This window comes from Acinetobacter sp. GSS19, assembly GCF_028621895.1.
Classification (GTDB): Bacteria; Pseudomonadota; Gammaproteobacteria; order Pseudomonadales; family Moraxellaceae; genus Acinetobacter.
Genome location: NZ_CP117520.1, coordinates 865,073 through 980,415 on the forward strand (window position 1 = coordinate 865,073; position 115,343 = coordinate 980,415).

101 protein-coding genes, 2 tRNA genes and 2 pseudogenes (2 of these 105 running past the window's edge) are annotated in these 115,343 nt (G+C 45.0%); 60 read left to right on the forward strand and 45 right to left on the reverse strand.

The genetic code is table 11. The annotated features are described in order from the left end of the window. Positions 1-1,326, reverse strand: partial view of a TonB-dependent receptor plug domain-containing protein gene (locus PGW99_RS04185; RefSeq protein WP_273778891.1) — the 5' portion only. It extends 735 nt beyond the left edge of the window; the window shows 1,326 of its 2,061 coding nt (coding positions 1-1,326); its start codon is at positions 1,324-1,326; its stop codon lies beyond the left edge, outside the window. Positions 1,327-1,849: 523 nt separating this feature from the next. Between PGW99_RS04185 and PGW99_RS04190 the strand changes: the two genes are divergently transcribed. The 3 genes from PGW99_RS04190 (at position 1,850) to katG (ending at position 5,999) form a co-directional block, all read left to right on the forward strand. Next, positions 1,850-2,125, forward strand: a complete 276-nt coding sequence (locus PGW99_RS04190) for a metal/formaldehyde-sensitive transcriptional repressor (protein ID WP_273778892.1) — start codon at positions 1,850-1,852, stop codon at positions 2,123-2,125. Between the two features lie 20 nt (positions 2,126-2,145). After that, positions 2,146-3,258 carry an S-(hydroxymethyl)glutathione dehydrogenase/class III alcohol dehydrogenase gene (locus PGW99_RS04195; protein WP_273778895.1) on the forward strand — a complete coding sequence of 371 codons (1,113 nt, stop codon included), beginning with the start codon at positions 2,146-2,148 and terminating at the stop codon, positions 3,256-3,258. 569 nt (positions 3,259-3,827) lie between these two features. After that, positions 3,828-5,999, forward strand: a complete 2,172-nt coding sequence (gene katG, locus PGW99_RS04200; protein WP_273778896.1) for a catalase/peroxidase HPI — start codon at positions 3,828-3,830, stop codon at positions 5,997-5,999. Positions 6,000-6,128: 129 nt separating this feature from the next. Here katG and PGW99_RS04205 read toward each other — a convergent pair. Continuing rightward, a tRNA-Gly gene (locus tag PGW99_RS04205) sits at positions 6,129-6,204 on the reverse strand. A 66-nt stretch (positions 6,205-6,270) separates the two neighbouring features. After that, positions 6,271-7,692, reverse strand: coding sequence for a cysteine--tRNA ligase (gene cysS, locus PGW99_RS04210; protein WP_273778897.1), 1,422 nt, complete (start codon positions 7,690-7,692; stop codon positions 6,271-6,273). A 216-nt stretch (positions 7,693-7,908) separates the two neighbouring features. Here cysS and PGW99_RS04215 point away from each other — a divergent pair, with 216 nt between their 5' ends. From PGW99_RS04215 to PGW99_RS04250, 8 genes are all read left to right on the forward strand, one after another. Then, positions 7,909-8,886 carry a KpsF/GutQ family sugar-phosphate isomerase gene (locus PGW99_RS04215; RefSeq protein ID WP_273778898.1) on the forward strand — a complete coding sequence of 326 codons (978 nt, stop codon included), beginning with the start codon at positions 7,909-7,911 and terminating at the stop codon, positions 8,884-8,886. Between the two features lie 3 nt (positions 8,887-8,889). Continuing rightward, entirely contained in the window at positions 8,890-9,429 is a 540-nt protein-coding gene (locus PGW99_RS04220; protein WP_273778899.1) for a KdsC family phosphatase, read from the forward strand. A gap of 40 nt (positions 9,430-9,469) precedes the next feature. After that, positions 9,470-10,018 carry an LPS export ABC transporter periplasmic protein LptC gene (gene lptC / locus PGW99_RS04225; RefSeq protein ID WP_273778901.1) on the forward strand — a complete coding sequence of 183 codons (549 nt, stop codon included), beginning with the start codon at positions 9,470-9,472 and terminating at the stop codon, positions 10,016-10,018. Beyond that, complete coding sequence (gene lptA / locus PGW99_RS04230) at positions 10,002-10,562, forward strand: lipopolysaccharide transport periplasmic protein LptA (protein WP_273778902.1); 561 nt, start codon at positions 10,002-10,004, stop codon at positions 10,560-10,562. The genes lptC and lptA overlap by 17 nt, the downstream gene beginning before the upstream one ends. Then, positions 10,562-11,308 (forward strand): LPS export ABC transporter ATP-binding protein, encoded by a 747-nt coding sequence (lptB, locus tag PGW99_RS04235; RefSeq protein WP_273778903.1) that lies wholly within the window; start codon positions 10,562-10,564, stop codon positions 11,306-11,308. The genes lptA and lptB overlap by 1 nt, the downstream gene beginning before the upstream one ends. A 116-nt stretch (positions 11,309-11,424) precedes the next feature. Continuing rightward, positions 11,425-12,024: an IMPACT family protein gene (locus tag PGW99_RS04240; RefSeq protein WP_273778904.1), complete on the forward strand. Its 600-nt coding sequence runs from the start codon at positions 11,425-11,427 to the stop codon at positions 12,022-12,024. Next, entirely contained in the window at positions 12,017-12,634 is a 618-nt protein-coding gene (locus PGW99_RS04245) for an acyltransferase (RefSeq protein ID WP_273778905.1), read from the forward strand. Before PGW99_RS04240 ends, PGW99_RS04245 begins: the two co-directional genes overlap by 8 nt. A gap of 123 nt (positions 12,635-12,757) precedes the next feature. After that, positions 12,758-13,600, forward strand: a complete 843-nt coding sequence (locus PGW99_RS04250; RefSeq protein ID WP_273778906.1) for a universal stress protein — start codon at positions 12,758-12,760, stop codon at positions 13,598-13,600. 132 nt (positions 13,601-13,732) lie between these two features. Here PGW99_RS04250 and PGW99_RS04255 read toward each other — a convergent pair whose 3' ends face one another. The 4 genes from PGW99_RS04255 to mutS all read right to left on the reverse strand — a co-directional run bounded on the left by PGW99_RS04255 (position 13,733) and on the right by mutS (position 18,548). After that, complete coding sequence (locus PGW99_RS04255; RefSeq protein WP_273778907.1) at positions 13,733-14,401, reverse strand: O-methyltransferase; 669 nt, start codon at positions 14,399-14,401, stop codon at positions 13,733-13,735. 115 nt (positions 14,402-14,516) lie between these two features. Beyond that, positions 14,517-15,242 (reverse strand): D-Ala-D-Ala carboxypeptidase family metallohydrolase, encoded by a 726-nt coding sequence (locus PGW99_RS04260; protein ID WP_273778908.1) that lies wholly within the window; start codon positions 15,240-15,242, stop codon positions 14,517-14,519. 133 nt (positions 15,243-15,375) lie between these two features. Further along, positions 15,376-15,699, reverse strand: a complete 324-nt coding sequence (fdxA, locus tag PGW99_RS04265; protein ID WP_273778909.1) for a ferredoxin FdxA — start codon at positions 15,697-15,699, stop codon at positions 15,376-15,378. A 203-nt stretch (positions 15,700-15,902) separates the two neighbouring features. Next, on the reverse strand, positions 15,903-18,548 hold the full coding sequence (mutS, locus tag PGW99_RS04270) for a DNA mismatch repair protein MutS (RefSeq protein WP_273778910.1): 2,646 nt from the start codon (positions 18,546-18,548) through the stop codon (positions 15,903-15,905). Between the two features lie 647 nt (positions 18,549-19,195). Here mutS and PGW99_RS04275 point away from each other — a divergent pair. From PGW99_RS04275 to PGW99_RS04290, 4 genes are all read left to right on the forward strand, one after another. Continuing rightward, positions 19,196-19,942 (forward strand): beta-ketoacyl-ACP reductase, encoded by a 747-nt coding sequence (locus tag PGW99_RS04275; RefSeq protein ID WP_273778911.1) that lies wholly within the window; start codon positions 19,196-19,198, stop codon positions 19,940-19,942. A gap of 82 nt (positions 19,943-20,024) precedes the next feature. Continuing rightward, the gene (locus PGW99_RS04280; protein ID WP_273778912.1) at positions 20,025-20,369 is read left to right on the forward strand and encodes a phasin family protein; all 345 of its coding nucleotides are present in this window, start codon (positions 20,025-20,027) and stop codon (positions 20,367-20,369) included. A 119-nt stretch (positions 20,370-20,488) separates the two neighbouring features. After that, positions 20,489-22,258 (forward strand): class I poly(R)-hydroxyalkanoic acid synthase, encoded by a 1,770-nt coding sequence (phaC, locus tag PGW99_RS04285; protein WP_273778913.1) that lies wholly within the window; start codon positions 20,489-20,491, stop codon positions 22,256-22,258. Positions 22,259-22,339: 81 nt separating this feature from the next. Beyond that, the gene (locus tag PGW99_RS04290) at positions 22,340-23,518 is read left to right on the forward strand and encodes an acetyl-CoA C-acetyltransferase (protein WP_273778914.1); all 1,179 of its coding nucleotides are present in this window, start codon (positions 22,340-22,342) and stop codon (positions 23,516-23,518) included. A 112-nt stretch (positions 23,519-23,630) separates the two neighbouring features. Here PGW99_RS04290 and PGW99_RS04295 read toward each other — a convergent pair whose 3' ends face one another. From PGW99_RS04295 to dnaE, 5 genes are all read right to left on the reverse strand, one after another. After that, entirely contained in the window at positions 23,631-25,637 is a 2,007-nt protein-coding gene (locus PGW99_RS04295) for an esterase/lipase family protein (protein ID WP_443098209.1), read from the reverse strand. Positions 25,638-25,762: 125 nt separating this feature from the next. Further along, positions 25,763-26,671, reverse strand: a complete 909-nt coding sequence (locus PGW99_RS04300; RefSeq protein WP_273778916.1) for an ABUW_2363 family tetratricopeptide repeat lipoprotein — start codon at positions 26,669-26,671, stop codon at positions 25,763-25,765. Between the two features lie 107 nt (positions 26,672-26,778). Further along, positions 26,779-27,603: a serine O-acetyltransferase gene (gene cysE, locus PGW99_RS04305; protein ID WP_273779427.1), complete on the reverse strand. Its 825-nt coding sequence runs from the start codon at positions 27,601-27,603 to the stop codon at positions 26,779-26,781. Continuing rightward, positions 27,596-28,438 carry an RNA methyltransferase gene (locus PGW99_RS04310; protein ID WP_273778917.1) on the reverse strand — a complete coding sequence of 281 codons (843 nt, stop codon included), beginning with the start codon at positions 28,436-28,438 and terminating at the stop codon, positions 27,596-27,598. Before PGW99_RS04310 ends, cysE begins: the two co-directional genes overlap by 8 nt. Positions 28,439-28,457: 19 nt before the next feature. Next, a complete protein-coding gene (dnaE, locus tag PGW99_RS04315; RefSeq protein WP_273778918.1) occupies positions 28,458-32,024 on the reverse strand; it encodes a DNA polymerase III subunit alpha in 3,567 nt (1,188 codons plus the stop codon). A gap of 166 nt (positions 32,025-32,190) precedes the next feature. Here dnaE and PGW99_RS04320 point away from each other — a divergent pair, with 166 nt between their 5' ends. Then, entirely contained in the window at positions 32,191-34,158 is a 1,968-nt protein-coding gene (locus PGW99_RS04320; RefSeq protein WP_273778919.1) for an acyltransferase family protein, read from the forward strand. Positions 34,159-34,213: 55 nt separating this feature from the next. Here the strand turns inward: PGW99_RS04320 and PGW99_RS04325 are convergent, their stop codons facing one another. Beyond that, a complete protein-coding gene (locus tag PGW99_RS04325) occupies positions 34,214-35,452 on the reverse strand; it encodes a pyridoxal phosphate-dependent aminotransferase (protein ID WP_273778921.1) in 1,239 nt (412 codons plus the stop codon). Positions 35,453-35,607: 155 nt separating this feature from the next. On the opposite strand from PGW99_RS04325, the gene msrB reads away from it, so the two are divergent. Both msrB and PGW99_RS04335 read left to right on the forward strand, forming a co-directional pair. Then, positions 35,608-36,027 (forward strand): peptide-methionine (R)-S-oxide reductase MsrB, encoded by a 420-nt coding sequence (gene msrB / locus PGW99_RS04330; RefSeq protein WP_273778922.1) that lies wholly within the window; start codon positions 35,608-35,610, stop codon positions 36,025-36,027. Next, the gene (locus PGW99_RS04335; RefSeq protein WP_273778923.1) at positions 36,024-36,512 is read left to right on the forward strand and encodes a glutathione peroxidase; all 489 of its coding nucleotides are present in this window, start codon (positions 36,024-36,026) and stop codon (positions 36,510-36,512) included. The genes msrB and PGW99_RS04335 overlap by 4 nt, the downstream gene beginning before the upstream one ends. 52 nt (positions 36,513-36,564) lie before the next feature. Here PGW99_RS04335 and dapC read toward each other — a convergent pair whose 3' ends face one another. The 5 genes from dapC to PGW99_RS04360 all read right to left on the reverse strand — a co-directional run bounded on the left by dapC (position 36,565) and on the right by PGW99_RS04360 (position 42,880). Continuing rightward, positions 36,565-37,734 carry a succinyldiaminopimelate transaminase gene (dapC, locus tag PGW99_RS04340; protein WP_273778925.1) on the reverse strand — a complete coding sequence of 390 codons (1,170 nt, stop codon included), beginning with the start codon at positions 37,732-37,734 and terminating at the stop codon, positions 36,565-36,567. A 24-nt stretch (positions 37,735-37,758) separates the two neighbouring features. Beyond that, a complete protein-coding gene (gene glnD / locus PGW99_RS04345) occupies positions 37,759-40,425 on the reverse strand; it encodes a [protein-PII] uridylyltransferase (RefSeq protein WP_273778926.1) in 2,667 nt (888 codons plus the stop codon). Between the two features lie 28 nt (positions 40,426-40,453). Continuing rightward, a complete protein-coding gene (gene purT / locus PGW99_RS04350) occupies positions 40,454-41,671 on the reverse strand; it encodes a formate-dependent phosphoribosylglycinamide formyltransferase (RefSeq protein ID WP_273778928.1) in 1,218 nt (405 codons plus the stop codon). Positions 41,672-41,792: 121 nt separating this feature from the next. Continuing rightward, positions 41,793-42,140 carry an L-valine transporter subunit YgaH gene (ygaH, locus tag PGW99_RS04355; RefSeq protein ID WP_273778929.1) on the reverse strand — a complete coding sequence of 116 codons (348 nt, stop codon included), beginning with the start codon at positions 42,138-42,140 and terminating at the stop codon, positions 41,793-41,795. Then, positions 42,137-42,880, reverse strand: coding sequence for an AzlC family ABC transporter permease (locus PGW99_RS04360; protein WP_273778930.1), 744 nt, complete (start codon positions 42,878-42,880; stop codon positions 42,137-42,139). Before PGW99_RS04360 ends, ygaH begins: the two co-directional genes overlap by 4 nt. 99 nt (positions 42,881-42,979) lie before the next feature. Here PGW99_RS04360 and PGW99_RS04365 point away from each other — a divergent pair, with 99 nt between their 5' ends. Further along, on the forward strand, positions 42,980-43,459 hold the full coding sequence (locus tag PGW99_RS04365) for a hypothetical protein (RefSeq protein WP_273778931.1): 480 nt from the start codon (positions 42,980-42,982) through the stop codon (positions 43,457-43,459). A gap of 60 nt (positions 43,460-43,519) precedes the next feature. Here PGW99_RS04365 and PGW99_RS04370 read toward each other — a convergent pair whose 3' ends face one another. Further along, positions 43,520-44,458, reverse strand: coding sequence for an AEC family transporter (locus PGW99_RS04370; protein ID WP_273778932.1), 939 nt, complete (start codon positions 44,456-44,458; stop codon positions 43,520-43,522). 176 nt (positions 44,459-44,634) lie between these two features. Beyond that, the gene (gene ychF / locus PGW99_RS04375) at positions 44,635-45,726 is read right to left on the reverse strand and encodes a redox-regulated ATPase YchF (protein WP_273778933.1); all 1,092 of its coding nucleotides are present in this window, start codon (positions 45,724-45,726) and stop codon (positions 44,635-44,637) included. 328 nt (positions 45,727-46,054) lie between these two features. Here ychF and PGW99_RS04380 point away from each other — a divergent pair, with 328 nt between their 5' ends. Next, the gene (locus PGW99_RS04380) at positions 46,055-46,819 is read left to right on the forward strand and encodes a glutathione S-transferase family protein (RefSeq protein WP_273779429.1); all 765 of its coding nucleotides are present in this window, start codon (positions 46,055-46,057) and stop codon (positions 46,817-46,819) included. A 417-nt stretch (positions 46,820-47,236) separates the two neighbouring features. Then, positions 47,237-47,707 carry an Lrp/AsnC family transcriptional regulator gene (locus tag PGW99_RS04385; protein WP_273778935.1) on the forward strand — a complete coding sequence of 157 codons (471 nt, stop codon included), beginning with the start codon at positions 47,237-47,239 and terminating at the stop codon, positions 47,705-47,707. A gap of 57 nt (positions 47,708-47,764) precedes the next feature. Here the strand turns inward: PGW99_RS04385 and PGW99_RS04390 are convergent, their stop codons facing one another. Beyond that, positions 47,765-48,514, reverse strand: coding sequence for a YebC/PmpR family DNA-binding transcriptional regulator (locus tag PGW99_RS04390; protein ID WP_273778936.1), 750 nt, complete (start codon positions 48,512-48,514; stop codon positions 47,765-47,767). A 115-nt stretch (positions 48,515-48,629) separates the two neighbouring features. Continuing rightward, entirely contained in the window at positions 48,630-49,190 is a 561-nt protein-coding gene (locus tag PGW99_RS04395; protein ID WP_273778937.1) for a 1-acyl-sn-glycerol-3-phosphate acyltransferase, read from the reverse strand. A gap of 806 nt (positions 49,191-49,996) precedes the next feature. On the opposite strand from PGW99_RS04395, the pseudogene PGW99_RS04400 reads away from it, so the two are divergent. From PGW99_RS04400 to tnpC, 6 genes and pseudogenes are all read left to right on the forward strand, one after another. Beyond that, positions 49,997-51,069, forward strand: a pseudogene (locus tag PGW99_RS04400) (IS3 family transposase). A gap of 298 nt (positions 51,070-51,367) precedes the next feature. Then, the gene (locus PGW99_RS04405; protein WP_273778938.1) at positions 51,368-51,991 is read left to right on the forward strand and encodes a hypothetical protein; all 624 of its coding nucleotides are present in this window, start codon (positions 51,368-51,370) and stop codon (positions 51,989-51,991) included. A 297-nt stretch (positions 51,992-52,288) separates the two neighbouring features. Continuing rightward, a protein-coding gene (locus tag PGW99_RS04410; RefSeq protein ID WP_100223103.1) for an IS3 family transposase occupies positions 52,289-53,427 on the forward strand; the annotation gives its coding sequence in 2 pieces (ribosomal slippage) (positions 52,289-52,547 and positions 52,547-53,427; 1,140 coding nt in all). A 35-nt stretch (positions 53,428-53,462) separates the two neighbouring features. Further along, positions 53,463-53,849: pseudogene (locus PGW99_RS04415) on the forward strand (transposase); the annotation flags it as partial. Between the two features lies 1 nt (position 53,850). Continuing rightward, entirely contained in the window at positions 53,851-54,168 is a 318-nt protein-coding gene (tnpB, locus tag PGW99_RS04420) for an IS66 family insertion sequence element accessory protein TnpB (RefSeq protein WP_443098217.1), read from the forward strand. A 74-nt stretch (positions 54,169-54,242) separates the two neighbouring features. Continuing rightward, positions 54,243-55,847: an IS66 family transposase gene (gene tnpC, locus PGW99_RS04425; protein WP_273778941.1), complete on the forward strand. Its 1,605-nt coding sequence runs from the start codon at positions 54,243-54,245 to the stop codon at positions 55,845-55,847. A 93-nt stretch (positions 55,848-55,940) separates the two neighbouring features. Here the strand turns inward: tnpC and PGW99_RS04430 are convergent, their stop codons facing one another. Continuing rightward, positions 55,941-57,194: an integrase family protein gene (locus PGW99_RS04430; RefSeq protein WP_273778942.1), complete on the reverse strand. Its 1,254-nt coding sequence runs from the start codon at positions 57,192-57,194 to the stop codon at positions 55,941-55,943. Between the two features lie 161 nt (positions 57,195-57,355). On the opposite strand from PGW99_RS04430, the gene PGW99_RS04435 reads away from it, so the two are divergent. From PGW99_RS04435 to PGW99_RS04445, 3 genes are all read left to right on the forward strand, one after another. Beyond that, positions 57,356-57,432: transfer RNA gene (locus PGW99_RS04435), tRNA-Ile, on the forward strand. Between the two features lie 222 nt (positions 57,433-57,654). Next, positions 57,655-57,894, forward strand: a complete 240-nt coding sequence (locus PGW99_RS04440; protein ID WP_326518218.1) for a TIGR03643 family protein — start codon at positions 57,655-57,657, stop codon at positions 57,892-57,894. A gap of 314 nt (positions 57,895-58,208) precedes the next feature. Then, a complete protein-coding gene (locus PGW99_RS04445; RefSeq protein WP_273778943.1) occupies positions 58,209-58,640 on the forward strand; it encodes a hypothetical protein in 432 nt (143 codons plus the stop codon). A 103-nt stretch (positions 58,641-58,743) separates the two neighbouring features. Here PGW99_RS04445 and PGW99_RS04450 read toward each other — a convergent pair whose 3' ends face one another. After that, positions 58,744-59,217 carry a CinA family protein gene (locus PGW99_RS04450; RefSeq protein WP_273778944.1) on the reverse strand — a complete coding sequence of 158 codons (474 nt, stop codon included), beginning with the start codon at positions 59,215-59,217 and terminating at the stop codon, positions 58,744-58,746. A 315-nt stretch (positions 59,218-59,532) separates the two neighbouring features. Here PGW99_RS04450 and PGW99_RS04455 point away from each other — a divergent pair, with 315 nt between their 5' ends. Next, a complete protein-coding gene (locus PGW99_RS04455; protein WP_273778945.1) occupies positions 59,533-60,987 on the forward strand; it encodes an iron-containing redox enzyme family protein in 1,455 nt (484 codons plus the stop codon). Positions 60,988-61,011: 24 nt separating this feature from the next. Beyond that, positions 61,012-63,102: a catalase HPII gene (gene katE, locus PGW99_RS04460; RefSeq protein ID WP_273778946.1), complete on the forward strand. Its 2,091-nt coding sequence runs from the start codon at positions 61,012-61,014 to the stop codon at positions 63,100-63,102. Positions 63,103-63,225: 123 nt separating this feature from the next. Here katE and PGW99_RS04465 read toward each other — a convergent pair whose 3' ends face one another. Together PGW99_RS04465 and PGW99_RS04470 are read right to left on the reverse strand one after the other, a co-directional pair. Beyond that, on the reverse strand, positions 63,226-64,203 hold the full coding sequence (locus tag PGW99_RS04465) for a class I SAM-dependent methyltransferase (RefSeq protein WP_273778947.1): 978 nt from the start codon (positions 64,201-64,203) through the stop codon (positions 63,226-63,228). A gap of 28 nt (positions 64,204-64,231) precedes the next feature. Beyond that, positions 64,232-65,110 (reverse strand): SDR family oxidoreductase, encoded by an 879-nt coding sequence (locus tag PGW99_RS04470; protein ID WP_273778948.1) that lies wholly within the window; start codon positions 65,108-65,110, stop codon positions 64,232-64,234. Between the two features lie 505 nt (positions 65,111-65,615). Between PGW99_RS04470 and PGW99_RS04475 the strand changes: the two genes are divergently transcribed. The 8 genes from PGW99_RS04475 (at position 65,616) to PGW99_RS04510 (ending at position 75,702) form a co-directional block, all read left to right on the forward strand. After that, the gene (locus PGW99_RS04475; protein ID WP_273778949.1) at positions 65,616-66,749 is read left to right on the forward strand and encodes a KGG domain-containing protein; all 1,134 of its coding nucleotides are present in this window, start codon (positions 65,616-65,618) and stop codon (positions 66,747-66,749) included. 1,467 nt (positions 66,750-68,216) lie between these two features. Then, entirely contained in the window at positions 68,217-69,200 is a 984-nt protein-coding gene (locus tag PGW99_RS04480; protein ID WP_273778951.1) for an acyl-CoA desaturase, read from the forward strand. Next, the gene (locus tag PGW99_RS04485; protein ID WP_273778952.1) at positions 69,197-70,477 is read left to right on the forward strand and encodes an NAD(P)/FAD-dependent oxidoreductase; all 1,281 of its coding nucleotides are present in this window, start codon (positions 69,197-69,199) and stop codon (positions 70,475-70,477) included. The genes PGW99_RS04480 and PGW99_RS04485 overlap by 4 nt, the downstream gene beginning before the upstream one ends. Beyond that, positions 70,470-71,255, forward strand: a complete 786-nt coding sequence (locus PGW99_RS04490) for a DUF1365 domain-containing protein (protein ID WP_273778953.1) — start codon at positions 70,470-70,472, stop codon at positions 71,253-71,255. The genes PGW99_RS04485 and PGW99_RS04490 overlap by 8 nt, the downstream gene beginning before the upstream one ends. Before the next feature lie 5 nt (positions 71,256-71,260). After that, the gene (locus PGW99_RS04495; RefSeq protein WP_273778955.1) at positions 71,261-72,457 is read left to right on the forward strand and encodes an SAM-dependent methyltransferase; all 1,197 of its coding nucleotides are present in this window, start codon (positions 71,261-71,263) and stop codon (positions 72,455-72,457) included. A gap of 36 nt (positions 72,458-72,493) precedes the next feature. After that, positions 72,494-73,276 (forward strand): DUF1295 domain-containing protein, encoded by a 783-nt coding sequence (locus PGW99_RS04500; RefSeq protein WP_273778956.1) that lies wholly within the window; start codon positions 72,494-72,496, stop codon positions 73,274-73,276. 8 nt (positions 73,277-73,284) lie between these two features. Next, complete coding sequence (locus PGW99_RS04505; RefSeq protein ID WP_273778957.1) at positions 73,285-74,349, forward strand: SAM-dependent methyltransferase; 1,065 nt, start codon at positions 73,285-73,287, stop codon at positions 74,347-74,349. Positions 74,350-74,367: 18 nt separating this feature from the next. Then, on the forward strand, positions 74,368-75,702 hold the full coding sequence (locus PGW99_RS04510; RefSeq protein WP_273778958.1) for a sensor histidine kinase: 1,335 nt from the start codon (positions 74,368-74,370) through the stop codon (positions 75,700-75,702). On the opposite strand, the gene PGW99_RS04515 is transcribed toward PGW99_RS04510, so the two are convergent. Genes PGW99_RS04515 through PGW99_RS04525 form a run of 3 tightly spaced genes read right to left on the reverse strand, consistent with a single transcriptional unit; the run spans position 75,693 to position 77,450 of the window. Then, a complete protein-coding gene (locus PGW99_RS04515) occupies positions 75,693-76,388 on the reverse strand; it encodes a response regulator transcription factor (RefSeq protein ID WP_273778960.1) in 696 nt (231 codons plus the stop codon). The genes PGW99_RS04510 and PGW99_RS04515 overlap by 10 nt on opposite strands. 19 nt (positions 76,389-76,407) lie before the next feature. Then, entirely contained in the window at positions 76,408-76,908 is a 501-nt protein-coding gene (locus PGW99_RS04520; RefSeq protein WP_273778961.1) for a chalcone isomerase family protein, read from the reverse strand. Continuing rightward, positions 76,878-77,450, reverse strand: coding sequence for a nuclear transport factor 2 family protein (locus PGW99_RS04525; RefSeq protein WP_273778962.1), 573 nt, complete (start codon positions 77,448-77,450; stop codon positions 76,878-76,880). Before PGW99_RS04525 ends, PGW99_RS04520 begins: the two co-directional genes overlap by 31 nt. A 745-nt stretch (positions 77,451-78,195) precedes the next feature. Between PGW99_RS04525 and PGW99_RS04530 the strand changes: the two genes are divergently transcribed. The 3 genes from PGW99_RS04530 (at position 78,196) to PGW99_RS04540 (ending at position 79,241) form a co-directional block, all read left to right on the forward strand. Continuing rightward, entirely contained in the window at positions 78,196-78,396 is a 201-nt protein-coding gene (locus PGW99_RS04530) for a hypothetical protein (protein WP_273778963.1), read from the forward strand. A 170-nt stretch (positions 78,397-78,566) separates the two neighbouring features. Further along, entirely contained in the window at positions 78,567-78,920 is a 354-nt protein-coding gene (locus tag PGW99_RS04535; RefSeq protein ID WP_273778964.1) for a DUF3147 family protein, read from the forward strand. Between the two features lie 111 nt (positions 78,921-79,031). Then, the gene (locus tag PGW99_RS04540; RefSeq protein WP_273778966.1) at positions 79,032-79,241 is read left to right on the forward strand and encodes a hypothetical protein; all 210 of its coding nucleotides are present in this window, start codon (positions 79,032-79,034) and stop codon (positions 79,239-79,241) included. 60 nt (positions 79,242-79,301) lie between these two features. Here PGW99_RS04540 and bioB read toward each other — a convergent pair whose 3' ends face one another. Continuing rightward, positions 79,302-80,291, reverse strand: a complete 990-nt coding sequence (bioB, locus tag PGW99_RS04545; protein ID WP_273778967.1) for a biotin synthase BioB — start codon at positions 80,289-80,291, stop codon at positions 79,302-79,304. Positions 80,292-80,586: 295 nt separating this feature from the next. Then, complete coding sequence (queG, locus tag PGW99_RS04550) at positions 80,587-81,687, reverse strand: tRNA epoxyqueuosine(34) reductase QueG (RefSeq protein ID WP_273778968.1); 1,101 nt, start codon at positions 81,685-81,687, stop codon at positions 80,587-80,589. 25 nt (positions 81,688-81,712) lie between these two features. Here queG and PGW99_RS04555 point away from each other — a divergent pair, with 25 nt between their 5' ends. Beyond that, entirely contained in the window at positions 81,713-83,185 is a 1,473-nt protein-coding gene (locus PGW99_RS04555) for an NAD(P)H-hydrate dehydratase (protein WP_273778969.1), read from the forward strand. Positions 83,186-83,200: 15 nt separating this feature from the next. Here the strand turns inward: PGW99_RS04555 and ruvC are convergent, their stop codons facing one another. Next, positions 83,201-83,746 carry a crossover junction endodeoxyribonuclease RuvC gene (gene ruvC, locus PGW99_RS04560; protein WP_273778971.1) on the reverse strand — a complete coding sequence of 182 codons (546 nt, stop codon included), beginning with the start codon at positions 83,744-83,746 and terminating at the stop codon, positions 83,201-83,203. A 126-nt stretch (positions 83,747-83,872) separates the two neighbouring features. On the opposite strand from ruvC, the gene PGW99_RS04565 reads away from it, so the two are divergent. Next, positions 83,873-84,433, forward strand: coding sequence for an FxsA family protein (locus tag PGW99_RS04565; RefSeq protein ID WP_273778972.1), 561 nt, complete (start codon positions 83,873-83,875; stop codon positions 84,431-84,433). A gap of 68 nt (positions 84,434-84,501) precedes the next feature. Here the strand turns inward: PGW99_RS04565 and PGW99_RS04570 are convergent, their stop codons facing one another. Next, positions 84,502-85,197 (reverse strand): pirin family protein, encoded by a 696-nt coding sequence (locus tag PGW99_RS04570; RefSeq protein WP_273778973.1) that lies wholly within the window; start codon positions 85,195-85,197, stop codon positions 84,502-84,504. A gap of 282 nt (positions 85,198-85,479) precedes the next feature. Between PGW99_RS04570 and PGW99_RS04575 the strand changes: the two genes are divergently transcribed. Continuing rightward, on the forward strand, positions 85,480-85,791 hold the full coding sequence (locus PGW99_RS04575) for a hypothetical protein (protein WP_273778974.1): 312 nt from the start codon (positions 85,480-85,482) through the stop codon (positions 85,789-85,791). 31 nt (positions 85,792-85,822) lie between these two features. Further along, entirely contained in the window at positions 85,823-86,455 is a 633-nt protein-coding gene (locus tag PGW99_RS04580) for a LysE family transporter (protein ID WP_273778975.1), read from the forward strand. Here the strand turns inward: PGW99_RS04580 and PGW99_RS04585 are convergent. Continuing rightward, positions 86,452-86,652: a hypothetical protein gene (locus PGW99_RS04585; RefSeq protein ID WP_273778977.1), complete on the reverse strand. Its 201-nt coding sequence runs from the start codon at positions 86,650-86,652 to the stop codon at positions 86,452-86,454. The genes PGW99_RS04580 and PGW99_RS04585 overlap by 4 nt on opposite strands. A gap of 296 nt (positions 86,653-86,948) precedes the next feature. Here PGW99_RS04585 and PGW99_RS04590 point away from each other — a divergent pair, with 296 nt between their 5' ends. Beyond that, positions 86,949-87,194, forward strand: a complete 246-nt coding sequence (locus tag PGW99_RS04590) for a hypothetical protein (RefSeq protein WP_442784369.1) — start codon at positions 86,949-86,951, stop codon at positions 87,192-87,194. A 69-nt stretch (positions 87,195-87,263) separates the two neighbouring features. On the opposite strand, the gene PGW99_RS04595 is transcribed toward PGW99_RS04590, so the two are convergent. Further along, a complete protein-coding gene (locus PGW99_RS04595) occupies positions 87,264-87,566 on the reverse strand; it encodes a monooxygenase (protein WP_273778979.1) in 303 nt (100 codons plus the stop codon). Between the two features lie 101 nt (positions 87,567-87,667). After that, positions 87,668-88,834 carry a methionine adenosyltransferase gene (metK, locus tag PGW99_RS04600; RefSeq protein ID WP_273778980.1) on the reverse strand — a complete coding sequence of 389 codons (1,167 nt, stop codon included), beginning with the start codon at positions 88,832-88,834 and terminating at the stop codon, positions 87,668-87,670. 534 nt (positions 88,835-89,368) lie between these two features. Here metK and tkt point away from each other — a divergent pair. Further along, on the forward strand, positions 89,369-91,357 hold the full coding sequence (gene tkt / locus PGW99_RS04605; protein ID WP_273778982.1) for a transketolase: 1,989 nt from the start codon (positions 89,369-89,371) through the stop codon (positions 91,355-91,357). Between the two features lie 266 nt (positions 91,358-91,623). Then, complete coding sequence (locus PGW99_RS04610) at positions 91,624-92,211, forward strand: YceI family protein (protein WP_273778983.1); 588 nt, start codon at positions 91,624-91,626, stop codon at positions 92,209-92,211. Positions 92,212-92,268: 57 nt separating this feature from the next. Here PGW99_RS04610 and PGW99_RS04615 read toward each other — a convergent pair whose 3' ends face one another. Then, positions 92,269-92,985: a glutamine amidotransferase gene (locus tag PGW99_RS04615; protein ID WP_273778984.1), complete on the reverse strand. Its 717-nt coding sequence runs from the start codon at positions 92,983-92,985 to the stop codon at positions 92,269-92,271. 159 nt (positions 92,986-93,144) lie between these two features. On the opposite strand from PGW99_RS04615, the gene PGW99_RS04620 reads away from it, so the two are divergent. Then, positions 93,145-93,498, forward strand: coding sequence for a carboxymuconolactone decarboxylase family protein (locus PGW99_RS04620; protein ID WP_273778985.1), 354 nt, complete (start codon positions 93,145-93,147; stop codon positions 93,496-93,498). 76 nt (positions 93,499-93,574) lie between these two features. Here the strand turns inward: PGW99_RS04620 and exaC are convergent, their stop codons facing one another. Further along, positions 93,575-95,086 (reverse strand): acetaldehyde dehydrogenase ExaC, encoded by a 1,512-nt coding sequence (exaC, locus tag PGW99_RS04625; RefSeq protein WP_273778986.1) that lies wholly within the window; start codon positions 95,084-95,086, stop codon positions 93,575-93,577. A gap of 144 nt (positions 95,087-95,230) precedes the next feature. Between exaC and PGW99_RS04630 the strand changes: the two genes are divergently transcribed. Beyond that, positions 95,231-96,415 (forward strand): helix-turn-helix domain-containing protein, encoded by a 1,185-nt coding sequence (locus PGW99_RS04630; RefSeq protein WP_273778987.1) that lies wholly within the window; start codon positions 95,231-95,233, stop codon positions 96,413-96,415. A gap of 7 nt (positions 96,416-96,422) precedes the next feature. Here PGW99_RS04630 and PGW99_RS04635 read toward each other — a convergent pair whose 3' ends face one another. Both PGW99_RS04635 and mdh read right to left on the reverse strand, forming a co-directional pair. After that, on the reverse strand, positions 96,423-97,391 hold the full coding sequence (locus PGW99_RS04635; protein ID WP_273778988.1) for an alpha/beta hydrolase: 969 nt from the start codon (positions 97,389-97,391) through the stop codon (positions 96,423-96,425). A 157-nt stretch (positions 97,392-97,548) separates the two neighbouring features. Further along, positions 97,549-98,763 carry an iron-dependent methanol dehydrogenase gene (gene mdh / locus PGW99_RS04640; RefSeq protein WP_273778989.1) on the reverse strand — a complete coding sequence of 405 codons (1,215 nt, stop codon included), beginning with the start codon at positions 98,761-98,763 and terminating at the stop codon, positions 97,549-97,551. 249 nt (positions 98,764-99,012) lie between these two features. Between mdh and PGW99_RS04645 the strand changes: the two genes are divergently transcribed. Continuing rightward, positions 99,013-101,007 (forward strand): hypothetical protein, encoded by a 1,995-nt coding sequence (locus PGW99_RS04645; RefSeq protein WP_273778990.1) that lies wholly within the window; start codon positions 99,013-99,015, stop codon positions 101,005-101,007. An 85-nt stretch (positions 101,008-101,092) separates the two neighbouring features. Next, positions 101,093-102,808, forward strand: coding sequence for an AAA family ATPase (locus tag PGW99_RS04650; protein WP_273778991.1), 1,716 nt, complete (start codon positions 101,093-101,095; stop codon positions 102,806-102,808). Between the two features lie 277 nt (positions 102,809-103,085). On the opposite strand, the gene thiM is transcribed toward PGW99_RS04650, so the two are convergent. The 3 genes from thiM to PGW99_RS04665 all read right to left on the reverse strand — a co-directional run bounded on the left by thiM (position 103,086) and on the right by PGW99_RS04665 (position 105,524). Next, a complete protein-coding gene (gene thiM / locus PGW99_RS04655; RefSeq protein WP_273778993.1) occupies positions 103,086-103,910 on the reverse strand; it encodes a hydroxyethylthiazole kinase in 825 nt (274 codons plus the stop codon). A 39-nt stretch (positions 103,911-103,949) separates the two neighbouring features. Continuing rightward, complete coding sequence (locus PGW99_RS04660) at positions 103,950-105,107, reverse strand: hypothetical protein (RefSeq protein WP_273778995.1); 1,158 nt, start codon at positions 105,105-105,107, stop codon at positions 103,950-103,952. 153 nt (positions 105,108-105,260) lie between these two features. Continuing rightward, entirely contained in the window at positions 105,261-105,524 is a 264-nt protein-coding gene (locus tag PGW99_RS04665; protein ID WP_273778996.1) for a hypothetical protein, read from the reverse strand. A gap of 232 nt (positions 105,525-105,756) precedes the next feature. Here PGW99_RS04665 and PGW99_RS04670 point away from each other — a divergent pair, with 232 nt between their 5' ends. The 5 genes from PGW99_RS04670 (at position 105,757) to PGW99_RS04690 (ending at position 111,460) form a co-directional block, all read left to right on the forward strand. Continuing rightward, positions 105,757-106,158: a YkvA family protein gene (locus tag PGW99_RS04670; protein ID WP_273778997.1), complete on the forward strand. Its 402-nt coding sequence runs from the start codon at positions 105,757-105,759 to the stop codon at positions 106,156-106,158. Positions 106,159-106,318: 160 nt separating this feature from the next. Continuing rightward, complete coding sequence (gene pepN, locus PGW99_RS04675) at positions 106,319-108,925, forward strand: aminopeptidase N (protein ID WP_273778999.1); 2,607 nt, start codon at positions 106,319-106,321, stop codon at positions 108,923-108,925. Between the two features lie 376 nt (positions 108,926-109,301). Beyond that, complete coding sequence (locus PGW99_RS04680) at positions 109,302-109,673, forward strand: hypothetical protein (RefSeq protein ID WP_273779000.1); 372 nt, start codon at positions 109,302-109,304, stop codon at positions 109,671-109,673. A gap of 299 nt (positions 109,674-109,972) precedes the next feature. After that, the gene (locus tag PGW99_RS04685; RefSeq protein ID WP_273779002.1) at positions 109,973-110,416 is read left to right on the forward strand and encodes an RDD family protein; all 444 of its coding nucleotides are present in this window, start codon (positions 109,973-109,975) and stop codon (positions 110,414-110,416) included. A gap of 60 nt (positions 110,417-110,476) precedes the next feature. Then, on the forward strand, positions 110,477-111,460 hold the full coding sequence (locus PGW99_RS04690; RefSeq protein ID WP_273779004.1) for an alpha/beta hydrolase: 984 nt from the start codon (positions 110,477-110,479) through the stop codon (positions 111,458-111,460). A 197-nt stretch (positions 111,461-111,657) separates the two neighbouring features. Here the strand turns inward: PGW99_RS04690 and tal are convergent, their stop codons facing one another. Together tal and PGW99_RS04700 are read right to left on the reverse strand one after the other, a co-directional pair. Then, positions 111,658-112,647, reverse strand: coding sequence for a transaldolase (gene tal / locus PGW99_RS04695; RefSeq protein ID WP_273779005.1), 990 nt, complete (start codon positions 112,645-112,647; stop codon positions 111,658-111,660). A 383-nt stretch (positions 112,648-113,030) separates the two neighbouring features. Further along, positions 113,031-114,536, reverse strand: coding sequence for an acetyl-CoA C-acetyltransferase (locus PGW99_RS04700; RefSeq protein ID WP_273779007.1), 1,506 nt, complete (start codon positions 114,534-114,536; stop codon positions 113,031-113,033). 244 nt (positions 114,537-114,780) lie between these two features. On the opposite strand from PGW99_RS04700, the gene PGW99_RS04705 reads away from it, so the two are divergent. Then, a protein-coding gene (locus tag PGW99_RS04705; protein WP_273779009.1) for a 3-oxoacyl-ACP reductase crosses the window boundary here: on the forward strand, positions 114,781-115,343 show its 5' end (the start). It continues 829 nt past the right edge of the window; only the first 563 of its 1,392 coding nucleotides appear in the window; its start codon is at positions 114,781-114,783; the stop codon falls past the right edge of the window.

The following is a 115,343-nucleotide window of genomic DNA, read 5'->3' on the forward strand; positions in this document are numbered from 1 at the left end:
AAAAGCACGGCTCAGGTTGGTTTGTAATGACCAGGCATCGGTCAATTCAAAGCGATGTGCCAAGACAGGACTAAAATGCTGATCATCATAATCGACCAGTCCTCTGCGTTGAATCCATTCCTGCCGAGCCCCCAACGTTAAGGTTTGTTGCGGGGTAAAACGCCAACTGCCCTCACTATATAAAGCATATCGCCGTTCATCCAGTGTCTCAGCTACATTGCTTTTCAGTTCATTACTGCGCAAATCTGTGCCAAATTTGATCTGTTTATCATCATCCAGCTTGCGCAAGCCATCATAAGCCAAGCCATACTCATGAATTGTTTCATCGGTATAGATTGAACGATCCAAAGAACGGGTTAATTGGGTTTCTGTCTGGCGCTCAGTAGAGAGACGCACTTTATCTGAAGCGTGATTGGCATTGCGTTCATAACGTGTGTTTAGCCTTATACTGCTGTTGTCATCATCCTGTAATTGTCCGTTGCGTTGACCCCGACTTTGCATATCACGATAAAACAGTTCAGCGACCAGTTTCTGTTCATCATCCAGACTATATTCAACACGTGGTGCCAGCATTTGCATCACCCGGTCGGTGACACGTTTCTGCACGGTGCTTTTTCCCGTGTGATCGGTGGTCTGACTCATCGCTGTGGTATCTAGCCACATCTGATTGGCATACAGGCTATAGCTCCATGCATTTTGGCGACCATCGGTTTGTACACTGAGTTGTTTACGCATTTCCTGTTCTTGGCCAGAATCAACTTCGCCATAACCGATGCGAATATTGCCATTGATTAGAGCATCAAGCGGTTCTTTTAAAATAATATTGACGACCGCTGAAGAGGCAACTGAAGCCTGTGCCACACTAGGCTGTTTGACAATCTCGATCCGTTCAATCATATCAGTGGTAATGCTGTCGACGACCGACATGCCACCACGTGGACCACCTTGTACGGGTTCTCCGTTAATCAGGAAAGTGGGGCCACCTCCACCGCGAAAGCGCATCCCTGAGGCTGCACTATTGCCACGTGGGCCTTGTCCGGGTGCAGGTAATTGGAAACCGGCGGCACGCCGTAACGCATCACTCACTGAATGATCGCCATATTGCAACATTTCTTCGCGTGTCACGACCGTTTTGGCGACGGCGCTAATGTCTTTGCTCTGGTTGTCAGGGCTGGCCTGAAAAGTCAGGGTTTTGAGGATCTGTGGAGTAGATTCGGTTGTTGGTGTTGCCGAAGGCATTGTGTCTGCTGCCCACACAGGCGAGGTGATGGCAAGGAGGGCTAAGCTCAGCGACGTGATTTTCCTTTCAATGCGTTGAGACTTCATAATCAATCCAGCGAGTTCATATATGAGAGATTTTGTGGAAGCTTAACGTAAAATTATGAAGAAAATGAGAGGAATAGTAATTTCTATTCGCATTTATAAGAATTTTATAGCTCAGTTGAGTTGTGAAACTAGAGGAAGGCCACATGTAACATATCTTTTTAGTCTAGGTGTATGGGGGAAAAACTGTTTTGTCGTAATGCAACAAGCCCCTGACTTGAGATCAGGGGCTTGAGGGTATTAGGGTTTGGGGGTACTCTTTTTCGAGCTTCCTGCATTTGACTTATAATTATTGTTTTATGTCTGTAGAACATCCTGTTCCGCATGTCTTAAATATAGAAAAAATGGCACCAAGAATAAAGCCGACAAAAACGCTTTGAGTTGTAATCTTTGGCTTACATTAAGCCAATATTGTGTGTTTGAATCGTCCGATTCATGTTTGAGAAAAAACTCGAAACAATTTTAAGGCTGGATTGTTTATTTATAAATACTATACTAGGGTATAGTATAGATATTGGACTCAATGATGCCGAAACAAGTAGAAGACAAAAAGAAAATGCTGTTACGGGTACGCCGAATTAAAGGGCAAATTCAATCACTAGAACGAGCACTAGAAGACGACACCGCCTGTGCTTCTATTCTTCAGCAGATTTGTGCCATTCGCGGAGCAACCAATGGTTTGATGACCGAGCTTCTCGAGATCCATTTAAAAGACACCCTGGTATCGGGTGAAACCTCAGAGCAGGACAGAGCGGAGGAGCTGGTCGAAATCAGCAAAATCCTCAAATCTTATTTAAAGTAGCACCATTAGGAGATATTTCTATGAAATCTCGTGCAGCAGTCGCATTTGGTCCAGGTCAACCTCTACAAATTGTAGAAGTGGATGTCGCTCCACCTAAAGCCGGAGAAGTGCTCATCAAGATTAGCCATACGGGCGTGTGTCATACCGATGCTTTCACCTTATCGGGTGATGATCCAGAAGGCGTTTTTCCAGTCATCCTAGGCCATGAAGGTGCGGGTGTTGTGGTGGAAGTGGGTGAAGGAGTGACCAGTGTTCAACCTGGCGATCACGTGATTCCCTTATATACCGCTGAGTGCGGAGAATGTCTCTTCTGTAAGTCGGGTAAAACCAACCTGTGTGTGGCGGTACGTGAAACTCAAGGTAAGGGGCTAATGCCGGATGGTACGACCCGTTTCTCTTATAACGGCCAGCCAATCTATCACTATATGGGCTGTTCAACCTTTAGTGAATATACCGTTGTTGCAGAGGTTTCGCTGGCCAAAATCAACCCCGAAGCCAACCATGAGCATGTCTGCCTGTTGGGCTGTGGTGTAACGACCGGCATTGGTGCGGTACATAACACGGCAAAAGTGCAGGAAGGTGATAGTGTTGCAGTCTTTGGTTTAGGTGGCATCGGTCTGGCGGTGGTACAGGGTGCACGCCAAGCGAAAGCGGGCCGTATTATTGTGATTGATACCAATCCTGACAAGTTCGAACTTGCGAAACAGTTTGGTGCAACCGATTTTGTCAATCCGAAAGATTATGACAAGCCAATCCAGCAGGTGATCGTAGAAATGACTGGTTGGGGTGTCGATCATTCCTTTGAATGTATTGGCAATGTGAATGTCATGCGTGCGGCGCTGGAGTGTGCACATCGTGGCTGGGGACAATCCGTGATTATCGGGGTAGCCGGTGCCGGTCAGGAAATCTCAACCCGTCCATTCCAGTTAGTGACCGGACGTACCTGGAAAGGCACTGCCTTCGGTGGCGTTAAAGGTCGTAGTCAATTACCTGGCATGGTAGAAGATGCTATGAAAGGTGAAATCCAGTTAGAGCCGTTTGTAACCCATACCATGGGGCTGGATCAGATCAATGAAGCTTTTGATCTGATGCATGAAGGAAAATCGATCCGTAGTGTGGTGCACTACGATTAAGATAAACTCTTGAGTGTAAATCTAGTCATCAAGCAAAAGGGTGTATAACGCTCTTTTGCTTGAGCCGCTCTAAATTCTTTACTGATTTCACCGACGCGTTGTTCTATTCCCAAGCACTGCAAATCCAACTTTCTGGAAGAATTTGATTTCTACAGATTCGAAGCAGATCAAGCTAAACATTTCCGGCAAAATTCGTCTTCTTAAGCAGCTTGATCTCAAAAAAACGCTGAATGCAAACATCGCTAATTGTTATTGCTTGGTCATGTAGAGCTGTCAAAAGCAGATTTTTTAGCGCGATGTCATCATGAATTTATACCCATCTATAGACAACAACATAATCAAACAAAACAATAGCAAAAAAGCCAAGGCTCAGTTACGATCAAGCTATAGCTTGAGTTTTTTGTAATAAAAGCAACACGTGCATAACAAAAAAACTGTCTTAGAGACGGATCTATTTTTAATCAGGTGAAGCACGTTTCAAGCGCGATGACATTTAATTTTGACAATCATAGAATGCACATCGCAGAGGGAAGTTTAGAACTTTATTAAAATGATAAACGGAGATGCATATGAGTGAACAACATTCAACAACAAAAGGTCAGTGCCCGGTGATGCATGGTGCACATACCGTGAGTGGCACATCGAATATGGCGTGGTGGCCGAATGCACTCAATCTAGATATTTTGCATCAACATGATCGCAAGACCAATCCATTACTAAATTTCAATTATCGTGAAGAAGTTAAAAAACTGGATGTCGCTGCACTGAAAAAAGACCTGACTGATTTCATGACTCAAAGCCAGGCTTGGTGGCCAGCAGATTGGGGCCATTATGGTGGTTTGATGGTGCGTATGGCTTGGCACTCTGCCGGAACCTACCGAATTGCGGATGGTCGTGGTGGGGCAGGAACCGGCAGCCAGCGTTTTGCTCCGCTTAACTCTTGGCCAGACAACGGTAACCTGGATAAAGCCCGTCGTTTACTTTGGCCGATTAAAAAGAAATATGGCAATAAACTGAGCTGGGCCGATCTGTTTATTTTGGCCGGTAATGTGGCTTATGAATCGATGGGATTCAAAACTTTCGGTTTTGCTTTCGGACGCGAAGATGTCTGGCACCCAGAAAAAGACATTTACTGGGGTGCTGAAAAAGAATGGTTAGCACCAACTGGAAGTGAAGGTAGCCGTTATTCAGGGCAACGTGATCTGGAAAATCCGTTGGCTGCGGTAATGATGGGGTTGATTTATGTCAATCCTGAAGGGGTGGATGGTCACCCAGATCCGTTAAAAACAGCACAAGACATGCGTGTGACCTTTGCCCGTATGGCCATGAATGATGAAGAAACGGTGGCTTTGACTGCGGGTGGACATACTGTCGGGAAAGCGCATGGTAATGGCAATGCTGCCAACTTAGGTCCGGCACCGGAAGCCGCTGATATTGAGGAACAAGGTTTAGGCTGGGTGAACCACACGACACGTGGTATTGGTCGCGATACTGTTACTAGTGGTATTGAAGGAGCATGGACCACTCATCCAACCCAATGGGACAACGGCTATTTTGATATGCTGCTGAACCATGATTGGGAGCAGACCAAGAGTCCGGCAGGTGCTTGGCAATGGCAACCGGTGAGTATCAAGGAAGAAGACAAACCGGCTGATGTCGAAGATGCTTCGATTCGCTGTATGCCGATGATGACCGATGCAGATATGGCATTAAAAATGGATCCGGAGTACCGCAAGATTTCCGAACGTTTCCATCAGGATCCTGCTTATTTTAATGAAGTCTTTGCACGTGCCTGGTTTAAATTGACACATCGTGATCTTGGTCCAAAAACCCGTTATATCGGTCCGGAAGTACCTGCTGAAGACCTGATTTGGCAGGATCCAATTCCAGCAGGCCGCCGTGACTATGATGTGGCTGCTGTTAAAGCAAAAATTGCTGCAGCGGGTTTGCCAATTGCTGAAATGGTGGCAACAGCTTGGGACAGTGCACGTACTTTCCGTGGCTCGGATTATCGCGGTGGTGCCAATGGTGCTCGTATCCGTTTGGCTCCTCAGAAAGACTGGCAGGGTAATGAACCTGAACGTTTAACTAGGGTTCTGGCGATTTATGAAAAAATTGCTGCCGAGACGGGTGCGAGTATTGCGGATGTGATTGTGCTGGCAGGTAATCTGGGGGTCGAACAGGCTGCCAAAGCCGCTGGTTTTGAGATCGAAGTTCCTTTTGTGCCTGGACGTGGTGATGCGACACAAGCGCAAACCGATGTGCAGTCCTTTGAAGTGTTGGAGCCACTTGCTGATGGTTTCCGTAACTGGCTAAAACAGCATTATGTTGCGCAACCGGAAGAATTACTGCTGGATCGTGCGCATCTGATGGGATTGACCGCCATCGAAATGACCGTGCTAATGGGGGGGATGCGTGTCTTGGGAACCAATTATGCTGGTAGCCAAGATGGGGTCTTCACCGATCGGGTAGGTGTTTTGAGCAATGATTTCTTTGTTCATTTGACCGATATGGCTTATCGCTGGCAGCCAACCGGACGTAATTCTTATCAGATGATTGATCGTGCAACCGGTACCGTGAAGTGGACAGCGACTCGTGTGGATCTGGTCTTTGGCTCTAATTCAGTATTGCGTTCTTATGCGGAGCATTACGCTCAGGATGACAATCGGGAGAAATTTGTTCATGATTTCGTTGCGGCTTGGAACAAGGTTATGAATGCGGACCGTTTTGATCTTGCCTGATGTTGATCCGTTTTCCTCAAGCTGAGCGTACTTGGCTTGAGGGACTAGCTTGGGATATGCTGCAAGTGAAGCATATATAAAACCGATCCATAAAAAAGGCCTTATCAATGATAAGGCCTTTTTGAATTTTGGAGCGGGAAACGAGACTCGAACTCGCGACCCCAACCTTGGCAAGGTTGTGCTCTACCAACTGAGCTATTCCCGCAATCTATGTCGCGCATTATAGAGTGTTTCATTAAACTGTCAACACTCTATCAGCATGACTGTCTAATTAATCGGCACGACGCCAGATGGTACCCTGACGGGTATCTTCCAGAACAACACCTTGCTCAAGCAAAGATTGACGAATTCCATCTGCTTTCGCGAAGTCTTTGGCTTTTTTTGCATCAACACGTTGTTGGATTAGATCTTCAATTTCAGCTTCTGACAAGCCTAAAGTTTCTTGACCAATATCTGATTTTAAGAACTCTTCAACTGGATGCTGCACAATGCCGAGAATGTTGGTGAGATGGCGTAGAGTAGAGTAATACACTGCTGCTTGTTCAGCTTGCTGCTCTTTGACTGCACGGTTCAGTTCTTTATTGATTTCAAACAGTACAGCAATTGCTTCTGCGGTATTAAAGTCATCACGCATTGCGCTATTGAAACGTTCAACCAGTTCTTGATTTAGAGTTTCAACTTTTTTTTCGCCATACACTTGCTGGTAGGCCTTGAATGAATGGTAGAAACGACTCAAGGTCGTTTTGGCTTCTTTTAACGCTGTATCCGAGAAATTGATCGGGCTACGATAATGTGAAGAAACAATAAAGTAGCGGATTACTTCAGGATGGAATTTCTCCATCACGTCACGGATGGTGAAGAAATTCCCCAGTGACTTCGACATTTTTTCGCCATCGACATTGATGAAGCCGACATGCATCCAGTAATTAACATATTGCTCACCAGTCGCCGCTTCGCTTTGTGCAATTTCATTCTCATGGTGCGGGAACAGTAGATCGCTACCACCGCCATGAATGTCAAAATGATTGCCTAGGCAGCAAGTGGACATTGCAGAACACTCAATATGCCAGCCCGGACGGCCTTTGCCCCAAGGGGAATTCCAGAACGGTTCGTTTTCTTTGGCATGTTTCCAAAGTACAAAGTCAAACGGGTGTTTTTTCTCGACTTCGACATCGACGCGTTCTGAGGCACCTGCTTGCATATCATCGAGTTTACGACCCGATAAACGACCATATTTGGCAAATTGGTCGACCTGGAAGTATACGTCACCATTGTCTGCCGGATAAGCAGCACCTTTATTAACTAAAGTGCCAATCATGCTTTGCATCTGATCAATATATTCGGTCGCGCGAGGAGATTCATCCGGATCCAGACAACCCAAATGATGAGCATCATCATTCATGGCCTGAATAAAACGGTCGGTCAGGGCCTGAATGGTTTCGCCATTTTCATTGGCACGTTTGATAATTTTGTCGTCAATATCTGTAATGTTGCGCACATATTTGACTTGCCAACCCTGACTACGCAAAAAGCGGATGATGTAGTCAAATGCAACCATGACTCGAGCGTGGCCAATATGACAGTAATCATAAACCGTCATACCGCAAACATACATGTCGATATGACCTTCGACGCGAGGGACAAATTCAACTTTTTTACGTTGCTCTGAGTTGTATAGAACAAAAGGCTGCATATATAAAGGTCTTCAAAGGCTCAAAAACAGGTTACTCATCATAACTGAAGCTCCATTTTTCACAAAGTTTTATGCAGTATTTTTATGGTGTTGTGAAAAGTTCATATTTTGAAAGCTGAGATTCGCGTAGATATGTTAAACTTCAGCACAATATTTTGATTGAAATTACGCGACTCTAATAAGAGTGAAGGTACGTTTATCTTGAATTCATCGAACATGTCCAATCAGATCGATTTCCAAAAAGTGGCACGCGAAACATTGCGCCTCGAAGAACAAGCCCTGCATGTATTGGCTGAGCAAATTGATGAGCGTTTTAGTCGTGCCTGTGAAATTATTTTGCAGTGCCAAGGCCGTTTGGTCGTGACGGGAATGGGGAAATCCGGTCATATTGGCCGTAAAATGGCGGCAACTTTTGCCTCTACTGGAACACCGTCTTTCTTTATGCATCCTGGCGAAGCAGGACATGGTGATTTGGGGATGCTGGTACGTGGTGATGTCCTGATTGCGATCTCGAACTCTGGTAAAAGTGATGAGATCATGATGTTGATGCCGTTAATCAAGCATCTCGGTGTGCCACTGATTACGATAAGCGCGAATGATACTGGACCGATGCCACAAAATGCCGACGTTGCTTTGACGCTGGGTGAGTTGACCGAGGCTTGTCCACTCGGTTTGGCGCCAACTTCGAGTACCACCGCAACGTTGGCTTTGGGTGATGCATTAGCTGTTGCTTTGCTTGATGCACGCGGTTTTACTGCAGAAGATTTTGCCCGTTCACATCCGGCTGGTGCTCTTGGCAAACGTTTACTTTTGCATGTGAAACATCTGATGCATAAAGGGGCTGAATTGCCAAAAGTCAGACCAGATATGCCAATGAGTAAAGTACTCTACGAAATCAGTGATAAACGTTTGGGTTTAACCACCGTAGTCGATGAACATGACACCTTATTGGGTATTTTCACTGATGGTGATTTACGTCGTATGATTGACCGTCAGCAAGGTTTTGATATCAATGTAGCGGTTGCTGATGTCATGACAAAAAAACCGTTTACAATTTCTGCGGAAGCACGTGCGGTAGAAGCTTTGGAATTACTGCGCGATAAGAAAATTAATCAGTTTGTCGTAGTAGATGAAGCGAATAAAGTCATTGGAGTCATCAGCATGCATGATCTGATTCAAGCAGGGGTAAATTAAATCATGGCATCGTATGTATTGTTAGAGCATGCACGTCATATGCAGGCATTGGTTCTGGATGTAGACGGTATTTTAAGTGATGGTTTTATTACCTTAACCAATAGTGGTGATGAAATTAAATCGTTTGATATCCGTGATGGCCTAGGCATGAAGCTGGTACAGCAAGCCGGTATGAAAGTGATTATTATCACTGGACGTCAAAGTCATATCGTTAATAAACGTATGACTGATCTGGGCGTAGACCTGATTTTTCAGGGGCGTGAAGATAAAGGTGTTGCACTGCGTGAAGCCTGTGCACAGCTCAATATCTTTCCTGAAGACTGTCTATATATGGGGGATGACTGGCCAGACCTTTCAGCTTTCTCGATTGCTGGGATGAGCGTGACTGTTCCAAATGGTCATGTAGAAGTGCGACGTCGTGCGGATTTGGTCACTCAAGCTATGGGCGGACGTGGTGCGGTACGTGAAGTTTGTGACATGTTGTTAACAGCTAAGGGTGTTTATCAGGAATTGCTTGAAAAATACTTGGCTGTGCCACATTAAACCTTTAAGCCTCTTTTGAAATGGAAATAGTGCCTGACCTATGGATACCAAAGTTCTCTATGCAATAGCCATTACCGTTGCGACCGTGAGTGGGGGCTATTACTATTTCAGCGGAAAAAGTCAAAAGCTGGACATTGAATCTGGCCGTAATATGACTTATGCCGCACAGGGGATCCAACTCACTCAAACAGACGAGCAAGGCAATTTGCATGTTCGTGCAAAAATTGATCGTCTTGAGCAAGACATGCAGCGCAAAACCTCGCATTTGCAACACTTGGATGCCAGCCTGTATCAGCAGGGCAAAGTGGATGCCACTTTTTCTGCACAACAGGGCAATGGTTTTAATGACAATGAAAAAATTGTCTTGAGCGGAGCTGTGGTTGCTCGCAAGTTTGGCCCCCAAGGACAACTGGATTTCCGGACCGATGAGTTAACTGGTTATCCAAAACTCCGCCAGATTGAGACCAATCACCAGGTCGTGGTGCAGTCGCCACAGGCTGAATTCATCAGTCAGGGGCTTAAAGCCAATTTAAATGAAGGGCAGTACGAGTTTTTTAATATTCGAGGAAAGTATGCACCAAGTTCATAAATCATCATTATTCAACGCTTTCCTGAAAAAAGCGGCTTTTGTGGGATGCATGACCGCGTTTGCTACGGCTGCCTGGGCTTTACCATCGGATCGTAACCAGCAAATCTCTTTGGTGGCGGATCGTGCGACCTATAATGAGCAAAGCGGTGTAACGACTTATAGTGGCAATGTGGTGATTGAACAGGGCACCATGCGCTTGCAGGCCGATTCGATTGTAGCGAAGTTAAATGCGAATCGTGAGATTAGTACAATTACGGCTACAGGACGTCCGGCAAAATTCCAGCAGCAGATTGATGTGAAAAAAGGCTTGGCACGCGGTCAGGCACAAAAGATTGTTTATGATGCCTCAACGGGTATTATTACCCTATCGGGTGGCGCTTATCTTGTTCAGGATGGGGCAAGTATTCGCGGTTCAACCTTACGCTATAGTATGAACAAGGGCGATATCGAAGCAACGGGTGGAACAAATGGTACAGGTAAAGGTCGTGTACAAATTATTATTCCGCCGTCAGCGAGCAAGACCTTCCCGGGAGCACGTGATTAATGGAACAATCACTTCAGCAACCACAAACCTTATGTATCAAGCATCTTGCAAAAAATTACAGTAAACGCTGGGTCGTGCAAGATGTTTCCTTTACCATGCAAAGCGGCCAGATTGTTGGACTGTTGGGACCAAACGGTGCAGGAAAAACCACGAGTTTTTATATGGTGGTCGGACTGGTGCGGATGGATAAAGGCGAGATTCATCTGGATGATCTGGATTTATCTGATCTCGCGATGCATGAGCGTGCCCGCAAAGGAATTGGTTATTTACCGCAGGAAGCGTCGATTTTCCGTAAATTGACCATTGCTGAAAATATTATGGCAATTCTGGAAACCCGCAAAGATCTCAATAAACAGCAACGTCAGCAACGTTTAGACGAGCTGTTGCACGATTTTAAAATTACCCATATTAAAGATTCTCTGGGTATGAGTGTTTCCGGTGGTGAGCGCCGTCGTGCTGAAATTGCGCGTGCCTTGGCTGCTAATCCGAAATTCATGTTGCTGGATGAACCTTTTGCTGGTGTTGACCCGATTTCTGTCGGCGATATCAAAGAAATTATCCGTGGTCTGAAAAATCGTGGTATCGGCGTTTTGATTACCGATCATAATGTTCGTGATACGCTAGCGATTTGTGAAAAGGCTTATATCATCAGTGAAGGTGCGGTGATTGCAGAAGGCACATCACAAGAAATCCTGGACAACGAAACTGTCCGTCAGGTGTACTTAGGTAAAGATTTTACAGTTTAAGCTATTCTCGATTGTTGCAGAATCCTCATGTTTGCATGGGGATTTTTTATTTTCAAAGCAAAAAGCAAAACACGTTATAATTTTACCGTTTTGTAGCCGTATGCTGATTTGATCTTATGCCATTCACGCTTGCTTATCCTGTTCAGTTTGAAGAAGAAATCAAAAAAAGCCGTTTTCAGGCGATGGCTGTGCCTGTTGACAGTGAGCAAGCGGTGAAAGACTTTCTTGAAGAAAACAAAGATCCTACCACCACACATCAGTGCTGGGCCTGGAAAATTGGTCATCAGGTACGCTTTAATGATGATGGGGAACCCTCAGGTACAGCGGGACGTCCAATTTTAGCTACGATTGAAGGCAATGAACTGACTAATGTGCTGGTCTTGGTCAACCGCTGGTATGGTGGCATTAAGTTGGGAACGGGTGGATTGGTTCGCGCTTATGGTGGCTGTGCAGGGCAATGTTTGAAACTGGCAGAAAAAATCGAGCTTATTCTGAAAAAACAGGTTGCATTTCATTGCCATTTCAATGAATGGGCCATTTTGCAGTATGAATTGACCCAGCAGCAAATCGACTATCAGGAACACTACGAAGCCGATGGGGTGAGGATTGAAGCTCTAATGCAACTCCATCAAATTGAACCGTTTGCTTTAAAAATTCGGGATATCACGCGTGGTCGTGAGTCGTTAAAAATCATGGAAGATGAAGAAAATGACTGAAGCCGATCCTCTATTAAAATATCGTGAACAGCATCAGCATCGTCTGAATTATATGCCTTGGCTGTATTATTCACTTAAGCCCAAACATCGTGCTTGGGCAGAAGCTTGGCAAAAAGACTACCAAGCCTATTTGATGGAAATGGAAACCGTAGAGATTGGAGAGAACTGCTTTATCTCACCGCTCGCGCATATATTTGCCGAACCTGGCCGAAAAATCATCGTTGGTGACAACACTTTTATTGCAGCAGATTGTACCTTGCATGGTCCATTAACGATTGGTCGTGAAGTCGCGATCAACCATCACTGTATTCTTGATGGTGGTCGTGCAGGTATCATCCTGCATGATCAGGTGCGTATTGCCGCCTATAGTCATTTATACGCCTTCGACCATGGCATGGATCTGCAACAGCCCATCTATCAGCAAGCTGTCCGCTCACAAGGCATTGAAATTGGACGAGATGTCTGGCTTGGAGCACATGTCGGCATTAAAGATGGTGTCCATATCGGGGAGCAGGCGATTGTTGGCATGAATAGCATGGTCTGTAAGGATGTTGAGCCACGCCAGATTGTGGCGGGAAATCCGGCACAATTTATTCGCTGGCGTGAATAAAACAGCAAATAATGCGCTTTTAGGAATTTTCTTACAGAAATCCGACTGCTTTGCAAAAAAGTTGTGTTAATTTAAAAAATAAGAAAAAACCAAGGCCTTAAGCCCGAAGAGAGGCAGATTAAAATGAAAAGAGTGATTGCCTGTATTGATTCGTCGCCGTGTATTAATGCGATTGCAGAAGCTGCGGCATGGATTGCCAGTCAAACCCAACGTGAATTGGTCCTCTTACAGATTTTAGACTACTATCCGGCAAGCTATCATTTGGGGGAAATCAGCGGTGTTATCGGCTTTGAAAGTAATGCCATGTTACTGAAGGAGCTGGCTGAACTCGAACAGAAGCAAAGTGAACTGGCACTTGATTACAGTAATAACCTGTTGAAACATATCAGTGAATTGATCCAGGAAAAATACGGCATTACTGCCAGCAAAATCCAGGAAAAAGGCGATTTTCTGGAACAGAGTTTCCACATTCTGCAGGAAGATGACATTGCGGTGATAGGTCGCGTGGGTGATCATTCTGCAGACCGCCATAAACCGATAGGCACCAATGTGGAAAACTTTATTCGTGGTGCAAAATCAACTGTGCTTACAGTCGGAGAAAAGTTTACGCCACCGACACGATTTATTTTTGCCTATGAATATTCCCCAACCTGTCAAAAAATGATGAAACGGATTGCACAAAGTGATTTGTTGCGTCAGTTGCAATGTCATCTGCTGTATGTGGGCGATCAACCTGAAGTACTGAATGAGCCTGAGCAATATCTCCGCGATGCAGGACTCGATGTCGTGCTTGAATACCGTTATGGCGATGTTGCGGAAAATATCCTAGAGTACCAGCGCGAACATTCTATTCAGTTGATCGTGCTCGGTGCATTCAGCCATAGCAAGATTCACCAGTTTTTCTTGGGCAGTATTGCAACGACTATTTTCCGTAATGCCAGTGTGCCACTGTTGGTGGCGAAATAATCCCTAGCTTGTGATTTAAATTTATCCATAGTTATCCGCATTTATTGTGGATAACTGTATGGACAAGCACGTTAATCACTTGATAATTCTTGTAAAAAAAGACATGTTTGTTTTTTGTACAAGTGTAAGTGTTTATTTCACAATCGCCAAGGCGAAGCCATCATGTCCCTTGCAGCCCACTGTTTGCAGCGCCGTGCAGGATAAAATTTTCGGGTGATTTTGTAAGGTTGCAAAAAGTTCGCGAATCCCTTCAATGCTGGGTTTCTTGTTGTCCGGATTAATAATTTCTCCGGCACGAATGACGTTATCCATCACAATCACGCTGCCCGAATGGCACAAATTCAGACTGAGCTCGAGGTATTCGGCATAGCTTTGTTTATCCGCATCAATAAACACAAAATCAAAGGGTTCAAAGTTGCTGACATCAATGCCACGTAAAATATCGGCTGCACGACCCACGCGCAGATCAATCGTTTGAGGCAGCTGGGCATTGTCGATATTCTCTTGCGCTAAAGCCGCATGTGTATCACGACCTTCAATTGTCAAAATATATCCATCGTCGGGCAATGCACGTGCCAGCCACATAGTGCTATAGGCGGCAAAAGTTCCCAATTCCAGCACACGTTTACAGTGATTCATCTGTATCAGCATTTGCAACAGCATACCTTGGTTGGGAGCCACGGCAAGATGATCCGGGAAACCTTTATCGGCTGTATTTTTGAGGTTCTGTAGCAGCTTTGGGTCTTCAGGAATTAAATGTGAATCAATGAATTGATCGACTTCTGTCCACATTTGTTGCATGAGCGTGTTCCCTATAATGCGTTAAGCGCATTGTAAACTTTTCAATCTAGAGTGCAATTTTTAACAGGTAGATTGCTGAAATCTTCAACAAATTAGTATCAAGAAAATCTTAAAATCAAGAATAACTGCTGCACATCGAACTGTTACGGGTGAGGTCAGGCCCCCAAGTCCGATAGCCTTGGGTATCAATATGGATTTGCCCTGAACGGTAGAGGCCTAAGCCCATATTTAAACTTTGTCCATGTTCAATCCAGAATTGACATAATTTAAACTTGGTATTCTCAATAAAGGCATAATCTTCCGGTTGGGGGATTTCGGGTCCAATCCGGAAATCAATGGCCGAGTTGAACAGGTGACGTGAAGAATTTGCCCCTCCCGCACACTGATTTAATGGCAAATCCCGATACACAGAGGTCACTTCAAAATCGGTCAGGATTTTTGCAGCTACCATATATTTAAAAATTCGAATAGTCGCCAGCTGATTGTCCCAGAGCTGTTGGTTCGGTACAGCATATTGTGAGCCACCACAGCGTTGCCAATCCCGTGCCGTACGTAACAGTTCAAAGGTGGGGATAATATTGGAAACATTATTACGTGCAAGAAAATGTTCATATTCCTGCATCTGTTCCAAATTATTGCCGATTGCAGTCCAATTATAGAAAGATTCTGGTGTGACCTTAGGGGATGTCGGACGTTCAATGCTGATCCGTTCTTGCGGGATATAAATACGTGATCCGCTAGGAGAGGTCATTTGACCGGTTTTTTGAGGGGAGGTCGCACACCCGATCATAACAAGTGGGACGATACTTGTGGTAAGCAGGCCCTTCAAAAATTGCTTCATCGAAAAATCAATTACTTAATACACTACCGCCAGTATTTTAATCTAAATCGCCGCAAAAAAATGCTTTAAATTGCAATCAAATGTTCCGACTATGTATAAAAAAAGACCAGCATGTGCTGGTCCTTTATTGATCTTACTTTTCTAAGTATTGCAATTTATTAGGTTTACCATTCCATTCTTCACGATCAGCAGGCTGTTCACCAATCTGTGTGATATTTGGCCATTTCTGTGATAAATCCGCATTCAGTTCGATAAATACTTCTTGGCCTTCTGGTAATTCATCTTCAGAGAAAATGGCATTTGCTGGGCACTCTGGTTCACAAAGCGCACAGTCGATACATTCATCTGGATTGATTACGAGGAAGTTTGGACCTTCATAGAAACAGTCTACTGGGCAGACTTCTACGCAGTCTTGGTATTTACATTTAATACAATTTTCAGTGACAACAAAGGTCATGGCGACAGCTACCTAAAAATATGGTTTTAATTAATTGTCTTATTTTAGGCAAAAAAAGCCTCTAGTAACAATTGCTTTTATTGATATTTGTTATATGCCGGGCTACTAAATTTAATAAAAGTTGATCAAAAGCGTGTATGGCTCCTATAAAAACGGACTTTTCCCCAAAAAAGTCCGTTCATATTTAGAAGATCAACACCGCTTTAATTTTGTTGAGCCAGTAATTCCTTTAATGCATATAACTCAGCGAGCGCCTGACGCGGACTAAGCTCATCAATGTCCAGATGTTGTAATTTTTCCAGCACAGGAGAAGGTGGGACTACCTCAATCAGTTCAGGTTCTGGAACGATTTCAACACGGTGATCTAATGGTGCAAACAGGTCATTTTGTACGGCGGTATGTAAATGTTGCTGTTGCTGCTTTTCCAGAATTTTTAAGCGTTTTTGTGCTTCTTTAATCACGCTAGCCGGGATACCCGCAAGTTTGGCCACCTGTAAACCATGACTTTGACTGGCTGGGCCATGCTGGACTTTATGTAACAAGATCAGATTGCCATTGAGTTCTTTGGCGGTGACATGGTAGTTGTCGATCCCCGGCTCTTGTGCCAATTCGGTTAATTCAAAATAATGGGTGGCGAACAGACACAGACACTTCACACGTTTGGCCAGTTCTAAAACGCATGCCCAAGCTAAAGACAGACCATCATAGGTACTGGTTCCACGGCCGACCTCGTCCATCAAGACTAAGGATTGCGAAGTGGCATGATGTAAAATCTGCGAGGTTTCGGTCATTTCTACCATAAAGGTTGATTTGCCTGTTGACAGGTCATCTGCAGAACCAATACGGGTAAAAATCCGATCAATCGGTCCGAGTCGGGCGGATTGTGCCGGAATAAAGCTACCGCAATAGGCTAGTAAGGTAATCAAGGCCGTTTGTCGCATAAAGGTTGATTTACCGCCCATATTTGGACCTGTAATGATGGCCAGACGGTGATGAAAATCCAGGCTGGTATCATTCGGGGTAAATGCCGTTTTACTTAAGGCCTCTACGACTGGATGCCGTCCTGCGACAATTTTAATGCCGATTTCTGGGTGAAATTCTGGACGTGCCCAGTTACGCAAACGGGCCTGATGGGCAAAGTTTGCTAGCAAATCGATTTGGGCAATCGCACTACTCATGATCTGCAAATTGGCAATGTCTTGTCGTAATTCTTCTAGCAACATCTCAAACAGCATTTTTTCCCGTGCCAGCGCACGAGATTCGCTGGAGAGGACTTTGTCTTCGAAACTTTTAAGCTCAGGCGTGATATAGCGTTCGGCATTTTTGAGCGTCTGCCGACGAATATAATGCTGAGGAGCCTGTTCGGCCTGGGCACGGGTGAGTTCAATGTAGTAGCCGCTCACCCGGTTATAGCCAATTTTTAGGGTCGGAATCCCCGTTGCTTCACGTTCCTGAATTTCCAGATCAATCAGGAATTGTCCGGCATGGTCACGGATCTTGCGCAGTTCATCCAGCTCACTGTCAAAGCCTTCTGCAATAACATTGCCATCACGCAACAAAACCGGAGGGTGCTCGACAATCGCGGCCATCAATCGTTGATGTAATCCGTTAAAATCGCCTAGTTCTTGGTCTAGCTGTCGCAATAGCAGTGATTTTTTTTGCTCAATAATGGGTTGCAGAGCATGACGTAAAAATGGAATTTGGGCACAGGCTTGACGTAACTGGACCAGATCACGGGGACGCGCGCTGCCCAATGCGACACGGCTTAACACCCGCTCAATGTCGCTGATCTCCTTCAGCACCAGACGAAGTGGTGTTTCATGATAGCCTTTAAGCAGCTGTTCAATGGCATCCAGACGCGCATCTAGCAGTGCAGTATCGCGCATGGGCTGCATTAATGTTCGGCCCAGTAAGCGTGCCCCCATGGCCGTTTCACAATCATTAATCAGTTGAAACAGTGAAGTCCCATGTTCAAAGAGGGGCTCAATAATTTCCAGATTACGTCGGGTGACCGGATCTAAGGCAATAAAGTCACTGCTTTGCTCAAGCTGTACAGAGTGGATATGCGGTAAGGCGGTTTTTTGTGTTTCTTTTGCGTAGTGGATGAGCGCGGCTGCAGCAGCTTTGGCCAGAGGTAAATGATCGATACTAAATCCAGATAAGGTCGATACTGAAAATTGGTCACACAGGGTTTTTTGTGCGTTATTTAGGTTGAAATCGACATTAGGGCGTTTGGTCAGGGGACACTCGATCTGTTTCTTGATCTGTTCAATAATATTGGGATCGATCAGGTCTTCATCAATCAGAATTTCACTGGGCATCAGACGTGCCAGTTCAATCAGCAGTTGTTCCGGCTTATATTCCTGTTGTTGAACTTTAAAAATACCCGCACTCAGGTCGAGTAAGGCTATCCCGATCTGGTTTTGTTGCAGACATAAAGCCACCAGATTGGAGGATTGATGGCTGTTCAGTAAGGCATCATCCGTGAGGGTTCCAGGGGTCAGGATACGCACTACTTGACGTTCAACCGGGCCTTTACCGGTGACTTCTCCGACCTGTTCACAAATTGCCACTGTTTCACCAGCCTTGACCAAGCGTGCAAGGTAGCCTTCGGCAGAATGATAGGGCACGCCTGCCATGGGAATCGGCTCGCCTTGGGTTTTACCGCGATGGGTTAGGGTAATACCGAGCAGTTTGGCCGCTTTGTGGGCGTCGTCAAAGAACAGCTCATAAAAATCCCCCATACGATAAAACAGCAACGCATGCTGATGCTGCATTTTGACCTTAAGGTACTGTTGCATCATCGGGGTATGCGAGGAGAGATCAGCCATGACGTCTTGCATGCTCATGTAGGGGAGGTCCTTCAATTTGAACAATAAAATTACAGGGAAATAGAGGTCTGTTTTGCCAACAGGATGATTGCAGAATTGAACCGTGGTGCACAAGAGAACAGGGCATTCTTGTTATCAACAGGCAGCGTTCACCTGAAGCGCAATCACGGCTCAAGTCTAGCAAATTTAATAACTTGATCCAAAATATATTACCAGTAGCATCAAGTTGAAATATGGGATTCTTGCTGAAAGAAGAGGCAGCGGGTGCCCATATTTTTACAGTGATTTAAGTTGGTTTGGGAGGTTGTTCATCTATTTAAAACCAGAAAAAGTAGCGAAATAAAAATGTTCTGGCAATTGAGGTGTTTTTACCCTTCCTTTTAATTGAATTTTTTAAGACCATATTTATGACAAAAATGCGGTAACAAGGAGTGAACCATAAAAACTTTTGGAAAGCATCTGTATTTTTATATCGTTGATTCTCCTCGCACATCTCCCTCTCAGTTTTATCGTGTTACTTAAAAACATCGTTATTTACATTTGTACATAAAAACATCAAGCAGCTGTAATAGGGCTTTAACATAGAAAAGGTTAATTTGTGTGCAGATTCTGAGGAATCTTTGTGGATCCACTCAACCATTTTTCGAGTTGCTAAAGGTAAAGATATGTCCGAAAGAAAAGTCGCATTTGTGACAGGGGCACTAGGTGGTATTGGTAGTGAAATTTGTCGTCAGCTGGTAAAAGCAGATTATAAAATTATTGCAACGGTTGTTCCACGTGAGGAAGACCGTGAAAAGCAATGGCTAGAAAGTGAAGGATTTCAGCCAGAAGATGTACGTTTTGTCTTAACCGATCTGACCAACCATGCTGATGCAACGACAGCGATTCAGGAAGCAATTGAAGCTGAAGGTCGTGTAGATGTTTTGGTGAATAATGCAGGGATCACACGTGACGCGACATTCAAAAAAATGTCATTTGATCAGTGGTCACAGGTACTCGATACCAATTTAAAAACCCTGTTTACCGTGACCCATCCAGTCTTTAATAAAATGCTTGAGCAAAAGCAGGGACGGATTGTCAATATTAGCTCGGTGAATGGTCTAAAAGGACAGTTTGGTCAAGCCAACTATTCAGCTGCGAAAGCAGGCATGATTGGGTTTACTAAAGCGCTGGCCCAAGAAGGCGCACGCTCGAATATATGCGTGAATGTGGTGGCACCTGGTTACACCGCGACACCAATGGTGACTGCGATGCGCGAAGAAGTAGTCAAAAGTATTGAAGACCAGATTCCGTTAAACCGTCTAGCTCAGCCTGAAGAAATTGCAGCAGCCGTCATGTATCTGGTGGGCGAATATGGCACCTATATTACCGGTGAGACCTTGTCGATCAATGGTGGTCTATACATGCAGTAAGCTTTATGCTGATGGCATTTGTTTTTTGACATTTTGAACAATAACTAAATTTTAAGCACTATAAATCCATGGAGTAGTACCAATGCTATACGGCGATATCTTTTCAAACATGAATGCTCAATACAAAAATATGTTTGAACCTTATGCAAAATTTAACAGTCTTGTGGCAAAAAACTTTGCAGACCTGACCAATTTACAGCTCAACGCGGCGCGTCATTATGCTGACATCACCTTGTCACAAGTGTTTGCCAACAGCGAAGTGAGAGATATGCAAAGCATGATCAACTGTGGCACCAAACAGTTGGAAACCATGACTAAACTCAGCCAGCAAATGATTGAGGACGGACAAAAGCTGGCAAGCTTGGCGACTGAATTTAAAGCCGAGTTTGACAAATTGGTGAGCGAATCAATGCCGAACAATAAATAATGGTTTGCAATCCAGATGAAGATTGAAGACTAGTATGCGGGGAAGTGGAAATCACTTCCCCGTTTGCTATCCCATTCCTGATAAAGCATGAGGAATGACCCAGTAGACGGAGTGGCGCAATGCAACAGAACATTTTTCAGTTTAACCAGAACGTCCAACGTTTTTTTGATGTACATGAGGAAATCTGGAAGAAAGTACAAGAACTTTATTATGGTGATAATCCACTCAATGAAGCATTGAGTAAAGTCAATAATGAAGACATGACGCTGTTCTTTCAGGCATTAACCAAAAACCCGGCTCGCTTGATCGAGATGCAGAGCAAATGGTGGATTGGCCAGATGCAGATCTATCAAAATATCATGTTGCGTAATGTCAACAAGGATATCCAGCCTTTGGTCACCCCCGAGCAGGGGGATCGCCGGTTCAAAGATTCACTGTGGCAGGAGCCGAATTATGATCTTTTGACCCAGTCCTATCTGCATTTCAGCAAATTGGTGCAAGAGATGCTGGATGAGGTGGAAGGCATTCCGGATAAAGTGCGTCACCGAATCCACTTTTTTACCCGTCAAATGGTCAATGCCTTTTCTCCGGGGAATTTTTTGTGGACCAATCCTGAAGTGATTCATCAGACCGTACAGGAACATGGACAGAATCTGGTACGTGGCATGGAAATTTTCCATGATGATGTCATGAACAGCAGCAAATATCTGTCTGTACGTATGGTCAATAATGACTCGTTCCGTTTAGGGAAAGATCTGGCTTATACGCCGGGTGCAGTCATTTTTGAAAATCCGGTCTTCCAACTGTTGCAATATGAAGCGACAAGCGAAACGGTTTACCAGACACCGATCCTGTTGGTTCCGCCTTTTATCAACAAATACTATATTCTGGATTTGCGTGAGCAGAATTCTTTTGTGAATTGGTTGCGTCAGCAAGGGCATACCGTATTTTTGATGTCCTGGCGGAATCCGGGGGCTGAACAAAAGGAAATGCGCTTTGATGACCTGATTACCTCGGGTACGGTTGAAGCGATGCGGGTCATTGAGGAAATGACTGGAGAAAAAGAAGTCAATGCGATTGGTTATTGTATTGGTGGGACGGTTCTCGCAGCGACGCAGGCCTACTATGTTGCGAAACGCCTGAAGAATCACGTCAAAAGTGCGACCTATCTCGCGACTTTATTGGACTTTGATAATCCAGGCAGTTTGGGTGCATTTATTAATGAACCGGTCATTCAAGGGATTGAAACTCTGAATCAGCAGGTGGGCTATTTTGATGGCCGCATGTTGGCAGTAACGTTTAGCCTGTTGCGTGAAAATACCCTGTACTGGAACTATTACATTGAAAACTATTTAAAGGGCAAGCATCCCTCTGACTTTGATATTTTGTACTGGAACAGTGATGGCACCAATATTGCCGGACATGTCCATAATTTCCTGGTGCGTAATCTTTATCTAAATAATGAACTGATTCAGCCGAATAAGATCAAGGTCAATGGCGTAGGTCTGAACCTGTCAAAAGTAAAGACACCAAACTTTTTTATCTCGACTCAGGAAGACCATATTGCACTCTGGGATGCCTGCTTTAAAGGGTCAACCTATCTTGGGGGCGAAAGTACTTTGGTGTTAGGTGAATCTGGCCATGTAGCAGGGATCGTCAATCCACCCAGCCGGAATAAATATGGTTGTTATACCAATCAAGCAGCTTATGAAAATCCTAAGCAGTGGCTCGCAGATGCGCAATTCCATCCCGAATCCTGGTGGTTACGCTGGCAGGAGTGGCTTGCCCCTTATACCGGTGAGCAAGTGCCGGCTCGCAGCTTAGGCAGTGTTGCCTATCCTGTCAAGGAAGCTGCACCAGGCAGTTATGTACAGGCCAGTCTATTTTAATATTTGGGCATTATCAGTGCCGGCCTATAGTATAAGTGCAGGCACTTCAAGCAATAGATAAATGAAAAGATAGGACATAAAATGAAAGAAGTTGTGATTGTTGCTGCAAAACGTACTGCGATTGGAAGTTTTTTGGGGGGTCTTGCTAGTGTTAGCGCACCTCAATTGGGACAGGTTGTGATTCGTGCTGTCCTCGAAGATGCTGGCATCAAACCGGAACAGGTGGATCAGGTGATCATGGGGAATGTACTCACTGCAGGTGTAGGTCAAAACCCAGCACGTCAGGCAGCTATTGCGGCCGGTATCCCAGTTTCGGTGCCGGCTTCAACCTTGAACGTGGTTTGCGGTTCAGGATTGCGTGCTGTACATCTGGCGGCACAGGCGATTGTAAGCGGAGAAGCGGATATTGTGGTGGCGGGTGGCCAAGAGTCGATGTCACAAAGTGCCCATATTATCCAGATGCGTAATGGCCAAAAAATGGGCAATGCACAGCTGATAGACAGTATGGTCTATGATGGTTTGACTGATGTGTATAACCAGTACCATATGGGCATTACCGCGGAAAATATTGTAGAAAAACTGTCGATTAGCCGTGAAGATCAGGATGCCTTGGCACTTGCTTCACAGCAACGTGCTGCCAAAGCGCAGGCTGAAGGCAAATTTGATGCGGAAATTGTACCGGTTCAGATTCCGCAACGTAAAGGTGATCCGCTGAGTTTCGAGCGTGATGAATATATCAAAGCGGACAGCAACGAGCAGAGTCTGGCCAAACTACGTCCGGCCTTTAAGAAGGATGGGACAGTGACTGCAGGAAACGCTTCGGGCATTAATGATGGAGCAGCCGCAGTCTTGGTGATGAGTGCTGATAAAGCCGCCGAACTGGGCCTAACGCCATTAGCCAAAATTAAATCTTATGCCATGTCGGGTATTGAACCGGAAGTGATGGGGCTAGGACCGGTTAATGCGGTACGAAAAACACTGGAAAAAGCAAGTTGGTCACTGCAAGAAGTGGATCTGGTTGAAGCGAATGAGGCCTTTGCTGCACAAGCCTTAGGGGTATCGAAAGAATTAGGCCTGGATATGGATAAGGTTAATGTGAACGGTGGCGCGATTGCATTGGGCCATCCAATTGGAGCATCCGGCTGTCGTATTCTGGTGACGTTGTTACACGAAATGCAACGCCGTTCAGCGAAAAAAGGTTTGGCAACATTATGTATCGGTGGCGGGATGGGGGTGGCTTTAGCGGTTGAGCGCGTTTAAGCCGAGTTCCTCACCCAACAGAGTAAAAAGAATCCTTCGGGATTCTTTTTTATCGGAGATTCATAACATACATCAAAACTGAAGAGATCTTTTAATCCTTTCCTTAAGAGGGTTAGGGATGATACAAACCTAGTTCCGTTAAATGCTGGCGTAAAATTCGTCGTAGCTCTAAGACAGCATCAGGTGTCATCTGAATGGAATGTCCACCTTTAAAAATCTTTTCTGAACGTGCACCCGGCAAATGGGCACTTTGATAACTGACAATACCATCGCTCATTTGTGTTTTCTGTTCAGTATCCGTCTGATTGCCCAAAATTGAATGATAAATCAGCCCCTGACGTGGCATCACATCTTGCGTCAGGGCAATAAAACGCGATTGATGGCTGAGGTCACTGGGGCCATTCTGAATTAGCCCCCGATCCATCTGTTGTAACAGAGATTTCATATTGGGGTCTTGCGCTTGGATGGCTTCGCTCAGGCTGGAAACAAAGACACCCGGAAGGCGGATGATTTTTCGTGCTGCGCGGGTGAACCAGCGTTCAGCATACTCGGTTCCGCGGTGTGGCGTAGCCAGAAAAATTGCACGATTGAATTGATCAATTGAACGGATTTGTAAACGTTCGTTCAGCATCGGGTCATTTTTCAGAGCGCTTTGCTGTCTTGCATTCATGGCGTGTAGCGCATCTCGGGAAAGATCAGCATTACTGACTAATAAACGGCTGATAATTCCGCCCATACTATGCCCAATCAAAACGGCATCCTGTTTGGCCGGTGCTTGTGCATTGAGCTGGCCAAAGGCATGTTTCAATAAGGCATAAATTTGCAAACGACTTTCGATCATGGGCATATTGGTGGAATAAAAAACCTGCCAGACCTGATAATGTTCACGTAATACCTGATCACCCATGATGTCATTGGTCAGTGCAATCCAGGCTTCCGGGCTACTCGCCATCCCATGTATCAGTACAATGACTTTTTTTTGCGGGTTATACGGCTCCAGCATATATAAATGGGGCATCGCCAGATTTTTTTCTCGGTCAATCAGGGAGAGATAGGCTGCAATGCCAAGATTATTTTGTGCTAGCCACAGTCCATAGGGTGCAGAAAAATTGGCTGCCAGAGGATACTGTTTATTGCCCACCCTAATTTTGTCGACCCGGTAGGGGTCATAAAGCTGAATCTGTATTTCCGGCTGATTCAGAATATCCTCGACACTCTGTAGCGATTTGGGTTGCATGGCAATTGTAGCTGCCAAGTAACGTGCCTGATGAATATTGGGATGCTGGTCATTGCGATAGGAAAAATTGAGCGGATCCAAAATATAGCGGTCATTGACCGGTTGCTGATCTTTGGCCAGAACCACTACGAATTCAGAACCGAAGCCATCACGGCGGTTGATGGAACGTAATCCGGAAAAGTTAAGATTATAACTCGACAGTAACTGTTCTACTTGCAGATGAGCTAGTTGCGGGAAGTGTGAAAAATCGATGTTATAGATGCTTTTACCGACCTTGATTTGGGACTCGACTTTGCCACTTTGATGGCGGCTGGCATAGGTCATGATCAGTTTGGCGACCGCCTGATTATAAAAATCACGGATCTGAACCTGACGGTTGTCAAAAATGCGTTCTTGTGGCTGACGTTTGGTTTTAAACAGATAGGCATAACTGTAACGAATACTTTTGTCCAGTAAATCCAGTTGCTGATCCAGACACTGTTCATGCTGTTGTTGTTGATTGTGCTGTTGCGGATTTTTAGCTTGCTGTTCAGTTGGGCTGTATTGGCAAGCGGTGGAGTCACCAAGCTGCATGGCACGCGCCAGATAAATTTCACTACTGGTCGAGAGGAGCTGTTCATCCTGGATTTGTGGAATCTGTTGGAGCTCGGCAACGCAATGAACCGCCTGCTCGATACAGGCTTTGGCTTCTCGACCCGTCATGGACAGTACATTCAGGCTGGCTTCACTCAGTTTATTGCGTGTCAGAATGCTGTCACGCTCATTGGCAATCGTGACATTCAGCGCTTGCTGTTTGACACTCACCACCTGACAGCCGCTTATCCATAGCAAACTGAGACCCATCGACACAGCAATTATTTTTTTTGTTATGAGCGTTGGCATAGTTCAACAAAGTAGAACAGATGCAGTCATCATACGTGAAGGCAGAATTTTTGTAATGTATTACGTATAAAAAATAGGCTGAACAGGCAGCCTATTTTTTAGCATTTTTGTAATACCAACCTTATTTAAGAAGCGGAATTGAGGACTTGCCAGACGTTCCAGCGGCCCTGTTTTTCAATTTCCTGGATTAAACGGTCGGCAACCTCAGCTTCACTTGGAAACTTGGCTTTATAGGCTTTTAAGGTGTTGATGGCGTTTTTCTTTTGTTCCATGGCAATGTAATTGTTGGCTGCAGACAAATAAGCTTCTTGTACCCCTGCCTTCATGGCTTTGTCTAGATAAGGAATCGCTTCACGTTGACCACCCCCTTCGGACAAGCCAAAACCAAACCAGAAATTCGCTTCCGCATCATTTTGATTGATTTTGAGAATACGCTGTGCATAGGTTAAGGATTTGCTGGTATAGGCATGACCTAAATCCAGATTGCGGCCCATGACACTGGCTTTAAACGCGCGCATTAGTACATCAAATGAAGCATTCGGATGGCTGGCCAACATATCGAGCTGTTGGCTGACTTCACGCAGCTTGCTTTCAAAACCTCGACGTTCCTGACGGTCGGTAAAGCGTGGGGGATAATGCCTTGCTTTACCCTCGACCAGTTGCAGAAAATCGTCAATCTCCGTCACATCCAGTTCATTTTCACCAGCCATCACAGCAAATTTCATGGTGCGTTCAGGTTGATTGACTGTCGGAATAATCAATTTGTTCACATCCAAGATAATGGTTTTGCTTGGATCCTGAGGTGATTTGATCTGCATCTTGTTGACGGGTTGTGCTGCGGCCTGTTTTAAGGCCAGCTCAAACGGAGGCGGTGCATCATAATTAAACGGATTCAGCGCATAGAAGGCCGGGCTAATTTCAGGTTCGATAAAGATGATCGGCTCAACCCTTTCTGGTTGGGTTGAAACGGTACTACAGGCTGTGGTAAGGAGTGAGGTCGCAATCAAAGTACAGGCCAGCGGTGTTAGACGCATAAGATTCATCCGTTGTTCTATTTTATCATTAGACAGGTTGTAGCTGAGTCTAAGAAAAAGCTCAGCAACATACAACGCTGTCCTTGTTACAGTCTTTATTGAGTGGTTTAAGGCTTGGCCTGACTGTTTTGTGCTTCGCATTCACGACGCACATCTTCGATAATTTGCAGTTCTTTTGCACTATAAGGCTGTTCATTTTGCTGCTGGGATTTAAAGGTCGGATCCAGCTGGGAAAGACGTTGACATAAACTGTTAATACGTTTTTCATTCAGCTGCAAACGATCCAGCAAAACACGCATACCTTCCAGAATAGGGTCGGACTGATCCTGTGTGGTGGCATACGGTTGGAAGCCGATCCGCTCGGCATAATCACGGCGACGTGCTTCCTGTTCCTGCTTGCTTTTATCCTGCTCTTTTTGGTCTTTCAGGATATAGCGTGCTGAGTAACCGACCGCAGTTGCACCTTCCGGAACTTCTTTGGTGACGACTGCATTTGATCCGATTTTGGCACCTTTACCGACAGTAAACGGCCCCAGAATTTTGGCACCAGCACCTACAATTACACCATCCTCTAGTGTCGGGTGACGTTTACCTTTGTTCCAAGTCGTACCACCCAAAGTCACTCCATGATACAAAGTCACGTCATCACCAATTTCGGCGGTTTCCCCGATGACCACGCCCATCCCATGATCAATAAAAAAACGTTTACCGATTTTGGCACCCGGATGAATTTCGATGCCGGTCGCAAAACGGCTGAAGGAAGACAATAAGCGGGCAGAACCCTTACAGTTTTTTTTCCACAGTTCATGCGCCATACGGTGCATGATCAGGGCATGAATACCCGGGTAGGTTGTTAAAACTTCTAAAGTATTGCGAGCGGCGGGATCTCGCGCAAATACAGCTTGGACGTCTTCTTTGAGCTGTTTAAGCATCTGATTGATCCTCTTGATCGGTCGATTTTTTCCATGTGCCATGCGTTAATGCCTGTACTCGGCTAAAAATGCCACGTAATAAGTGATATTCCATACGATCTAATTGTATCCGCCCAAACAAACGGCGCAAGCGTAAAGGTAATAATCGCGGATTTTTTGGATCCAAAAATTCAATATCTTGCAGCATTTTTTCCATATGTGGATAAAACTGCTCCATTTGTGCATGGGTGACCAGCGGTTCATCCCACTGCATGGATTCCTGTTCTGTGACCGGCATTTGTTCTTCATGTGCAGTCGGTTGCACATGCAACTGTAGGGTGGCCATGCGCATTTCATAGCAGACCACCTGAATGGCCTGGGCAACATTCAGTACCCCATAGTCAGTATTAACTGGAATGGTGACGTGATAGTTCGCTAAAGCCAGTTCTTCGTTGGTCAAACCACGATCTTCCCGTCCAAATACCACAGCGACTTGTTGCTGATGGTGTACCACGGCCTGCATGGATTTTTCTGCGGCTGGGCGGGCATCCAATAAAGGCCAGGGAATGGTTCTGCTGCGGGCACTGGTGCCAAATACCAGATGACAGTTCTGGATGGCTTGTTGCAGCGTTTCTACAATCTCGATCTGTTCAATCAGGTCGCTGGCACCGGCTGCCAACGCATCAATATCCGGATGTGGATAGGTTTTGGGTGCAACCAGGACCAGTTTACTCAGCCCCATGGTTTTCATGGCACGTAAGGCACTACCAATATTGGCAGGTAGGGTGGTATTCACCATGACAATACGTACATTTGAGAGAGATGCCGAAATTGCGGCATTGTCCAGTTGATTCATATTTGATCCGGAAAATGTTTTAAGAATATTGGCTGGTTTCGGCCTGATACAGATCTAAGGCTTCATCCATGCTCATATTGGGGGATAGCGGCGTGGTTACAGGTATTGCTGGGGAAGGCTCTGCTGCTTTTGCCGCTTTGGATTTCACTTGATATTCAACATGCAAGGCTTGTTTACCGAAATAGTCACGCAATTTGCTGAGCAATTCATCCTGTGGGGCCACTTTCCAGTTCATGCCTAGATGTAACTCTGCTGTGGCATAGTCGGTTTCCACATGCAGTTGCAACGGAATATGCTGGCACATGTCGACATTGCAGAACGGCAGCAAGATTTGCTGTAAATCATGCCCCAGTTGTGGTGTCAGCATTTCATGATCAAGCTGGATTTTAATGCTATTGGCACGTTTCTGGCGGATTTCATTTAAGGTAAAGGCCTTGGTGAGACGTCCCATCGGACGGTCAAAGCCTTCACGCTCATAGATTTCACCCTCGATGACCACGACCCGCTCGTTCACGATAATCTCTTTGAAACGCTGGAAACGTTCGTGGTTGCAGCTGACTTCGATCCGTGCTGTACCATCATCTAGGGTCACCATCATCCGGTTCGGGAAATTGGCCACGTCAATGACCAACCCGGCAAATACGGTGGTGACACCGCGCCGTGTTGGTGTTAGCTCATTAATGCGAGCTGGAATAAAGGCTTTTAATTCCTGCCGGTAAACATCAATCGGGTGACCGGTGAGATACAGGCCTAGAGTGTCTTTTTCACCTTTTAAGCGGACTTCATCACTCCATGGTTTGACTGGCTTGGCCGGTTTACGCTGCACTTCCTCCACTTCACCAAACAGGTCCATGATGCCGGTTTCACGGTTTTGTCGGGCCTGTTCAGCCGCCTGTACCGCTTCGGGCAGCTGGGCCATCAGGCTGGAACGTTCGATTCCCAGACAGTCAAGCGCACCGGCACGAATCAAGGCTTCCAGCGTGCGCTTATTGATTTTTTTCAGATCAATCCGATGACAGAAATCAAATAGGTCTTTATATGGACCTTCTTTCTGCCGCGACTCAATCACCGACTGCATGGCCTGTTCACCCACGCCTTTAATCGCACCCAGACCGTAAACAATGGTTTTTTCATCTGGCGCATGGAACTGGTACAGTGACATATTTACGGAAGGTGGCAGGACTTCTAGACCATTATTACGGCAGTCATCAATCAGGAATACCACACTGTCAGTGTTCTGCATTTCCGACGACATTACCGCAGACAGGAACTCTGCCGGATAATGTGCTTTTAACCAGGCGGTTTGATAGGCCACCAGCGCATAAGCAGCGGCATGAGATTTGTTAAAGCCGTAACCAGCGAATTTTTCCATATAGTCGAAGATATGGTTGGCGGTGACTTCATCAATACCTTTTTCTGCGGCACCTGCATTAAAGATCTGGCGCTGTTTGACCATTTCTTCCGGTTTTTTCTTACCCATCGCACGGCGCAATAAGTCCGCACCACCGAGGGTATAACCGGCACAAATCTGTGCCGTTTGCATCACCTGTTCCTGATACACCATGATGCCGTAAGTCGGTTCCAGCACGCCCTCAAGCAGAGGATGCAGATATTCAAATTCACCGCCGTGCATACGGTGGATAAAGTCCGGAATCAGGTCCATCGGGCCCGGACGATACAGGGAAACGAAGGCAATAATTTCTTCAAATTTGCTTGGACGTGCCTCTTTCAGCATTTTTTTCATGCCGACGGATTCAAACTGGAATACCGCCGTGGTGTTGGCATCCGCGAACACTCGATAGGCATCTGCATCATCTAGCGGAATATGGGAAATATTTAGTGGAGTTTCTAACTGGTTATGCTTGTTAATGTTCTGTACGGCATCTTCAATCACGGTCAGGTTACGCAGACCCAAGAAGTCAAACTTGACCAGGCCCGCAGATTCCACATCATCCTTATCGAACTGTGCAACGCGGCTGCTACCATCCGCTTCGCACATAACGGCAGAAAAGTCAGTAATTTTTGTCGGTGCAATCACCACACCACCGGCATGTTTACCGGTGTTACGGGTAATGCCTTCCAGCTTGAGTGCCATTTCCCAGATTTCAGAGGCATCGTCATAATCCGGATTAGACGGATTGGTCACCATGTCTTTCAGTTGGGGTTCCATCTCCAGCGCAGTTGCCAGATCGACACCCAACGGTTTGGAGGGAATCAGTTTGGATAGGCGGTCGGCCAGACCATAGGATTTACCCAGAACCCGTGCGACATCACGGATAGCGCCTTTCGCGGCCATGGTTCCGAAGGTGGCAATCTGTGAAACGGCATCGCGGCCATAATTTTGTGCCACATAATCAATCACGCGATCTCGACCGGCAATACAGAAGTCAATATCGAAATCGGGCATCGAAACACGTTCCGGGTTGAGGAAACGTTCGAACAGCAGCTCATAACGCAATGGATCAAGGTCAGTAATTTTCAGGCTATAGGCCACTAGGGAACCTGCACCTGAGCCCCGTCCTGGACCGACTGGAACGCCGTTATTTTTTGACCACTGAATGAAGTCCATCACGATCAGGAAGTAGCCCGGGAACCCCATGTTATTGATGATGTCGATTTCATAGACGATTCGTTCATCATAAGGTTTACGGATCTCGGGCCAATCTTCACCCCGTTTCTCGGGCGGGTAGAGGTGAGCTAAACGTTCTTCGAGACCTTCTTTGGAGAGATGGGCAAAGAAGGTTTCAATGGTATGACCTTCTGGAATTGGATAATCGGGCAGGAAGTATTTACCTAATTGCAGCGTGACGTTACAGCGCTGAGCAATGTAATAGCTATTTTCAATTGCCGATGGCAGATCGGCAAACAGCTCGGTCATCTCACTTGAGCTTTTAAAGTATTGTTCAGGACTATAGTTTTTCGGACGGCGCTCATCCCCGAGCACATAACCATCGGCAATACAGACACGCGCTTCATGTGCTTCGTAATCTTCAGAGTCAATAAAGTGCACATCATTGTGTGCCACGACACCGATTTGGTATTTTGCTGCCAGTTTGACTGCTTCACTGATGAAATCATCTTCACCTGGGCGATTGGTCCGGGTAACAGCCAGATAGACGCGATTGCCAAATTTTTCGATCCAGGCTTCCAGCAACGGTTCGGCTTTTTGTGGATTGGATGAACATAGCATTTGTCCGACATCACTATGCATGCCGAGCAGGACAATCAGATCCTGATGTTGTTGCAGGATCCAGTCTTTTTCTACGCAGGGGATATCTTGTTGCTGTCCTTCAATCCAGCCACGTGATACCAGTTCGGTCAGGCTGCGCCAGCCGTGATTGGTCATGGCCAGTAGGATCACTTTGTGTTGTGCATCGTTCAGGCGCAAGGTGCTGCCCAGAATCGGTTTGATGCCTTTACCCAGACAAGCGCGGTAAAACTTGACTGCTGCATGCAGATTGGACAGATCGGTGAGTGCCAAAGCTGGCATTTGCTCTTTGACTGCTGCTTTGATGAGATCAGGGACCCGGACTATGGATTCGGTAATCGAAAATTCTGTGTGAATACCCAAATGAACAAACCGCATAGATTAACCCTTACCTAGACCGCCGAACATTTTAACATGCTATCTCGAGTGAATTTGTTGAATATTTTCGCAAAAAGAATTTTTAGTGCAGGCATCACCTCAAAATAACTGATTGCTATTTTGTAGGGAAATTTTAAAATTTCACAAATTCTTTGATTGTTCTCTTATGAGTATAAATTATCGGCCGGATATTGATGGTCTGCGTGCTATCGCGGTGTTGTTGGTCATTTTCAACCATGTCGGCTGGAGTTTCTTCTCTGGAGGATATATCGGTGTTGATATTTTCTTCGTCATTTCAGGTTATCTCATCACCACGATTTTGCTGAAAGACATGCAACAGCAACGCTTTTCGGTCGCGCAGTTTTATAAGAAACGCGTGATCCGTTTAGCACCTGCCTACTTTACCGTGCTACTGACGGTGAGTGCAGTGGGGTATTGGTTGTTGCTGCCGCAGGAGTTGGTGCAATATTCCAAAAGTCTGATTTATTCGACTTTTTTAATGGCCAATATCTATATGCGTAAAGAAGTCGGGGATTACTTCAGCAATAGCGTGGATGAAACCCCTTTACTGCATTTATGGTCTTTAGGGGTAGAGGAACAGTTCTATATTTTTTGGCCATTGATTCTGTTGTTTTTGCTGCGCAAAGTTCCCTTGAAATGGCTTGGAGTCATTATTGCAGGATTGATTTTGTGCTCTTTGCTCAATGCTGAACTCGCAATTGCAGAAAATGCTGCCAAGGCCTATTACACCATGCCAGTGCGCGCGTTTGAGTTGCTCTTGGGCGCAATCATCATTTTCGTGCCCACATGGCCACTGAAACGTTTTTGGTCGTGGCTGGGTATTACCTTAGGCCTTGTCATCTTGGTATTCTGTGCATTGTATTTTAATGAGAATACCCATTTTCCAGGGCGTACAGCTTTGTTGCCTTGTCTGGCTACGGCACTGATTATTTATCTTGGGCAACTCGATCACAAGAGTAATCTTCTGCTCAATAATCCACTCAGTCGCTATCTCGGTAAGTTATCCTACCCGATGTATTTGTGGCATTGGCCGCTGATTGTTCTGTTTCAGTTGCATCTATGGCCATTAACCCTATTCAATCAGTTCTTGATCATCGGCATAACGCTGATCTTGGCTTATATCACCTATCGTTGGGTTGAAATGCCTTGTAAGACCTTCATTCGTGTGGCGACTCCAAAAGTGATTCTGTGGGGATTCGTGATACCTGCTGTAATTGTCACTACGGCTGCAGCCAGTGTGATTCAACACAAAGGTTTCCCCCAGCGCTTTTCACCTGAAGTGAATCAGCAAATTGCTGCATTACAGTCCTTTGCCCATCGGATCCGGATTAATTGTCATGGTTATCCGAATGCAGAGGAATTGCCGAGTATAAAACGCTGCATTTTAGGTGAACATAAAGCGGAAATTGATTTTCTGTTGATTGGTGATTCCCACGCCAACCATTTCACGGGCATGCTGGATGTTTGGGCGAAGGATGCGCACCTGCGTGGGTATGATGTCACACAAGATACTACAGTCTATTTGCCAGGTGTTGAAATGCTGGAGGAGTCTTCTGTCAGCGCTGATACCGTGGATCAAACTTTTAAAGCGCGGAATGAGGCGATCACAGCCCATTTAAAAGAGCATCGGTATAAATTTGTCGTATTGTCGGGTTACTTCAATCATTATTTTGATGAAAAACTGCGTACAGCAACCGCCCAGCACACTGAGCAGGCGTATATGCAAGGCTTGAGAAATGCGATACAACAGATCAAGGCATCCGGGGCACAACCCGTTATATTGATGGATACCCCCGATTTGCAGGAACTGCGCGCCAGTTGTCCTGTACGTGCAACAGCATTGCATTTGAAGAACGTCTGCCAAGGTTCTTATCTGCAATTTCAGCAGGAAAGTGCAAAATTTCTGCAGATGGTGCAGCAGCTCAATCAAAGGTATCCAGATTTAGTCGTGATTGATCCTGCACGAGCTATGTGTGATCAGCAGGTCTGTCAGCTATCACTTAATGAGGTGCCACTTTATCGTGATCAGGACGATGACCATCTTAACTATCAAGGGTCTACCGAACTTGGACGTGAATATTTAAAACGCTTTGGCAATCCATTACGGTTTTAAGGTTACGCATAAAAAAGGAGCTTTGATTAAAGCTCCTTTTTTACATCGGTTAAACTCAGGCCCGTAATTTTGCCAGGAAACGGCTTAAACGGTTAATGGCTTCGCGCAATTCATTCTCTGCGGGTAAGAACACCACACGGAAATGATCGGGGCTTGGCCAGTTAAACCCCGTGCCTTGTACTAACAATACTTTCTCCGCACGCAGCAGATCGAGCATCAGTTGTTCATCGTCTTCAATATGGTAAACATTTGGGTCAAGACGTGGGAAACAGTACATTGCACCTTCTGGTTTGACACAAGACACCCCTGGAATTTCGTTCAGCATTTCCCAGGCAATATTGCGCTGTTCATACAAACGGCCGCCCGGACGGGTCAGATCATTTATCGATTGATAACCGCCCAGTGCGGTTTGAATCGCATATTGAGCCTGGTGGTTGGCACACAAGCGCATTGAAGCCAGCATATCCAGACCTTCAATATAATCTTGTGCACGGGATTTATCACCGGTAATTGCCATCCAGCCGGAACGGAAACCCGCAATACGATAAGCTTTGGACAGACCATTAAAGGAAATACACAACTGATCGCCTGCTAAAGAGGCGACAGAGACATGCTCGATGCCATCATAGACAATTTTGTCGTAAATTTCGTCAGCAAACAGGATCAGGTCATATTTCTTCGCCAAAGCCACAATCTGTTCCAGAATGTGACGTGGATACACAGCACCTGTTGGATTGTTCGGATTAATGATGACAATCCCGCGTGTGTTTGGCGTGATTTTGCTTTCCATATCCGCGATGTCCGGATACCAGAAATTTTCTTCATCACATTTATAGTGGATCGCAGTACCACCAGATAGGTTTACTGCAGCTGTCCATAACGGATAATCCGGCATTGGCACCAGCATCTCATCGCCATCATCGAGCAGACCTTGCATGGCAATCATGATGAGTTCAGATACACCATTACCAATATAGACATCTTTAACGGTCAGGCCAAACACGCCTTTTTGCTGGTAGTATTGGCAGATGGCCTTACGTGCGGGGAAAATCCCTTTGGAATCGGTATAACCCACTGCGTTTGGCAGGTTCATTGCAACGTCATTGATAATTTCTTGTGGAGCTTCGAAGCCAAATGGAGCAGGGTTACCAATATTGAGCTTAATAATTTTATGCCCTTGTTCTTCCATTTCATTGGCCGCTCGTAACACTGGTCCACGAATGTCATAGCAAACATGCTCAAGCTTAGACGATTTTTTAATTTCGCGTGGTGTCGTGTTACCTAAAACGGACATAATCTCATCCAATTATATGTATGTTAAGAAAAAAATAGATTCACTGAAAATGCACAATCTATGGTGAAATTTCGCTAGAAATTTATCAATCTCTAGCGTAAATATGGACGTACAGAAGCATGACACCGAATGCTATCGATTTAAAGGAGTTAGTCATGGGAAAACTCAATAAAACAGACCGAGAATGGCAAAGAGAGTTATCACCAGAAGAGTTTCGCATTACGCGTCAAAAGGGAACGGAGCCTGCTTTTACCGGTAAATACTGGAACAGCAAACAGCATGGAACCTATGTGTGTCGCTGCTGTGGTGCAGAATTGTTTTCGTCTGAAACCAAATATGACAGTGGCAGTGGCTGGCCAAGTTTTTACCGTCCTGTCAACTCTGCTGCGATTGAAGAGCATCAGGACAGTTCCTATGGTATGAACAGAACTGAAATCGTTTGTCATCATTGTGACGCACATTTGGGGCATGTCTTCCCGGATGGTCCTGAACCGACAGGACTGCGTTATTGCGTAAATTCAGCCTCTTTAGAATTAAAAACACAAGAAAAAACCGATGAGGAAAATTATCCATGACCAATATTTATCAGTTTGAAGCTGAACGTTTAAATGGGGATACCCAGTCTTTTGCCGACTATCGTGGCAAAGTTTTGTTGATCGTGAATACCGCAAGTAAATGTGGTTTTACGCCGCAATTTGCTGGATTAGAAAAACTTTATCAGCAGTACCATGCACAAGGACTGGAAGTTCTGGGATTTCCCTGTAACCAGTTCGGAGGGCAAGATCCCGGAACCAACCAGCAGATTGGTGAATACTGCAAAAAAAATTACGGGGTGAGCTTCCCGATGTTTGCCAAGATCGATGTGAAAGGTCCGGAAGCGCATGTCCTGTTCCGCTTCCTGACTCGGGAGGCCAAGGGCTTGTTAGGCAGCCAGAGTATTAAGTGGAATTTTACCAAGTTTTTGGTCGGTAAAAATGGTGAGGTATTAAACCGTTATGCACCGACCACCAAGCCCGAGGCTTTGGCCGAAGATATTGAAAAGGCGTTGGCACAAGCCTAAGCATAAAAAGGGCGATCATTTAATCGCCCTCATTTTGCCTGACGACAGTCTTTTATAAAATCGCTTTTAAGCGTTGGATGACCTGCTCGCACTGGGCAAGATCTGCGACCAAAGCCATACGTACATGGTTTTCACCCGGATTACCCTGTTCAGTATCCCGCGATAAATAACGGCCCGGAAGTACCTTGATATGGGCTTTTTCCATGAGCATCTTGGCAAAGACTTCATCATTGTCCACTTTCAGCCAGTAATAGAAACCGGCATCTGGTTTTTGTAGAGGCAATAAATGACTGAGTTCAGATTGGAACAAATCGAATTTCGCACGGTACTGCTGACGGTTTTCTTCCACATGTGCTTCGTCATTCCATGCTGAAATTGACGCCAATTGGTGTTGAACCGGCATTGCTGCACCGTGATAAGTGCGGTATTGCAGATAAGGTTTTAATAATGCCGCATCACCGGCGACAAAACCGGAACGCATGCCGGGCAAGTTAGAGCGTTTTGAAAGCGAATGGAACACGATACAGTTTTTATAGTCATCGCGACCCAATTCTGCACACACTTCTAGCAGACCGGTTGGAGCCTCATCAAACCACAATTCCGAGTAGCATTCATCCGAAGCGATGACGAAACCGTATTGATCTGACAGTGCAATCAACTTTTTAAATTGTTCTTTCGATAACACCGCACCGGTTGGATTACCGGGTGTACAGACAAAGAGGAGTGCTGTTTTTTCCCAGACTGCAGCTGGTACGGCATCAAAATCACCAAGATAATGATTTTCTTCCGTACAGTTAATGAAATATGGCTGTGCACCTGCGAGCAGTGTTGCACCTTCATAAATCTGGTAGAACGGATTCGGCATCACCACATAAGGGGCATCTTCGCGTTTGATCAGGGCCTGTACAAAGGAGAAAATCCCTTCACGGGTTCCGGAAACGGGCAAGACGTGCTGTTCAGCACTGATGCTATTCAGTTTGAAACGACGGGTCAGCCAGTCGGCAATGCTCTGGCGTAATTCTGGCAAGCCCTTACTGTTGGGATAGGTCGATAAATGCTGGAAGTTGTCAATAATCGCCTGTTTCACAAACTCTGGTGCAGGATGTTTCGGCTCACCAATCGATAACGGAATCAAAGGTAATGCCGCAGGGGTAACATCTTGAAAGAGTTTGTTTAACTTTTCAAAAGGATAAGGATGCAATAATGACAAACTAGAGTTCATGGAATCAATACCGAACAGTTGAACTTAATGTGGGATTACCACTTGGCTGGTTGCTTCATCAAGCGCCGCTTTTAATTGTGCAGCGAATTGACGGGTTTCCGCATCATCCAGCGGGGTGCCATCTTTTTTCGTGACAAAGAAGATATCTTCTGCGCGCTCACCCAGAGTTGCAATTCTAGCAGAATGGATATCCAAACCCTGCATCATAAACAATCCACCGACGCGTGCCAGTAAACCTGGCTGGTCAAGTGTTGAAATTTCCACCATATTCTGCTGTAAAGCAGGGTTGAGGGTAATATCAACGGTGGTTTCCACCTCAAAATGACGCAATTGACGCGGGATACGGCGTTGCATTAATCCTGGATATTTTTCTGATTCGCTCAAGGCGCTGACCAGTGCATGAATCACCGTGTCTTCACGTTCAGGATCGGTGAGCAAGGTACCAAAACGGTCTAGCACCACGTAGGTATCTAGACTGAAGGCTTTAGTTGCCGTGATAATCCGTGCATCCTGTACATCGAGATCCATGCGGTCGAGCACGGCGACTGTGGTGGCAAACAGGTTGGGCTTATCTTGGGTATAAATAAAGATCTGAACCGCGTCCTGTGCCGATTTACGGTGCGCACGCATCAAGACCAGTGGTGCTGGATTGTTGCCATGCTGCAGGATGGCACGGGTGTGCCAGGCAATTTCATCCGCCGATTCTTTCAGGAAGTATTCATCACCCAGTTCATGCCAGACTTTTTCGACTTCATCGAGTGAAAACTCCTCAACCAGCAATTCACTGGCCGCGAATTTGGTGTCTTCAATCAGCATTTGATAGTTTACTGGACGGCCTAAACCGGTGCGGATGACATCACGGGCATGGGTATACAGTTGACGCATCAGTGAAGCACGCCAGCTGTTCCAGAGTTTGGGATTTGTCGCATTGATATCCGCCACAGTCAGGGTATACAGATAATCCAGATGTTCCATATCCCCGAGTTTTTCGGCAAAAGCCTGCACCACATCCGGATCGGAAATATCTTTTTTCTGCGCGGTTAATGACATTAACAGGTGATTCTGGATCAGCCAGGCAACCAGTTGACACTCGCGTTCACTAAAGCCGTGTGCACGGCAGAATTCAATCGCATCGACTGCACCGAGTTCACTGTGGTCACCACCACGGCCTTTGGCAATATCATGGAATAGCGCAGCAAGAAAGACGATGTCAGGGCGTGCCAAACGCTGGAAAACCGAACTTACGACTGGAAAGTCTTTGGCAAATTCCGGTGCCTTGAAACGGCTGAGATTGCGCAGCAACAATAAAGTATGGGCATCAACCGTGTAGATATGAAACAGGTCGTACTGCATCAGACCAACAATCTGGCCAAATGCCGGAATGTAATTGCCCAGTACGCCATAACGTTTCATTGCCACCAGCGTGTCATATAGTCGCTGGGGAGATCGGATGATGGCCATGAATAGAGCCTGATGTTCCGGATTGTTGCGGAAGCTCAGGTCAATCCGCTTGGCTGCCAAAGTGACCAGACGCAGGGTACGCGCACGGATACCTTCGATATCCGGCCGATTAGCCAACAGGTAGAACAATTCCAGAATGGCACTTGGATTTTCGGCAAACACTTTATGATGTTGTACTGCCAATTTCCCATCCACCAGCTTGAAGTTCTGGTTGATCTCTTCAATTTGACGTTCATAGTTGGGCAGACGTGGGGTAATGACCGATTCGTTAAAATAGGCCAATAGCATTTCATTCAGGGTTGAAACCTGTTGCGCAGTACGGTAATAGCGCTTCATGAACTGTTCAATTGGATAATTCGGATGCTGATCATCCTGACGGACATAACCGAATTTCGCGGCAATTTCACGCTGATAATCAAATAACAGACGGTTTTCATCCCGCTTGGTTAAACGGTGCAGATGATGACGGATTTCCCACAAGAAACTTTCCGCTTCTTCCAGTACGCCCAGCTCAAACTCCGAGATAAAGCCCAGATGCACCAAATCATAAATGCGGTTGACCCGGAAATGCCGTTTGGCAATCCAGCCAATCTGATTAATGTCCCGCATGCCACCCGGTGCATTTTTAATGTCTGGCTCCAGATTGCTCTCGGTATTGTTATGTTGCGCATAACGTTTGGCCTGTTCTGCCATTTTGGCATCGTAAAAGGTTTTATCGGTCCAGCTTTTCGACACAATTTTGCGTGGCCATTTCGCCAACAGGCTGTTACCGGTAATCAGACGGGCTTCAATCAGCGCCGTGGCAACAGTCAGATCACTGGTTGCTGCATCGACACAGTCACGAATCGTGCGGACACTGATCCCGGGTTTAAAATTGCCGACATCCCAGAGTGATGAGATAAAAGTGGAAATCAGCTGTTCCCGCTCGGGCGTGATTTCATCTTCTGACAAAATCATGATATCGACATCCGAGTAAGGGAGCATTTCCCGACGACCGTAACCACCCACTGCAAACAGGCCGAGATTGGTCTGATCCAGTCCGGCATGTTGCCACAAGAAAATCAGGGCTTCATCGATCAGGTTGGAACGGGTATTCACCACGTCCCGAATGGATTGCCCACTTTCAAAACCATCCTGAAGCTGCTTCTCGACATCAGTACGCCATTGGTTAATGGCGTGGATGTCATGGTTACTCTTGACGTAATTCAGCAGAGGAGATGTGTTGATCATAGAAAGTGAGTCCGTAAATATAAAAATCCTATTGGCTTTGCAGTACGCTGACCTGATCGGCCGTTTGCTGCGCTAGCTCACGTGCTTGTTCGGTGGTCGCTGCACGTGCGGTCGCAACACCCATGCGGCGACGTTTAAAGCCTTCCGGCTTGCCAAACAGGCGTAAGTCGGTATCTGGATGAGCTAAAGCAAGATTTAGGCCAGTGTATTGCAGGTTTTGGTCATCCACACCCGCATAAATCACTGCACTCGCCGCTACACTATGTCGAGCTGTGTTGACTGGCAAGCCTAAAATTGCGCGGGCATGCAACTCAAATTCACTTTGATATTGCGAAGCTAACGTGACCAAACCGGTATCATGTGGGCGTGGGGAGACTTCACTGAACCAGACCTGATCGCCTTTCACGAATAGTTCCACGCCAAAAATGCCACAGCCACCAAGTGCTTGTGTCACTTTCTCCGCAATGCGTTTGGCTTCCTGCAAAGCATTTGCTGTCATCGGTTGTGGCTGCCAGCTTTCTACATAGTCACCCGCATCCTGACGGTGGCCGATCGGGTCACAGAATTGGGTTTCTATCACACCGGTATGCGGATTTTTGCTGCGTACGGTCAGCAGAGTAATTTCAAAATCAAAATCGATTTGTGATTCAACGATCACTTTACCCTGATTGACCCGGCCAGCCTGCATCGCATAATCCCAGGCGGCATCGACTTCAGCAAAACTTTTCACGCGTGATTGTCCTTTGCCTGAGGAGGACATGACCGGTTTCACAAAATTTGGATAGCCAATATCGTCACAGGCTGCACGGAAACTTTCCAGAGAATCAGCAAAACGGTAGGCCGAAGTTGGCAGCCCCAGTTCTTCAGCGGCCAAACGACGGATACCTTCACGGTTCATGGTCAGATTGACGGCCTTGGCCGAAGGAATCACGGTAGCTAGTTGTTGCTGTTCAATCTCAAGCAACACTTCGGTGGCAATCGCCTCGATTTCCGGCACGATCAGATGGGGGTGTACATTCTGGATTAGCTGTTTGAGCTGTTGAGGATCGGCCATATTCAGCACATGAGAAAAATGTGCTACCTGCATGGCGGGTGCATGATCATAACGATCTGCTGCATGAACTTCGACACCTAGGCGCTGTAGGGAAATCACGACTTCTTTGCCCAGTTCACCTGATCCGAGTAGGAGAACTTTAAACGCAGAAGATTGAAGTGGAGTACCTAAAGTCACGCTCATGCGAATCATCCTGGTAAAAGTGGTGATTAAGCATAGCAGAACTCACGCGGCTGTTAAGCACTGATTCACAGAAAAACCAATTTTTTGTTGAATTGTGAGCAGAACACTAAATCTTTAAATTCATTCAACTTTACGCTGAAAAAGGCACATAAGTATAGATCAGGCCATAGACTAAGGCGGCAGTGAGCGTCGCCGGGACAATCTTCTTAAATTTAAAATACAGCCCGCTTAACACGATAAACCCAAAGAGCATCGCTAAACTTTTATTGGGGGTCTCAATGAGCGGCGGTAGGGTCGCGACCACCAGCATCGAACTGATGGCGGAAATGCCGATGCTTCCCAAGGCAATTTTAAGCCAAATCGCACCACGTTGCTGTTGATGCTGCTGACGTTTCTGAATGACAAAAAATGGCCCGAAACGTGAAGCAAAATTGGCAATCCCGACCAGTAGGCCGACTAAAAGAATTTCGAGATTCATCCTGCATGATCCTCATCAGCAGCGTGGAATAAATAGTGTTTGCATAAACCTGCCGCAATCCCGGCCAAGATACCGATAAAAATTGCAGCGGAAAGATTGATCCAGTAACAGGCCAATCCCGACACGATTAACGCAACGCTTACAACCAAGGTATGTTTTTTCTCAAAGGCCGCCAGCAAGAAACTCAAGAATAACGCTGGGAGCAAGAAATCTAGGGCGGCCTGCAAAAATTGTGGTAACTGGCTGACCTGATCAGCAAATAGACCACCGAGTAGCGACCCCAGCGCCCAGGACATCCAGCTGAACAGACTCAAGCCGAGCATCCAGGATTCAGACCATTGTTGCCGACGCTGTGACAATTGAATCATGCCACTGGCAAAGACTTCATCGGTGAGACCCCAGGCCCAGATGGCGGTTTTTTTCAGGTTGAGCCGGTCTTGAATCAGGTGATACAACGCTGGCCCATAAAGTACATGACGGATATCGAGTGCGATGACGGTCAGTGCCGTGAGCCAGATAGACGTACCACTACCCAATAAAGCCACCACCAGAAACTGACTGGCACCGGCATACATAGAGCAGGATAAAAATAGCGCTTCCCATGGTGTAAAGCCAAATTGGGTTGCAGATACTCCAAAGGCAAAAGATACAGGTAAGTAGGTAAAAATAATCGCTTGGCTATCTTTTGCGCCTTGCCAGAAACTGGCAGGTTGGAGAGGAGAAGGATTGTGCTCGGACACGCTGCACCTTGCGGGAAAAATTGAACAACAGGTCAAAAGATTGAGTATTGTAGCTGAATTCACTAGCATAGTGCCGAAATGTTTGTGAGGACGATTGGGATGTGGGCAACAAAGCGAAGTTTTAACTGTGCCGTTGTCGTGCTGGCACTAGCAGGTGGTTTGCAGGCATGTGGAAACTCTGGTCAGGAACCGCGGGAAAAGACCGAGATCAAACCGGCGCCCAAATTGAGTAATGACGCGACAGCATATGCTCAGCAGGCCTGGAAACTGATCAATCAAGTAGATCCTTATGTATACCGTGCCCAGCGCAATCTGCTTGAAGAGAAAGTGCGTAAACCCGTCCGTCAACTCAGTACCGACTGGCGCATTAACGTCAAAATGACCGACTCGGTAACCGAAGGTAAATATGCCCTGTGTCGTAAGGCTCTGACCAGTTTGGATATTTGGGCTCGTGACATTCTGGAAAATCGTCATGATGTGGCACAGAAGAAAGCAGACTATGAACGGGATAAAGCCCAGTGTAAAAATGCCATCGATAATCCGGCATTAGGCAATACTGATCCGAAAAAGAAAGGTTAAACAAACAAGCCCACGTTTATGTGGGCTTTTTAATCGCTCAAGATCACTTGGTATTGAGGTTTAAAAGGGTGAGGGAACAAAATGTAGAATAGCCGCAATCACCAATAAGGACAGTAAAGTACTTAACATGACCGGTGCCGCACTGCGTTCCGGAATACCGTAAATTTGCCCATAAATACCAAAGGCACTTGCCATCGGCAGTGCCGCCAAAATGATTCCTGCATACAGCATTTGCGGCGTGGTGGCAGGCATTAGATACAGAGCGGTGCCAATCACCAGTGGCATCAGTAACAGTTTAATACTGCACATGATCGTCACATCCTGACCAATTTGCTTTAGATCCAATCCGGCAAGATTGGCTCCAATCACCAGAATCGCCAATGGTGAAGCGGTTGCTGCGAGTGATTTCAGGGAAAAGGCGACGGCATCCGGCCATTGAATGGAGAGCATTGAGCCGATCAGCCCAAAAATAATCGATAAAATCACCGGATTTTTACTGATATTTTTCAGACTTGCATAGCATAGTTCATGCAGGGATTTATGCTGACTGAGACCACTTTCGGCCAAGACCAGCATCAGGGTGAGCATGATGATATTTTCAATCATCAAAGTCATGGCCAGATAAGGTACAGCTGCCTGGCCAATCAATAAGGTTAAAACTGCGGTGCCAATAAAACCGGTATTGGACATTGAACCGCCAAATCCCATCACGGCAGCTTGGGTTTGCGGCAGTTGAATCCATTTGCGGTAGAGCAGATAGGTGCCAAAAAATAACAGCAATGAGCCGATCAGGTAGGCAAAAAAATAGGGAGCTTGCCAGATTTCAGCAAATGGCCGGGTGGACAGGGCATGCAATAAAAAAGCAGGCAGTGCGATTTTAATAATATATTGACTGATCGCCTGAATATGACTGCGTTCCAGCATTTTGAAAAACACACTGCCATATCCAGCCGCGAGAATAATCAAAATAGGAAGAATAACCGCAATAATTTGTTCCATGTGTCCATCGCTTTAGCGTCCTGCAAAGCTGATTATTTCATTCTTTTCGCTGCAGCGGGAGATAAATCAGGTATATCGTTATATTTAAAAAGTAAGGCTGCTGTAGCCTCGCGAGGATTTTAGTGATGCTGTTAAAAAATAAGCTCCGATCGGAGCTTATTTTTTATGCATTTAACTTAGACGTTAAAGCGGAAATGTAAAACATCGCCGTCTTGTACTACGTAAGTTTTACCTTCAAGGCGCCATTTTCCAGCTTCTTTGGCACCATTTTCACCGTTGTACTGCACGAAGTCGTCATAGGCGATACATTCTGCACGGATAAAACCTTTTTCGAAATCCGTATGAATGACACCGGCTGCTTGTGGTGCTGTTGCCCCTACTTTCACAGTCCATGCACGCACTTCTTGTACACCCGCAGTAAAGTAAGTCTGTAAGCCTAACAGTTTATAACCTGCACGGATCACCACGTTCAGGCCTGGCTCTTCCATACCCATTGCTTCTAAGAATTCTGCGCGTTCATCTTCTTCAAGCAGAGAAATTTCAGCTTCGATCTGGTTACATAGCGGAACCACAATCGCATTTTCTTCTTCTGCCAGTTTTTTCACTGCATCCAAATGTGGATTGTTTTCAAAGCCATCTTCCGCCACGTTCGCAATATACATGGTTGGTTTTAAGGTTAATAAACCGTAACCACGCAACAATTTACGTTCATCATCTGATAAATCAGCGGCACGTGCAGGTTTACCTTCATCGAGTAATGGCAGGATTCTTTCCAATACGGCTTTGGTCGCGATAGCTTCTTTATCACCACCTTTGGCTGTCTTGGTCAGGCGCGTAATCGACTTGTTTACGGTGTCTAAATCAGACAGGGCAAGTTCCGTATTGATGGTGGCAATGTCATCGAGTGGGTCAATTTTACCATTTACGTGAATTACGTTTTCATCTTCAAAACAACGAACCACATGGGCAATCGCATCTGTTTCACGAATGTTGGCCAAGAACTGGTTACCCAAACCTTCACCTTTAGAAGCACCTGCGACCAGACCGGCAATATCCACGAATTCCATAGTCGTTGGCAGGATGCGTTGTGGTTTAACAATCGCTGCAAGTTTGTCCAGACGGGTATCCGGCACAGGGACAATCCCGGTATTTGGTTCAATGGTACAGAACGGGAAGTTTTCTGCCGCAATTGCAGCTTTGGTTAAGGCATTGAAAAGTGTAGATTTACCTACGTTTGGTAAGCCGACAATACCACAATTAAAACCCATGAAATGACTCACAACGTGTTATTTAAAAATTGCCGCCGATTTTACATGAAAGTCAGGATAAAGTCAGGTCAGAGCGGGAGGTTTATCTGAACCTGAAGAAAATCAACGGGTTTTGTTAATGGGATGAATCATCCATCGCTTTCTAGATGAATGAGTCGAGAGATCAGAGCCAACATGGGATAAAAGTTAAAAATCAGCGGATCAAAACGAATCTAAATTGCATGATTTTTGAGTGAAAATCACATTGTATTTACCTAGGGGGATGACTACAGTATCGCTATCCGATCATTACGATCTTCTTGGCCTGACCGAATTCTCTGGAGCGATTATGCGTGTGTTGTACCAGTTTCCCTTGTCTCACTTTTGTGAGAAAGCTCGCTGGTTGCTCGATCATAAAGAGCTGGATTACGTGGCACAAAATCTGGTGCCCGGTTTGCATCGTGCCTTTGCTCAATTGAAAACTGGCCAGAACAAATTGCCCATTTTAAAAGATGGCGAACGTTATATCGCAGACTCGACTGAAATAGCCTTGTATCTGGATCAAACTTATCCGGAACATGCCTTGTTGCGTGCTGATCCGAAATTACGAGAACAGGGGCTGGCGATGAACCAATTGGCCAATGAATTGGGTTCACATGTGCGACGCTGGACTCTGGCGCATAGCTTGTCTGAAAGTGATGAACCCTTGGAAATTATTTTGGGGGAAAAAGGCTATTTGCGCCAGTTGGAAAAATTTTCCAAGCCTTTATTAAAAAGCTGGATTTCAAAAAGCTACCGTTTGGATGAGCCTAGTGTTGATCAGTCCAAACAGCGTATGGATGAATTGATCCAGCAACTCAATCAGGTTCTGATTGCCAACCATGGTCGCTATCTGGTTGGGGATCGCTTTGGACTGGCGGATATCGCGGTGTGTGCAATGTTGGCTCCAATTCTGGAACTTGCAGGAACACCGTGGGAAAAAGAGCAGGGCGAAAGCTGCTCATTACCAGCCCAAGCATTTAAAGAGCATTTGCTGAGTTTGCCTTTAGGTCAATATGTACAGCGTATTTACCAGACTGAACGCAATGCCCGTGTTGACTGGCGTGGAGTTTAAAACAACCTGTATCGCATTTTGATCCCGGTAAGCCGGGATTTTTTGTTGGTACACTTCTTTTAAGATGAATATATTTCTAAATTTATTTGTAAAATAGATAAAAAATTTCATTTCATGCTTGGTTTTTTGGAATTTTAGGGAAATAATTCAGAGCAGATGCTGGTACTTTAGACAGTAGGGTGTAAGAGGGATCGAACCGTACAGTTAGGCTCTTTGGGAGAAGAGGACTAGCTTAGGTCCACAAGATGGCGGTTCGGCTTCGTGAGCAAAGGATCCAGAAGTGAATTTGTAAATCTACGGCTGATCCATAACCGTAGGGCGTGAAGTAAACCGAGCGTTTTCCCTTGACCCGGAATATCCTTTCCCAAACTGCCTTCAGATCCATGCTTTAAAAAATAATAATCAATGGAGCCTCGAATGCAACTGGACCGTTTTGATAAACAGATTCTTGAAATTTTGTCCCATGAAGATGTCAATTTAAATGAGCTGTCAGAGCGTATTAATCTCTCGGTAAGCTCGGTGCATCGTCGCATCAAGAACCTGATTGATAGCCAAATGATGAGTCCTGCAAAACATCAGATTAATTTTGCCAAGCTGGGATTTAATTTACATATTTTGCTACAAGTGTCGTTGAGCAAACATGACAGTGAAACTTTTGACAAGTTTCTGGCGGAAATTGAAGATATTCCTGAAGTAATCAATGCCTTTTTGGTCACTGGACAAAGTGCTGATTTTATTGTGGAACTGGTGGCAGAGAATATGGACAGCTATAGTGAAATCTTACTACGCCGTATCGGTAAACTGGATAACGTCGCAGCTTTGCATTCGAGCTTCGTGATTAAAAAATATGACGTGTTTAACTGCTATAAAATGCTACATAAACTTTAAACAATACCTATAAAAAACGCACTCAATTGAGTGCGTTTTTTACTGAAAACGTGTGGATTAGGCATCAAGTTGAGCCAAAACCTCATCAGAGAATTCAACGTTGGTATAGACGTTTTGTACGTCATCCAGATCTTCAAGCATATCAATCATTTTCATGATTTTTTTCGCTTGTTCGATATCCGTGATTTCAGCTTTAGTCGAAGGACTCATCACCACTTCAGCATTGTCAGATTTTAAACCTGCTGCAGCTAAGGCATCTTGTACTTCACCAAATGCTTCTGGGGTGGTAATGACCAGAATCCCATCTTCATCGACTTCGATGTCTTCAGCACCCGCTTCTAACGCAACATCCATGATTTGATCTTCTAAAGAAACATCTTCGAAGCTAATCTCACCACGTTTGGTAAACAAGAAGGAAACCGAACCGTTGGTACCCAAGTTACCATCAGTTTTAGAGAAGCAGTGACGAACATCAGGAACAGTACGGTTTAAGTTATCCGTCATTGTTTCAACAATAACCGCAACACCACCAACACCATAACCTTCATAAGTGACTTCTTTTAAGTCATCATTGTCTTCACCACCTACACCACGTGCAATCGCACGGTTCACAGTGTCACGTGTCATGTTGGCAGCCAATGCTTTTTCGACTACGGCACGTAAACGTGGGTTAGAGGCAACATCACCACCGCCTAGTCGTGCAGCTGTAACTAATTCACGGATGAATTTTGTGAATATTTTAGCGCGGCTCGCATCTTGTTTTGCTTTACGATGCTTTGTGTTCGCCCATTTGGAATGACCCGCCATGCGAAATATGCTCCTGTTAGATAGGCCTGACTGCCAGATCGAATTGCGCAGATTCTACCATAAGCACTTTTTTTGAAGAAAGTACTTCATTTTTAAAATATGCCATGAAAATCGATTAATTTTGCGGTTCAGGGATCGTGATATCCAGACCTGTATGCTCTTTATATAAGCGTTTCATTTCTGCCAAATCATGATGGATTTCACTCGGATAGAGTTTACCGAAAATTCCGCCCTGCTTGGTCTTGCTATTGGCATACATCAAAATGATCGGCACATTGGCGGCTTTGGCAATATGCCAGAACCCGGTGCGAATCGGTTTACGCGCTTCACCCTGTTTAGCACGGGTAGCTTCTGGGGCAATCACCAGACTAAATTTCTTATGCTTCTGAAAAAGCTCAACCATTTGCCCTACGATATTCTGTTTGTTGTGACGATCCACGGGAATGCCACCAATCGCATCTAAGATGGGCTTCATTGGACCTTTAAACAGTTCTTTTTTAATCAGCGTGTGAATTTTAATGTCATACATTTGGAACAAAGCGAGGGAGAGTACGCCGTCCATCATTGAGGTATGTTCAAAGCCGACAATGACCTGTTTATCTTCCAGAATGTTGGGATCGACATCATATTGCCAGCCGGCAAGTTTAAAAGCCGCAGCGCCGATAAATTTTTTCATAGGTAACATAAATCAAGACATAGAAAAAATGAGCGAGTAATTTCTGCTTGTTGACCGCTTCTGTCAAGCCTCTTGATGCATAGAGGATAGATATGCAAACTAATCATCCCAAGTGTCCCAAACACAGCCTATAGAAGCTGTGAATACTCAGCATTGAGTGTTTTTTTATATAAAAGTAAAAAAGTGTAGTGGATAAAATTTATTCATATTTATTTTGTATTAATATTTTTTCTCCTATGACTATTCATTATCCGAATATGGCATTAGACTTTCGTCTAGAACTTTTGGTTCATCATTTTCTTTTCACACTTAAGTTGTAGAGGATAGAGGGGCAGTTAGCATGACATACATCACGGTATCTTCAGTTGCAATGATGATCTTAATGCTTGTTTTACTATGGTCTTTCATCGAGTTTCAGCTTGAGAACCGCAAACAGCGTTAATTTATCGCATAATTTACCTTTAAACTGACATTCATCTCTTTATTGTTTTTGGTCGTTCAAAGTATGTCACTATGATAGAAATTAAGTGCTTAAATGCCCGGTTTTTAACCGGGCTTATTTGTATGAAAAATCAATATATAGGTAAAAAAAATAAATAAGGCTTGGTTAGAGCAATAATTTGTACATTATTTAGCTGTTTTTTGCGATTCTGTCCTGTTTTAACCTGCATAATTTCTATGAAAGATTTTTAAATTTGCCGAAGAAATATCCATCTCAGGAAGGGGGAGTAAAGTAGGTAATTCCCCGAAAAATAAAAGGATCTAAAAGTAGAATTTTCTCTTAAGATACAAGCAGGAGATTCTGCATGAAAACATCTAAATTTACTGACAGTCAGATCATATCTATCTTGAAGCAGGCAGAATATTGCATACCTGTAGCGACCCTTTGCCGTGAAGACGGTATGAGTAATGCCACGTTTTATAAATGGCGTGCCAAATATTGGGGTATGGATACCTCATTGATGGCTCGACTCAAAGACCGGAAGCCGAAAATACCAGACTTAAAAAGATGTATACGGAAGAGCGATTAAAAGCAGAGATCATTCAGGAAGCGATGGCAAAAAAGTGGTGAAGCCATCTTGTCGACGTCAGATGGCTCAACAGGCAGTCGCTCAACATGCCATTAGTATTCGTTTGGCTTGCAATGCGTTTAGTATCAGTAACCTGCTACCGTTATCAGGCTAAACTCAGAGATGACAATGCATTAATTGCAGAACAGCTCATCGAACTTACTGAAGAAAATACAGATTGGGGCTTTGGTCTGTGTTCCTCTTATCTACGTCATGTTGAAAACCATGTTTGGAATCATAAGCGTGTTTATCGTATTTACTGTGAATTAGCACTGAATCTGCGCATTAAGCCAAGAAGAAGGTTAAAACGACACGTACCAGAACCACTCAAAGAGCCAATTCGGGCAAATTAGGTCTGGTCACTGGATTTTATGCATGACCAGCTGATCGATGGTCGCAAGTTCCGATTGTTGAATGTGATTGATGATTACCGTCGAGAAGGTTTAGCGATTGAAGCAGGATTCTCATTGCCCACAATTCGGGTTATTCGTACACTGAATCAGTTATTGGAATGGAGAGAAAAGCCATTAGTTATTCGGTGTGACAATGGCCCGGAGTTTATCAGTCATGAATTTGTACGCTGTGCAACTGAACAAGGTATTCGTATTGAATATATTCAACCAGGTAAGCCACAGCAGAATGCGTATATTGAACGTTATAATAGGACTATACGCTATAGCTGGCTAAGCAAGCATCTATTTGACACACTGGAAGAAGTGCAAGATTATGCAACGAGTTGGCTGTGGCATTACAACCATGAAAGACCACACCAAGCAAACAAAGGAAAGCCACCTCTATTGGCTGCTTAACCTCTACTTTTAACTTCGATTATTTATGGGAGGATTACCTAATATTGACATCGTAGAGGTCTAAGGACTGAGTTTTTAAAGAAATTAACTATAGTAATAACCATAAAGATCAAAGAAACATTGTTGATATAAATCTCTTCCTGCTGAGTTGATTTATAACTCTGTGGCCAAAGAATGCGTAATTTTTGTTGAATTATTGTTAGTAATATTGATAATGTGACAAAATTCATAAATTTGTAAAAAATTGTGATTTTTTTTGCAAACGAGTCTTTCATCTACCATGGTTGGTTAATTACACATGTACAAGAAATTAAGCACAACGCTACTTGGCGCATTAGTTGGATTTATGAGCGCAACTAGTTTTGCTCAACTTACTGATCCTTTCAGTGGTTATGATATTCAACCTGAGATTCCTGCTTCATCTAAAGAAACTTCACATACTGATAGTAATGCTTATGCTGGATTAGTATGGACATGGGGTAACAAACAAGGCTTAAAACCTGATTTCTTGTTAGGCTTTCGTTCACTTCATGTTGAGTCAAGCGACACGGTACAAGGTGGTGATTTTAATGTCCGTGTTAAATACAACCAAGGTTTAAAACTGGATGGTGTACGTTTAGCATATGTGGCTGGTAAACGTAATTTTATGGGTAATTATGGTGTTGGGTATTCATTCACAAATAAAGACTTCCTTGCAACTGTAGCTGGCCAAGGTGACTTCTATCGTTTTGGTACTGATTATTCTTTCAAGAATAAAGCCTTAAAACCTTATGCTGAAATCAACACCCTAGAACGACCTGATGGTATTGAACCAAATGTTCAACCAGGCGGATGTCCTACAGGCTATAGTATCGTGTACTTTGGTGGTTTTACTTATCCGAATGATGGGCCAAATTGTGCAAAACTTGTAGACCCAATTTAATCATTTAATACTTTTAAAAAGCTTCACAAACGTGAGGCTTTTTAATTTTTTGAAATTCAATTTGGTAAAGTTATATTCAGTAATTTTAATAGCTTATCTGTAAGCGTCCGGCTAACTCATCTTACCAAGCTACCCTATAAGCCTTAATTTGGTTCCCACTTAAAAACAAGTGGGGACTTAGTCTATGAGCATGGATTGAATAGCCACCGATTTTGTAGACACCTTTTAGTTAGATATGGACTGCCACCACTCTCCTAGACAAATTTCGTCTATTCTTTTTGCATAGGAGAGAACATTATGAGTGGACAACGATACACCCCAGAATTTAAAGATGAAGCTGTTAAATTGATTACCGAACGTGGATATTCTGTCACTGATGTGGCTGAACGTTTAGGTGTATCACAGCACAGCATTTATAAATGGCTAAAGGCCGTACAGCCTTTACGCAACAACCCTGATGAACATGAACTACTCGAAGCAAAGAAAGAGATCCTTCGTCTTAAAAGTCAGCTTAAGCAAACTGAAGAAGAGCGAGATATCTTAAAAAAGGCCGCAAGGTACTTTGCAAGCCTGCCCGAGTAAAGTATCAGTTTATCCTTGAGTACAGCCATCAATTTAAGATTAAAACGATGTGTCGGGTTCTTAAGATTGCTCGTGCTGGCTATTACGCCTGGCTACATGAACCCGAATCAGGCAGAACAATTGAAGACAAACGGTTATTACAACTGATCCGCTCTTCTTATGATGCCAGTTATGGCATCTATGGTTATCGTCGCATCACGCTGGATCTTAAAGAGCTAGGTGAAAGCTGTGGCCCCAATCGTGTGCTGAAGATCATGAAGAACAATGGCATTGCCGCTGTTCGAGGATATAAAAAGCATAAAAGTTATGGTTGTGGCCGTCCTCCGATTGTGCCACCAAATCACTTAAATCGAGAGTTCGCTGTGAGCACCCCTGATACTTCCTGGGTGACTGATATTACCTACATCCGTACTTGGCAAGGCTGGTTATATCTGGCTGTGGTTCTCGATTTATATTCAAGGAAAGTCATCGGTTGGTCAATGAAACCTACGCTTGCCAAGGATATCGTTTTGGATGCACTTTTAATGGCGGTATGGCGACGCAGACCCAATGAACCTGTGATCATACACTCAGACCAAGGCTCACAATACAGTAGCGGAGACTGGCAGAAATTCTGTCAAAAGCATAATTTAGTTCCGAGTATGAGTCGTCGTGGAAACTGTTGGGACAATGCTGTTGCTGAATCCTTTTTTAGTAGTTTAAAGAAGGAAAGAATTAAAAAGAGGATCTATAAAACACGAGAAATGGCCCGTGCGGATGTGTTTGATTATATCGAGATGTTTTACAATCGAATCAGGCGTCATTCGCATCTCGATGGGATGAGCCCAGAAGCATTTGAGACAGCTTCAAAATGAGGCGGTCTCATGTCTAGGATACTGGGAGCAGTCCAGATCTATATTCTGCAGCACCTCCCGTTGCTAAAAAACGCAGAAAATACAGCAAAGAATTCAAACTCAGCATTGTAAATGCCTGCAAAGACCCTAATACCTCGATCGCCTCGGTCGCACTGAAGCATGGTCTTAATGCTAACCTCGTCAGTCGTTGGATTAGAATCTTCAGTCATCATGATGGTGTCGTGCAGGATCCTGCTCATGTTAAGCCAGCATTTATTGCTTTGCCTTATACAGCTGCGATCAGTCAACCTATTGATGTGATGATCACACTGCACATCACTGTGCCTCATACCAATAACGCGATCCAGTTAAAATGGCAGGCATCAGAAATGCCCGCCTTGGCAGAATTACTCAAGGCATTGGCAACAGATCCGCATCGATGAAATCTGGCTCTCTACCCAACCCATGGACATGCGTGCGGGGATGGATACTGCCATGACTCAGGTGCTGAGAGCCTTTGGCTCGATCAAACCGCATTGCGCCTACCTGTTCTGTAATAAACGTGGCCATCGTATGAAAGTGCTGGTACATGATGGATTAGGTATCTGGCTGTGTGCCCGGCGGCTGGAACAAGGTAAATTTCACTGGGTGCAGGTTCATCAGGGTGAAACCATGGCCCTCAGCCCGGAACAGTTACAGGCACTGATCCAGGGTTTGCCCTGGCAGCGCATTGGACTGCAGCAGGTGGTCACTATGCTCTAAATCAGGCCAGTGCATTCTGCCATTCTCCAAACGTTCTATTTCATTCTTCTCATGACCTCAGGCATACTACGGTCATGAATACGCTGCCCGATTTAAGCCAACTGACCCATGAACAACTGCTGGAATTCACCCGGCAGTTGGCGATGCAGCATCAGTCTCTGGCACAATCAAATCAAGAATTAGAAAAATCAAACCAACAATTGGATGCCAAAGTTCAACATCTTTCCATTCTCACTCAAAAGTACGAGCATGAACTGGCGCTGTTTAAAAAGCACAAATTCGGCAGTAAAAACGAACATCTCACAGCAAAACAGATTCATCTGTGGGATGAGGCGGTTGAAGAAGATATCGCAGCAGTCGATTTAGAATTGGAACGGCTAAATGCAGATAAAACTGATGCAGCGACACAGAAAGCCACAGTAAACAAACCTAAACGTCGACCGCTACCGGATCACCTGCCAACCCTCCGTATCGAGCATGAACCGGCATCAACGCAATGCAGTTGTGGCTGCCAGTTACGTCGTATCGGCGAAGATATCAGTGAAAAACTGAATTTCAGACCGGCACAGTTCTATAAGGAACAGCATGTACGTGGCAAATGGGTCTGTGATCAGTGTGACACCCTGACTCAGCAAGCGATGCCTGCGTATGTCATTGATAAAGGAATCGCTACACCTGAATTGCTCAGCCATGTGCTGGTTTCCAAATACGCTGATCATTTACCTCTTTATCGCCAGCGCCTGATCTTTCTACGCGCAGGTGTTGATCTGTCCAGATCCACGTTATCTGACTGGATTGGCCGCTGTGGTGTGGAACTGGAGCCTCTGGCCAATGCCTTAAAACAGGTGGTGCTGCAACAGCAGGTGATGCATGCAGATGAAACACCGGTCACCATCATGCAGATGGGTGATGATAAGAAAAAACCGAAGAAAGGTTATGTCTGGGCCTATGCCACCACACAGTACAATCCAGTTCAGGCGGTGATCTATGACTTTCAGGATAGCCGTTCTGGTCAGCATGCTGAAGACTTCCTGAAAGGCTGGCAGGGTCATCTGGTCTGTGATGATTACAGTGGTTATAAAGCACGCTTTAGATCAGGCCAGGTCATTGAGGTGGGCTGCATGGCACATGCACGTCGTAAATTCCATGAACTGCATGTGACCGGGAAAAGTCAGGTCGCTGAACAGATCTTAGTGCTGATTCAAAAACTCTATGCTATAGAAGCAGAACTCAGAAAAAAGACCGATGGTACAGCGGAACACCGCCGCGAATACCGGCAACAGCATAGTCAACCTGTGATGCAACAACTATATGAATGGCTCAACCAACATCATCTGATGGTGCCATCGAGTTCTGCCACCGCCAAGGCCATCAATTACACTCTGAAGCGTTGGCCAGCCTTAAGCCGCTATCTGGATGATGGCAATCTACCGATTGACAATAACTGGGTAGAAAACCAGATGCGTCCCTGGGCCTTGGGCCGTAAGAACTGGTTGTTTGCTGGCTCACTGCGCAGTGGTCAGCGAGCGGCGAATATCATGACTTTAATCCAGTCAGCAAAACTGAATGGGCTGGATCCGTATACCTATTTAAGTGATGTGCTGAAAAGGCTGCCGACACACAAAGTGACCCAAATAGAAGAATTACTACCACACCGCTGGAAACCTGAACCGAATTAAAAAATAGCTATGGGGTTCAGCGGACGCTTACGCTTATCTCAACCAACCTACATATCCTTATAGTCCAGAAAATTTCACAAAAGAATCCTAAATTTAAAATTTTCTCATTTCTTTTATGTATTTGGCTTTATAGCCACCAAGCACAATATCTTCAATGGCATTCATCGCTTCACGTAGTTTTTTATCACTCACTTGAATGTAACCAGCAGTCACATCACGGTCATCATCTTCTTTATGGTTGAGTAACCGTTTGATTGTGTAGCGCCCATAATCTAGATTTTCCGCAATAGAGCCAAATGTCCTTCTCAAATCATGAAAGGTGAAGTGTATCCCGCATGATTCATTAATCTTATTTCTTACTTTTGAGATATTCACGATATGGCCAGCAGTAGACTTGGCGGAAGGGAAGACCCATTCACCTTGGATCTGACGTCTGCGTTTCTTCATCAGCTCAAACAGAAAGTCACCCATAGGTAGGGTGTGTGGTTCGCCATTCTTTGGATCTATAGACGTAATGTGACCATATTTGAGATCAATGCTGCTCCATGCAATGGATTCACATTCATCTCGGCGGAATCCGGTCAAAATCAACGTGAGTAGAAAGTCTCTGTTGGTTTCATTCTTCTGGCCACGATCCGAATATTCAAAGACTGCTTTGATCCAGTCTGGCAGCTGATCCTCATTGATATAGCTCTTTCTTCTTTTGATTTTATTCCATGCATTTTTTGCAGTAAGTGTTTTAACCGGGTTATGAGCATCTAAAAGTGGTTTATCGTTTTCATCTAAGTAATGCTCAACGGAATAGTTATATATAGCTCTGAATACTCGCATTGCCATATTTGCCTGGGCCATACTTCTTTTTGACAGCTCGGTATGTTTTTGCTGAATCATAGATCTGGATATTTCATCCAGCTTGATAGCCTTCCAGTCATCCAGATAGTTATTTAGAACGATCTTATAGTCAAAAAGCGTACGTGGCTTTAGGTTCTTATGTTCAAAGTAATTCTCGAACGCTTCTTCAAGTGTTGGCTTTCTTTTTGATAAGTCACTTTTAGCTTTCTCATCTGCAATGGCTTTTCGTTTTTCCTCATTTGGATTGATGCCTTGTGACATCTTAGCCAGCCTTTCACGGGCGATTTCACGCGCCTGGACAAGGGTAAGGTTGCCATGTAGACCAATGGTAGACCGTACTGTTTTGCCTAGAACCTTCTTCTCAACGATGTAAGTTTTATATGAAGCATTCACACGGATAGCAAAGCCAATTAGCTCACTGTCACGATAAATCGCCGGAACCAATTCAAGTTGGTCAATAAATGACTTTGTTAGCTTTACTCTTGATGACGACATGGCTAGAATCGCTTATTGTTTGCAACACTTAGCAATATAGCACAATAGATTCTAGCGTCTACCATGAGTCTACTTGCAAAAAATACTTGCAAAAAATAGATGTGTTAGCTAGTATTGCATTGTTGTTAAGACATTGAAAACACAATGTTTTAAAACTTATAGGGCCTATAGCTCAGTCGGTTAGAGCAGCGGACTCATAATCCGTTGGTCGACAGTTCAAGTCTGTCTGGGCCCACCAAATATATCAATCACTTAGAGATTAAATTCCTAAGTGATTTTTTATTGCCAAAATCCATGTAAGCCCTATATAGGAATTTCTTTATTTCACTCGAAATTGAGAAAGAGACTTATTTTTTCATCAAAAGTTTCTGCCAATCCTCTAGCTGATCGATTACATTAAAGTCCAAGTTTATATAAATTCTAGTCAGGTGATGAATTGCAGAATCTTCACGAATTTTCCTTGGATGAAACCTCACGTATTATCGAAATGGCATGGGAAGACCGGACACCCTTCGAAGCCATTGAACGTTTGTTTGGTTTAGATGAGTCGAAGGTGATTCGTTTAATGCGAAATCATTTAAAACCCAGTAGCTTCAAATTATGGCGTGAGCGTGTAGCAGGACGAAAAACCAAACATCTAAAATTACGTGCGCCTGAAGTCAGCCGTGCTTATTGTTCACGTCAATATAAACGCCACTGAGCAGGACGGAAATTTAAATCTAATCATCATGTATTTATATTCAAACCAGTGTTTGTGGTCAGGTCATCCACTTCATTAACGATCAGATTAGCCATTCACCGAAAGTTTGTATGGCAGTTCAATAGAAGGTTGTCCAGAAAAGACTTGAAAGTTTAAAAAATGCACGCTTTGTTGTGGTCTGTGCACTTTAGTGTTAACACACTGTTGTCATGGGCTGTTTTGGTTGCAAACTTACTATCAAACCTCGACATCAAATTACGTGATATCGTACAGAATGCATTTCAGTAAAATCTATAAAAGAACAAGGAACTGAGATGCCTCAATGCTTAAAGATAGCTGAGAGAATTTATCAAACGGTGAAAGAAAAGAAAGGGTTTACTGATGATCCCCTCGAAGATCTGAATAATTTGATGATTGAGTTAAGAAATGCCATTAAAGGAACAGAAATCAAATTATTATACAATTACATAGATTTTGCCGAGCTGATGGTCAACCCGGTTAATGATACCAATATCAAGTTAGATTTGAGCCTGATTCCTAAGAGCCGTAACTCGCAGGAATTTATCTTATGGCTGGCGGGAGCAATTGAAAAAATTACTGTAGGGGCTAAAAAAGAGCTACCACCGTTAAAAGCGAAGATCAGCTTATCTGCATATGAAAATGAAGAAAACCCAGCATCCCCCACAGTACCTGTAAATAATGGCGAAGAGATTATTGAGTATTTTAAAATAAATAAAATGGAATAATTAAAATGAAAGCCTAAAATGATGATTTAGGCTTTCATGAAATTTTATAAAAATAAAAAGAATAGATGTGTAATTTACCCCGTTCTGTATTTTAGAACATTTTTTATTTTTGATTGCTGACGATTTTTGAAATATTTTCTGTAATTTCTTTCAGCAGGTCTTTTAATTTTTTTTCGGGTGTGCCGGTATAATGACAGCGAAAATTATAGATTTTATCCTTATACCAGATGCAATAGAAAAAAGTACCGACGGGTTTTTCATGTGTTTCAGAGCCACCTTTTTTTAATAATCCGGTACAAGCCACATATAAATCAGCGAGGAAAAACTTTTTTCCTTTATGGATCATCTCTTGCGTCACTTGCATTGATTCAGCAGTGTATTGCTCAATGAGTTCTGAAGAGATCCCTAGGACATTTTCTTTGACTGTTAAATCGTAGCTGACCAAGCTTCCAATCAGGATGTCACCTGAAAAAGGACTGAGGGAAAATTGATAAGCGAGATAGCCTGCCGAAGCACTTTCAAAAAAAGCTACTTTAATCTTTTTTTGCGAGAGTTGTTTACAACACCGATTAAACATAAGCACTCCTATTAGTACTATTTTTAATAGCATCAATTTTTTAGCCATTAGAGATTTATATTGTTGAAAATTTTAGAAGTTTATTTGTGTTTTTAATGGGTTGTGTAAATTATATTGCTAAGAAAGATTTTATTAATTTGTAAATTGATTCAAAAAATAATTTTGTAATTTTTATTATAAAACTTAATGTTTTGTATTTAATCATATTTTTGTACTTATCGTGGTTTTCGGATTACTGAATTTCACAAAATTCACGTAGGAATAAACAAGCACTCACGTAAGGTGTTTTTTAGATTTCTAATTCGGAGAATGGAAATGACAGTAATCGTGAAAGACAGATTATTGAATCTCTTGCAGGGACAATTAAACAGTTATTATGAGTGGGTCGGTTTTTTTTTAGATCCCAATATTTGTGATTATGAAAAAGAAAAACACGCAGCACATTTTCTGAATAAAGAACTCGAGCAGATTGATTTATCTCTAGTGGCTTTTCCTGTTGAAATTAGCCAGATTCCCGCCTGGTGTCAGGCAGAAAATCAAACAACGGGTGTCAAATATCAAGCCTATCTAGAACGGCGGCGTGGCGGAGCTAAGCGTGAATATTTTCCCCATATCGGGCAAGCTTTTGAGTTCTTGGTCAAGATTGCACCAGTAAAGAAAGTGGATGGTGCTTGGCTGTATAGTCTACTGCAATACTGGAATGCCCCGACTTTTCATGACCTGATTCTGATTTATCTAGAAGAGTTAGGACTCGGGCAGACCAGCGCTAATCACGTCTGCATGTATGATGATTTGCTGCGTGTCTTGGGGCTCGATGATTTTGAAGATCTGCTGGAAGATCAATACTATCACCATCCGGCTATTCAGCTGGCTTTAGCATATGCACCAGCCGAGTTTATTCCTGAAATTATCGGCTTCAATTTGGGCTATGAACAGCTGCCTTTACATTTATTGATTACCAATTATGAGCTAGCGGAATTGGGGATCGATTCTAAATATTTTAATCAGCATATCACCATTGATAATCTCGACAGCGGCCATGCGTATAAGTCCATCCAAGCGGTTGAATGCTTTTCTGAAAAATATCCCGATCAGGCCCAGTTCCTGCACCGATTAAAACGAGGCTATGTACTGAATTATCGTGGAGTCAGCTCAACACAGATCATTCAGAATCTTGATCTGCAACAGTGGGTTTATAAAATTTTTAAACGGAAGGCCCGAGTGGGTCAGTTAATCCATAATGATAAATGTAAGTTCGCCAATCGATCGGTGAATCAGTGGCTTTCACAGCCGGAAAAAGTAGAACAATTCCTTGAGCATCTGGTTGAACATCGTTGGATCCAATTGAATGCCGATCCGGAACAAAGCCGTTTCTGGCAATTGATCCATCATGTCGATGGCAAGATGTATGGGGTATTTAGTCTAGCAGAACAACAGATGATCCATGACTGGATTGCGGGAGATAACGGTGGCAGCAGTTATCTGGCCTGTAAAAAAATCATGCATCAAGACCAGCACATTCAGGCCCATCTGTTCGACTATTTTGCTGATGACGAGCTGGAAACCCTACAAAATAAAATCGCTCAAGCGCATACCGTGGCGCATAAAATTTGCAAGCTGATCCCGTTTCTTGCTCCCGGACTACATCACAAAAATATCGGTCTGTGGAGTACCCAGAAATTCGTGGAATGCCTTTTCCCTTATGTGATCCATCATCCGATCTCGAACCAGCCCATTCATTTAACCCCTCAAAATATTCATTCTCCATAAAAAGGTCGTGACATGAAAGATAAAATGAAAAGTCAAAATAAAGACAATCAAAATCAAAAAAATGAGCAATTGGATCAGGTGCGTAGTGACCCAACGCATCAGGTACTCACCACCAATCAAGGAGTCAAGATTGCAGATAACCAGAATAGCCTGCGAGCTGGCATTCGTGGTTCAACCTTACTCGAAGATTTTATTCTGCGCGAAAAAATTACCCATTTCGACCATGAGCGTATTCCTGAGCGCATTGTGCACGCCCGCGGGGTCGGGGCACATGGCTATTTTAAGGCATACCCGGGTAATGAACGTTTTACGAAAGCAGGTTTTTTGACGGATCCTGATATTGAAACGCCGATTTTTGTGCGTTTTTCGACGGTGCAAGGGCCGCGTGGTTCCGCGGATACCGTGCGTGATATCCGTGGTTTTGCGATTAAATTTTATACTCAAGAGGGCAATTATGATTTGGTCGGCAATAACGTGCCGGTATTTTTTGTCCAAGATGGCATTAAATTCCCAGACTTTGTACATGCGGTGAAGCCAGAACCGGATACTGAAATTCCGACTGGTGCATCTGCGCATGATACCTTTTGGGATTTTGTTTCTCTGGTACCCGAGTCGGCCCATGCGGTGATCTGGGCTATGTCCGATCGCGCCATTCCACGTTCGCTACGCGCGATTCAGGGCTTTGGGGTGCATACTTTCCGTTTGGTAGATGCTCAAGGGAAAGGGCGTTTCGTGAAATTCCACTGGACACCGAAACAGGGCTTACAGTCTTTGCTTTGGGATGAAGCACAAAAATTGGCCGGTAAAGATCCGGATTTTCACCGCCGTGATCTGTATCAGGCCATTGAACAGGGAATTTATCCGGAATGGGAATTGGGTGTGCAGATTGTCGAAGAAGAAGATGAAATGAGTTTTGATTTTGACCTGCTTGATCCCACTAAAATTATTCCAGAAGAATTGGTGCCAATTACCCCATTGGGCCGTTTTGTACTGAACCGTAATGTTGATAATTTCTTTTCGGAAGTCGAACAGGTCGCATTCTGCCCGGGGCATATTGTGCCTGGAATTGATTTTACTAATGATCCACTGTTACAGGCGCGATTATTTTCCTATACCGATACTCAGCTGAGCCGTCTAGGCGGACCGAATTTCCATCAGATCCCGATTAACCAGCCGGTTTGCCCATTTCATAACAACCAGCGTGATGGTATGCATCAAATGCGGGTATTTAAGGGACAGTCTTCCTATCAGCCGAATTCGACAGGGGATAACTGGCCGATTGAGACGCCTCCTGCGGAGCAGAATGGCGGGTTTGAAAGTTATCAGGAGCGTATCGATGGCTCTAAAATTCGTCAGCGTAGTGAATCCTTCTCAGATCACTTTTCGCAACCACGACTGTATTATAAGAGCCTGGCACCTCATGAACAAAAGCATGTGGTGGAAGCCTATACCTTTGAGCTGAGCAAAGTCAAAAATCCTGCAATCCGTCAACGTCAGGTGCAACAGATTTTGGCCAATATTGATCCTGATCTGGCACAGCAGGTTGGTAAGAACCTAGGGATAGAAGTCATTGACCTGGAGCAAAAGTTTAAAGAAAGTCAGGTGGAAAAGTCGGCCAAACTTTCGATGCAGGCCTTTATCCCGGAAGATATCAAGGGCCGTAAGATTGCCGTGTTATTGCATGATCAGGTCTATAGTGATGGTCTGGAACAGGTCAAAGCCTGGGCGGCACAGGAAGGGGTTATCATTGAGCTGCTCACCCCAAGTGTGGCACCGGTCAAAGATGCACAGGGCAAGACACTGCCTTCTGACGGCATGCAAAGTGCAGAACCATCGATTGCGTATGATGCGGTGATTTTACCGGATGGAGCCAATCTGGATGCAGTACTGCAAGATGGCATGGTCAAACATTATCTGCTCGAGGCGTACAAACACTTAAAACCGATTGTGTTCTTGGGGAATCGGACGGCTTTCTTCGAACAGCTCGGACTCTATGAAGACGAAGGCACCTTTAGCCAAGCTGATTTTATGCAGGTGACTGAGCCATTAAAACAACTGCTGCGTCAGCACCGTGTCTGGTCTAGGGAGCCAGTAGCTGCTCTGGTTCCAGCATAAAAAACAAAGTAAAAAAAGCTCCATTAGGAGCTTTTTTTATTTAAAAATTGAAAATATTAATACCCATGCAGGCCGCTATTAAAAATAAGTCATACAATAAAGGTGAAGGTTTATAAATCAATATTATTGAACAAGACGTTTAATTTTGACTAAAGCCAGAGCAATTCGTTCAATCTGTTCATAGCCGGGTTGATCTAATTCTTCGCCAAAAACATCAGAATCTATTTCTGAATAATCATAATGAAAATCGGAATATTGATTCATGAGCTGTTTTAGTGCATTGAGAAATTTATTTCCTTGTTCATGAATTGCAACACCTGTATATAAAAACAGGCTGCCATGTGATGTTAATCTATGCATTCCTTGTTTAATAATATTAAAGGCTAAATCAGTGCCATCTAATTGGTTGCCACCATGCCGATATTGACGCTCCTGTGGATCGATTAAATAAGGAGGGTTGGTAAAAATTAAATCAAATTCACCTTGTAGCTGATTAAATAAATCACTATATAAAAATTGTATATGATTTACTCCCGCTGATTTTGCATTAATATCACTGTAAAACAATGCTTTCGGATTAATATCCGTAGCATAAATTTCCCGAATATCTGGAAACTTTCTCGCGAGGGTAATCGCAGCCGCAGAGCTTCCACAGCAAATTTCTACTATCCTGTGTGGAGAAAGCGGTTGTTGATTTAGATATTGGGTTAAATGATAGTTAAAACGATAAGTGTCTGGACCGAAGAAGACGGCGTCTTGCTCTACGGTGGGGAAAGCGGAGTGAATAAACAGTTCCTCTCCTAAACTCGCTACTCGGACGGTACTGACCCATTGCTGCTGTTGTGGCCGGATGAGTTGAGCAGCCTGTAATATATGAAATAATTCCGGTGGAAAATCAGCTGCATAAAAAGGGAGATTCCAGCCAAAAATGTCCTGGAAGCTCACTGCAGTTTGCATCGCACGCAATTTTCGATTGACAATGCGTTGATGAGACAGAGGGGTAATGACGCTAAATTGATAACGGTGCTGTTTTAAATAATCCAGTAAAAAAAGCAGAGCCTGCTGTTGCTGTGCAAGCTCAGGATGAACACTTTGATTCATGATTTTTCCTTATTTTTATTGTATAAAATCAGCCATTAATGATTTCACCTCCATTCACATGGATGACTTGTCCACTGATATAGCTGGCTCCATCACAAGCTAAAAACAAGTAGGCGGGTGCTACTTCACTCGGTTGCCCCATACGACCCATTGGGGTACTGGTACCAAACTCTGCCACAGTTTGCGCATCAAAACTGCTGGGAATTAAAGGCGTCCAGATCGGTCCTGGCGCGACGGCATTTACTCGAATCCCTTTTTTTTGTTTGAGTAAATTAGTCGACAGGCTACGGGTAAATGTGGTGATGGCACCTTTGGTACTGGCGTAATCGATGAGTTCATCATGACCACGGTAGCTGGTGATACTGGTGGTATTGATAATACTGTCGCCTTCCTGTAGATGCGGTAAAACTTTTTGCGTAAGATAGAACATTGAAAAGAAGTTGGTTTTAAAGGTTTTTTCCAACTGTCCATGACTGATTTCGCCGATATCAGACTGTTGATATTGCACACCAGCATTATTAATCAGGATATTAATCTTGCCAAAACACTGCAAAGTTTGTTCCACGCACGTTGCGGCTAGCTCTGGTTGGCTTAAGTCTCCTTCAAGCAGTAGGCAACGTTGACCTTCATTCTCAACCAGCTGCCGCGTTATTTCGGCATCCTGCTGTTCTTCTAAATAGATAATGGCAACGTCAGCACCTTCTCGGGCAAACAGCACAGCAACTGAACGTCCAATGCCACTGTCACCGCCACTGATCAGAGCAATTTTACCTTTCAGCTTGTGACTGCCTTGATAATTTTCCTTAATAATTTCGGGCTGAGGATACATACTTTCCTGTTCACCCGGTTGTTGAATTTGGGTTTGAGCTGGTGCTGAAGTAGGATAGTGGCTTTCATTATTGCTCATAAAATTGCCCGTTCTGCTAGATTTGAATAAATAAAGAAATCATGCAAGCTTTGATTGTTATATCGGGTTATAAAATGGTTTTTATTGGTTTTATTTTTATTCTTTTAATAGGATAGTGTAAGAAATAATATGAAAATGTATTTCTGAAAAATAAATGTATAGATCGAGGGGGAGATTTTTGATTTTTTATTCAATTTTTTATTGATGTGTCGTGTGTTTTTATTGTTTTATAGGAATATTTTGAGATGAGGGTAATTTATTATTTTAGGTAAACTTATTTATCTGAATGATGGAATCCGTTAATTTGACATAGAATGTTATTGGAAATTTGGAGAGGGTTTATTGTTATATAATGGATGCTTGTTCTAATTATAGGGTGCTGTTAATAGATACATTTAAAACTATTGATACAGACTAGAGATGGGGTAAGCCATTTATATCTTTTATCTTGAATTCTGTCGTGAGTTAAACGGCAAATATAATTTGAATAGAGGAAGATATAATTATGGCTAATCAAAATACTCGACACGACGATGATAATAACTCAGGAACTTCAAACCGCGGATTCGCTAGCATGGACCCGGAACGCGTACGTGAAATTGCAAGTAAAGGTGGACGTGCAGCGCATGCCAGTGGTCATGCACATGAATTCACCTCAGAGGAAGCACGCGAAGCGGGACGCGCTGCTCACGCCAGTGGTCATGCCCACGAATTTACCTCAGAAGAAGCTCGTGAAGCCGGTGCTTTAAGCCACAAAAATGATGATCGCAACGGCCGCTCAGGTGGTCGCAGCCGTTATGATGACGACGAAGATGATAACCGTGGCGGCAACCGTTCAGGCGGTCGTGGTCGCAGCCGTTATGATGATGACGAAGATGATAACCGTGGCGGCAACCGTTCAGGCGGTCGTGGCCGTAGCCGTTATGATGACGACGAAGATGACAACCGTGGCGGCAACCGTTCAGGTGGCCGTAGCCGTTATGATGAAGACGAAGATGATAACCGTGGCGGCAACCGTTCAGGTGGTCGTGGCCGTAGCCGTTATGATGACGAAGAAGATGACAACCGCGGCGGCAATCGTTCAGGCGGTCGTGGCCGTAGCCGTTATGATGAAGACGAAGATGATAACCGTGGCGGCAACCGTTCAAGCGGTCGTGGCCGTAGCCGTTATGATGACGACGAAGATGACAACCGTGGCGGCAACCGTTCAGGCGGTCGTGGCCGTAGCCGTTATGATGACGACGAAGATGATAACCGTGGCGGTAACCGTTCAAGCGGTCGTGGCCGTAGCCGTTATGATGACGACGAAGATGATAACCGTGGCGGCAATCGTTCAGGCGGTCGTGGCCGTAGCCGTTATGATGATGAAGATGATAACCGTGGCGGCAACCGTTCAGGCGGTCGTGGCCGTAGCCGTTATGATGACGACGAAGATGACAACCGCGGCGGCAACCGTTCAGGCGGTCGTGGCCGTAGCCGTTATGATGATGACGAAGATGACAACCGTGGCGGCAACCGTTCAGGCGGTCGTGGCCGTAGCCGTTATGATGACGAAGATGATGATCGTGGCAGCCGTTCAGGTAGCCGTGGCCGCGGTCAACAAAAACGTGATGAATATGGACGCTTTACCCGTGACTAAAGTACCTAACGTTTAATTGATCCTGTCTCGTTTAAGCCATATCACTAAAAAGTGGTTGGCTTAAATGAGATTTTTTGATTCAAATTTACTGTAAAATGTAGGAGAGGATAAAAAACCAGCTATTCAATGAAATGAAATAAACAATAGCTTCTCAAGCTTAGAGGAAATGTAACTTAAGGTGACTTGTGTGAGGTATTGTAAAAATAAAAAATGAATTAGCCGGACTGTTTTTTTTAATGAAAAGAGTTTTTTTAAACTGATCGATAATTATTCTGACTTTAGATACTGATGTTTAATTTCTTTCTTGTGATTGAAGTTTAATATTTTTTTGTTGTTATTCCGTGTCACTGGATGGTTTTTTCTCTTCTTTGATTTCACCAACGTGACTTAAATAAATTATGTTATAAAAATTTATAGCCTGTAACGTCATGTTGTTTTTCTGTTGGGTTGAGCATCTCCTCTTACCGTAACCACAATAATACTTACACAAAGCAATATACTTTTCACATAACTTATCAGCAAATAACAATGTGCTAGGTGTAACCGTGACGATTCTAAAAATAATGTTCAGCATTTTGTTTTTAGCAAGTGGATTGATTTGTGCGGCAATTGGAATTTTTCTCTCGGAGCTTTTCTTTATTCCTATTGGAATTTTCTTATTGTTGGTGGCCTATCTGGCTTGTGCTCATTAAGAAAATTAATTGATGTTGACTCGATGCGCATACTTTTCAGCTGGCTCGTGTTCTTTGTATACAATATCGAGTATTAAAAAAATGCTCTCATGATTGATGAGAGCATTGCCTAAGTGAGGCTAAAGGTGTGAGGGTATCTCTTATCAATTTCATAGATAAAATTTTTAGTTCTACTCGACTTCAGTTTGCTTATAGGACTTTGCATTTATCGCTTGCTGCATAGCCACATTAGGAGGGTTGATGTGAAGAGACTGTGAAAATATCCGGAATGTTACATGTTGCGCAGAAGACTAAAAACAGAAAATGCAATTTGAATAAAAGGGAAAGATTCCGGTAAAAGGGATGATAGGGTGGAAAAAAAGATTAAATTGAGTGACTGAAGATTTTATGAAGCTGTTTTTGGGTGGTTCAAATTTACGACTATGTTGACTATAAACCCCTTAAATCTGTGCTCAGCATTTTAACTAAACACTTATCCTATACGATATACCGCTGATGTGTCGTTTTCAGAAAGGCTTTAAGCACTTTCTCTTTCCACTACTTTCAATTTCCTTTTACCTTATTTACAGATCCAGTTCAGTCTACCATTTAATGTCTGCATCAGATTTGTTGTGTCTCTTGATTTTGTGACAATCATAAGAAAAATAACAATATTTCTTCAATCAGTGCAACAGGTCGCAGTATTTAAGTTATGCTGTCCTTCACACAAAATTGATTAAAGCAAACCTACAATTGCAAAAATTAGAAACTGAATCATCATTGCCAGGATTAATCCATGTTTAAATTTTTTCTGCGATGGGTAGATAGCTGGTCGGCTTGTCCAAACGATACGGAACAAGACGCTGCTGGGGGAATCGGCAGTAAAGACAGCAAAATACAATGGATGCGGATTCTGCCTTTTATCCTGTTACATCTTGCTTGTCTGGCTGTGTTTTGGGTTGGAATTTCGAGCACAGCTGTACTGTTTATGTTGGGATTTTACCTGATACGCATGTTCGCGATCACGGCCTTTTTTCATCGTTACCTGTCGCATAAAACATTTCAAACATCCCGGTTGCTGCAATTCATTTTTCTACTGATTGGGACGATGAGTGCCCAACGTGGGCCGTTATGGTGGGCTGCCCATCACCGTTACCATCATCGTTTTACCGATACGCATCAGGATCCGCATTCCTCACAGCATGGTTTCTGGTACAGCCATGTCGGCTGGTTTTTAAATGAGCAAAATTTCTCAACCCGTAAAGAGGTGATCCGCGACTGGCTGAAATATCCTGAACTGGTCTGGCTAGATCGTTTTAGTTTGCCGATTGTCCTGTTCACCGCGCTGGCAATTTATGCACTGGGGGCATGGTTGGGAAATCACTATCCCGAGCTGGGGACTTCTGGTCCGCAGCTGCTGGTGTGGGGCTTTGTGATCTCAACCGTGTTGTTGATTCATGCAACCTTGTGCATTAACTCTCTGGCCCATGTCTATGGTCGGCGTGATTTTGCCACACAGGATAATAGCCGTAACCATTGGTTATTGGCTCTGATTACCCTTGGTGAAGGCTGGCATAACAACCATCACTTTTATGCGGGCAGTGTCCGTCAGGGCTTTTATTGGTGGCAAATTGATATCACCTATTATGTGTTGAAATTCATGTCTTGGCTGGGTTTGGTCTGGGGCTTGAAACCTGTCCCTGCACGAGTCTATGCCACAAAAATAACATCGCCGCTGGCTTTGCAGCAGCAGAATATTCAGGATCAGGAGACACCATGAAAATCGCGATCATTGGTTCCGGTATTTCAGGCATGTATGCCGCATGGAAATTGGCCTCACAGCATGAGGTCACCCTGTATGAAAAAAACAGTTATTTCGGCGGCCATACGGATACTCATCAATTTTGTCTCGGTGGAAAACAGGTCGCTGTTGATAGTGGATTTATCGTATTTAATGAATATAACTATCCGCTCTTTAGCCAGATGCTTAGCCAGTTGGGGGTAGCCGTGCAGAAAAGCAATATGAGTTTTTCTGTCAATAATCTGGTAACGGGCCTGCAATACAATCCTTCAAAAAAATGGTCATTGGTCACCCGACCGCAGAATCTACTGAAAAAAAGTTTCCGTCTGATGCTGAGTGATCTGCTGCGGTTTTATGAGCAAAATAAAAACATCGTGCTGGATGATTACTCACCGGACTATACGCTGGAAGAATATCTGGATGAACATGGATATTCTGAGGTGTTCCGGCAGGAGCATTTGTACCCGATGTGCGGAGCACTCTGGTCAAGTCCGATTGAGCAGATTGGCCGTATTCCATACAAATTTGTGGTGAGTTTTTTTCAGCATCACCGCATGCTGCAACTAAAAGAACGACCTGAATGGCTTACGGTACAGGGCGGTGCAGCCCAGTATATCGAGGCCATCCGAACTCAATGCCCAACCTTACAATGGAAAAATGCTGAAGTGTTGAGCGTAAAGCGCGGGGGGAGACACGTCGAGGTCAGAACAGCAGAACAAGCCGAACACTATGACCGGGTAATTTTTGCTAGCCATGCCGATGATACCTTGCAGCTGCTGGCGGATCCGACTAAAGATGAAATCGAAGTTTTATCCCAATTCTGCTATCAGGACAACCGCATGGTGGTTCATACCGACCAGTCGATCATGCCAAAACAGAAATCACAGTGGGCGAGCTGGCATGTGCATGTGACACAAGATGAGCAGGACAACATTCATTACGGCTTTAGCTACTGGATGAACAACCTGCAAAAACTGGAGTGTAAACCACAAGTCTTTGCCACCCTTAATCCGAACTTGCCGATTCGTGCCGACAAGATTCTGATCGAACGCCATTATCGTCATCCTGTGTTTGACCAGCAGGCCATTAAAGCCCAGTCAAAATGGTACAAGATCAATGGTGTAAATAATACCTTGTTCTGTGGCGCATATTGGGGCTGGGGTTTCCATGAGGATGGTGCACGCAGTGCCGAGCGCGTTGTACAGCTTTTATCCCGTGAAAAGACCCAGAGCCAGAAGGCTTATGAGCATGTTTGAAGCACCGCTGGCGATTGCACAAAGTACCATCCGGCATCGACGTTATGTGCCTAAAGCACATGATTTCACTGCGACGTTAGATTATCTATGCTTTGATCCAGATCAGCTAGATCACTTAACCCGAGCATCCTGGCTATGGTCTAGCCAGAAATGTAATCTGTTGAGTTTACATCCACAAGACTTTCTAGCGGGTTACAGCGGTGATTTACGTGAAAAACTGGCCAAGGTGCTGATGCATCAGGCGAATTATGTACTGCCAGCATCTGCGCTGATCCGGATTCTGACTTTACCCCGCAGTATGGGATTTCGCTTTAATTCGGTGGTGTTCTATTTTATTGCTGATGCTTGCCAGCAACTATTATTTATCGTGAGTGAGATTACCAACACACCCTGGAATGAGCGCAAGGTTTATGTGCATGACTGCCGTATGACAGCACAGCGTCATCCACCTTATCAACGCTATCAGTTCGATTTTGACAAAAGCTTTCATGTTTCGCCCTTTATGCCCATGACACTGCATTATCGCTGGCACTTTAGTTTCTCGCCTGAACAGTCCTGCATTCATATGCAACTGATTGAGAATGAAAAACTCATTTTTGATGCCACCATGCGCTTTGTGCTGCATGCCATCACAACGCCTTCACAGCAAGCAGCCTATGCTGTGAAAAGTGCACTGCAACCGTTGAAAATGCTTGGCCTGATTTATCTACATGCGTATCGGTTGTGGTGCAAAAAAATTCCGTTTTACCGGCACCCGAAAAAGATTAAGGATGTATAAACAATATGAAATCACTCATTTTTGGTGAAAATACGTCACTTCCTCTCGCGCTACGCAGCCTGAAACTGCTGCGTCATGGACAGATTCGTTTTCATGGGGTGTTTAACGGCTGTGTCGGTGAAGCATCAGACTTATATGCAGAAATAGAAGTCCATGATCGGCGTTTACTGGAACTGGTGTTTAAAAATGGGGTACTCGGAGCCGCAGAAGGGTATATCAACGGTTACTGGTCGAGTGAGCATCTGGTCGAGCTGATCCGAATTTTGGCACGTAATCGCGAAATTCTGGATCGTATGAACCAGCATCCACTGGCGCAGGCCAGTCAGTGGCTACTCAAGGCATGGTATCAGTCACGCAAGAATTCGCTTTCCGGTAGCCGTAAAAACATTGCCGAGCACTATGACCTCAGCAATGACTTTTTTAAGCTGTTTCTGGATGACAGTCTGATGTATTCCAGTGCGGTGTTTAAAGATCCAGACATGAGTCTGGAACAGGCCTCTGAGCTGAAAAAAGAATTGATCTGTCAAAAGTTACAACTGAAACCGTTGGATCATCTGGTGGAAATTGGCAGTGGCTGGGGCGGTTTTGCCATTTACGCCGCCCAGAACTATGGCTGCAAGGTCACCACCATTACCATTTCACAGGCGCAATACGATGAAGCTGTGGCACGGGTACAGGCCGCCGGTTTGGCTCACCGGGTCAATGTGCAGTTACAGGACTACCGTACGCTGGAAGGCAAGTTTGACAAGCTGGTGTCGATCGAAATGATTGAGGCAGTAGGGGCAGACTATCTGCCGACCTATTTCAACAAATGCCGTGAGTTGTTGAAACCGAATGGTCTGGCCCTGATTCAGGCGATTACCATTGAAGATGCGCGCTATGAAAAAGCCCTGAAAACTGTGGACTATATTAAGCGTTACATTTTCCCGGGCAGTTTTATTCCGTGTATCAGCGTACTGACACAAACGGCTTCAGAACAGAAATTACGTTTAAAACAGCTCGATGATATTGGGCAGAGTTATGCCTTGACCTTATATCACTGGCGCAAACGTTTCTTGACGGCACGTGAGCAGGTTCTCGCGCTAGGTTTTGATGAATCGTTTATCCGGATGTGGGATTTCTATCTGTGCTATTGCGAAGGCGGATTCCGCGAAGGTGTGATCAGTGATGTGCATTTGCTGTTTGAAGCGAGTGCCTACTAGGCCAGAAGATTCACCCGCGAATCTCAGGAGTATTGCATGCAATGGTCACTATTATTCTATCTTGATTTAGGCATCATGTTGCTCTGCTGGCTGCTGTGTAGCCGGAATCGGCGTGCTGGTCTGGTAGATGCTGCATGGAGCTTTTGTATTCTGCTGAATATCCTGATCACCCTGTTGTTTTTCGCGCAAGCACCCTGGGCGGTTCGCTGGATACTTGGGCTGTGCAGTGCATTGTGGTTTGCACGGCTGAGTTGGCATTTGCTGCGCCGTTATGCGCAAGAAAAACAAGAAGACCGTCGTTATGCCAACATGCGCCGCGCGATGGGAGGCTATCAGCATCTGGGTTTTTTGCTATTTTTTATTTTTCAGGTAGGACTGTCAATTCTATTTTCAGCGCCAATAGTCAGTCTGCTGCAGCTTCCGGCTGAACAGTGGCAGAACGGTTGGCCGATTGCACTGGTCGTAGCTATTGTAGTGATGGCAGTCGCCTTTATCGGTGAAAGTATGGCTGATCAACAATTGTACCGTTTTAAACAAAACCCTGCCAACCAGGGCAAAACGCTCGATCAAGGTTTGTGGCGTTACTCGCGCCATCCCAATTATTTTTTTGAATGGTTGCACTGGTTTGCCTATCCACTAGTTGGATTGGCCGCTGGCATGTACTGGTTATGGATTTACCCGCTATTGATGTGGCTATTTTTGTACTACATCACCGGAATTCCATTCAGTGAGCAGCAGGCGTTAAGAAACCGGGGACAGAATTATCGTGATTATCAGTCCAGAACTTCAATCTTTATTCCGTGGAAACCCAAACAGTAGGTAACAGCATGGATTTTATGATTCAACAATCGCTCAAACTGATTGAGCAGGGCATTATTCCTGATCAGGCGATTCGTGCCGCAATTCGGACCTTGTGTAAAAAACGTCTGGCTCAGGAGGGACGTTATGATCCCGAGCGTGCCGCACAACGCTATATGCAGGTTTTGCAGGATCTGAAACGGAGCGCAATTGCGATTGAAACCGATAAGGCCAATGAACAGCACTATGAATTGCCTACGGCTTTTTTTCAGGCCGTACTGGGCAAACGCTTGAAATATAGCGCCTGTTATTTTGCCGACAAGCACACTTCTTTAAATGATGCTGAAGAGGCAGCACTCCGTCTGTATAGTCAGCGTGCCCAATTACAGGATGGCCAACAGATTTTGGAGTTGGGGTGTGGTTGGGGGTCATTCACCTTGTGGATGGCCGAGCATTATCCGAATGCGAAAATCACCGCGGTTTCTAATTCGGCGACCCAGCGTGAGTATATTGAAGCACAAGCCAAAGCGCGAAATTTCAATAACCTCACGGTGATCACTCAGGATGTCAATTTGCTTGAGCTGCCGGTAGAATCATTTGACCGTGTGGTTTCGGTGGAAATGTTCGAGCATGTGCGCAATTATGCAAAGCTGTTTGAAAAAATCCAGCGTTGGCTGAAACCTGAAGGGCGTTTGTGGTGTCATATTTTCTGCCATCGCTTTTTGCACTATCCGTTTGAAAGCAAAACAGAATATGATTGGATGTCACGCTACTTTTTCAGTGGTGGCCTGATGCCAGCAACCAGTACCTTTTTGCATTTTCAGCAACATTTACAGTTGGAACAGCATTGGCAATGGTCAGGCGAACATTACCAGCGCACAGCCAATGCCTGGTTGGACAATATGGATCAACAGCAACAGCATCTCAAACCGCTCTTCACCCAGATTTATGGCAATGACGCCCAGATCTGGTGGCAGCGCTGGCGGATCTTCTTTATGGCCTGTGCCGAACTGTTTGGTTTGGAGCAAGGTCAGGAGTGGGTGATCGGTCATTACCTGTTCCGTAAAAATGAACTGCTCACAGATTCAAAATAATGCTCAAGGGACGCCATCATGAAAATTGCAGCTCTACAGACCGCTAAGGTGTCGCGTCCCCTCAGCAAAATGTTTAATCGCTATTATTGGCTGCAAATCGGGCTGATCGCGCTGTCGATCATTATCGGATTGAGCTGTAGCGCCTGGGTAATTAAAGGCTCTCTGCTCAAGACCGCACTTGAGCAGGAGATGCAGCATTACTGGATGCGAGTAGAGCGTGATCCACAGGCGCCCTTACCGGATACCAAAAATCTGTATGGTTATCGCTGGATCGAGCAAAGACCCACACGCTTGCAGAGTTTAACGCTTGAGGAAGGCGTACATCGTATTTATATCGATGGAAAAGAACGGATGACGGTGTATGGAGAGCGTTATGGTCAGCATGTCTTATTGGTCTTTGGTGAAAGTAACGTCAACAAGTTGATTTGGCTGTTCGGTCTGGCGCCGCTGATGTTTAGCCTGATTGTGTTGTACAGTTTCTTATGGTGGTCGAATCGCCGTGCACGCCGTTACTTTTCTCCCATTACCCGTTTAGCCAATGCACTAGAACAGATTGATTGGGAACATCAGCTAAAACAACCCTCACCCTTTCAAGATATCAATACCGATGGCAATCTCGAAGCGGCTTACCTGAAACAGGCCTTGGAGCAATATCACGCCGTATTAATCGATTTTATTCGGCGTGAGCGGGAGTTTAGTGGCGATGTCAGTCATGAACTACGCACACCATTAACTATTTTACGTGGCAATGTTCAGCTCTGTCAGGCGCGTTATGGCCATGACCGTGCTTTAACGCGTTTGAGCAATACCATTGAAGACATGGAGTTGCTGGTGGATACCTTACTGGCGATTGCACGTAACACCACCAACACACTGACAGCCGAACACAGCAAAGTTTCGACCATCATTCAAGAACTGGTACAAGACCTGGCGCCTGTCGGACGCTCTAAAGGCATTGAGATTTTCTATACACTGGAGGAACCGGAACAGACAAGGTTACTCTATCCGTCCATGAGCAAAATGGTGTTTAGTAATATCTTGCGTAACGCATTAAATTACTCACAGGGTGCGACTGTTCAGATTTTACAGAGAAAAAACCAGATTCTGATTGCGGATGATGGGATTGGGATTGATCTGCCAGATGACAGTAAAGTCACAGAACTATCAGAAAGTCAGTCCCTGCTGAAGCCCAAAGGCCATGGTATTGGTCTGCAGTTGGTGCAGAAACTATGTAAACAGCTGGGATGGCGTGTGGAGCTGTTTGACCGAGAATATTATTTGAATATTCATCCCGAGCTGCAGTTAGCAGCTACATCTGGGCTGATTGTGGTGGTTTATCTGGCTCAGGACTGATCCTGATCCAGACATAAACGGAAACCAACACTGGATACAGTGTGAATCAATTTCTGCTCAAAGGGTTTGTCCAGCAGTTTTCTCAGATTATAGATATGGCTTCGCAACGCGTCGCTTTCCGGTTCCTCATCCCCCCAGAGCTCGGCCATAATTTCCTGTTTGCTGATCACTTGTGGGGAGTTGCGCATCAGAATTTTGAGTAATTTAAACTGGATTGGAGGCAATTCAATCTGTTTTCCTGCTCGGGTCACGTTTTGCAGGCGTTGATCCAGAATCAGGTCGTGAACCTGTAATTTGCTATTGGACACTTCTCCGAGGGCACGTTTAATCAAGGCTCGTATACGGACGACCAGTTCATTAAAATCGAAAGGTTTAACCAGATAATCATCGGTTCCGGCTGCAAAACCTCGCAGTTTATCATCCAGCGTATCGCGTGCGGTAAGCATGAGAACCGGCAATGATAAACCATGTTCATTGCGTAACCAGTGGCACAGGTCATAGCCGGAGCCATCCGGTAAATTGATATCCAATAACAACAGGTGATAGTGCTGCTGCTTGAGCAGGTTTTTTGCCGATTCTAGATTGCGCGCATGATCAACGACATAACCATGGGCTTCCAGGAACTCGCAAACGGTCGATGCCAGTTCATAATGGTCTTCAACCATTAAAATAAAATGATGGGTCATGGCTCACATCACGCTACGGTCAGTTCAGAAGTTGTTGTTTCAATTTAACATTAAACGGTTTGGAACCGAACCAGATTAAAAAATATTGATTGGCCTGTGCACTTTGTAGTGAACCCAGAATTTGCCGGTTGAGTGCAAGGGTTATGCGCTGTTGATCCTGCTGATAGGACAGGCTGTATAAATCGCCGGGTTTAACCGCTTTGTACCACTGCGTGATCCGGTGCAGCTCGGACTTTTCGGAAAAATTTTGCAGGTTGCGCTGTAAAAAATGCGTGGCTGCACGCTTAAAAGCCCAATCCGGTATGCTGTGGCTGTAGGCAAAATCGACCCGAATGGATTGGCGGTTCCACAGCTGTTGGCAATCTTCAGCAAAATAGCTGGCTCGACCAATCGTTTTTGTGCCGAGCTGTAAAGGGGCTGAACTACACTGTTGCAATCCGGCTGCATAAGCAGCAGATTGAACAGTGAATGCAGCCAGCCCCAATATGATTAGTGAGACTTTTTGAATGGTAGCAGCCATGAATAAACGCCTCCGACATATGGTAATGAACGGTATAAGCCATTGGTTGGGTCCCAGTAGTCTTGCTGGAAAATAATCTGTTGAGCCGGATTCACCTTGATTTCACTCATGCCATAGGACTGCATGGTTTTGTTTTTACCGAAGATTTTAAAGTCATAGGCCATATACCAGTGCACATAGGCAGAATCCTGATGATAAGTGGCACTGACCAGCTGCACATTGACATTGCTGACCCGCTGGTTCATCCCTTTAAAGTGCTGCATCAGGGCTGTTTTATGATTAAATTGTGATAGGGTGTCATTAATAAACAGCCGGTCTGCGTACAGTTGATCCACATTTTTTATGAAGGATGGGGTACCTAGGGTATTAAAAGTCGCAACAAAGTTTGTTCCGATTTGGGTGGCTTGCGTCTGATCAAGCGTAACACCCTGAATATTCTGTTTGGCTATACGATAATCTGAAGTTGAACTCGGCACGCTTTTACAGCCGATGAGTGATAGCACTGCCAACATTGGAATACTTAGTTTTTGCAAGGTCTTCATTTTTCACCTCCCTCAAGCATAATTTCATGAAAAGAAATTACGCAATTGGCTGTGAATGGAGTGTGAATGGGGCGGGAGTGAAGCGCTAGAAATGCGACTAAAGGATTAGTTGTCGATTATAGAAAAAACTTAAAAAGGGAAAGCTGTTCAAGCTGCATGGAAAAATCGACAGGATCAAGCTGATTAGTTTTTCGGGGAAGGAAAGCTTAAAAAAATGGTATGAGCTAACCTAACACTGATTTTTCTTAATGCTTGTATTAATTTATAAAACTGCAGATAAAAAAATACCCGCATAACGCGGGTATTTTCCAAACCAGTCAAAAAATATATGAGGGTAATGACCAGTTTTGTCCACTAGGAGCAGATTGTTGTTCTTATTAGTCAAGAACAATACTAGGACGGCAATTCACTTCGACTAAAGTATACAAAAACTGTCGGGATTGCAAGTGCTCTCTCGAATCACAAGCAAGAAAAATTGTAAAAATGCAACTGTGTCACCCGACATATAACGAGGAAAGATCGAAAATTTCTCTTATCTATTTGAAAATAAATCTCTTCATATTTCTTGCTGATCTTAAGTGAGCTTTTCTTCGGTAGATGTTTACATATTTAGGTAATTTTCAACTGTGCATTCATCGTAAAATGTTTGAAATATTGTGATATAAGTCATATTATTTTAATCAAGCAGGTAGTGGAGCACTGTTAAATGTTTCCGCTGACCGTTTTTAGTGTAGGGAGAGAAATCATGGAAAATACGGTTGTTGAACTCATCGCACCAGTACACTTAGAAAAACAAGGGTGTGCACCTATTGATTTTAATCCGGGCACACTATTTCGCGTAATTTTGGAATATAGAGAGAGCTTCTTGGTTAAAGCGGATAGTGGTTTCACTTTTATTCTACATACGCATCAAGAGAATAAAGTTTGGAAAAAATTTGCTTGCTAATGCACTGCATCTAAGTTGATTTTTATCGATACAAGGACCTTTAATTGGTCCTTTTTTATTGGTTTTACTGTAAATAGCCTAAGTATTTTAATGCCCATCTTTTGATTATTCAAATACGCCACATATAACTATGCTAATTTTAGCTTTATCACCAACCACTGTGCTTCATTATGGAATGGATCATCACTAAATATTTAATTACGGCGACTTTGGTGGTCGTGATTAGCGAAATTGCCAAACGCAGTGACAAGTTGGGTGGGCTGATTGCCGCATTGCCATTGGTGACACTTTTAACCCTGTTTTGGCTGTATTTTGAACGTCAACCAACCGAGAAAATCGCCAGTCATGCCTACTATACGTTTTGGTATGTACTGCCAACCCTGCCGATGTTTTTTGTGTTTCCGATGTTGTTAGAAAAATTTGGCTTTTGGGGAGCGATTGGGTTGAGTGTTGTCATCACCCTTCTCTGTTTTATCGGTTTGGCGTATGCGATTAAACCCTTCGGGATCGAATTGCTGCCTTAATGATTGATCTGTCTGGCCTTATAAGTCACAGGATTTTGCAGCAGAGTGCATTCAACTCGCTGAATAATCGTTATCATATCGGCAAGTGTAAGACAAAGTAGGACACATGTCATGAAGGATTTTAAGGCTGAAACATATATCGTGGATGATAATCTAGCAGATACGTTAACCTGGCTTTGCCATCATCAAGACAGTTTTGACTCCTTTCATTTTGATGTGCTGACTCAGGAACTTTCCGTCACTCATGCGGCGGGGACGGATGTGATCCGTCAGGGGAATTTTCTCAATGCCCGTTATGGGATTTTGATTACGGCTTCTTAAATAAAAATAGTCCTAAATAAAAAAGCCCGTTTATCACGGGCTTTTTTAAGGACAGGCCGATTATGCAGACATCGCATCTGTTGAAAGTGCAGCTACCGTCGGTTTAGCTTTTTCAGCGGTTAAACCCAGTTTGTTGAACAATTCACGGTCTTTGCCTTCACCCGCATTTGGTGTGGTCAATAATTTTTCACCCGAGAAGAGTGAGTTAGCACCGGCCATAAAAGCAAGCGCTTGATCAGAATCACTTAAAGATTCACGGCCTGCAGACAAACGGATATAGCTCTTCGGCATGATAATACGTGCCACGGCAATGGTACGGATCCATTCAATCACATCAAGTTTTTCGACATCTTGCATTGGCGTGCCTTCGATCGGAACCAGCATGTTGATTGGCACAGATTCCGGATGAATTGGCAGGGTCGCAAGCTCCAGCAGTAAACCAATACGGTCATCGCTGCTTTCACCCAGACCGACAATACCACCACTACAAACTTTTAGACCAGCTTGACGCACATGATCCAAAGTGTTCAAACGATCATCAAAGGTACGGGTACTGATAATATTTGAATAGTATTCGCGAGAGGTGTCCAGGTTATGGTTGTAGTAATCCAAACCCGCTTCTTTCAAGCGTTCAGCTTGTGACTGGTTCAGCATACCCAATGTCATGCAGGTTTCCATACCTAATGCCTTGACTTCGCGCACCATTTCCAAGACATAAGGCATATCGCGCTCATGCGGGTTACGCCATGCAGCCCCCATACAGAAGCGTGAAGAACCTGATTCTTTGGCTTCTTTGGCCTCTTCAATGACTTTTTCGACAGCAATACGTTTTTCAGCTTCTAATTTAGAATCGTAATGAGCCGATTGTGAGCAGTACTTGCAATCTTCAGGACATTTACCGGTCTTGATAGAAAGCAGTGTGCTGACCTGAATGGTATTCGCAGCAAAATGTTCGCGGTGGACACGTTGTGCTTCAAATACAAGATCTAAAAAAGGTTTTTCGTAGAGTGCTTGGATTTCTTCTCGTGTCCAATCATTTCTGAGCTGCATGATGAGTCCATTATTCCTTAAAAACTCCCCTGATATTAACCTTTTTCAGCAAAAACAGTAGGGCAAAATATTTCATAATTGTCGGTAAATGATAATTTATTCCGATGAGAGCCAAACCCTGTATAGAAATTAGGAATTGCTCAGTTAATCACAAAATTTTCTTACTGATACACTTAAACGTCTTTTTTTACTTTTCTTATGTGACTAAAAAAGAGAAAAATTTGTTAATAAAATGACAATTCTCCAATTTAACTGGTCATTTGGTTAAAGCTGAGGCATTGGGTTCATGATTTTTTCAAGATTGCAATTTCTTGTCCTGTTGCTGTTGTAAGGCCCAGTCAATATGCACATTCACAAGGTCATCATGCAGAGCTTTGCCTGAATCCAACTGTTGCATGATTTCTTCCGAGTACGGTGCATTGCCTAAACCAATAGCAATATTGCGTTTAAAACTCTGATAACCAGTACGTCGTAATGGGCTACCCTCAGTTTTAGCCAGAAAGGTGGCCTCATCCCATTGCCATAAGTCCAGCAGACTACTGTGATCTAGCTGGTGGCGTGGTTCAAAATCCGCGACGGTCGTGGTCTGTGCAAAACTGTTCCATGGGCAGATCAGCTGGCAGTCATCACAGCCAAAAACACGGTTACCAATACCGGCGCGTAATGCTTCGGGAATAACGCCCTGATATTCAATGGTCAGATAGGCAATACATTTTCGTGCATCCAACATATACGGCTCAACAATCGCCTGAGTGGGGCAAATGTCAATACAAGCAGTGCAGGAGCCACAGTGTGCCGTGGCGGGTTCATCAAAAGGTAATTCCAACGAGGTAAACAATTCACCCAAGACAAAAAAAGAACCGGATTTTTTATGGATCAGCAAGGTGTGTTTACCCGTCCAGCCCATACCTGCACTTTCGGCCAGTGATTTTTCAAAGATAGGTGCTGAATCGGCAAATGGACGTGATTCAAAATCACCGACTTTTTCCCGGATTTTGCTGGCCAATGTCTTTAAACGGCCACGCATGGTTTTATGATAATCCCGCCCCCGCGCATAACGCGCAATAATCCCGGCATTCGGTTCATCGGGCACATGCCGCGGTTGTGGACGTTCCACCAGATAATTCATGCGCACACAAATAATGCTTTTGGTGTTGGGAACCAGTAAGGTTGGGTCTGCACGTTTCTCCAGATTTTCCGAGAGAAAATGCATATCGGCTTGAAATCCCTGTTCTAAATATTTTTTTAGATGCGGGATTTGCGCTTGAGCATCCGGTTTGGCAATGACACAATCAGCAAAACCCAGTTCCAGCGCCTGAGCCTTAATCCAAGCTTTGAGGCTTTTAGGATCAATCTGTTCAATAGGAATATTTCGGGTTGCTTTAGATGCAGTCATAGACCAGTCGATGGAGAATAAAAAAATGCGTCAGCCAGTTTATCATAGCCGTGATGTGCAAGCATGGGAACGCCGCTGGTTTGCACAGCAAAACTCCTCATTTGGCCTGATGCAGCAGGTAGCTTGGCAGATTGCTCAGCGTTTAGAGCAGCATTTTCAGCATCATTCCAACCCAATCCAGCGCATCGCCGTGTGGTGTGGCCAGGGCAATAATGCCGGCGATGGGTATCTGGTCGGCTGTTATTTACAGCAACAAGGCTATCATGTGGAAATATTTGCTGCGCCGTTGGGGGAATCTGTTGATCTGCAACAGGCGCATGCTCAGGCCAGTGCTTTGGGACTGACCATTCATCCCCATTTTCAACCTGAACAGCCGTTTGATTGTCATATTGATGCGTTGTTTGGGATTGGCTTAAATCGAGAGTTGGATACAGGTTGGCAAACTGCCATTCAGCAATTCAATGTTCAATCGGGGATGAAAGTCGCGATTGATATTCCAAGTGGTTTGCAGGCCAATACAGGTATGCCTCTACCGTGTGCCGTCAAGGTCCAGCATACCTATACGGTGCTGGGCTTAAAAGCTGGATTGTTTACCGGACAAGGCAAAGAATATTCAGGACAGGTGAGTTGTATTTCCCTGATCCCAGCAGATCGTGAGTTACAGCCTTTAGCATATTTATCGCCACAGCAGATTCGATTGCCACGCCGTGAAGCCCATGGGCATAAAGGGAGTTATGGACATGTGCTGGTGGTAGGGGGGCATGCCAATATGGGCGGTGCCGTGATTATGGCGGCAGAAGCCGCATTTGCTGCAGGTGCAGGGAAAGTGACCATTGCCTGCGACGCAAAACATCATGCAGCCATTTTAGCCCGTGCCCCCAATATCATGCTGAAAGATCTAGATGCCTTATCGGATGTCGATCTGGATGAAGTATTAGTACATATTGATGCCGTCTGTTTTGGGATGGGGCTTGGGCGTGATGCTTGGGCCGAGGCACAATTCCAGCGCTGGTTTCCACGTTTGCTCAACAATGAGCAGCTAGAGGTGGTGCTGGATGCGGATGCCTTGTGGTTTTTAGCCATTCACCCCGAGGCTCAGCTCGCAGCACATATCTACGCCACTCCGCATTCAGGCGAAGCAGCACGGTTATTGAATAGCAGCGTGCAGCAGGTGGAGTCCGACCGGGCGCAAGCCATTCAGCAGCTGCAACAGCGTTATGCTGGGCAATGGCTGCTTAAAGGTGCCGGTAGCCTGATCTTGGAAAATGGCCAACTATGGATTTGTACTGCAGGCAATCCGGGGATGGGAACTGGTGGCATGGGAGATGTGCTGGCTGGGATGATTGCCAGTTTAAAGGCACAATTACACCAGCAGATTGCCTTACATGAAATTGTCACGCTGCATGCCCAAGCTGGAGATTGCTTGGCTGAACAGGGTATGCGAGGCCTGCAAGCCCATGAAATGAGGCAGGCGATTCAACAATTGGTGAATCGTTAATTGTGCGATTAGGTTTTAGCGCCGTCTGCTGCTGTTACGGCTACGGCCGCGTGCCATGCCGCCGAGCGCATTGAGTACCGCCAGTTTGGTCATACTGCCTGAAGCATGTGCATGACAGATTGCTGCAGCGAGGGCATCTGCCGCATCGGCTTGTGGTCGAATACTCAGATTTAGCAGTTTCATCACCATCATTTGTACCTGGTCTTTATCTGCCGCGCCGTAGCCCACAACCGACTGTTTAATCTGGCGTGCGGTATATTCCGCCACATCCAGATCCAGGTTGACCAGTGCTGCAATCGCAGCACCACGAGCCTGACCCAGTTTTAAGGCGGAATCCGGGTTTTGCGCCATAAACACTTGTTCTACGGCGGCTTCGGTTGGGCCATGGAATTTTACAATGCGTTCAATGCCGGCAAAGATGCGTTTTAAACGTTCCGGCATGTCGGTGCTTTCGGTGCGAATGGTTCCGGCATCGACAAAACGTAACTGCTGACCCTGTTTTTCAATGATGCCATAACCTGTTAAACGTGAACCGGGGTCGATACCAATAATAAGTGACATGCCAAGACTTTAAAAATACAATAACGCCCATATTGTTACATAACGGTATGAAAAAAGCTTGATGCTGAATTTGGCTGCCTTGATACTGAACTGAACCTTCTTCTTGAGATTAGACTTAGTTTTTACATGAATTTACTTCTTATCGTTGTACTTGGTGCGATTGCTGAAATTGCAGTTTGGATTGGCGTAGCGCAGTTCATCAGTGGCTGGTATGTCTTTTTCTGGTTTATTATCGCGTTTTTTATTGGCTTGAACCTGATTCGTTCGAGTACCGCGAATATCATGCCGCAATTACAACAAATGCAAATGACGGGTCAGTTGGGCAATGATCCTGCGGTGAGCAAAAAACTGGCCACTGCAATGGCTGGTTTTCTGTTGTTATTACCGGGTCTGATTACGGATGTTCTAGCCGTTTTAGTCATGATTCCAGGTGTACAAACGGTGTTTCGTAATGCCTTGATGAAAACTATGGCCAAACGTCAGCAAGCCATGATGGATAAAATGATGGGCGGTATGATGGGGGGAATGGGTGCGTCCGGTCAGGGTGGTAATCCGTTTGAAGAAATGATGCGTCAAATGCAGCAAATGCAAGGCCAGCAACGTGGTACAGATTCGAGCGTGATCGATGGTGAAGCACGTGAAATTACACCCGAAGCAAAAAAAATTGAAATGAAAGATGTGAAGTAGTTCATTCACACTAGACCATAAAAAAACCGAATCTAAGATTCGGTTTTTTTATTTTCTGTATTTTGTGCTTATGCTTTGGCAGGCAAATCAAACCAGATCATCAAGGCATTGTCACTGGCGATAATTTCGCTAGGATCAGCAAAGGCCAAGGCATCACCCGCATTGACCGTATATTCACCGATTTGAACCGAGCCTTCAATCAGATGGACATAATTCAAACCTTTGCTGGTTTGAATCGGAAGTTTCTGATCTTTCAAAAGATAAGCCGATTGAATCACCGTATCCTGACGGATAAATAACGGAGCCTCTTGTGTCGGCGCTACAATAGTGTGCCATTGGTTCGGTAAATCTTTAGGATTCAGCGCAATTTGCTGATAGGTTGGTTCAGCATCGCGGACATTCGGCAATAACCAGATCTGCAACAAATGGACGGGTTCATCTGTTTCATTGATTTCGCTGTGACGCACACCCGTTCCTGCACTCATCAACTGCCATTCACCGGCACGGATATGGCCTTGGTTGCCCATGCTGTCTTTGTGGGTAATCTGCCCGGACAATACACAGGTTAAAATTTCCATGTTGTCATGTGGATGCGTGCCAAAACCGTTATGTGCTGCAATGGTGTCATCATTAATCACGCGTAGTGCGCTCACGCCCATAAAGCGTGGATCATACCAGCTGGCAAAGGAAAAACTATGATAAGTTTCGAGCCAGCCTTCTTTGACATGGCCACGGTCGGAACTTTTATGCAAATAGGCGTTCATCAGAAATCCCCTCGGCTGGTGGGTCTAAACCCGTTATTGATGTGTCTAACCTTATTATGACGAAGGACAAAATCAGTGCCTATAGGTATTCATGCAATGTTTTGTTCTGTTTTTAGAATGATGCTATGTCTGTGTGCTGATACGAACAAATCTGAAAATGCTATGTAGCTCAAGTGTATTGTATAAAAACCAGACCGTTCTTGAGATTTATACACAGTCTGTGCAGAGAAGCCCGTTATAATAGCTTAACTCCAAGTTCCGTTCCGATTAGCAGGATTTACCATGCCGCATATTTTCCCCGCAGACGCCAACATTACTTGTCCTTTTTGCCAGCAGGCAGTGATTGATTGGCAGCAGGAACAGTATGTGCAGCCGTGTGAACATACTTTATACATCGCGATGGATTTGGGCTTTGAGTTTATCAGTGATCGGTTTGAAGCAGCCTTGACACAGAGCGTGGATGATATCCATGAAGATCCTGAAATGAATATTCCTGCAACATTAGCCAGTGCAAATTATGTGGTCGAACAGCAGATTCAAGCTGAGCTGGGTATCGAGGGCATGTACCGTTATCTCGGATTTAGCCAGCATTAAGTTTTTGCCTGTTTTGAAGAATTAAATCCTGATGTCTCTGTTATTAACCATTTCGATATTGCACTTTGTCGCACAGTTGAGCCCGGGTCCGGATGTGCTATTGATCGCCAAAAGTGCGGCATCTAACACTCGTGCTAATACGCTGAAAATCATCTCGGGGATTTCTGTCGGGATTGTGGTTTGGGTCGTGCTGACCTTATTGGGCTTTACGGTACTGATCGAGCAATGGCCTTGGATCCAGCAGCTCCTGATGCTGTTCGGCGGCTTTTTCCTGGCAAAAATGGGTTGGGGGATGTGGCAGGCCGGACGTGCGACATTGCAACACAACACGGTTTGGCAAGAAGGGAAAGTGCAAGCAGCACAAAATTACTTTGTGTTGGGTTTGTTGACCAATCTATCCAATCCCAAGACACTGATTTACTTTAGCAGTGTGTTTTCTCTGGCACTGAGTTCATCTGCATCGGAAAGTATCAAACAGCAGCTTGCTGTGCTTATACCACTGCAGACGTTTCTGACCTTTGTGCTGTTTATGTGGATTATGTCTTTACCTCGGATTAAGACACTTTATCAGCGTTCAGGAGGCTATATTGATCTGATCTCGGGCGCATTATTTATGATGTTTGCCCTGTGGCTATGGCTAGATGTGCTGAAAGCCTTGTTTTAATCCTGAGTTTTTTCGATGCCTTGTTGTTTAGTTTGGTCACTTGGTACTGGATGACCATTTGTTTCGTGATGTGTCGGGATCGACTTTTCACTGTAGCTATGTGGTGGCAGGCTGGTCTGCTGATTTTCCGAATGGGCATAACGACGACTACGGTTTGCACGCTCACGAAAACCGCCTTTATTAATTAACTGTGTCATGTTTTGACCTCATTGATACTTCTTTGTCAGTTTAGCAAATCTTGCTTTGGATGCGTTTGAAAATTGTGTGGAGGCTGCTGTAACTCCTGAGTTGGGAACAGTAACGGGACTTTATTTGGTGACAGATAATGCTTTGATTCTGATGTCATCAGCTCGACATAAAATGGTTTTATATTGCGACGCGCGGATTACAAACTTTCACAGAAGCACCATGGATAATCAAGTCAGTCATTTCTATAGTATAAGTAGTGTAAAAATAATAATAAATCGACGGACAAAGTAGGAGGCTCCCTATGTTGTACCATCAATATCGTTGTGCTTGCTGCAATAGAGTTCTGGCTGCGACGGATAAGGAATGTCCAGAATGTGGCTCCCATACCATTCGTAGCCCTTATGGTTTCTGGATCTTTTGTATGGCTGCCTGTTTAGCGGTAGCTGTGGTATTTCAGGTCGTGCGGGTTTATTTTCAGGGTCATCAAGATACTCCACCCACACAACAGACTATCCTGCAGATCTTGAATCAGGAACGTTCTAATCAGTAGCCTAATAAAACCCTGCGCGGTGCTAATCGGCAGGATTTTTTAGTTCCGCTAGCCATTCACTGTATAAAGTTACAGGGGGGCTTGATTGATGCGTGATAAAGACTCATTCACTTCGAAAATCTTACCGCGTATGTTTTGTATGCCAAAACTTTGTAAACGCGCTGTATGCATCTCCAAGTAATTTTTTGCATGTTCCTGAGTCTCAAATAAATAGATGCCACCCGCTTCACTGGTTTCACTGTTTTCTGTCCAGATTTTCCAGAGCAGACCAGGTTCCTGATTAATGCTTTCTGCGAGGGGGCGATAGGCTTCGGCCATCTCTTGCTGGAAAGGTCCATGACTGGGAAAATCAACTTGTAATAAAACGGCCATCTTTATGCTGCTTTTGAAAGAACGATTATTTGTGAATACTCAATCTGTGTGTTTTTATCAATAAAAAAACCCGCAATTGCGGGTTTTTTCTACAAAGAAACTTACAGACCAGCAGAGGCTTTAAGCGCTTCCACTTTATCGGTTTTTTCCCAGGTAAAGGCGGTATCTGAACCTTCACGACCAAAATGGCCATAAGCTGCTGTTTTACGGTACATCGGCTGAATCAGGTTCAGCATACGGGTAATGCCGTAAGGACGTAAATCGAAGTGTTCGCGAACCAGTGCAATAATCAGTTCTTCATCCACTTTTGCGGTATTAAACGTATTGATTGAAATTGAGGTTGGCTCAGCAACACCAATCGCGTAAGACACCTGAATTTCACATTTATCTGCCAAGCCAGCAGCGACAATATTTTTAGCCACATAACGGCCTGCATAGGCAGCAGAACGGTCCACTTTAGAAGGGTCTTTACCCGAGAATGCGCCACCGCCGTGACGTGCCATACCGCCGTAGGTATCTACAATGATTTTACGGCCTGTGAGACCGCAGTCACCCACTGGACCACCAATCACAAACATCCCGGTCGGGTTGATGTGGAATTTGGTATCCGCATGGAACATGTTGGCAGGAATCACCGGCTTGATGATTTCTTCAATCACGGCTTCTTTAAGCTGAGCCTGAGAAATTTCAGGGTCATGCTGCGTTGAAAGTACCACCGCGTCTAGACGTACAGGCATGCCATTTTCATAAGCAAATGTCACCTGACTTTTCGCATCTGGACGTAACCACGGCAATGCACCATTGCGACGAAGTTCAGCCTGTTTTTCCATTAAGCGATGCGCATAGGAAATAGGCGCTGGCATTAAGACATCCGTTTCACGGCTGGCATAACCAAACATCAAACCTTGGTCACCGGCACCTTGATCTTCCGGCTTTTGGCGATCCACACCTTGTGCAATTTCAGGTGACTGTTTGCCAATCATGTTGATCACGGCACAGGTAGAACCATCAAAACCAAGATCAGAATGGTGATAGCCGATACCATTCACGGTTTGGCGTACAATCGCTTCAAAGTCAACGTTGGCAGTTGTAGTAATTTCACCCGCAAGGACAACTGCACCCGTTTTAACTAGGGTTTCACAAGCAACCCGTGCATAAGGGTCTTCTTTTAAGATTGCATCCAAAATAGCATCACTGATCTGGTCAGCCATTTTATCTGGATGGCCTTCGCTTACAGATTCCGAAGTAAAAACAGCGTACTCGCGCATGAAAGTCCTATCACAGTTATTTCAAAAGACGCAATATGTTACATCGAGTTAGACTTTAGGACTAGCTTATCCTGACTAAATTAGATGAATTAATTTCAAATTGAATGCATTTTAAATGCTATGGCGATCTGAGAAGGCTGGATCGAGTTGATAATTTCAGAACAAAGAGAGGGTATTAAAGGCACTCCATAGAATGAGGATTGTGTAATTTATAGCCTTAAAGGCTAAATTCCAGTCTTTTAATGGCTGTATTCATTTCTTCATTTTTCCCAATAAATTAAGCTGAACAATATTCAGTTTGATTGAGCCATCAATAAAAAATCTTATTTTAAAGTCCATTACAGAGCTGAAGTCAAGTGCAGATTTTCTTTTACCCTGTGTTAGATTTTCGACGTCTGATTTTATAGAAACTGAAAAAAACCGTACTATTGAGCAGTCTAGGCTTTACCCTTTAAGCATTTTTTAAGACAATAGACGCAATTTTTGAATTCTTCGATTCATATTCTCTTTAAACGTTGATTTGGAATCTGACCTATGACGACCCCTTTGAACGAACGTCGTATTGCAAATGCAATTCGTGTACTGGCTATGGATGCTGTGCAAAAAGCCAACTCAGGACATCCAGGTGCACCGATGGGGATGGCAGATATCGCTGATGTGGTTTGGCGTGAATTCCTGAATCATAACCCAAGCAACCCGCAATGGGCGAACCGTGACCGTTTTGTGTTGTCGAATGGCCATGGCTCAATGCTGCACTATGCACTTTTGCATTTGACCGGTTATGAGCTTTCGATTGAAGACTTAAAACAGTTCCGTCAACTCCACTCAAAAACACCAGGACATCCTGAATACGGTTATGCGCCAGGTGTGGAAACGACGACAGGTCCTTTAGGTCAAGGGATTGCCAATGCAGTGGGGTTCGCTTTAGCTGAAAAAACACTGGCAGCACAATTCAACAAAGATGACTTGAGTATCGTCGATCATTACACCTACTGTTTCCTAGGTGATGGCTGCTTGATGGAAGGGATTTCACATGAAGTCTGTTCATTGGCGGGTACTTTACAGCTGGGCAAACTGATTGCTTATTATGATGACAACGGGATTTCGATTGATGGTGAAGTCGAAGGCTGGTTCTCTGACGATACCCAAAAACGTTTTGAATCGTATGGCTGGCAGGTCATTCGTGTCGACGGTCACGATGCTGAAGCCATCCGTCAGGCGACTGTTGCAGCGAAAGCAGAAACGAAGAAACCAACGATTATTATCTGTAAAACCATTATCGGTTTAGGCTCTCCGAACAAACAAGGTAAAGAAGACTGTCACGGTGCACCACTGGGTAATGACGAAATCAGCTTGACTCGCGAAGCATTGGGTTGGAAGGATGAGCCATTTGTGATTCCTGCTGACGTGTATGCAGCATGGGATGCGAAAGCCAAAGGCGCAGAAACTGAAGCAGCCTGGAATGAACGCTTTGCGCAATATCAAGCGAAATATCCAACTGAAGCAGCCGAATTGCAACGTCGTCTTTCAGGTGAATTGCCAGCCGATTTTGTCGCAAAGGCCGATGCCTACATCGCTGAAGTCAATGCAAAAGCTGAAACAATTGCGACCCGTAAAGCTAGCCAAAATGCGATTCAGGCTTTTGCACCGGAACTTCCTGAAATTCTAGGTGGTTCTGCTGACTTAGCCGGTTCTAACCTGACCCTTTGGAAAGGTGCGCAAGGTGTACAAGATAACCCTGCAGGCAACTACGTACACTATGGTGTGCGTGAGTTTGGTATGACCGCGATTGCGAATGGTGTTGCATTGCATGGTGGTTTCATTCCTTACGTAGCCACCTTCCTGATGTTTATGGAATATGCGCGTAATGCGGTACGTATGTCGGCATTGATGAAACAGCGCGTGATTCACGTGTATACCCATGACTCTATTGGTCTAGGTGAAGATGGCCCGACGCATCAGCCAATTGAACAGATTGCCTCACTGCGTGGTACACCGAATTTGAACACTTGGCGTCCAGCAGATACGGTTGAAGCAGCAATTTCTTGGAAATCCGCTTTGACGCGTTCAGAAGGCCCAACGGCTCTTATCTTCTCTCGTCAGAACTTGCCATTCCAGACGCGTACTCCAGCACAAATTGAGAATGCGGCGAAAGGCGGTTATGTCTTGGCTGAAGAAAAAGGCGAATTGAAGGCAATCATTATTGCGACAGGTTCAGAAGTTGCCTTGGCGATGGAAGCTTATGCACAGCTTGACGGTGTGCGTGTTGTATCTATGCCGTGTGCTGAAGAATTTATGAAGCAAGATGCCGCATATCGTGAAGCAGTATTACCAGCTGCGATTCGTGCACGTGTTGCAGTTGAAGCAGCGCATGTGGACTACTGGTGGAAGTTTGTAGGTCTGGACGGCAAAGTTATCGGCATGACGACCTATGGTGAGTCTGCGCCAGCCAAAGATCTGTACCAGTACTTTGGTATCACGACTGAAGCTGTGGTTGCGGCAGTGAAAGAATTAACAGCGTAATCGACTGTGAGTGTGAAGACGCCCTTCGGGGCGTTTTTTTATGCAAAGGATTTTTGGTTTTTAAATAGTGTAACCAAATCCATACACAGTACTACAGCGACCTAGAATAAGAGGATTTAAATTGGGACAATAAATGCTGAGTTAATCACATGCAGCAAAAAATGATGTTCTATATTTAAAACGATCTGTTTTATCTATGACAATGAAATTCAAACCATAATCTCTAAAATAAGCACTATTGATAAATTCTTCGATGAGATAACACAATGACTTCTTTAAAAGCTTTAGGTCTAGGCCTAGCAGTCGCAACTGCAACAACATTCACCTTCGCAAAGCCAGTAGCATATCAGATTGATCCGACTCACACGGCCACAGTGTTCTCTTGGAGCCATTTCGGTTTCTCTACACCATCTGCAAACTTCTCTGATATTCAGGGTACGATCAATGTGGATAATGCTAAACCATCTAATTCTTCAGTGAATGTAACCATTCCATTGTCAAGTCTGAATACCAACGTAAAAGCGTTGGATGAGCATTTGAAAACTGCGGATTTTTTTGATGCGGCAAAATATCCAAACATCACTTTCAAAAGTACTAAGGTGCAGCCTGTAGGTAAAAACAAATATAAAATTACGGGTGACTTGACTATTAAAAATGTGACCAAGCCAGTAGTTTTGAATGCTGTATTGAATAAACAAGGCGAACACCCAATGACCAAAGCACAGGCCATCGGTTTCAATGCAACAACTTCATTTGACCGTTCTGCATTTGGCGTAGGTGCTTATGTGCCAAACGTAGGTGATAAAATCACGGTAAACATCACTACCGAAGCTTCTGTACCGGCACAAAAATAAGCGGTTCTAGTGGCTCAAAAAAGCACCCAATCGGGTGCTTTTTTATTGGTGAGTAAATTATGCCGACGTACTGATCTGCTCCAGAAAACCTTGAATAATGTGTTTGGCCTGTATTTCTAATGTTGCAGCATAACGCTGGTTATCTGCACGCAAGGCTGGAATAGAAATCTGTGCCTGGCGTAATTCACAATGATGGCCGATCAGCCATTTTTCCAAGTATTCTTCCGCAACTTCTAAATGAAACTGTAAGGCTAGAATGGTGTGACCGACCTGAAAGGCTTGATGGGAATAAAGTTCTGTTCCTGCCAGTAAAGTTGCCTGCGCGGGAAGGTCAAAAGTATCGCCATGCCAGTGTAAGACAGGGGTATTTTGTAAAGCCTGGAGCGGGTTGTCAGCTACCGGCAACAGGTTAAGATTGCTCCAGCCAATTTCTTTCTGTGTTCCGGCATATACCCGTGCACCTAAGGCATGTGCAATCAGTTGGGCACCCAGACAGATCCCGAGTGTTGGCAGATTTTGTGCCAGCCGTTTTTTTAATAACTCAATTTCCGCGCTGAGAAACGGGTAATCAGTATGATCATAAACCCCGATCGGGCCACCGAGAATAATGGTTAAACCCTTAAATTCGAGAGCCTGACGTAGATCATCTACCCCCGCTTCAAAATAACGTACCCGGTAGCCGAGTTGGTAAAACAGGTCTTCAAGGGAGCCTAAATCTTCAAAAGCCAGATGCTGAATGGCATAAATTGTTTTTTGAAAGCTAGATGGTGTCATGGGATCAGCACAATAAAAAACTTGCTTTCACCTTAAGCAAAAGTTCGAAAAAAACCAACCTGATTTTAATCAACGGGAAATATCTTAAATAAAATATTAAAAAATATATTATAAAATTGTATAATAAATAAAATTTCAACCTGCTCAGGTAAGAAGATCATGTCCTATCAAGAATTGACCCATCATATTTCCAAGAATTTGAAACACATGCATAAAGAATCACCGGATTTGATGCAGAGCTTTCATTCATTGAGTCAAAATGCATTGAAAGCGGGGGTATTAGATCCCAAAACCAAAGAATTTATTGCACTGGCGATTGGGGTGGCGAACCGTTGTGATGGCTGCATCGGTTTTCATACCAAAGCGCTGGTGAAACTGGGTACCAGTTTTGAAGAATTAACGGAAGTGTTGGGCGTCGCTGTTCTGATGGGTGGTGGACCTTCATTGATGTTTGCAGCAAATGCTGTCGAGGCATTTCACGAATTTACAGCATTACAACAACCAACTGAATAAGAATGCTCGATTGAGCAAAGTCAAAAACCGGATGGAAGTTTCCATCCGGTTTTTTGTGGCGTTCTCACTGAAGCAATCAGAAGAAACCGGCAGGTTTGGTTGAATAGCTGACCAACAGGTTTTTGGTTTGTTGGTAATGATCCAGCATCATTTTATGGTTTTCACGACCGATACCTGATTTTTTGTAACCACCAAAGGCAGCATGCGCTGGATAAATGTGATAACAGTTGGTCCAGACGCGACCGGCTTCAATTGCACGCCCTGCACGGTAGGAGGTATGCGCTGAACGTGACCAGACACCGGCGCCGAGACCATAAATCGTATCGTTGGCAATTTTGATGGCTTCATTAAAATCTTTGAACGTCGTGACGGAAAGAACGGGTCCAAAAATTTCTTCCTGGAAGATTTTCATGCTGTTGTTGCCTTTGAAAATCGTCGGTTCGATATAGAAACCGCTACCCACTTCCTGACGTGCGCCACCACCAGTCAGCACTTGTGCACCTTCATTGCGTCCTGTGGCGATACAGCCAAGAATTTTATCTTGCTGTTCCTGAGAGGCTTGTGCACCAATCATGGTTTCTGTATCGAGTGGATGGCCAGTTTTGATGCGTTTTACCCGTTCAATGGCTTTTTCCAGGAATTGATCCGCAATGCTTTCCTGAATCAGTGCACGTGAAGGGCAGGTACAGACTTCACCCTGGTTCAGTGCGAACATGGCAAAACCTTCGAGGGCTTTGTCCAGATAGTCATCGTCTTGTGCCATGACATCTTCAAAGAAAATGTTTGGAGATTTACCACCGAGTTCCAGCGTGACCGGAATGATATTTTCTGTAGCATATTGCATGATCAGCTGACCGACCTGAGTGGAACCGGTGAAAGCAATCTTGGCAATGCGCGGGTTGGTTGCCAGTGGACGGCCAACCTCAACCCCGTAACCATTGACGATGTTCAGAACACCTGGCGGTAACAAATCCTGGATCAACTCAACCAATACCAGAATACTGACAGGCGTTTGTTCTGCCGGTTTGAGCACAATACAGTTTCCTGCAGCCAAAGCCGGTGCCAGTTTCCATGCAGCCATCAAAATCGGGAAATTCCATGGAATAATCTGGCCGACAACACCCAAAGGCTCATGGAAATGATAGGCAATGGTGTCTTCATCCAGCTCAGAAATACCGCCTTCCTGTGCACGTACACAGCCAGCGAAATAACGGAAATGATCAATCGCCAGTGGAATATCGGCAGCCAGTGTTTCACGGACAGGTTTACCATTGTCCCAAGTTTCTGCAACAGCCAACAGTTCCAGATTCGCTTCGAGACGATCGGCAATTTTTAACAGCATGTTTGAGCGGGTGGTGGCCGATGCCTTGTTCCAGCTGATTTTTGCTTTGTGGGCAGCGTCCAGTGCCAATTCGATGTCTTCAGCTGAAGAGCGCGGAACTTTGGTAAACACTTTACCATCGACAGGGGAAATGTTGTCGAAGTATTCTCCTTTCACAGGAGCGACCCATTCACCCCCAATAAAATTTTCATATTGAGCTTTAAACTGAACTTTTGAGCCAGGCTGGTTCGGATCGATATAACGCATAGCAATATTCCTTTATTTATAATTTATAGCTGGAGTCAACCTACAGCTTTGGTATAAGGTACTTTCGTACATTATTGGATTAGCATAATTAAAAGAAGGTAGGAGAAAGGTAGGAATCAGGGGTTTAAAACAAGGAATGTGTAAATGTTTACGAAAAATGAATTACAACAGCAGCGTGAACGCATTGAAAACCTGCGGCAGCAACTCAGCGTATCACCCAGCCATGCCCAACAGTTAGGCCAGAGTATTGCAAGCTCATGGCAACGTTCAGTCACGGCTGAAATTCCTCAAGACCGAGTGGCAGCCCCTTTGCTGGAAAGTCGAACGCAACATACCCCCACTGCGCTCGAAATCGCGATTAGCCATTGTGCGCAAGATTTAAGGCATATTGCCGAGCAGTCCTCGATGGTCGTGGCGATCGGTGATGTTGGCAGCACCATCATTTGGAGTGCACCGAGTATGCAGATGCGCAGCGCTGCGGAGCGGGTACATTTTGTAGAAGGTGGACAGTGGCGAGAGGAACTGGTGGGAACCAATGCGTTGGCCTTATCGTTAAAAACCCAGCAATCGAGTTGTGTGTTTTCCAACGAGCATTTTATGCGCTCTGTACATGACTGGGTCTGTTATGCGGCTCCCATTCTGGATCCTTATTCCAAGCAGGTTTTGGGGGTCATTGACTTATCCACGACCTGGAATCAGCATAACAGTCTGGGTCTGCTGGCGGCTGAACGTTGTGCTTCAATCGTGCAAACGGCCTTGCTTGAGTATCAGAAACAGCAGCTCTATATTCGTGCATTTGCAGTGCCGCAGGTATTGTTTAATGGTAAAACACTGGTGTTGACGCCACGTCAGATCGAAATTCTGACCATCTTGGCACTCTGCCCGCAAGGCATGAGTTTAGACCATTTGCATCAGGCACTGTATGGCGAGCGCAAGGTCAGTATCGGGACATTGAAAGCTGAAATGTCACAACTACGTGAAGTATTGGGAGGCATGTTGGGTTCGCGTCCATACCGCCTCTTGGTAAATGTTGAAGCCGATTTTTTACAGGCTGAACGCGCGCTGGATGCAGGTTATATTGAGTCTGCATTAAAATTGTGTACCGGTGTGTTTCTGGCAAAAACGGAAAGTCCCTTCCTGTGTGCTTGGCGTGCTTGCTTGGAATCCCGACTGAGTGATGCGATCTATAAGGCTCAGGAAACCGATGTACTGCTTAAGCATGTGGCCCATTTTCCTGAAGCCATCGATGCGGTCGAGCGTTTGATTGAGCTGCTGCCTCTAGAACATCCGGCTCATCAATGGCTAAATAAATACCAGCAGGATATTTAAGCGTGGCTTACAGTTTTTTGTTGCTCAGCCAGCTAAATAATTGCTGGTACACCCAATCTCGAACAGTAGGGCCGGAAAGCACCAAATCATGCATGCCATTGTGAATTGTCATTACAGTGACATCACCTTGTAATTTATTTGCCATGCGTTCAATATCTTTAACATCGAGAATCAGGTCGCTTTTTTGTGCCTGAATGCCCCATTTTTTCGGAAAATAGCTTTGATGGGCATGCATCACCAGCGTTGGAACAGGTAGGTGTAGGCCATGCCGTAATTCCTTCTGCGCCTCATGGATAGCATGAATAAAACCCAAGCTGATACTCGAATATCTTTTCGGTTTCCACAAGATATTAAAATCCCATTCACCATGAAAATCCCGATGCAGGCTTGGCACATACCAGATGTTTAAACCACTCGGCACCCGTACATTCGGTAAGTGTGCACCGAGTTTACTCAGTAATGGAAGGCCAACTTTTTTCTTGAGCAGATTGACACTGAAATCATAAAACGGACTATTAAGCCAGAGTGCCTTGATCAACGGATGGAACGGATGGTGTGCAGCATAAAGGGTACAGATTAAGCCACCTGTCGAGTGGCCCGCCAAGATCACCTGATCATGGCCTTCTTCTCCGATAATCTGCAGGGACTTGCTAATTTCGGGATCATATTCCCGCAGGTCATGGACGGTAAACAGGGTCTGGTGCGCCCGTTTGGAACGGCCATATTTGCGTAAATCCAAGGCGTAAAAGTCATAACCTTGCTGGTTAAAACGTTCGGCCATTTCGGTCTGAAAAAAATAATCCATGAAACCATGGATATACAGTACGGCTTTAGTGCTGGCGATCGTGCCTTTCTTACGGATGAGGGTTGCGACAACAGGACCGTCGTAGTCATCTGGAAAATGCAGGGTTAGCTGCTGGTAGCCATCACCCAGAATGTCAGTATGGTAGCGTGGAGTATGCGGTGTTTCGGTCATGTCTGAGAGTCGTGTCCTGTCGATACCGCTTCATCCTTCAATAAACTCCTCTTATTGTCAATTGTTGCTTGTATCTGAGCCCAATAAAAAAGAGGGAAGATCACCAGAATGATCTTCCCCAAAAAAGTAAGTCACAAGTAATAGGAGGAGAGTAGACTTACACCGCCGCTTTTAAAATATTGACCACTTGGCCATGAGGTTTGAGGGCTGCCTTGAAGATATTGACCACTTGGCTGTGATTCGCTTTACGTGGATTAGTCAGCATGCAGGCATCCTTTTGGGCATTTTCCGCCATAATGCTCAGATCTTCCTCTTTCACGCCCAATTCAGCGAGACCTGATGGAATACCAATTGAGCTAGACAATTCACGGATGGCATTAATTGCAGCATGCGCAGCTTGCGTCACTGTCATCTCCTGAGTATTGACGCCCATCAATTCAGCAATTTTGGCATAACGATCCGGGCAGGCAATCAGGTTGAATTCACAGACATGCGGTAATAGGATGGCATTACACACGCCGTGTGGCAGGTTATAGAAACCGCCCAACTGGTGTGCCATCGCATGGACATAACCCAGAGAAGCATTGTTGAACGCCATACCGGCAAGGTACTGTGCATAACTCATGGCATCACGTGCTTCAAGATTTTCACCGTTTGCGACGGCTGGACGTAACCACTCACTGATCATGCTGATGGCTTTTTCGGCACAGGCATCGGTAATTGGATTGGCAGCTGTCGAAACATAAGCTTCAACCGCGTGCGTGAGGGCATCCATACCAGTCGCCGCCGTTAAACCGGCTGGTTTTGCGATCATCAGTTTTGGATCGTCAATCGCGATCAGCGGGGTACAGCGCCAGTCGACAATTGCCATTTTGACATGCGTGTCGGTGTTGGTAATGATACAGAAACGGGTCATTTCTGAAGCGGTACCCGCGGTGGTATTCACGGCAATCAGTGGTGTCATTGGGACTGAGCTTTTATTGATACCTTCGTAGTCGCGAATATGACCACCGCCAGCAGTCACCAAACCAATGCCTTTGGCGCAGTCATGCGATGAACCACCACCTAGAGATACGATGAAATCACAGCCATTCTCATTGTAGGCGTTGACGCCGTTATGGACGTTAGTGTCTGTCGGGTTGGGTTCAGCTCCCGGGAAAATGTGACTGTCGACACCGACAGCAGATAGATATTCTGCAATGGTATGTGCAACACCAAATTTATACAGGCCTTCATCTGTGACGATGAGTGCTTTTTTTGCACCTAAATCGCGTGCTTTGTTACCAATTTCTTTGGCACATCCTGGGCCAAAGAGTGATACACATGGAATATAAAAACCATTGGTTTGATCTGCGATATTTTTAAAAGCCATGAATCTTTCCTTCTTCCTTCGTTGTTATTTGACAGGTGACCCTCACCTTGAAACCTAGTATTGAGTCTGGCAGATGATTTGCCTACCTACCAAAGACCTACCATTCACAAATGATTTGAAGAAGGGAAATAAAATCAAAATAAAACAGATGGTTGTTTGAATAATAAAAATGAGTTGCTGCGTAAAATTGCATAGTCGGCGCTTTCTTGTCACACTGCTCACGCCCTTTCACTCCTTCAGGCCAGAGCCATGCACCATGCGCTATCTACCACAGCTCATCAGCAGATTTGCCAGCAGCTGTTGGCCATCGTGCCTGACTTTGCTCAGATTTATCAGGAACAATGGCAATGGCTCCATACACTGCATGCCGAACGACTATATGAGCGGGTCGTGCCCCGAACGCTAGCGCTGCTGGATGGCTGGCTGCAAATTCGACTTTGTGAAACGGCAGGGCAGGCAATCGTGTGCGTTGAGTGCTGTTTTGCTGATAAAAATCCTCAATATCTGGTTGATTTTTTTCTGAATGAATTAGCCTTTCTGACCGGTGATCGGCAACCCCAACATTCACTGTTTTTAAAGACCAAAGCTCAACGCTTACGTCAGGCTGTGATTGAGCAGGTTTTTATCTGGATTGATGGCGAGGCTCGGGTAGAGACTTTTTTCCAGAACATGACGCTACAACAGGCACAACAGATTGATCGGTTGATGATCACGGCTGGCTATTATGCGCAGCCGTATCTGCAGTTTGCCCTCGAACAACATCAGTCGATTCCGCTAGACGTGATGATGAATTTCAAGCATATGTGTCTGATCAATTCAGTTCTGGGTGATAATTTTTTACCGGTGCAACACATCATGCCGGATTATGATCGATTGTGCCTCTTTGCAAAGCAATGGCTCGGTGCACGTTGGTTTCGGGTATTGAAGTTGCTGTTTCCGGAACGTTTTACTTTGCAGCAGTGTATCCAAATGCAAGATTCGTTGCAGCGTTTGCTACAATTGGTGGATCAGCACAATACGCTGTTGGGCTTTGTCTTGCAGGTGCAACCGCAACATTGGTCGAATGATGAATTGTTGGCTAAAAAACATTTTTTAATGCCGAGTGAGGACTGGTGGCTACCGGAAGTTGGTAATCACGCTTTATTTCAGTCCAGTCGCGCCGTGAACTGGCTATACAAGCAGGATGCCATCGTGCTGGATTGGATCAGTCAGCATTTATCGCATACCGGGGTACGCTATGCTGTCACGGCGTGCAGTTTCCTCGATACCCGAGGGGTGGCACCACAGGTAATTTTGCTGACCCTGCGTCATTTTCAGCATGTCATGGTCAGTTTATGGCTGCAGCGCTGTCGGCAGCTCGCTCTGCAGGAAGGTTGGTTTGAACATCCTGATAATCAGCAGTTTGCATTGTATGGTCAGAATGGCATAACAGCAAACCGTCGCCTGATTTCACCTTCAGCGTTGTATTTGCAGGAGTGGTGGCAGTTACTGCAGCTGATCCATCCTGATTCGCAGCAGATATTGAAACAACTGTATCAGCCTCTGAGCCGGATTATGCAGGCTTACATGCAGCATGTGCAGGAAATTACCCATTTACTCCCGATTGAATTACTGGATTTTCTTGAGCCGCGCCAGCAACAGGACCCAGCTTTTTTTCGTTGTTTGCAACAGCATCAGCTGGATGTTAGCCAGTTTCGTCAGCGATTTTATTTACAGGAACCGCGCCAGCGCCAATCGTTGTTTAGTTCTTATGTCTGTGATTATCTGGAAACCTATCTCGATACACATCCGATTGTACCGAAAAATGTGACCTGGACAGGCCTGTTTCGTCAGGCGGTCACCTGGCATCAGCAGATGCAGCGGCAAAATATGCTGACGCAGCTGGTCGAGCGGGTCAGCACCCAGCACTGGGCACCCCTCACGCAAACCGAGCGGATTCTCTGGGGGGAGTGGAGCTTTGAGGAACTGCATAGTATTGAACGGATTATTCAGGAATCTCAACGCTTCCAGCATTGTTTGGCCTTAAGTTACAGCCAGCGTATTGTGGATGGAACCTATGTGGCATTTCATATGCGACACCGGAAAAATTCCCAGCTGGGATATACACTGGGTTGTCATTACCGGGCTGGAGTTTTTGAATTTGATCAACTGGAATTGCCACGGAACCAGAAAGCGGATCAGACTGCTATACAGATCGCCGAGCGTTTTGTAGCACGTTTAAATGCCCAGTTACATGCCTCTTGATGAGCATTGTCAGGAAGCCGGGCTTAACTTTTTTAGGAAAAATCGGTAGGCTATAGCGCCTCTCTTCTCAAATCAGTATGGTCCAATGAAACAGGAAACTGCACTCAAACTTCTCAAAGCCGGAGAAAATGTATTCTTGACTGGCTCGGCGGGTGCAGGAAAAACATACACCTTAAACCAGTACATCAATTATCTGAAAGCACGCAAGGTACCGGTGGCTATTACGGCCTCCACTGGCATTGCTGCTACACACATGAATGGCATGACCATTCATACCTGGGCAGGCATTGGGATTAAAGATGCGCTGAGTGAAGATGACCTCAAGCGCATGAAAGAGCGCAAGTACCTAAAAGAGCATCTGGAAAATGCCCAGGTGCTGATCATTGACGAAATTTCCATGCTGCACGCGAAGCAACTGAATCTGGTCAATCAGGTACTAAAATATTTTAAAGAGAGTGAAGAAGCCTTCGGCGGTATTCAGGTGATTGTTGCGGGTGACTTTTTCCAGTTGCCGCCTGTGGGGAAAAATGACGAGCGCAACCGTGACAAGTTCTGTTTTATGTCGGATGCCTGGGTCGAGGCCAAATTCCGGGTGTGCTATCTGACCGAACAGCACCGTCAGGATGATGAAATACTGAACCAGATTCTGAATGCCATCCGCGCGCAGAATGTTCAGCCACAACATTTACAGGCGCTACAGCAAACTCGCAAGCAGGACATCGGCGAAACCTTTACCCGTTTATATACCCATAATATGGATGTCGATACGATCAACTATCAGCATCTTAATGAAATTGAAAATGAGGGACATCAGTTTAATGCCGTATGTGACGGGAACGAAAAGCTGATCGAGACCCTGAAATCCTCGGTACGCGCGCCGGAAGAACTGACCTTGAAAAAACATGCCAAGGTTATGTTTGTCAAAAACAATTTCGATCTGGGCTACATTAACGGCAGTCTGGGTGAGGTGATTGGCTTTGAAGAAGATGATGAACATGGCATTTTGCCAAAAGTCAAACTGACCGATGGTAGCGTGTTGCTGGTGGAACCGGAAACCTGGTCGATTGAAAACGAAGCAGGCAAAGTGATTGCCAGTTTTCAGCAGATTCCGCTGCGTTTGGCCTGGGCGATTACCATCCATAAAAGTCAGGGCATGACTCTGGAAGCCGCGGAAATCAACCTGTCACATACCTTTGAAAAAGGCCAGGGTTATGTGGCCCTATCACGTCTGAAATCTCTGGATGGATTACGCTTACTGGGCTTTAACGAACAGGCACTGGAGTTGGACAGTCTGGCACTCAAAGCGGATCGTCGTTTTCAGGAACTTTCGACGGAGGCTGAAAACCATTTTTCGCATATTGATTTGACCCCGCAGCACCGCGCTTTTATCCGGCATTGTGGGGGGACTTTAAATGATGCGGAAATCAGCCGTAACGAGAAAAAAATAGCCAAAGCTGATGGCAAACAGAGTTATGCGACAGCTACCCTCGATGAAACCCGCGAGCTGTTTGAAGAGGGTTATGACATTATGGATATTGCGCAGGAACGGGGTCTCACCCCAGCCACGATTATTAATCATCTGGCACGTTTGCACAAAGAACAGGGGCTGGATATTTCAGTTGCTCATCCTGGTGAGGAAGTGGTAGAGCAGGTACGCAAAATTTATAAACGTCTACAAAAACGGCAAAGCCCAGAACATTTTGCTGAGGATGGTTCGATCAAGCTACGCCCGATTGTGGAAGCCACTAGCCCGCGTATGGGCTATGATCAGGTACGTTTGGCGCTTCTCTTTGTTGAATAGGCAACGGATGAGCTGGGCTGGTCGAACCGAATGGCTCCACGTCCTTAATAGCCAGAAAAATAAAATTTCTGAACTGGATTGAGTCAAGGCATTTCGCGTAGCGACTATCGGGTTGGCGATGTGCGAATGCTCAAAGCTTAAATAATTGTTTCACGCTAGCAATCTAAACGGGCAGTCGAATCAACGACTGCGGGTATCTTTTAAGTATTACGCATGTATTCAGCTGTATAACCATTCAAGTTGTGCCTCGTTGAACTCAAGGCAAAATTTTGAATAGTTAAAGCATGTTGAGATCCGCATGCAGGGAGATGGTATCAGCATTCAAGCGATAGATCTCATCCAGAAATGCCACATTAAAGCTACCCACACTTTGGGCTTTTTGGTAAGCCAGTTTTCCGGCGATCGCAAAATGCAGGTGCGCAGCAATCGCGGCGATGGTCGGTGTAGTGACTGCTGAATAGGCGGCAATCAGGGCACCGAGTGCGCAGCCACTGGCAGTGATTTTCGGCTGCAAATAACTACCGCCATTGATCTGAATAATGGTGTCCCACTGCTGGGACAGGATATAGTCCGATTCGCCAGAGATTGCGACACATTCGCATTTGTCCAATAAGGGCAAAGCCTGCTGATACATGTCATGGCTGCTGACCGTGCTATCGACACCTTTGCTGCCCGCCTGGTTGCCTGCCAGTGCGCTGATTTCGGATGCATTGCCACGAATGACTGCCGGTTTAAAGGCCAGTAAATCCTCGACCAGACGGCTACGCCAAGGAAGTGCCGCTCCATAACCGACGGGATCCAGCACCCAAGGTTTGTTTTTGATGAAGGCTGCCTTGGCTGAGATCTGCATGGCCTGCATTTGTTCTGTCGTCGGCGTACCCGTGTTGATACTTAAAGCCCCACTAATTGCGGTAAAACCCTCAGCTTCAAATGGATTGTCAATCATCGCCGGTGATGCGCCCGCAGCGAGCAGTACATTAGCGACATAATTGCCAGCAACACTGTTGGTCATACACTGCACCAAAGGTTGTTGCTGATGTAAAGCCGTCCAGGCCTGAATTACGTGTTCCAATACCGTATAGACTCGATCCATAAAAGTCATCCATCACTAAGCAAGTTGTTCGGCTGCAAGACCCATGCTTTACTGGGTAAAGTAGTGATCCTGATGTTTGCAATTCCGGCAGATCAGGGAAACATAATGTTCCGCATCATAATCCACGGTCAGTTCATTCGACCCGCAATACATACAGCGCTTCTGCGAATAAAAATTCAGACGCGGCTCAATTTTTTTCCAGGAACGCCATACAGGCTGCACGAAGATACGTTCATCGTAGCCGAGAAATTTAAAAAATAAAATACTGCTCATTTTGCTCAACGGCAGTTGGGGTGGACGTGGCAGGGTGGAGGTTTCCCATTTTTCACTGAGAGCACGTTCACGGTATTGCTGCAGCGTTTTTTTCAGCAGATTGCTGTTAATGAAATTCTCATTACGCGTCTGTAATGCTTTTTGCTGGTGCAGATAATCCAATGCGGTCTGGATCAGGTAATAGATCTGCCCAACTGCCAGACTGTCCATCAGGCCATAACAGAATCTCTGGAAGGCTTGATTTCCCGCAATCTGGATGCCCCAAGTCCGGCAGTAGAATTGCATGAACTGCACAATTTCCTGATACAGCACTAAATACAGCGTCTGTTTGACCTCATCACTGCTTTTAAATGGAATCCCTAAACTCAGATTTTCATAAAACCAGTGACGTAATTGCTGGGTGATACTGAACAGACTGGGTTCCGAATAACCATCGAGGCGAACGTTGACATAGTAGCAATGAGTTTCGTCCGAAAAATCCTTGGCCAGCAAGATGTTTTCTTTGAGTAAGACTTTAATTAAATGGCTCTGAAATAAGTAATTCGGCGTAATCGGCTGATATTTCAACGCATCCCAATGAATATATTCATCATGACGGCTGTGTTCCTGAATATGATCATCCAGCAGGCTTAATAGAAACAGCTTATGCAGGAAGCTCAATTCATGCAGGCTGTGTTCTTGCGTATCTTTGGCTTGCAGTTTGCGCTGTTCCTGCAGGCGGGTCTCCTTGAGCAGTTTCTTGCGTTGGTCGGTGCAGCGAGCACAATGGCAGGTATGTTGTGGCTCAACAAACAGTCGGTGCTGACAGTGGCTACATTCATGAAACTCTACTTGCTGATCATACTGTTCGGCTTCCACCCAGTACATTGACGCTTGGCACAACGGACAGAGCGTGCTTTCGTCTAACTGTTTTTGCAAAATATTCAGGAGCATGACATTTGCCGATCAGAACCAAGGAAATCTATTGTTGATTATACACGGCTGTATCCTGAGGGGGTGTTGATAAAGTGGATGAGTGATAACAACCGTTTGGCCATACAGAAAAAAGCTACCGTTAATACGGTAGCTTTTTTGAGTGTAGGGAAGTTAATAAGCGGGTGGACAAGGCAGGGTGTCATCTTCTTCGGCAAAATATTTTGCCTCCATCAGCATCTGCACTTTTTGTGTCGGGAGCTTTTGCTGGCCCAGCACTTCATACTGATTGAGCAATACGCTGACCTCCTGCTCCTGCATCGGGATTCCTTCACAGGTCATAAACATGGCAATCACTTTATGGTCGATTTTCGCTGCATCGAGCGCTTGCAGGATTTTCATGTTCTCGACTCGGACAATATGCTCTTTTAGATACATGTTGCACCTCTTTTGTTTGTGCCGAAACTTATCAATATAGTGCGCTTTAGCGTTCAGAAGGCAAGCCATGTCGGTGGCATAACTGTAAGGGTATTGAAAAGATAGGTGTATTAGGCGGTATTTTGGAAAATACTGCGTAGTTTATGTGTTGATTGGTATGAGTTAGGCGAATTTTTATTTTAAATTGTATAAAATAAAAGCAACCTCACATGGGAAATTGAGGAGCATAAACATGATGGATCTACTCAAGCAATGGGCACGAGGCCTCAAACGGGATGCAGTCACCATCTGGTTGGTGGCACGCGATCCTCGCACGCCCCGCTTTGCGAAATTCCTGGCGCTGTTTGTAGCGGCTTATGCCTTTTCCCCAATTGACTTGATTCCTGACTTTATTCCTGTTTTGGGCTATCTGGATGATCTGATTATTGTACCATTGGGGATTTGGTGGGTGATGCGTCTGATTCCCGAGTCCCTGCTAGAAGAAAACCGCCAGCGTGCCGAAGCCATGGAATTTGACTATTCCAGTCGTTGGGCTGCTGTGATTATTTTATCGATCTGGGTCATCCTTTTGATTTTCTTGGTCAATATTTTATCAACCGATCTCCTGATGAAGCCGCATTATTGGTTGAAATAACTCCCACTGCACATCATTCTGATTGAAAAATCATACAGACAGGCCTATATACATAAACATCCATGACGTAATTCGAGGATGGTGTCAGGTTGTTTGCCCATACCATCCCTAAAAAATATGACAATCATCTCAATTGAGATGAGAATAATCAGGACCTTCTATGAATATCGCGGCAAATCCCTCTGTGCAGACTGATCAAACAGTGTATTTAAAAGACTATCAGAAACCTGTCTTTCTGGTGGATTCGGTTAATTTAAATATTCGGGTGTTTGACCAGCAGACCCTTGTTGATGCAACGCTGATCATGCAACGTCAAAGCGCGGGTGATCTAGTCTTGCTGGGACGAGATCTTGAACTGAAAGCAGTTAAACTGAACGGCCAACTGCTCAACCCAGAGGATTATCAGCTGGATAGCGAGCAACTGGTCATTTTCAATGCCCCAGATCATGCTACGGTTGAAACTCAGGTGGTGATTCATCCAGAAAGCAATACCCAGCTGGAAGGCTTGTATCAGGCGGGTGATCTGTTTGTGACCCAGAACGAACCGGAAGGTTTCCGTAAAATTGCCTTCTATCCAGACCGTCCGGATGTCTTGTCGGTGTTTACCACGCGTGTGGAAGCCGATAAAAAATATCCGGTGCTACTGGCGAATGGTAACCTGCTGGAAACGGGTGAAGCCGGCGAAGACCGTCATTATGCGATTTGGCAAGACCCAACCAAAAAGCCAAGCTATCTGTTTGCCTGTGTGGTGGGTGATCTGGCGGTTTTAAAAGACCGTTATGTGACCTCGGAAGGCCGTGATGTTTCACTCGAGATTTATGCGATTGAAAAAGACATTCCAAAATGCCACATCGCGATGGAAGCCTTGAAACATTCCATGCGTTGGGATGAGGAACATTATGGCCGTGCCTATGACCTCGATAACTACATGATCGTGGCGGTCAGCCAGTTCAATATGGGGGCGATGGAAAACAAAGGCCTGAATATTTTCAACACCTCCTGTGTTCTGGCCGATGAAGAATACACCACCGATGCAGCAATCATGCGTGTGCAGTCGGTGATCGCGCATGAATATTTCCATAACTGGACCGGTAACCGCATTACCTGCCGTGACTGGTTCCAGTTATGTTTAAAAGAAGGTCTGACCGTGTTCCGTGATCAGTCGTTCTCGGAAGACCTGCAATCGGCTGCGGTACAACGGATTGATGATGTCGCCGTACTGAAATCACATCAATTCCCGGAAGATGCCGGTCCGTTATCACATCCGCCACGTCCCGACCATTTTGTGGAAATCAACAACTTCTATACGGCCACCGTGTATGAAAAAGGCGCGGAAATCAACCGCATGATGGCGACCCTGCTCGGCAAAGAAAAATTCCGTCAGGGTACCGATGAATATTTCCGCCGTCATGATGGCCAAGCGGTGACAGTAGAAGACTGGATCGCTGCTTTGACAGCCGGTTCAGGTGTGGATTTATCTGCTTTTCTGCACTGGTATAACCAGCCAGGTACACCAAAACTGGAAGCACTGGGTGAATATGATGCCGCGACACAAACTTACCGTTTGCAATTCAAACAAAGCCTGAAAGCACATGGCAAATATCCAGCTTTGCAAGCTGTGCCGATTCCAGTGGCCCTGGCACTGTTCAATGCTGTAACCGGCGAGCAATACGTGCTGAATTCAGCTGATCTCTTTGAAAATGGTGTAAAAGACGGTGTATATCTGTTTGATCAAGCAGAGGCGAGCATTACTTTTAGCGGCATTACCGCCAAACCTGTCGTGTCCTTGCTACGCAATTTCTCAGCGCCGGTCAATCTGGAGTTTGATGCGTCCAATGAAGAACTGGCTTTCCTGATCCAGCATGAAACTAACGGCTTTAACCAGTGGCAGGCGACACAAACCCTGCTAGAACGTATTCTGCTGGAAGATCATACGGTCGAGAGCTACATCGATGCGATGCGTCATACCTTGCCTGCCTTGGTCAGCAAAGATCCGCTGTTGGCTTCACGTTTACTGGATGTGCCAAGCGAGAACTATCTGGGCAGCCGGATCGATCAAGATTACAGTCCAGTACTAATTCAGGAAAAACGTAATGCGTTGCTCGATACGCTGGCACGTGAACTGGGCGATTTCTGGAAAGAGACTTATCAAGCACTGAATCCGGAATTACAAAACGAGTTTTCGCAGGCGATGGGCGAGCGTGCACTGAAAAACATTATGTTGAGCATGATCGCACGTCAAGGAGATGAACTGGCATTCGAATGGGCAGACCAGCAATACCAGAGCACTCGCAATATGTCAGAACGTCTGGGTGCTTTACGTGTGCTAGTTTGGAATGATGCACCACAAGCGCAAGCGGCCGTGCAGGATTTCTATACCCGCTTTAATGATGAAGCATTGGCACTGGATCAATGGTTCATGGTACAGGCGGCGCATCCAAAAGCCACCGAGGAAACTTTACGTTATCTCACCACTCATCCTGATTATGATTTGGGAACACCGAACCGCATTCGTTCGGTGAGTGGGGGGCTTAACCTCAATCCGGTGAATACCTGGAGTTTTGGCGTGCAGCATTTTGTCGAGCTGGCCAAATATCTGGATGAGAAAAATCCGATTGTGGGTTCACGCCTGTTACAGGTGCTGTCACGTTGGTACACCTTAGCTGAACCGCATCGCACGGAGGTGAAGCAGGCGCTTGAAGCCTTGCAACCTCAGGTGAAATCCAAAAATGTGGCAGAAACGCTGAACAGCATGTTAGCGGTCTAATCTGCTAGAAGTTGTCTGTCAGAGCACTATTTTCCCTGAATTTTCAGGGGAAATAGTGCTTTTTTATTGATAAATCCTGCTGATATCCATCAGATGGATTCACTGCAGGTTTTTCGAGCCGAGGGTTGATGACCAAAAATAAACCTGATTTGCGAATATATCGGGAATGTGTAGGGATGTGAGGATTGTGTTAACAACGTCACACTTAAAAGCAAGGATTCCTTTAAGATCAATCTATTCTGATTTTGCCCATTTTACATTGAAGCAGTCTGTCACAGCCGCATGCTTGGATAATTCCTAGAGACAGGTAGATTAATAACTACAGTCGCTTGTTTAACGGCGTACCTCTACTACTACTAAAAGGAAGGGCATGGATATGGCTAATCAACAAAATCAACAGAATGATCAACAACGTCAGCAAAGCCAGCAGGGTGGTCAGCAAGGACAACAGAATCAACAAAATGATCAACAACGTCAACAAAACCAGCAAGGTCAACCAACGGGTCAGCAAAATCAACAGAATCCCCTGTCAAATCAGCAAGGGCAGCAAAACCAGCGTAACCCGATGAATGATCAACAGCATCAACAAACGGGTCAGCAGGGTCAACAAAACCAGCAAAATAACCAGCAACGTCAACAGCATCAGCAAAGTGGGCTACAAGGTCAACAGAACCAACAAAAGGACCAACAACGCCAGCAAAATCAACAAGGCGAACAACAACGTCAACAAAACCAAGAAGACTATTGAGTGTAATAGTCAAAGAGCCCTGATGATTCAGGGCTTTTTTATGGAAGTGTAGTTAGAGAGATTCAAACAAAAATCGTGGGTTGATGAGTAATTGGACAGAATATTTCTGAGGCTTAATAATCAGTTCGTTGTTTAGAGGATTCATTACAGTCTATTCATCAACAAACCTCATGCCATCTCATGTTGAACTAAATATGGGATCGTAGGGAGTATTTCTTTCATTTGAGGTTTAATTTAAGCTTAAAGCCTGGTTTTCGACCGGGCTTTTTTACAGCTTTAAAATAATTAGTGAGAATAAAATGTCATATAAATATGAATATGCGGGCTTTTGGCTACGCGTGGTGGCCGCGCTGATTGACAGTTTCATTATGATTCTGGCCATTTTGCCAGTGGCATGGATTTTTTATCAGGGGGATTCTGATCTGGTATTTGCAACTGGACTCAGCGAAAGTGCACCAAATTTATTGTTTGATTTTGTTATTAATTACATTTTCCCATTTTTATATAGTGTACTGTTCTGGATTTATCTTGAAGGCACACCGGGCAAGCGTTTGCTGCGCTTGAAAGTGCTGGATGAAAGAACTGGGCATAAACTGAGTTTTGGGCAGGCGGCATTGCGTTATATTGGTTATATTCCATCCACGCTTGTCTTCTTCTTGGGTTTTATCTGGATTGCATTTGATAGTAAAAAGCAGGGCTGGCATGACAAAATCGCCAAAACTGTGGTGGTGCGTGAATTATGAGCGAGGTATGAGGTGCTGCGAAAAAATCTGGCAAGCCCCCTTCGGCATATCGGTCTCTCATTGGCTCTAGTCAGCTTGACAGCGTGTCAGAGTGTGCAATGGAACAGTCAGGTGATTGCACACGCGTTTAATTTTGCAACCAGTTACCAGCAAAAACGTTTGGATCGCTTTGCGCCTGCGAATGTGCAGGTTCAGAAGAATGTCCTGTATCAGCAGCAACCTGATCTGACCCTGGATATTTATCAGCCCAAGTACGCTCAGCAGTTTTCAACCCGTCCGACGGTGATTTGGCTGCATGGTGGCGGCTGGCTGGCGGGCGCCAAAGATCGTGCCCGTGGTTATTTTCAACTGTTGGCTGCACAAGGGTTTAATGTGGTCGCTGTTGAATATCAATTGGCACCGCAGATCATCTATCCAGCACAATTACTGCAGATTGATCAGGCCTTACAGTTTTTGCAACAACACGCTGCCGATTATCAGATTGATCCGCAACAGTTTTATTTGGCAGGTGATTCAGCTGGAGCTAATTTGGCCAGTCACTATGCTGCATTGGTGAGCAATCCAGCTTTTGCCCAGCAATCCCAACTGCAGCCTTCAATCCACTCAGCACAAATCAAGGGGTTGATTTTACATTGTGGGATTTATGATTTGCATGCCTTTAAGCAAACTGCGCCGGATCAGCTGAAAATTGTCGAATGGACGGTGGAAAATTTGTTGGCTGCCTACACCCGGCAACAACAGGACCAGGCAGACTGGCTCAAAAGCATTTCTCCGACAGAATATCTCAGCGCAAATTATCCACCGGTATTTATTAGTGGCGGCAATAAGGATTTTCTGACTGAAACACAAGCGATGCCTTTTGTTGCCCAATTACAACAGCATAAGATTCCGGTCGAGCCGGTATTTTATCAGGACTCGAAGGAATGGCTGATTCATGAATATCAATTTATGTTGAATAAAAAAGCCAGCCAGCAAACGTTCTATCGCACCGTTGAGTTTATTCAGCGCCATAGCCGTTTTGATGCGGTAAAAGGATTTACTTAAGTTTTCTGATACGGGGAAAGTCATTTTCCGTGATTGAAAACGCGTGTTTAAAGCGCCAGAGGATGAATCGGTTTCTTGTTCTTTTGCCAGAATGATTGGTCTTGGCAATAGTAATGCAAATCCAGCTGGATTGAGTTCAATAAAAAAGCCAATTCTGTGTATCCATAGAATTGGCCTTGTGGTTGTCAGGTAAATAGTTAAGCTTTGATTTCTTCATCTAGTCCGAAAGACTGGCGTAATAGCGCATGTAACTGTTCACGTGCCTTGATGAAACCATCAATCCCGCTTTGTAACAATTGCGCCGCCATCAGGTCATGCTCTACTTCAGCCTTAAAGCTCTGCTCATCTTGTACCGGACGTTCGATGACAGACGCCTGTTGCGCTGCTGTCACACTGAGGGCGGCTGTTACTTCACGCTGATCCTGTTCCAATTGTTCCAGTAAGGCTGGGGCAATGGTCAGTAGGTCACAACCGGCTAAGCCCAAGACCTGATCAATGCTACGGAAGCTGGCGCCCATCACTTGAGTGTGAATACCTTGTTGTTTGTAATAATTATAGATCTGTTTGACTGATTGTACGCCTGGGTCTTTGTCAATCGGGTAGCTGCTCACATTTTCAGCTTTTTTATACCAATCGAGAATACGACCAACGAAGGGCGAAATCAGGGTGACTTTGGCGTCTGCACAGGCCTGTGCCTGATGTAAACCAAACAATAAGGTGAGGTTGCAATGGATGCCTTCGATTTCCAGCAATCGAGCCGCTTGGATGCCTTCCCAAGTGGAGGCGATTTTGATCAGTACACGCTCTTTGGCAATGCCATAAGATTGATAGAGATGCAGCAGTTCCTTGGCTTTGGCAACAGTGGCCGCAGTGTCATAAGAAAGGCTGGCATCCACTTCAGTCGATACGCGTCCTTCGATTAATTTTAAAATTTCCACCCCGAATTTCACGGTCAGAATATCAATCGCACGTTCGATCAGTTCTCCATTTTCATAATTTTCCGCACGGGCCTGTTCGAACGCCGCCTCAATCAGGGCTTTATTTTCCGGTTGCGCTGCCGCTGCCGTAATCAATGAAGGGTTGGTGGTTGCATCCAAAGGACGGAACTGGCGGATCGCTTCTAAATCGCTACTATCAGCCACCACAGTGGTTAAATTTTTTAATTGGTCGAGTGCAGATAATGTCATTGTTTAGTTCTTGCTTTGAATGTTTCTACATTCAGTTATAACGCATAATTTGCTGCGAACCCAAGGGCTATATAGTAAATCAATTTGTAAAAATGTTATTTTTTCTTTGATTCTGCATCTGATCAATCAAAAAACGAACAATGCCTGCCCATGCATTTGGAATAGGGCAATCTTCATGTTGATGAAGAAGATCATGGAAGCGCCAACAGCTTTAGAGCTCAAGGTGGATGGACAGCGAAGCCGCGTATGCGATGGATCCGTAGCGGAGAAGAAAAAGGGCAATACACCTTGTCACGATGCCTGGGCTGAATCCGCAAGCAGATGTCGATATAAAACAAGCACCCGATCGGGTGCTTGCTGGTATAAGGAAAAGGATATTTGGCTTATTTTTCAATAATCGCAACGACGCCCTGACCACCGGCGGCACAGATTGAAATGAGCGCACGTCCTGAACCTTTTTGATGCAGGATTTTCGCCGCAGTCGCCAAGATACGCCCACCGGTTGCCGCAAAAGGATGTCCAGCCGCAAGCGAGGAACCATGAATGTTTAATTTGCTGCGGTCGATTGCGCCTAAAGGGGCATCGAGTCCTAGACGTTCTTTACAGAAGATAGGATCTTCCCAGGCTTTAAGCGTCGATAAAACCTGTGACGCAAAGGCTTCATGAATTTCATAATAGTCAAAATCCTGTAGCGTCAAATTGGCACGTTGTAACATGCGAGGTACTGCATACGCCGGTGCCATGAGCAGGCCTTCTTTTTTACCTACAAAATCAACGGCTGCAGTTTCCGAGAAAGTCAGATAAGCCAACACTTCGTGGCCGTTGGCTTTGGCCCATTCTTCTGAGGCGAGCAGGACACAGGATGCACCGTCCGTCAGTGGCGTCGAGTTGCCTGCGGTCATGGTGGCGGCTTCACCTTTACCAAACACCGGTTTTAGCTTGGCGAGTTTTTCTAGCGTAGAATCGGGACGCAAGTTCTGGTCACGTTCGAGACCCATAAATGGCGTGATCAGGTCATCAAAGAAACCGGCTTCATAAGCAGCCGCCAGTTTCTGATGGCTAGCCGCTGCCAGTTCATCCTGTGCTTCACGCGAGATTCCCCATTCCAGCGCAGTAATGGCCTGATGCTCACCCATGGAAAGACCCGTACGTGGTTCGCCGTTGCGAGGAGCATCCATCAGTTTTTTCAGATTGAGTTTGCTCAATGCCTGAATCCGTTCTTTAGCCGTTTTGGCGACATTCAGTTGTAACAGAACCTTACGCAGGCCATCACCCAATGCCAAAGGTGCATCCGACGTAGTATCAACCCCTCCGGCAATGCCGACCTCAATCTGGCCGAGCGCAATTTTATTGGCGACCAGAAAAGCTGCTTGCAAACCAGTTCCACAAGCCTGTTGCAAATCATAAGCGGGGGTTTCGGCAGCCAGTTCGGTATCCAGCACACATTCGCGGGTCATATTAAAATCACGGCTATGCTTGAGCACGGCACCGGCCACTACTTCACCGAGACGATGCCCCTGCAAATTAAACCGTTCAACCAGACCATTCAGTGCTGCAGTCAGCATGTCACTATTCGATGCAGTGAAATATGGACCATTAGAACGGGCGAAAGGAATACGGTTACCCCCCAGAATGGCAACGCGACGAATGGTAGTTTGACTCATATTTGTATCCTGTGATGATGTTTGTTGTGCTTGAGGTGAATTTATTGTTTTTGGGCTACTTGTTTTAGGTCTTGGAGTACGTTTGCGTGCGGGCGTGACCGCTGTAGTCGTTACCTCTGTGTGCTGATCACTGTTCTTGCTGCGGCGGCTGCGTTTTGGCCGATCTGACAATGGTTGTTGTGTGCTGATAGTTGGTACTGAATTCTCGGGTGTTGTTTTGCTCATAAAGCTTTTCCAAGCATGTTTGAGGTTATTATTGCCGCTTACCATAACATACTTTGCCAATCGCCGAATTGACTTCACTGACAGTGCGTGTAGTGTTTAGGTCAAGATATCGCGAATGTAACTCCAGTATCATGAATGATCTTATATGATAGATCTATTGGGGTAACCTAGGCTCCGCTCAGTCGAACATCACCTCGCAATATAAGATCTCACAGTACTTTCTTGCCAATTAGAGATAATAACTATGACCGATCAATATCAAACTTTTGCAAGATCCACAATTGGTAAACTGGTAATCCGCAATTTGGGACTACCAGCACCGACATTCCTTGAACGATTTGAATCTGCCACACCGGTCATTAAAGGCCCCGTTTTACTGGGTGCGGCACCTGCCGGTCTTTTTTCTGCTGCCATTGCCCAGGTGCTCAGTAATATTCATGCCAACAGTTACAGTGCCAACCATCCTGAATTACAACAAGCCGCTGCAAGTGTGGGGTTAAATCTGGGCTGTTATCAGCCTGAAAACAAAGAACCCCGTTTTAAGGCATTAGTCTTTGATGCCTCAGGTATCCAGAACACGGATCAGCTGAAAGCCCTGTATGAGTTTTTTCATCCGCTGGCCCGTCAGATTCAGGCTTCAGGGCGGGTGATTATTCTGGGATTAACGCCGGAGACGGCACCCAGTGTGCAACAGGCGATTGCACAGCGCGCGATAGAAGGGTTTGTGAAATCACTAGGCAAAGAAGTGAAAAGGGGCATCGCGGTGCAATTGGTCTATGCAGATCCAGTGGCTGCTGAAAATTTAGA

Coding starts and splice junctions, on each gene's coding strand:
- PGW99_RS04405 (WP_273778938.1), top strand. CDS start 51,368: ATGTACAAGAAATTAAGCACAACGCTACTTGGCGCATTAGTTGGATTT.
- PGW99_RS04515 (WP_273778960.1), bottom strand. CDS start 76,388: ATGACCCATCATTTTATTTTAATGGTTGAAGACCATTATGAACTGGCA.
- PGW99_RS04575 (WP_273778974.1), top strand. CDS start 85,480: ATGCCGCATATTTTCCCCGCAGACGCCAACATTACTTGTCCTTTTTGC.
- PGW99_RS04215 (WP_273778898.1), top strand. CDS start 7,909: ATGTCCAATCAGATCGATTTCCAAAAAGTGGCACGCGAAACATTGCGC.
- PGW99_RS04295 (WP_443098209.1), bottom strand. CDS start 25,637: ATGCCAACGCTCATAACAAAAAAAATAATTGCTGTGTCGATGGGTCTC.
- PGW99_RS04195 (WP_273778895.1), top strand. CDS start 2,146: ATGAAATCTCGTGCAGCAGTCGCATTTGGTCCAGGTCAACCTCTACAA.
- PGW99_RS04535 (WP_273778964.1), top strand. CDS start 78,567: ATGGAATGGATCATCACTAAATATTTAATTACGGCGACTTTGGTGGTC.
- PGW99_RS04485 (WP_273778952.1), top strand. CDS start 69,197: ATGAAAATCGCGATCATTGGTTCCGGTATTTCAGGCATGTATGCCGCA.
- PGW99_RS04455 (WP_273778945.1), top strand. CDS start 59,533: ATGACAGTAATCGTGAAAGACAGATTATTGAATCTCTTGCAGGGACAA.
- phaC (WP_273778913.1), top strand. CDS start 20,489: ATGCAACAGAACATTTTTCAGTTTAACCAGAACGTCCAACGTTTTTTT.
- PGW99_RS04490 (WP_273778953.1), top strand. CDS start 70,470: ATGTTTGAAGCACCGCTGGCGATTGCACAAAGTACCATCCGGCATCGA.
- PGW99_RS04220 (WP_273778899.1), top strand. CDS start 8,890: ATGGCATCGTATGTATTGTTAGAGCATGCACGTCATATGCAGGCATTG.
- lptA (WP_273778902.1), top strand. CDS start 10,002: ATGCACCAAGTTCATAAATCATCATTATTCAACGCTTTCCTGAAAAAA.
- PGW99_RS04395 (WP_273778937.1), bottom strand. CDS start 49,190: ATGAAAAAATTTATCGGCGCTGCGGCTTTTAAACTTGCCGGCTGGCAA.
- PGW99_RS04310 (WP_273778917.1), bottom strand. CDS start 28,438: ATGAATCAACTGGACAATGCCGCAATTTCGGCATCTCTCTCAAATGTA.
- pepN (WP_273778999.1), top strand. CDS start 106,319: ATGAATATCGCGGCAAATCCCTCTGTGCAGACTGATCAAACAGTGTAT.
- glnD (WP_273778926.1), bottom strand. CDS start 40,425: ATGATCAACACATCTCCTCTGCTGAATTACGTCAAGAGTAACCATGAC.
- PGW99_RS04700 (WP_273779007.1), bottom strand. CDS start 114,536: ATGAGCAAAACAACACCCGAGAATTCAGTACCAACTATCAGCACACAA.
- metK (WP_273778980.1), bottom strand. CDS start 88,834: ATGCGCGAGTACGCTGTTTTTACTTCGGAATCTGTAAGCGAAGGCCAT.
- PGW99_RS04565 (WP_273778972.1), top strand. CDS start 83,873: ATGAATTTACTTCTTATCGTTGTACTTGGTGCGATTGCTGAAATTGCA.
- PGW99_RS04585 (WP_273778977.1), bottom strand. CDS start 86,652: ATGACACAGTTAATTAATAAAGGCGGTTTTCGTGAGCGTGCAAACCGT.
- lptB (WP_273778903.1), top strand. CDS start 10,562: ATGGAACAATCACTTCAGCAACCACAAACCTTATGTATCAAGCATCTT.
- PGW99_RS04650 (WP_273778991.1), top strand. CDS start 101,093: ATGAAACAGGAAACTGCACTCAAACTTCTCAAAGCCGGAGAAAATGTA.
- PGW99_RS04500 (WP_273778956.1), top strand. CDS start 72,494: ATGCAATGGTCACTATTATTCTATCTTGATTTAGGCATCATGTTGCTC.
- PGW99_RS04480 (WP_273778951.1), top strand. CDS start 68,217: ATGTTTAAATTTTTTCTGCGATGGGTAGATAGCTGGTCGGCTTGTCCA.
- PGW99_RS04240 (WP_273778904.1), top strand. CDS start 11,425: ATGCCATTCACGCTTGCTTATCCTGTTCAGTTTGAAGAAGAAATCAAA.
- PGW99_RS04390 (WP_273778936.1), bottom strand. CDS start 48,514: ATGGCGGGTCATTCCAAATGGGCGAACACAAAGCATCGTAAAGCAAAA.
- PGW99_RS04630 (WP_273778987.1), top strand. CDS start 95,231: ATGTTTACGAAAAATGAATTACAACAGCAGCGTGAACGCATTGAAAAC.
- PGW99_RS04520 (WP_273778961.1), bottom strand. CDS start 76,908: ATGGCTGCTACCATTCAAAAAGTCTCACTAATCATATTGGGGCTGGCT.
- tkt (WP_273778982.1), top strand. CDS start 89,369: ATGACGACCCCTTTGAACGAACGTCGTATTGCAAATGCAATTCGTGTA.
- lptC (WP_273778901.1), top strand. CDS start 9,470: ATGGATACCAAAGTTCTCTATGCAATAGCCATTACCGTTGCGACCGTG.
- PGW99_RS04510 (WP_273778958.1), top strand. CDS start 74,368: ATGAAAATTGCAGCTCTACAGACCGCTAAGGTGTCGCGTCCCCTCAGC.
- PGW99_RS04505 (WP_273778957.1), top strand. CDS start 73,285: ATGGATTTTATGATTCAACAATCGCTCAAACTGATTGAGCAGGGCATT.
- PGW99_RS04525 (WP_273778962.1), bottom strand. CDS start 77,450: ATGAAGACCTTGCAAAAACTAAGTATTCCAATGTTGGCAGTGCTATCA.
- katE (WP_273778946.1), top strand. CDS start 61,012: ATGAAAAGTCAAAATAAAGACAATCAAAATCAAAAAAATGAGCAATTG.
- PGW99_RS04280 (WP_273778912.1), top strand. CDS start 20,025: ATGCTATACGGCGATATCTTTTCAAACATGAATGCTCAATACAAAAAT.
- cysS (WP_273778897.1), bottom strand. CDS start 7,692: ATGCAGCCTTTTGTTCTATACAACTCAGAGCAACGTAAAAAAGTTGAA.
- mdh (WP_273778989.1), bottom strand. CDS start 98,763: ATGGCTTTTAAAAATATCGCAGATCAAACCAATGGTTTTTATATTCCA.
- ygaH (WP_273778929.1), bottom strand. CDS start 42,140: ATGAATCTCGAAATTCTTTTAGTCGGCCTACTGGTCGGGATTGCCAAT.
- PGW99_RS04530 (WP_273778963.1), top strand. CDS start 78,196: ATGGAAAATACGGTTGTTGAACTCATCGCACCAGTACACTTAGAAAAA.
- PGW99_RS04570 (WP_273778973.1), bottom strand. CDS start 85,197: ATGAACGCCTATTTGCATAAAAGTTCCGACCGTGGCCATGTCAAAGAA.
- PGW99_RS04555 (WP_273778969.1), top strand. CDS start 81,713: ATGCGTCAGCCAGTTTATCATAGCCGTGATGTGCAAGCATGGGAACGC.
- PGW99_RS04445 (WP_273778943.1), top strand. CDS start 58,209: ATGCCTCAATGCTTAAAGATAGCTGAGAGAATTTATCAAACGGTGAAA.
- PGW99_RS04255 (WP_273778907.1), bottom strand. CDS start 14,401: ATGCAACAAATGTGGACAGAAGTCGATCAATTCATTGATTCACATTTA.
- queG (WP_273778968.1), bottom strand. CDS start 81,687: ATGACTGCATCTAAAGCAACCCGAAATATTCCTATTGAACAGATTGAT.
- PGW99_RS04300 (WP_273778916.1), bottom strand. CDS start 26,671: ATGCGTCTAACACCGCTGGCCTGTACTTTGATTGCGACCTCACTCCTT.
- PGW99_RS04385 (WP_273778935.1), top strand. CDS start 47,237: ATGCAACTGGACCGTTTTGATAAACAGATTCTTGAAATTTTGTCCCAT.
- PGW99_RS04680 (WP_273779000.1), top strand. CDS start 109,302: ATGGCTAATCAACAAAATCAACAGAATGATCAACAACGTCAGCAAAGC.
- PGW99_RS04380 (WP_273779429.1), top strand. CDS start 46,055: ATGCGTGTGTTGTACCAGTTTCCCTTGTCTCACTTTTGTGAGAAAGCT.
- ychF (WP_273778933.1), bottom strand. CDS start 45,726: ATGGGTTTTAATTGTGGTATTGTCGGCTTACCAAACGTAGGTAAATCT.
- PGW99_RS04645 (WP_273778990.1), top strand. CDS start 99,013: ATGCACCATGCGCTATCTACCACAGCTCATCAGCAGATTTGCCAGCAG.
- PGW99_RS04540 (WP_273778966.1), top strand. CDS start 79,032: ATGAAGGATTTTAAGGCTGAAACATATATCGTGGATGATAATCTAGCA.
- PGW99_RS04660 (WP_273778995.1), bottom strand. CDS start 105,107: ATGCTCCTGAATATTTTGCAAAAACAGTTAGACGAAAGCACGCTCTGT.
- PGW99_RS04665 (WP_273778996.1), bottom strand. CDS start 105,524: ATGTATCTAAAAGAGCATATTGTCCGAGTCGAGAACATGAAAATCCTG.
- PGW99_RS04470 (WP_273778948.1), bottom strand. CDS start 65,110: ATGAGCAATAATGAAAGCCACTATCCTACTTCAGCACCAGCTCAAACC.
- bioB (WP_273778967.1), bottom strand. CDS start 80,291: ATGCAGCTCAGAAATGATTGGACACGAGAAGAAATCCAAGCACTCTAC.
- purT (WP_273778928.1), bottom strand. CDS start 41,671: ATGATTCGCATGAGCGTGACTTTAGGTACTCCACTTCAATCTTCTGCG.
- PGW99_RS04365 (WP_273778931.1), top strand. CDS start 42,980: ATGTGGGCAACAAAGCGAAGTTTTAACTGTGCCGTTGTCGTGCTGGCA.
- dnaE (WP_273778918.1), bottom strand. CDS start 32,024: ATGCGGTTTGTTCATTTGGGTATTCACACAGAATTTTCGATTACCGAA.
- exaC (WP_273778986.1), bottom strand. CDS start 95,086: ATGCGTTATATCGATCCGAACCAGCCTGGCTCAAAAGTTCAGTTTAAA.
- PGW99_RS04335 (WP_273778923.1), top strand. CDS start 36,024: ATGACCAATATTTATCAGTTTGAAGCTGAACGTTTAAATGGGGATACC.
- PGW99_RS04260 (WP_273778908.1), bottom strand. CDS start 15,242: ATGAAGCAATTTTTGAAGGGCCTGCTTACCACAAGTATCGTCCCACTT.
- PGW99_RS04595 (WP_273778979.1), bottom strand. CDS start 87,566: ATGGCCGTTTTATTACAAGTTGATTTTCCCAGTCATGGACCTTTCCAG.
- PGW99_RS04290 (WP_273778914.1), top strand. CDS start 22,340: ATGAAAGAAGTTGTGATTGTTGCTGCAAAACGTACTGCGATTGGAAGT.
- PGW99_RS04475 (WP_273778949.1), top strand. CDS start 65,616: ATGGCTAATCAAAATACTCGACACGACGATGATAATAACTCAGGAACT.
- PGW99_RS04245 (WP_273778905.1), top strand. CDS start 12,017: ATGACTGAAGCCGATCCTCTATTAAAATATCGTGAACAGCATCAGCAT.
- PGW99_RS04320 (WP_273778919.1), top strand. CDS start 32,191: ATGAGTATAAATTATCGGCCGGATATTGATGGTCTGCGTGCTATCGCG.
- PGW99_RS04430 (WP_273778942.1), bottom strand. CDS start 57,194: ATGTCGTCATCAAGAGTAAAGCTAACAAAGTCATTTATTGACCAACTT.
- katG (WP_273778896.1), top strand. CDS start 3,828: ATGAGTGAACAACATTCAACAACAAAAGGTCAGTGCCCGGTGATGCAT.
- PGW99_RS04685 (WP_273779002.1), top strand. CDS start 109,973: ATGTCATATAAATATGAATATGCGGGCTTTTGGCTACGCGTGGTGGCC.
- PGW99_RS04250 (WP_273778906.1), top strand. CDS start 12,758: ATGAAAAGAGTGATTGCCTGTATTGATTCGTCGCCGTGTATTAATGCG.
- tal (WP_273779005.1), bottom strand. CDS start 112,647: ATGACATTATCTGCACTCGACCAATTAAAAAATTTAACCACTGTGGTG.
- PGW99_RS04620 (WP_273778985.1), top strand. CDS start 93,145: ATGTCCTATCAAGAATTGACCCATCATATTTCCAAGAATTTGAAACAC.
- PGW99_RS04670 (WP_273778997.1), top strand. CDS start 105,757: ATGATGGATCTACTCAAGCAATGGGCACGAGGCCTCAAACGGGATGCA.
- PGW99_RS04635 (WP_273778988.1), bottom strand. CDS start 97,391: ATGACCGAAACACCGCATACTCCACGCTACCATACTGACATTCTGGGT.
- PGW99_RS04190 (WP_273778892.1), top strand. CDS start 1,850: ATGCCGAAACAAGTAGAAGACAAAAAGAAAATGCTGTTACGGGTACGC.
- PGW99_RS04495 (WP_273778955.1), top strand. CDS start 71,261: ATGAAATCACTCATTTTTGGTGAAAATACGTCACTTCCTCTCGCGCTA.
- msrB (WP_273778922.1), top strand. CDS start 35,608: ATGGGAAAACTCAATAAAACAGACCGAGAATGGCAAAGAGAGTTATCA.
- PGW99_RS04615 (WP_273778984.1), bottom strand. CDS start 92,985: ATGACACCATCTAGCTTTCAAAAAACAATTTATGCCATTCAGCATCTG.
- thiM (WP_273778993.1), bottom strand. CDS start 103,910: ATGACTTTTATGGATCGAGTCTATACGGTATTGGAACACGTAATTCAG.
- mutS (WP_273778910.1), bottom strand. CDS start 18,548: ATGAGCATGCAAGACGTCATGGCTGATCTCTCCTCGCATACCCCGATG.
- PGW99_RS04275 (WP_273778911.1), top strand. CDS start 19,196: ATGTCCGAAAGAAAAGTCGCATTTGTGACAGGGGCACTAGGTGGTATT.
- dapC (WP_273778925.1), bottom strand. CDS start 37,734: ATGAACTCTAGTTTGTCATTATTGCATCCTTATCCTTTTGAAAAGTTA.
- PGW99_RS04610 (WP_273778983.1), top strand. CDS start 91,624: ATGACTTCTTTAAAAGCTTTAGGTCTAGGCCTAGCAGTCGCAACTGCA.
- cysE (WP_273779427.1), bottom strand. CDS start 27,603: ATGCTTAAACAGCTCAAAGAAGACGTCCAAGCTGTATTTGCGCGAGAT.
- PGW99_RS04325 (WP_273778921.1), bottom strand. CDS start 35,452: ATGTCCGTTTTAGGTAACACGACACCACGCGAAATTAAAAAATCGTCT.
- PGW99_RS04465 (WP_273778947.1), bottom strand. CDS start 64,203: ATGAATCAAAGTGTTCATCCTGAGCTTGCACAGCAACAGCAGGCTCTG.
- tnpC (WP_273778941.1), top strand. CDS start 54,243: ATGAATACGCTGCCCGATTTAAGCCAACTGACCCATGAACAACTGCTG.
- PGW99_RS04580 (WP_273778975.1), top strand. CDS start 85,823: ATGTCTCTGTTATTAACCATTTCGATATTGCACTTTGTCGCACAGTTG.
- PGW99_RS04370 (WP_273778932.1), bottom strand. CDS start 44,458: ATGGAACAAATTATTGCGGTTATTCTTCCTATTTTGATTATTCTCGCG.
- PGW99_RS04450 (WP_273778944.1), bottom strand. CDS start 59,217: ATGTTTAATCGGTGTTGTAAACAACTCTCGCAAAAAAAGATTAAAGTA.
- fdxA (WP_273778909.1), bottom strand. CDS start 15,699: ATGACCTTTGTTGTCACTGAAAATTGTATTAAATGTAAATACCAAGAC.
- ruvC (WP_273778971.1), bottom strand. CDS start 83,746: ATGTCACTTATTATTGGTATCGACCCCGGTTCACGTTTAACAGGTTAT.